General features: G+C 68.3%; 90 protein-coding genes and 1 other RNA gene (1 of these 91 running past the window's edge). 42 read left to right on the top strand and 49 right to left on the bottom strand.

The genetic code is table 11. The annotated features are described in order from the left end of the window. A protein-coding gene (locus tag CYFUS_RS33045; protein WP_095988847.1) for a HEAT repeat domain-containing protein crosses the window boundary here: on the top strand, positions 1-375 show its 3' portion. 1251 nt of this gene lie to the left of the window's left edge; 375 of the gene's 1626 nt are visible here — the last part of the coding sequence; the start codon falls outside the window, past its left edge; its stop codon occupies positions 373-375. An 87-nt stretch (positions 376-462) separates the two neighbouring features. Here CYFUS_RS33045 and CYFUS_RS33040 read toward each other — a convergent pair whose 3' ends face one another. After that, on the bottom strand, positions 463-2007 hold the full coding sequence (locus CYFUS_RS33040) for a M4 family metallopeptidase (RefSeq protein ID WP_095988846.1): 1545 nt from the start codon (positions 2005-2007) through the stop codon (positions 463-465). A gap of 220 nt (positions 2008-2227) precedes the next feature. Between CYFUS_RS33040 and CYFUS_RS33035 the strand changes: the two genes are divergently transcribed. The 3 genes from CYFUS_RS33035 to CYFUS_RS33025 are packed head-to-tail and all read left to right on the top strand — an operon-like array spanning position 2228 to position 4141. Further along, a complete protein-coding gene (locus tag CYFUS_RS33035) occupies positions 2228-2662 on the top strand; it encodes an organic hydroperoxide resistance protein (RefSeq protein ID WP_095988845.1) in 435 nt (144 codons plus the stop codon). Between the two features lie 23 nt (positions 2663-2685). Continuing rightward, the gene (locus CYFUS_RS33030) at positions 2686-3129 is read left to right on the top strand and encodes a MarR family winged helix-turn-helix transcriptional regulator (RefSeq protein WP_095988844.1); all 444 of its coding nucleotides are present in this window, start codon (positions 2686-2688) and stop codon (positions 3127-3129) included. Between the two features lie 49 nt (positions 3130-3178). Next, positions 3179-4141: a hypothetical protein gene (locus tag CYFUS_RS33025; protein ID WP_095988843.1), complete on the top strand. Its 963-nt coding sequence runs from the start codon at positions 3179-3181 to the stop codon at positions 4139-4141. Between the two features lie 10 nt (positions 4142-4151). On the opposite strand, the gene CYFUS_RS33020 is transcribed toward CYFUS_RS33025, so the two are convergent. Then, positions 4152-4532: a VOC family protein gene (locus tag CYFUS_RS33020; protein ID WP_095988842.1), complete on the bottom strand. Its 381-nt coding sequence runs from the start codon at positions 4530-4532 to the stop codon at positions 4152-4154. Between the two features lie 234 nt (positions 4533-4766). Between CYFUS_RS33020 and CYFUS_RS51115 the strand changes: the two genes are divergently transcribed. Beyond that, positions 4767-5234 (top strand): hypothetical protein, encoded by a 468-nt coding sequence (locus tag CYFUS_RS51115; protein WP_157758800.1) that lies wholly within the window; start codon positions 4767-4769, stop codon positions 5232-5234. An 8-nt stretch (positions 5235-5242) separates the two neighbouring features. On the opposite strand, the gene CYFUS_RS33010 is transcribed toward CYFUS_RS51115, so the two are convergent. Beyond that, positions 5243-6277: an ATPase gene (locus CYFUS_RS33010; protein WP_095988840.1), complete on the bottom strand. Its 1035-nt coding sequence runs from the start codon at positions 6275-6277 to the stop codon at positions 5243-5245. 190 nt (positions 6278-6467) lie between these two features. On the opposite strand from CYFUS_RS33010, the gene CYFUS_RS33005 reads away from it, so the two are divergent. Further along, positions 6468-7187, top strand: coding sequence for a hypothetical protein (locus CYFUS_RS33005; RefSeq protein ID WP_095988839.1), 720 nt, complete (start codon positions 6468-6470; stop codon positions 7185-7187). 24 nt (positions 7188-7211) lie between these two features. Here CYFUS_RS33005 and CYFUS_RS33000 read toward each other — a convergent pair whose 3' ends face one another. The 5 genes from CYFUS_RS33000 to CYFUS_RS32980 form a co-directional block, all read right to left on the bottom strand. After that, the gene (locus CYFUS_RS33000; protein WP_095988838.1) at positions 7212-7784 is read right to left on the bottom strand and encodes an imm11 family protein; all 573 of its coding nucleotides are present in this window, start codon (positions 7782-7784) and stop codon (positions 7212-7214) included. A gap of 3 nt (positions 7785-7787) precedes the next feature. Next, complete coding sequence (locus tag CYFUS_RS32995) at positions 7788-9080, bottom strand: AHH domain-containing protein (protein WP_095992378.1); 1293 nt, start codon at positions 9078-9080, stop codon at positions 7788-7790. 257 nt (positions 9081-9337) lie between these two features. Beyond that, the gene (locus tag CYFUS_RS32990; RefSeq protein ID WP_157758799.1) at positions 9338-10168 is read right to left on the bottom strand and encodes a hypothetical protein; all 831 of its coding nucleotides are present in this window, start codon (positions 10166-10168) and stop codon (positions 9338-9340) included. Between the two features lie 11 nt (positions 10169-10179). Further along, positions 10180-13200, bottom strand: coding sequence for a CehA/McbA family metallohydrolase (locus CYFUS_RS32985; RefSeq protein WP_095988836.1), 3021 nt, complete (start codon positions 13198-13200; stop codon positions 10180-10182). A gap of 14 nt (positions 13201-13214) precedes the next feature. Beyond that, a complete protein-coding gene (locus CYFUS_RS32980; protein ID WP_095988835.1) occupies positions 13215-14309 on the bottom strand; it encodes a hypothetical protein in 1095 nt (364 codons plus the stop codon). A gap of 52 nt (positions 14310-14361) precedes the next feature. On the opposite strand from CYFUS_RS32980, the gene CYFUS_RS32975 reads away from it, so the two are divergent. Next, positions 14362-15501, top strand: coding sequence for an acyl-CoA dehydrogenase family protein (locus tag CYFUS_RS32975; RefSeq protein ID WP_095988834.1), 1140 nt, complete (start codon positions 14362-14364; stop codon positions 15499-15501). A 37-nt stretch (positions 15502-15538) separates the two neighbouring features. Here CYFUS_RS32975 and CYFUS_RS32970 read toward each other — a convergent pair whose 3' ends face one another. The 6 genes from CYFUS_RS32970 to CYFUS_RS51110 form a co-directional block, all read right to left on the bottom strand. Continuing rightward, positions 15539-16714, bottom strand: a complete 1176-nt coding sequence (locus tag CYFUS_RS32970; RefSeq protein ID WP_095988833.1) for a HEAT repeat domain-containing protein — start codon at positions 16712-16714, stop codon at positions 15539-15541. Next, positions 16711-17538: a hypothetical protein gene (locus CYFUS_RS32965; RefSeq protein ID WP_157758798.1), complete on the bottom strand. Its 828-nt coding sequence runs from the start codon at positions 17536-17538 to the stop codon at positions 16711-16713. Before CYFUS_RS32965 ends, CYFUS_RS32970 begins: the two co-directional genes overlap by 4 nt. 70 nt (positions 17539-17608) lie before the next feature. Beyond that, a complete protein-coding gene (locus CYFUS_RS54390) occupies positions 17609-19045 on the bottom strand; it encodes a DUF4150 domain-containing protein (RefSeq protein WP_095988831.1) in 1437 nt (478 codons plus the stop codon). 12 nt (positions 19046-19057) lie between these two features. Further along, positions 19058-19675 (bottom strand): beta-ketoacyl synthase N-terminal-like domain-containing protein, encoded by a 618-nt coding sequence (locus CYFUS_RS53190; RefSeq protein WP_232536948.1) that lies wholly within the window; start codon positions 19673-19675, stop codon positions 19058-19060. A gap of 443 nt (positions 19676-20118) precedes the next feature. Further along, entirely contained in the window at positions 20119-21123 is a 1005-nt protein-coding gene (locus tag CYFUS_RS32950; RefSeq protein ID WP_095988830.1) for a DUF2169 family type VI secretion system accessory protein, read from the bottom strand. Between the two features lie 8 nt (positions 21124-21131). Next, on the bottom strand, positions 21132-21611 hold the full coding sequence (locus CYFUS_RS51110) for a DUF6484 domain-containing protein (protein WP_157758797.1): 480 nt from the start codon (positions 21609-21611) through the stop codon (positions 21132-21134). A 113-nt stretch (positions 21612-21724) separates the two neighbouring features. Between CYFUS_RS51110 and CYFUS_RS51105 the strand changes: the two genes are divergently transcribed. The 3 genes from CYFUS_RS51105 (at position 21725) to CYFUS_RS32935 (ending at position 22859) form a co-directional block, all read left to right on the top strand. Next, a complete protein-coding gene (locus CYFUS_RS51105; protein WP_157758796.1) occupies positions 21725-21886 on the top strand; it encodes a hypothetical protein in 162 nt (53 codons plus the stop codon). A 214-nt stretch (positions 21887-22100) separates the two neighbouring features. Further along, complete coding sequence (locus CYFUS_RS32940) at positions 22101-22397, top strand: hypothetical protein (RefSeq protein WP_095988829.1); 297 nt, start codon at positions 22101-22103, stop codon at positions 22395-22397. 3 nt (positions 22398-22400) lie between these two features. Then, complete coding sequence (locus CYFUS_RS32935; protein WP_095988828.1) at positions 22401-22859, top strand: Imm26 family immunity protein; 459 nt, start codon at positions 22401-22403, stop codon at positions 22857-22859. A 27-nt stretch (positions 22860-22886) separates the two neighbouring features. Here the strand turns inward: CYFUS_RS32935 and CYFUS_RS32930 are convergent, their stop codons facing one another. From CYFUS_RS32930 to CYFUS_RS32920, 3 genes are all read right to left on the bottom strand, one after another. Then, positions 22887-23948: a tetratricopeptide repeat protein gene (locus CYFUS_RS32930; protein ID WP_095988827.1), complete on the bottom strand. Its 1062-nt coding sequence runs from the start codon at positions 23946-23948 to the stop codon at positions 22887-22889. Positions 23949-24269: 321 nt separating this feature from the next. Continuing rightward, positions 24270-27713, bottom strand: a complete 3444-nt coding sequence (locus CYFUS_RS32925) for a CHAT domain-containing tetratricopeptide repeat protein (RefSeq protein ID WP_198316223.1) — start codon at positions 27711-27713, stop codon at positions 24270-24272. Between the two features lie 521 nt (positions 27714-28234). Continuing rightward, positions 28235-29008, bottom strand: a complete 774-nt coding sequence (locus CYFUS_RS32920; RefSeq protein ID WP_095988826.1) for a hypothetical protein — start codon at positions 29006-29008, stop codon at positions 28235-28237. A 248-nt stretch (positions 29009-29256) separates the two neighbouring features. Between CYFUS_RS32920 and CYFUS_RS32915 the strand changes: the two genes are divergently transcribed. Both CYFUS_RS32915 and CYFUS_RS32910 read left to right on the top strand, forming a co-directional pair. After that, positions 29257-30279, top strand: a complete 1023-nt coding sequence (locus CYFUS_RS32915) for a kinetoplast-associated protein (RefSeq protein ID WP_095988825.1) — start codon at positions 29257-29259, stop codon at positions 30277-30279. Between the two features lie 105 nt (positions 30280-30384). Then, a complete protein-coding gene (locus CYFUS_RS32910) occupies positions 30385-30945 on the top strand; it encodes an NADPH-dependent FMN reductase (protein WP_095988824.1) in 561 nt (186 codons plus the stop codon). 21 nt (positions 30946-30966) lie between these two features. On the opposite strand, the gene CYFUS_RS32905 is transcribed toward CYFUS_RS32910, so the two are convergent. The 6 genes from CYFUS_RS32905 to CYFUS_RS32880 all read right to left on the bottom strand — a co-directional run bounded on the left by CYFUS_RS32905 (position 30967) and on the right by CYFUS_RS32880 (position 39999). Continuing rightward, positions 30967-31533 carry a VOC family protein gene (locus CYFUS_RS32905; RefSeq protein ID WP_095988823.1) on the bottom strand — a complete coding sequence of 189 codons (567 nt, stop codon included), beginning with the start codon at positions 31531-31533 and terminating at the stop codon, positions 30967-30969. Positions 31534-31645: 112 nt separating this feature from the next. Then, positions 31646-33820 carry a TonB-dependent receptor gene (locus CYFUS_RS32900; RefSeq protein WP_095988822.1) on the bottom strand — a complete coding sequence of 725 codons (2175 nt, stop codon included), beginning with the start codon at positions 33818-33820 and terminating at the stop codon, positions 31646-31648. Between the two features lie 174 nt (positions 33821-33994). Then, positions 33995-36208, bottom strand: coding sequence for a hypothetical protein (locus tag CYFUS_RS54100; RefSeq protein WP_269770164.1), 2214 nt, complete (start codon positions 36206-36208; stop codon positions 33995-33997). Positions 36209-36423: 215 nt separating this feature from the next. Further along, the gene (locus CYFUS_RS32890) at positions 36424-37347 is read right to left on the bottom strand and encodes a type VI immunity family protein (protein WP_232536947.1); all 924 of its coding nucleotides are present in this window, start codon (positions 37345-37347) and stop codon (positions 36424-36426) included. A 96-nt stretch (positions 37348-37443) separates the two neighbouring features. Next, entirely contained in the window at positions 37444-38625 is a 1182-nt protein-coding gene (locus CYFUS_RS32885; protein WP_095988820.1) for a hypothetical protein, read from the bottom strand. A gap of 180 nt (positions 38626-38805) precedes the next feature. Then, entirely contained in the window at positions 38806-39999 is a 1194-nt protein-coding gene (locus CYFUS_RS32880; RefSeq protein WP_095988819.1) for a hydroxymethylglutaryl-CoA reductase, read from the bottom strand. A 145-nt stretch (positions 40000-40144) separates the two neighbouring features. Here CYFUS_RS32880 and CYFUS_RS32875 point away from each other — a divergent pair, with 145 nt between their 5' ends. From CYFUS_RS32875 to CYFUS_RS51910, 6 genes are all read left to right on the top strand, one after another. After that, entirely contained in the window at positions 40145-42235 is a 2091-nt protein-coding gene (locus tag CYFUS_RS32875; RefSeq protein ID WP_095988818.1) for a prolyl oligopeptidase family serine peptidase, read from the top strand. A gap of 133 nt (positions 42236-42368) precedes the next feature. After that, a complete protein-coding gene (locus CYFUS_RS32870) occupies positions 42369-47768 on the top strand; it encodes a trifunctional serine/threonine-protein kinase/ATP-binding protein/sensor histidine kinase (protein ID WP_095988817.1) in 5400 nt (1799 codons plus the stop codon). A gap of 360 nt (positions 47769-48128) precedes the next feature. Continuing rightward, the gene (locus CYFUS_RS32865) at positions 48129-49799 is read left to right on the top strand and encodes a methyl-accepting chemotaxis protein (protein WP_095988816.1); all 1671 of its coding nucleotides are present in this window, start codon (positions 48129-48131) and stop codon (positions 49797-49799) included. Positions 49800-49808: 9 nt separating this feature from the next. After that, positions 49809-50381, top strand: a complete 573-nt coding sequence (locus tag CYFUS_RS32860; RefSeq protein ID WP_095988815.1) for a chemotaxis protein CheW — start codon at positions 49809-49811, stop codon at positions 50379-50381. Between the two features lie 87 nt (positions 50382-50468). Then, the gene (locus CYFUS_RS32855; RefSeq protein WP_095988814.1) at positions 50469-50864 is read left to right on the top strand and encodes a hypothetical protein; all 396 of its coding nucleotides are present in this window, start codon (positions 50469-50471) and stop codon (positions 50862-50864) included. Positions 50865-51039: 175 nt separating this feature from the next. Next, on the top strand, positions 51040-51210 hold the full coding sequence (locus CYFUS_RS51910; RefSeq protein WP_198316221.1) for a hypothetical protein: 171 nt from the start codon (positions 51040-51042) through the stop codon (positions 51208-51210). 39 nt (positions 51211-51249) lie between these two features. Here the strand turns inward: CYFUS_RS51910 and CYFUS_RS32850 are convergent, their stop codons facing one another. The 4 genes from CYFUS_RS32850 to CYFUS_RS32835 form a co-directional block, all read right to left on the bottom strand. Beyond that, positions 51250-51744: a nuclear transport factor 2 family protein gene (locus tag CYFUS_RS32850; RefSeq protein ID WP_157758795.1), complete on the bottom strand. Its 495-nt coding sequence runs from the start codon at positions 51742-51744 to the stop codon at positions 51250-51252. A gap of 105 nt (positions 51745-51849) precedes the next feature. After that, positions 51850-53463 carry a M56 and MltD domain-containing protein gene (locus CYFUS_RS32845; RefSeq protein WP_095988813.1) on the bottom strand — a complete coding sequence of 538 codons (1614 nt, stop codon included), beginning with the start codon at positions 53461-53463 and terminating at the stop codon, positions 51850-51852. Next, complete coding sequence (locus CYFUS_RS32840) at positions 53460-53858, bottom strand: BlaI/MecI/CopY family transcriptional regulator (RefSeq protein ID WP_095988812.1); 399 nt, start codon at positions 53856-53858, stop codon at positions 53460-53462. The genes CYFUS_RS32845 and CYFUS_RS32840 overlap by 4 nt, the downstream gene beginning before the upstream one ends. Positions 53859-53959: 101 nt before the next feature. Further along, complete coding sequence (locus CYFUS_RS32835) at positions 53960-55489, bottom strand: glycosyl hydrolase family 18 protein (RefSeq protein ID WP_198316220.1); 1530 nt, start codon at positions 55487-55489, stop codon at positions 53960-53962. A 485-nt stretch (positions 55490-55974) separates the two neighbouring features. On the opposite strand from CYFUS_RS32835, the gene CYFUS_RS32825 reads away from it, so the two are divergent. Beyond that, positions 55975-58518 (top strand): LysM peptidoglycan-binding domain-containing protein, encoded by a 2544-nt coding sequence (locus CYFUS_RS32825; RefSeq protein ID WP_095988810.1) that lies wholly within the window; start codon positions 55975-55977, stop codon positions 58516-58518. Here the strand turns inward: CYFUS_RS32825 and CYFUS_RS32820 are convergent. Further along, complete coding sequence (locus tag CYFUS_RS32820) at positions 58512-59267, bottom strand: hypothetical protein (RefSeq protein WP_157758794.1); 756 nt, start codon at positions 59265-59267, stop codon at positions 58512-58514. The two genes, CYFUS_RS32825 and CYFUS_RS32820, sit on opposite strands and share 7 nt — an antisense overlap. A gap of 228 nt (positions 59268-59495) precedes the next feature. After that, entirely contained in the window at positions 59496-60503 is a 1008-nt protein-coding gene (locus CYFUS_RS32815) for a DUF3616 domain-containing protein (protein WP_095988808.1), read from the bottom strand. Positions 60504-60623: 120 nt separating this feature from the next. Between CYFUS_RS32815 and xdhC the strand changes: the two genes are divergently transcribed. After that, positions 60624-61394 carry a xanthine dehydrogenase accessory protein XdhC gene (gene xdhC / locus CYFUS_RS32810; RefSeq protein WP_095988807.1) on the top strand — a complete coding sequence of 257 codons (771 nt, stop codon included), beginning with the start codon at positions 60624-60626 and terminating at the stop codon, positions 61392-61394. Between the two features lie 3 nt (positions 61395-61397). Here xdhC and CYFUS_RS32805 read toward each other — a convergent pair whose 3' ends face one another. Both CYFUS_RS32805 and CYFUS_RS32800 read right to left on the bottom strand, forming a co-directional pair. Then, a complete protein-coding gene (locus tag CYFUS_RS32805) occupies positions 61398-61685 on the bottom strand; it encodes a hypothetical protein (RefSeq protein ID WP_095988806.1) in 288 nt (95 codons plus the stop codon). Between the two features lie 35 nt (positions 61686-61720). Next, positions 61721-62134 carry a hypothetical protein gene (locus CYFUS_RS32800; protein WP_095988805.1) on the bottom strand — a complete coding sequence of 138 codons (414 nt, stop codon included), beginning with the start codon at positions 62132-62134 and terminating at the stop codon, positions 61721-61723. A gap of 74 nt (positions 62135-62208) precedes the next feature. Here CYFUS_RS32800 and CYFUS_RS32795 point away from each other — a divergent pair, with 74 nt between their 5' ends. The 3 genes from CYFUS_RS32795 to CYFUS_RS32785 are packed head-to-tail and all read left to right on the top strand — an operon-like array spanning position 62209 to position 63852. Beyond that, on the top strand, positions 62209-62847 hold the full coding sequence (locus CYFUS_RS32795) for an SAM-dependent methyltransferase (RefSeq protein WP_095988804.1): 639 nt from the start codon (positions 62209-62211) through the stop codon (positions 62845-62847). A 9-nt stretch (positions 62848-62856) separates the two neighbouring features. Further along, positions 62857-63069 (top strand): hypothetical protein, encoded by a 213-nt coding sequence (locus tag CYFUS_RS32790; protein ID WP_095988803.1) that lies wholly within the window; start codon positions 62857-62859, stop codon positions 63067-63069. Between the two features lie 60 nt (positions 63070-63129). Continuing rightward, positions 63130-63852, top strand: coding sequence for a hypothetical protein (locus CYFUS_RS32785; RefSeq protein WP_095988802.1), 723 nt, complete (start codon positions 63130-63132; stop codon positions 63850-63852). A gap of 36 nt (positions 63853-63888) precedes the next feature. Here the strand turns inward: CYFUS_RS32785 and CYFUS_RS32780 are convergent, their stop codons facing one another. The 3 genes from CYFUS_RS32780 to tyrS are packed head-to-tail and all read right to left on the bottom strand — an operon-like array spanning position 63889 to position 66983. Next, a complete protein-coding gene (locus CYFUS_RS32780) occupies positions 63889-64578 on the bottom strand; it encodes an SOS response-associated peptidase (protein WP_095988801.1) in 690 nt (229 codons plus the stop codon). Between the two features lie 42 nt (positions 64579-64620). Further along, a complete protein-coding gene (locus CYFUS_RS32775; RefSeq protein ID WP_095988800.1) occupies positions 64621-65661 on the bottom strand; it encodes an EndoU domain-containing protein in 1041 nt (346 codons plus the stop codon). A gap of 59 nt (positions 65662-65720) precedes the next feature. Next, positions 65721-66983, bottom strand: coding sequence for a tyrosine--tRNA ligase (gene tyrS / locus CYFUS_RS32770; protein WP_095988799.1), 1263 nt, complete (start codon positions 66981-66983; stop codon positions 65721-65723). A 112-nt stretch (positions 66984-67095) separates the two neighbouring features. Here tyrS and CYFUS_RS32765 point away from each other — a divergent pair, with 112 nt between their 5' ends. From CYFUS_RS32765 to CYFUS_RS32755, 3 genes are all read left to right on the top strand, one after another. Further along, positions 67096-72396, top strand: coding sequence for a trifunctional serine/threonine-protein kinase/ATP-binding protein/sensor histidine kinase (locus CYFUS_RS32765; RefSeq protein WP_095988798.1), 5301 nt, complete (start codon positions 67096-67098; stop codon positions 72394-72396). Between the two features lie 75 nt (positions 72397-72471). Then, complete coding sequence (locus tag CYFUS_RS32760; protein WP_095988797.1) at positions 72472-76011, top strand: hypothetical protein; 3540 nt, start codon at positions 72472-72474, stop codon at positions 76009-76011. Next, positions 76008-76790 (top strand): hypothetical protein, encoded by a 783-nt coding sequence (locus CYFUS_RS32755; RefSeq protein WP_157758793.1) that lies wholly within the window; start codon positions 76008-76010, stop codon positions 76788-76790. The genes CYFUS_RS32760 and CYFUS_RS32755 overlap by 4 nt, the downstream gene beginning before the upstream one ends. A 49-nt stretch (positions 76791-76839) precedes the next feature. Here CYFUS_RS32755 and CYFUS_RS32750 read toward each other — a convergent pair whose 3' ends face one another. The 3 genes from CYFUS_RS32750 to ssrS form a co-directional block, all read right to left on the bottom strand. Beyond that, positions 76840-77616 (bottom strand): TIGR00282 family metallophosphoesterase, encoded by a 777-nt coding sequence (locus tag CYFUS_RS32750; RefSeq protein ID WP_095988795.1) that lies wholly within the window; start codon positions 77614-77616, stop codon positions 76840-76842. An 11-nt stretch (positions 77617-77627) separates the two neighbouring features. Next, positions 77628-78251 carry a 5-formyltetrahydrofolate cyclo-ligase gene (locus CYFUS_RS32745; protein ID WP_002624194.1) on the bottom strand — a complete coding sequence of 208 codons (624 nt, stop codon included), beginning with the start codon at positions 78249-78251 and terminating at the stop codon, positions 77628-77630. A 29-nt stretch (positions 78252-78280) separates the two neighbouring features. Further along, positions 78281-78472, bottom strand: a non-coding RNA gene (ssrS, locus tag CYFUS_RS32740) — 6S RNA. Positions 78473-78632: 160 nt separating this feature from the next. Here ssrS and CYFUS_RS32735 point away from each other — a divergent pair. The 3 genes from CYFUS_RS32735 to CYFUS_RS51905 all read left to right on the top strand — a co-directional run bounded on the left by CYFUS_RS32735 (position 78633) and on the right by CYFUS_RS51905 (position 80805). After that, on the top strand, positions 78633-79571 hold the full coding sequence (locus CYFUS_RS32735) for a tetratricopeptide repeat protein (RefSeq protein WP_157758792.1): 939 nt from the start codon (positions 78633-78635) through the stop codon (positions 79569-79571). Positions 79572-79653: 82 nt separating this feature from the next. After that, positions 79654-80517: a serine/threonine-protein kinase gene (locus tag CYFUS_RS32730; RefSeq protein WP_232536946.1), complete on the top strand. Its 864-nt coding sequence runs from the start codon at positions 79654-79656 to the stop codon at positions 80515-80517. 120 nt (positions 80518-80637) lie between these two features. Beyond that, complete coding sequence (locus CYFUS_RS51905) at positions 80638-80805, top strand: hypothetical protein (RefSeq protein ID WP_198316218.1); 168 nt, start codon at positions 80638-80640, stop codon at positions 80803-80805. Positions 80806-80837: 32 nt separating this feature from the next. Here the strand turns inward: CYFUS_RS51905 and CYFUS_RS32725 are convergent, their stop codons facing one another. The 6 genes from CYFUS_RS32725 to CYFUS_RS32700 all read right to left on the bottom strand — a co-directional run bounded on the left by CYFUS_RS32725 (position 80838) and on the right by CYFUS_RS32700 (position 87700). Continuing rightward, a complete protein-coding gene (locus tag CYFUS_RS32725) occupies positions 80838-81986 on the bottom strand; it encodes a cysteine desulfurase family protein (protein WP_095988792.1) in 1149 nt (382 codons plus the stop codon). Beyond that, a complete protein-coding gene (locus CYFUS_RS32720) occupies positions 81983-83107 on the bottom strand; it encodes a DHH family phosphoesterase (protein WP_095988791.1) in 1125 nt (374 codons plus the stop codon). Before CYFUS_RS32720 ends, CYFUS_RS32725 begins: the two co-directional genes overlap by 4 nt. A gap of 165 nt (positions 83108-83272) precedes the next feature. Continuing rightward, positions 83273-84109, bottom strand: coding sequence for a Fic family protein (locus CYFUS_RS32715; protein ID WP_095988790.1), 837 nt, complete (start codon positions 84107-84109; stop codon positions 83273-83275). A 134-nt stretch (positions 84110-84243) separates the two neighbouring features. Then, positions 84244-85578, bottom strand: a complete 1335-nt coding sequence (locus CYFUS_RS32710) for an AAA family ATPase (RefSeq protein ID WP_095988789.1) — start codon at positions 85576-85578, stop codon at positions 84244-84246. A 72-nt stretch (positions 85579-85650) separates the two neighbouring features. Beyond that, positions 85651-86598, bottom strand: coding sequence for a branched-chain amino acid transaminase (locus CYFUS_RS32705; protein WP_095988788.1), 948 nt, complete (start codon positions 86596-86598; stop codon positions 85651-85653). A gap of 154 nt (positions 86599-86752) precedes the next feature. Further along, entirely contained in the window at positions 86753-87700 is a 948-nt protein-coding gene (locus CYFUS_RS32700; RefSeq protein ID WP_095988787.1) for an AAA family ATPase, read from the bottom strand. A gap of 186 nt (positions 87701-87886) precedes the next feature. On the opposite strand from CYFUS_RS32700, the gene CYFUS_RS32695 reads away from it, so the two are divergent. After that, on the top strand, positions 87887-88108 hold the full coding sequence (locus tag CYFUS_RS32695; RefSeq protein ID WP_095988786.1) for a hypothetical protein: 222 nt from the start codon (positions 87887-87889) through the stop codon (positions 88106-88108). Positions 88109-88166: 58 nt separating this feature from the next. On the opposite strand, the gene CYFUS_RS32690 is transcribed toward CYFUS_RS32695, so the two are convergent. Then, positions 88167-92168: a response regulator gene (locus CYFUS_RS32690; protein ID WP_095988785.1), complete on the bottom strand. Its 4002-nt coding sequence runs from the start codon at positions 92166-92168 to the stop codon at positions 88167-88169. Positions 92169-92298: 130 nt separating this feature from the next. Further along, the gene (locus CYFUS_RS32685) at positions 92299-94608 is read right to left on the bottom strand and encodes a glycosyltransferase (protein WP_095988784.1); all 2310 of its coding nucleotides are present in this window, start codon (positions 94606-94608) and stop codon (positions 92299-92301) included. Positions 94609-94761: 153 nt separating this feature from the next. Between CYFUS_RS32685 and CYFUS_RS32680 the strand changes: the two genes are divergently transcribed. The 3 genes from CYFUS_RS32680 (at position 94762) to CYFUS_RS32670 (ending at position 99621) form a co-directional block, all read left to right on the top strand. Next, on the top strand, positions 94762-96435 hold the full coding sequence (locus CYFUS_RS32680) for a DUF4912 domain-containing protein (RefSeq protein ID WP_157758791.1): 1674 nt from the start codon (positions 94762-94764) through the stop codon (positions 96433-96435). Positions 96436-96445: 10 nt separating this feature from the next. Continuing rightward, entirely contained in the window at positions 96446-98038 is a 1593-nt protein-coding gene (locus tag CYFUS_RS32675; RefSeq protein ID WP_095988782.1) for a glycoside hydrolase family 57 protein, read from the top strand. A 134-nt stretch (positions 98039-98172) separates the two neighbouring features. Next, on the top strand, positions 98173-99621 hold the full coding sequence (locus tag CYFUS_RS32670; RefSeq protein ID WP_095988781.1) for a Do family serine endopeptidase: 1449 nt from the start codon (positions 98173-98175) through the stop codon (positions 99619-99621). Positions 99622-99630: 9 nt separating this feature from the next. Here CYFUS_RS32670 and CYFUS_RS32665 read toward each other — a convergent pair whose 3' ends face one another. After that, on the bottom strand, positions 99631-101538 hold the full coding sequence (locus CYFUS_RS32665; protein WP_095988780.1) for a sensor domain-containing diguanylate cyclase: 1908 nt from the start codon (positions 101536-101538) through the stop codon (positions 99631-99633). 142 nt (positions 101539-101680) lie between these two features. Between CYFUS_RS32665 and pgeF the strand changes: the two genes are divergently transcribed. From pgeF to topA, 5 genes are all read left to right on the top strand, one after another. Continuing rightward, the gene (pgeF, locus tag CYFUS_RS32660; protein ID WP_095988779.1) at positions 101681-102466 is read left to right on the top strand and encodes a peptidoglycan editing factor PgeF; all 786 of its coding nucleotides are present in this window, start codon (positions 101681-101683) and stop codon (positions 102464-102466) included. Between the two features lie 28 nt (positions 102467-102494). Continuing rightward, positions 102495-103343, top strand: a complete 849-nt coding sequence (locus CYFUS_RS32655; RefSeq protein ID WP_420042660.1) for a tetratricopeptide repeat protein — start codon at positions 102495-102497, stop codon at positions 103341-103343. Between the two features lie 24 nt (positions 103344-103367). Beyond that, positions 103368-104585: a LysM peptidoglycan-binding domain-containing protein gene (locus tag CYFUS_RS32650; protein ID WP_095988778.1), complete on the top strand. Its 1218-nt coding sequence runs from the start codon at positions 103368-103370 to the stop codon at positions 104583-104585. Positions 104586-104784: 199 nt separating this feature from the next. Continuing rightward, on the top strand, positions 104785-105918 hold the full coding sequence (locus tag CYFUS_RS32645) for a DNA-processing protein DprA (RefSeq protein ID WP_095988777.1): 1134 nt from the start codon (positions 104785-104787) through the stop codon (positions 105916-105918). A gap of 8 nt (positions 105919-105926) precedes the next feature. Then, complete coding sequence (gene topA / locus CYFUS_RS32640; RefSeq protein WP_095988776.1) at positions 105927-108527, top strand: type I DNA topoisomerase; 2601 nt, start codon at positions 105927-105929, stop codon at positions 108525-108527. Between the two features lie 54 nt (positions 108528-108581). Here the strand turns inward: topA and CYFUS_RS32635 are convergent, their stop codons facing one another. Beyond that, positions 108582-108971, bottom strand: coding sequence for a TraR/DksA family transcriptional regulator (locus CYFUS_RS32635; RefSeq protein ID WP_095988775.1), 390 nt, complete (start codon positions 108969-108971; stop codon positions 108582-108584). A gap of 232 nt (positions 108972-109203) precedes the next feature. Here CYFUS_RS32635 and trmFO point away from each other — a divergent pair, with 232 nt between their 5' ends. From trmFO to CYFUS_RS32620, 3 genes are read left to right on the top strand one after another with little or no spacing between them, the layout of a single operon-like run. After that, positions 109204-110601, top strand: a complete 1398-nt coding sequence (gene trmFO / locus CYFUS_RS32630) for a methylenetetrahydrofolate--tRNA-(uracil(54)-C(5))-methyltransferase (FADH(2)-oxidizing) TrmFO (protein WP_198316217.1) — start codon at positions 109204-109206, stop codon at positions 110599-110601. Then, complete coding sequence (locus CYFUS_RS32625; protein WP_232536945.1) at positions 110598-112205, top strand: gliding motility protein; 1608 nt, start codon at positions 110598-110600, stop codon at positions 112203-112205. Before trmFO ends, CYFUS_RS32625 begins: the two co-directional genes overlap by 4 nt. Before the next feature lie 43 nt (positions 112206-112248). After that, positions 112249-113157: a tyrosine recombinase XerC gene (locus tag CYFUS_RS32620; RefSeq protein ID WP_095988772.1), complete on the top strand. Its 909-nt coding sequence runs from the start codon at positions 112249-112251 to the stop codon at positions 113155-113157. A gap of 19 nt (positions 113158-113176) precedes the next feature. On the opposite strand, the gene CYFUS_RS32615 is transcribed toward CYFUS_RS32620, so the two are convergent. Beyond that, on the bottom strand, positions 113177-113698 hold the full coding sequence (locus CYFUS_RS32615; protein WP_332468304.1) for a TIGR02265 family protein: 522 nt from the start codon (positions 113696-113698) through the stop codon (positions 113177-113179). 306 nt (positions 113699-114004) lie between these two features. Between CYFUS_RS32615 and CYFUS_RS32610 the strand changes: the two genes are divergently transcribed. Beyond that, positions 114005-114853 carry a class I SAM-dependent methyltransferase gene (locus CYFUS_RS32610; RefSeq protein ID WP_232536944.1) on the top strand — a complete coding sequence of 283 codons (849 nt, stop codon included), beginning with the start codon at positions 114005-114007 and terminating at the stop codon, positions 114851-114853. Positions 114854-114860: 7 nt separating this feature from the next. On the opposite strand, the gene CYFUS_RS32605 is transcribed toward CYFUS_RS32610, so the two are convergent. Next, positions 114861-115211 (bottom strand): PilZ domain-containing protein, encoded by a 351-nt coding sequence (locus tag CYFUS_RS32605; RefSeq protein ID WP_232536943.1) that lies wholly within the window; start codon positions 115209-115211, stop codon positions 114861-114863. Positions 115212-115343 lie beyond the last annotated feature (132 nt).

Below are 115343 nucleotides of genomic sequence, written 5' to 3'. Positions count from 1 at the left end.
GGGGGCGAGCTGTTGAGGCGCACCGCGCGGGAATCCGACGAGCCGTGGCTGCGGGCCGAGGCGTTGCGCTGGCTCGGAGCGCTGGACGCCCCGGGGCACGTGGAGCTGCTGGAGCGGGGGCTGCGGGACGAGACGTGGGAGAAGAAGCTGTGGCCCGGAGCGGACGAAGCCGCCTGGGCGCTGTTCCGGTGGGGAACGCCCGAGGCGCTCGGGGCCCTGCTCACCGCCTGGCTGCACGGCGGTACCGCCGACGTCGAGGACTACCTGGCGGCGCACCTGGCGCGTCAGGCGGGACGCCCCTTCGAGCACCTGCCTCTGCCCCGGACGCGGGCCCTCGTGGCCCGGTACATCGAGCAGCCCTTCGCGGGCGGGTAGAGGCGGGAGAGGAGAGGCGGAACAAAAGGGACGGGCCGGTTCCCCCCGCCAGGGAAACCGGCCCGCTTCAACCAGACTGGACTGGAATCAGTTCACGCTGACGGCGGTCCAGGCGGCGGCCACGGCGTTGTACTGGGTGCTGCCCGAGCCGAAGAGATCCTTGGCGGCGCTGAGCGTGGCGGTGCGGGCGCCGGCGTACTTGGTGCTCGAGGTCATGTACACGGTGAGCGCGCGGTACCAGATCTTCTCCGCGGCGGAGCGGCCGATGCCGGAGAGCGTGGAGCCGTTGCAGGTGGTGCTGCCCGTGGAGCCCTCGGCCAGCAGGTAGAAGAAGTGGTTGGCCACGCCGCTGGAGTAGTGCACGTCCAGCGAGCCCACGGAGCTGGACCAGCAGTTGGCCGACTTGCCGTCCTTGGAGGGGTTGGCCATGTAGCGCAGCGCGTCGCCGGAGGTGCCCGGCGTGTAGATCTTCTCGCCGATGAGGTAGTCGCCCGGGTCGCTGGCGTTGGCGGCGTAGTACTCCACCATGGAGCCGAAGATGTCGCTGGTCGCCTCGTTGAGGCCGCCGGACTCACCCGAGTAGACGAGGCGCGCGGTGCGGCTCGTCACGCCGTGGGTCATCTCGTGGCCCGCCACGTCGATCGCCGTCAGCGGGGTGAAGGTCGTGCCGTCGCCATCGCCGTACGTCATGCAGAAGCAGCTGTCGGACCAGAAGGCGTTGTTGTAGCGGCTGCTGTAGTGCACGCGGTTGTAGCCCGTGCCTCCCGCGCCATCGATGCCGTTGCGGCCGTGGATGTTCTTGAAATAGTCGTACGTCTTCTGGATGCCGTAGTGGGCGTCCACGCCCGCCGACGCCGCGTTCGACGTGGTGCCGTTGCCGAAGCTGCTGGTGGTGCTGGTGAAGACGCTTCCGCCGCTCGTGCCGTTGGCCAGGTTGAGGGTGTAGAAGCCGTTGCCGCGCGACGGATCCCTCATCTCATAACCCGTCGAGATGCTGTTGGTGGCGATGGACACCGCGCCCAGGTAGAGCGAGTTGCCCGTGCTGGTGGTGGCGGCGGTCTCGATCGCGTCCGCGGTCTCGAGCACCGCGCCCGTCTGGGCGTTGATCACCACGTGCAGCTCGCTGGGCGTCCCGTCGTCCTTGACGCCCTCGAGCACCACCTCGTAGGCGGCCACCGGCTTCTCACCCCGGGCGAAGACGACGAGCTCCGCGGAGGCCGAGCCCCCGTCACGCTTGCCGATGAAGGCGCGCTCGGCGAGCTGCGTGGCGCGCTCGGCGCTCAGGGAGGGCTTCACGCTCAGGCCCTGGAGGCTCTCCGGGCCGGCGTGGGTCAGCTCACGCAGGGCGCCGTTCTGGCTCTGGTGCGACACGAAGTCGCCGCCGAGCACGCGCAGCCCCTGGAAGCGCCGGTCGAACCGGACGTGGCTGTCCCCGTTGTCATCCAGGATGGCGCCGCGCGCCACGAACTCCTCGCCCTCCTGCTGGCGGCTCTTCAGGGCCGCCTGGGCCTGGGCTACCGCGCCCGCGCCCTCGACCGCGTCGAGCTCCACGGAAGAGGTCACATTGTTGGAGGTGCTGCCACAACCGACGAGCGTCAGGGTCGCCAACGAGGCGAACAGCTTTCGAGACATGGGGTCGCTCCGGGGGACAACGAGGCGGCATGCCTTCTATCAATGTCTTTTATTCTTGTAAATGAGGATTTGGGAGGAATCAGGGTAATTCGTATCTGTCTTGTATTTTGGCTGCAAAGCATCGGTCGGAGGGGCCGAAATGAATCGTGCACGATTCAGTTGCATTCGATTCAGATTGGGATAGATTCTGCTCACACCGCAGCCGAACAGGAGAACACACATGAGCCAGTCCCCCGTTGCCCTCGAGAAGCGCCTGTACACCGCCGTTGCCACCGCCACCGCCGGCCGTGAGGGTCGCGCCAAGACGGACGATGGTCTGCTGGACGTCGCCCTGGCCCCGCCGCGCGCCCTGGGCGGCAATGGCAACGGCACCAACCCCGAGCAGCTCTTCGCCGCTGGCTACGCCGCGTGCTTCGGCAGCGCGCTCGGCCACGTGGCCCGCGCGAAGAAGATCACCACGGGCCCGGTCAGCATCACCGCCCACGTGACGATTGGCTCGGTGGGGCAGGGCTTCGGGCTGGCCGTGGAGCTCACCGCCTCCATTCCCGAACTGCCGCGCGACCAGGCCGAGGCGCTGCTGCACGCCGCGCACCAGGTGTGCCCGTACTCCAACGCGACGCGCGGTAACATCGCCGTCGACCTGCGTCTGGCCTGAGCGGCGGATAGATTGGAAGGGCGATGACCGACGTTCTTCGACTCGATGATCAGCTCTGTTTCGCGCTCCACGCGGCCTCCCGCGCGATGACGGGCGCGTACCAGCCCCTGCTCGAGGAACTCGGCGTCACCTATCCGCAGTACCTCGTCCTCATGGCGCTCTGGGAGGAGGATGGCGCCCGGGTGTCGAGGCTTGGCGAGCGGCTCTACCTCGACTCCGCGACGCTCACGCCGCTGCTCAAGCGCCTGGAGTCCCGGGCGCTGGTCGAGCGGCGGCGCAGCCGTGTGGACGAGCGCGTCGTCGAGGTCTTCCTCACCCCCGAGGGAAAGCGGCTCGAGCAGCGGGCGCTGGAGTTGTTTCCCCAGCTCGTCTGCAAGACGCGGCTGTCCCTCGGGGAGATCGTGCGCCTGCGCGACACGCTGCGAAAGCTCACGCGGACGCTGCACGAGGCCACCGGGGAGGAGTAGCCGCCGGGGGGTTTTCCGGCGAGCCTCCTTCCTGCTACGTCCGTCATCCATGGACGAGAGCCGCGCGCTGCGAGACGAGCTGGAGCGGGTCCAGGGTGAGCTGCGCCAATCGAAGGAGGCGCTGACCCGGCTGAGGGCGCACCATGCGCGGGAGCGGGATTCGCTCGTGCGGCAGTTGGAGGAGGCTCAGCGCGAGCTGGCCACGCTGCGCGCCCGGGTGTCCGAGGGCCTCTCGCGCGAGACGCCCGTTCCCTCGTCCGCGAGCCCGGCGGCGCCAACGGGAGCCAACCCCACCGGCAGTACCGGGCTCGTGGCGCTCCTCGAGGTGCCCTCCCTCCAGGACGAGGAGTCCCTGCGGCGGCTGGAGCGGGTGACGCGGCTGGGCCTGGCCGATCTGCGTCTGCGCCTGGCGGCGCCGCCCCCGGTCATCCTGACCCGACTGCCTCCCCGGGAGGCGCGGAGTCTCCGGGACGCGCTGCGCGCCGAGGGCTTCAAGGCCGTGGAATGTGAGATGCCCTCGCTCTCCGCGAGCCCGCGGCTCGTGCGCCGCTTCCTGCTGGGAGAGACGGGGCTGCGGTGGGAGGCGGAGCGGGGCGAGCGCGGGGAAGTGGCGTGGAGGGAGTGGCGCCTGCTGGTGCTCGGCCGGCGGAGCACCTTCACGGAGGAGACGCAGGAAGAAGTCCTCTACGATCACCGGGGCGTCAAGAAGACGCGGACCGTGGAGGTGCGCAAGGAGTCCATGGCCCATTTCCTGTGGGGGTATGGCGAGGGGTTGTGGCTGTCGTTCACGCAGGAGACGGACTACGCGGGCCTGGGTGAGCGGCGGGGGTGGTCGCACCTCGCCAGCCTCCAGGCCCTGGTGGACAGGGTGCGCGAGCGGGCGCCCCAGGTGGTGTTCGATGACAGGCTGCTGAGGGCACCCACGCCGTCGCTGCCCCTGGTGAACCCGGAGCGGGCCCACGAGACGATCGCCGAGCTGCTCTGGCGAGCCGTCCTGGACGGGCTGCTGTAGGGCTCGCGGCTCAGGGCCACACGTTGGCGTTGGTGGCGTCCAGGGGGCCGCGCTGGGGGCGGACGACGCAGAAGCGCTGGCCCGAGGGCGCCTCCATGACCCACCAGCGCTTGACGAACGCCACCCGCTTCGCCCCGAGCGCCTCGAGCCGTTGGACCTCCGCGTCCAGGTCGTCCGTCTCGATGTCCAGGTGGATGCGGCCCGGATGGTCCACCTGCTGGAGCAGGAGCATGGGCTCCTCGGGCTTCGCCGACACCGAGCGGTAGGTGGGGCTGTCGGGCACCGGCGGCTCGGCGGCTCTGCCGAGGGCCTGACTCCAGAACGAGGTGGACGCGTCGAGGTCGTCGGTCTTGCAGTCGATGACGAAGGCACAGAGTCGGCTGTGGTGCATGGCTTCTCCTGGGCAGGGGTGGCGGGCCCTGTATACCGCGCCTTGTAGCTCCACGGACAACAGCCGGCGTGGGTGATGAGGAATTGTGACAGTCCTTGGCCGTGCCCTGTTGCCTCGCGAGCAACAGATTGGAAGGAGGAGAGGATGGAGTTCACGGAGGGTGATGAGAGGAATTGACGGCTCCAGGTGAGGTTTGTACGGTGACAAGCCAACCCACCAACCCAGGAGTCGAACATGAAGCACTCGCTGCTCGTACTCGCGACGCTTGTCCTTTCCATCGTGTCTGGCTGTGGAGGAACGGAAGTGGAGACCGGCGAGGAACTCCTGGCGCAAAGCCAGAGTGCCCTTGCCACCTGTTCGACGACCTGTCCGAGAGGAAACACCATTTCCTGTCAGGGGACGAGCTGCTCCGCCTCGGATGGCGTCAGTGTGACGTGTGACGGCTTCATCACGTCCTGTCGGCTGATCCCCGTGCCGATCTGCTCGAACCTGGCCAACTCGTGCTCGAACGTCAACGGGCAGGCGTGTCTCTCCGGCAGCACGCGCAACTGCTGCATCGGCGACTCCAACACGGGGACCTGCACCTGCAGGAACTCGAAGTGGTCGTGCCTCCTGGTGGTGGACCCCGGCCCGTTCGATCCCGGTCCGTTGGATCCCAGCCCCTGGGAGCCCGGTCTGGATCCCGTGAAGCCGCGCTTGTAGGCCGCGTCTCAGCCCACCTGGCGCGGGGCCTCGCGGTCGGCGCGCAGTCCCTCGCGCACGGAGTCCAGGAGCTGCTCCGAGCGCAAGGGGCCCGACAGGAAGTCCTGGGCGCCCAGGGCCCGGGCCCGCGCCTCGTCGCGCGAGCGGCCCACGAGGACGAGCTGGGCCCGCATACCCCGCCGCTTCACGCTCTCCACGGATTGCAGCGGCGCGAGCACCACCTCGCGCCCGCTCGCCTTGCGCACGTCCTCGGTCCGTCCCACCCGGGCGCGCAGGCCGCCTTCCTCCAGCAGCGCCATCAGCCCCCGCGTCGCCTTCACGCCCCAGCCGTACACCCACACCTCCGGCGGCAGCTCCCTCGGGGTCATGGGGAGCACATCCACCCGGCGCAGCTCGGGCTCGGTGAGGCGCTGGGCCTCGGGGGCCTCGTGTGTCAGGGGCAGCATCACCGGCAGCCCGTCCGGAGCCTCGACGGACACCTGGGCCTGGCGCTGGAGCATCTGCCCCATCGACAAGCACTCGGAGCGCTCCGTCACCAGGGGCAGCTTCTCGTCTGCCTCGGGCAGGGGAATGGGCTCCACCGGGCGTCGCGCGTCGAGCAGGTGCGGGTAGTAGAGCCGCTCGATGGCCTGGGAGATGGCGGCATCGGTGGCCAGCAGCGTCACCACGCGCACCTTGCCCGTGCGCCGCGCCACCTCGTCCAGAGCGAGGGGATCCGCGGGGGCCGCGGTGGCCACCACGAGCACCGAGTCACGCGGGCCTTCCTGGCGCAGGGGGATGACGCGGCAGCTCTCCGCCACGCTCACGGGCAACACGTCCACCAACTGGGGATCCAACAGCTCGGCGTCCAGGTCCACCGTGGGCAGTTGCACCTGGGAGGCGAGCAGCTCCAGCACCTCGTGCGCGGAGCAGAAGCCCATGTCCACCACCACCTGGCCCAGGGGAACGCCCCACTTGTGGTGGTAGCCCAGGGCTGCCCGGAGTTGCAGCTCGTCCACGAGCCCGTTCTCCCGAAGCAGATCCCCCAGCTTTTTCTTCCGCATTCCCGTGACCTCTGGTGGTGAGTCGCCGAGCGCGCTCCTTGCGTCCGGCGTGCCAACCCCGGCGGGGGGGAGGGCGCACGAGGTCGCCGGTGCTCGCGCGCGGTGGAGGGAGGGCTGGGGAGGGCGGAAGCGGTGACCGTGCTCACCAGGGTGGTGACAACCGTCACCAGCTTTTCCTAGGGTCGCCGACATGGCTTCCAAGATTTCCGATGAATGGCGGGTGCGAGCGCACGGTCCCCTCGAGCAGCTCGCCGAGAACCTGTGGCGCGTGGAAGGCAGCTTGCCGAATATGTCGCTCAAGCGCGTCATGACCGTCGCGCGTCGGGGTGACGGCTCGCTCGTCATCCACAACGGCATCGCCCTGGGCGACAAGGAGCAGCGGGAGCTCGAGGCCCTGGGGACGCCCGCGGTGCTCATCGTCCCCAACGGGTTGCATCGGCTCGACGCGCCCGCCTACAAGAAGCGCTACCCGTCGCTGCGGGTCTTCGCGCCCAAGGGCAGCCGCGCCAAGGTCGAGGAGGCCGTGCCCGTGGACGGCACCTACGAGGACTTCGCGGCCGACGACGTGGTCCGGTTCGAGATGCTGCACGGCGTGAACGACATGGAGGGGGCGATGCTCGTGCGCTCGAGGGACGGCACGACGCTGGTGCTCAACGACGCGCTCTTCAACATGGATCGCAAGAAGGACTTCCTCGGCTGGCTCTTCACCACGGTGCTGGGCTCGGCGCCCGGGCCGCGGGTGTCCCGGCTGTCGAAGCTGGTATTCGTCAAGGACCGCAAGGCGCTCCGGGCGGACTTCGAGCGCTACGCGGAGCTGCCCGGGCTCGTGCGGCTCGTCGTGTCGCACGAGAAGGTGGAGCACGGCAGCCAGGCGGCGCTCGCCCTGCGTCAGGCCGCGACGTACCTGTAGACCTTCGAGCAAAGACCTGCCTGATCACACCTCGTCGAACCGGCCGCCCATGATGCCGGTTCGCTCCAGAGCTCCCTTGATCTCCTCATCAACGATGATTGGCGAACTCCAACCCCAGAGCCGAAACGCACGCTCGTCGCCAACCTTCGACTTGTCGATGCGGAGGCCGGACACAACGTGGTATTGCCCAATCTTGTCAGGCATGTCGTCGTCTGGTGTATAGAGCCGTGCCTCTTCACATGCCGCGTCGTCGATGCAGCGAACGGTGCGCGCCACGTTCAGAAGGTGGTACGGCTTGGTCTGGCCCTCGACCTCCACGGGGAAGAGCTGCACGTCGTTGGGGGCCAGCTCGCGAAACACGGAAGCTGCCCGCTCGCTCAGGATGGGGGCCTGCCCTGCTCCAGCAAACTCAATATCGAGCGGTATCCCGGACCTGTAAATGGGGATGCGCAACGGCCCCGGGTCCGCCAACCTCCTGCCATCAATGAACTGCCAGATGTCTTCAATCTGTCGACATGAGAGGTCCATTGGCTCACCGAGATACCAACGTCCCTTCACGTACACGTCGATCTTCAGGTCAAAGTAGCGCTTCACCATGTCTCAAGCCCCAGTGTCCTTCGTGATGAGTTTCCGCAACTTGGTTCCTGCCGTTGTGAGATCCCGCCCAATTTTACCCAACTCGTTGACCAACTTGACCCGACACTGTGCGGCGTCCCGGCATCCTTTCATGGCTTGAGTAAGTCGCCGAAGCACTTCCTCATGGTACTCGCGCGGGTGAGGTCCTTGGTGACCTTTGATGCGAACCAGGTTCGCGCGGTCGCTCAGCTTCATGCCTGCCTGATCAAAGAACTTCTCAAAAGTGGGCGTCCAAGGGCCGCCCGAAGCTTCGGAAATCTCATTCTTGTCCGTACAGATGTGGTGAACGGGTCCCTCGGCGTCACCCTGAATCCCGTCCCCGGGTCCCATGGCAACCGCTGCAACGGCAGTCGGCGCAAGCGTGATATTCAGCACGCCGGTCGCTGGGACGGCAATTGCTTGCACTTCGCCACCGAACGCGGCGGATAGTTGAAAACCGCCTTCGACCTGCGCCCTCATTGCAGCTTGCGCGGCGCCCGGCAGCTTGGGCCCCTGCGCAGCCATGGCGTTCTTTCCGCCGAGCGCTGCCAACGCGACGACAACCAGAACGCGGGCACCGTTGCCGCCGAGTATCTTCCCAAAACGGTGCCCCGCGTCTTCTAGCTCGGGGATGTTCTTCGCGTCCCTTGACTCGCCCCATAAACGGAGGAATCCCTGCTTGAGGTTCCACACAGGGCCAGTGCCGAGATACGCAATCAGGGATGCCGTCAGCGCAATTGCAATGAATTTCGTGATTGGCTCGGGTGCGGCAAGCATGACGAGCGCCGTCCCAATCATTGATGTAACCATCGCACGAAGAGCGGCGGGGTTCGCCAGGTCCTTTATTGCTTCCTCAACACCTTCCCAGACGGTGTCGAGCGCGAAGTAGAGAGCCAGCATCCGCCGTTCCATTACGCCCAGGGTAAACCCAGCAGAGATCAGGCTCAGGCAGCTATCGGGCTCACTCTGCCGCTGGCAAATCCGTTCGTAGGACGAGGGCACCGTGCGGCCCTGAGCGCCGTCGACAATCCCCTCTGCGGAAGCGAGCAACGAACGCCTTTCGTCCTTTTCGGCCTCATTCAGTGCGACGTTCAGCTTCAAGTCGAGCACGAGCTGCGTGACCGCGTTCTTGAACTCCTTTTCACCTATCTCGACCGGATCGGAATCGACCGGAGTGTAAACGATTGGCGCTCCCTGCCCGGTATCGAGGTTGACAACCCTCGTTGTGGCGCATCCTGTTGCGAGCATGAGCAGTGCAACGATCCCACAAACCCTCATGATAGACCCCCCAGAGTCGATGCTTCTGCATATCAGGAGCAAGGCGCCACACACCAGCCCGCTCCGACAACCTCAATGGTCGCTCATAATCATCCCCACCCAACAAGCTCATTCGTGGTCGGCGACCGCCCGGCCTCCATCATCCGGCGAAAATCCTGCGGCTGGCTGGGTTTGAATGCTCGGACAAGAGTCTCACGGTGGCCCCGTTCCCACGGACACACGAACCGCATGCGCCAACTCGAACGCGTCCCCCGGGCTCACAGCCGCCAGGTGAACTTGAGTCCGCCGGCGGCGAGGGCCCGCTCGGCGCCGAGCACGGGCAGGCTCGCGCCCAGCTCCGCGCCGAAGTGCTCGCCCGCGCTGAAGCGCACCCCCAGGGTGGGAGCCACGGAGTCGAGCACCGCCCGGCGGCCGAAGCGCGCGTTGGCATCCAGCACGACGGCGAAGTGCCGGAAGAAGGCGTACTCCACGCCCACGTTCACCAGGACACCGGCCCGGGGAAGGGACGCGGCGGCGCCCAGGCCCATGTCTCCATCCACGCCCGCGTAGCCGTGCACGTCGAAGCGTTCCGTGGGCCGGTAGAGCAGGGCGGCGCCCACCTCCGCGCCCGCGGTCCGCGTCCGGGGGCTCGCGAAGGAGGTGGGCAGTTGCAGGCGCGCGCCAGGCGCCAGCACGAAGGCCCCGTGCGACAGCACCGCCCAGGTGGCCCCCACCGTGAGCTGCCCCAGGGCCACGTCCATGCCGGTGAGCGAGGCGTTCTGCACGTACTGGATGCGGGGGGCCTCCAGGGTGGCGAAGACCTCCAGGTCCGGGTGCACCGCGACACTGCCGGACACCACACCGGCGGCGGTGACGGCGCCGTAGAGGTTGTGCGTCTCGATGATGGCGTTGCCCTGGACGCCCAGGCCCACCTCGGTGCGTGGGCAGGCTCGGCGCCCGGTGGAGACATCGGCGGAGAGGAAGCCCAGGGCCACGGGGCCCTCGGCCAGCGCGGGAGCGAGCCACCGGGCGCACCCGCCCTCGTCGGCGCGGGCGGCGGGCACGAGCAGCAGGGCGGCGAGCGCGGCGAGCAGTCGGGACATGTTCACGGGACCTCGGTTCACGGAGCGCTCACGCCGGGGGCATCGAAGCGTCCGTTGCCATCGCGGTCGAGGATGAAGGGGTTGGTGAAGGCCATCGGGTAGCCGCCGTTGATCACCTGGGCGAAGTGGAACCGCGGGTCCGCCTCGCTGGTGGGGAGCGCGGCGGAGCGCAGGGGGCCGGACGAGGAGCCCGGGGAGATGTCGTTGTGGTCCACCACGCCATCTCCGTTGTTGTCCCCGGTGTCGGGGATGCCATCGGGCTCCGGGCTTCCCACCCCGCCAAAGTCCGCGGTGGGTTGCAGCCGGGTGCCGGCCTCCACCACGAGCCACGCGTCCCCGGGGACGGTGACGAGCTCGGACAGCGCGAGGCTGCCTTCGTAGCGCACGAGCCCCGCGTCACCGAAGGCATCCGCCGGGCGGGCGAGCTCTCCACCGCTCAGCGTCCGCACGAGGCGGCCGTTGACGATGACTCGCACCTCGTTCACGGGCACCCACGGGGCGGCGGAGACCTTGAGGTGGAGCCGGGCCTCGGCCGAGGGCACCACCGGGGTGAGGCCATAGCGCCGGGGCCCGCCGGTCGTGTCGAGCGTGGCCTCGATGATGGGCCCGTTGGTGCCGAAGGAGCCACCCGCCTTCAGGGCGGCGTTGAAGCGCGCGGTGTCGAAGCCGGGGCCGGCCGAGGTGTCCGCGTAGACGATGTTGCGGGGCACGCCCACGGTGTTGTCGGTGAGGCTGTGCGAGTCGCTGTTGGCGGTGCCCGTGACGAGCTGGCCCTGGCCGAGCACGTAGAACCAGAAGGCGCGGTAGGAGGGGAGCAGACTGTTGTCCGAGCCGTTCATCACCTCCTGGGTGTGCTGGCCGTTGTTGGCGAAGCCGCCCTTGGGCGAGCGCACGTAGAGGCCCGCGTTGGTGCCGTCGTCCGTGGTGGGCAGGTTCTGGCGGATGTCGAGCGCGAGCGCGCGGGGGAAGCCCAGGTCCCGTCCGAACTCCTGGTTGGCCCACGGGTGGTTGAGCTGCACGATGAGCTGCTCGCGCAGGGGCTCGGGGGCACTGGCCTTCACGCGGTCGAACAACTCGCCGGGCTCGACGCGCTCGTCGTCCGGGGCGCCGTTGCGTGGCTTCGTCGGATCGTACTCGAGCGGCCAGAAGTTGTAGTGGCCCACCACGAGCGGGATGTCATAGCCGTGGCGCTTGAGCCAGAGGATGTGGCCGGTGGTCTCCAGGCCCGCCACGGTGCTCATGTTCGCCTGCAGGCCCAGGCCCTGGACGACCTGGCTGTAGTCGTAGACGACGTCATGGTCGCTGGCGACGATGACCTCCAGGTCCGTGGCGGCGAAGGACAGCACCCGGTCCTGGTCGGGCAGGGAGCTGTCGAAGCTGGCGGCGCCGTGCACGTGCAGGTCCGCGCTCACGGTGCCGGAGGGCTGGAGCGGCAGCTTCTTCAACGTGAAGTCGAGCGCCGTGTCCGTGTCGCCGAAGGACACCGTCTCCCGGTCGAGCGTCCAGAAGGGGCCCTTGAAGGCGTAGACGTGGAAGCGGCCCTGGGGGACCTCCACCTGGGCGAAGCCATTGACGACGAGGAAGCGGTTGCACGCGGGCGAGGGGCCCGGGGGCGGACCCAGCCACGGGGCGCAGGAGGTGAAGGCTGCGTGCAGGTTGCCCTCGGTGCCCTGCCGGGTGGCGGCATCCACCGGGACGAGGAAGACCTCGGCGGTGAGCGGGGCGAACGTGTCCGTCTCCGACACGTTCACCGTGAGCCGGGTGTGCGAGGGCTCGGCGAACGTGCCCAGCTCCACGTCCTCGTTCACCACGTCGAGCTGCCGGTCCGCCACCTTGCGGCCGAAGGCGTGCACCTCCACGACGTACTTCCGGCCGGCGGGCACCCGGGCCTCGAAGCGGCCCGCGCTGTCGGGCGTCACCTGGCTCCAGGGGGTGCGCGTGCTCTTGTCCGCGGCCAGCTCGCCCTCGCTGATGAACACGCTGAGCTCGTGTTCCTGATGCTCACGGGGCGGTGCGCGGCGGTTCACCGTCCCCCTCAGGGTCACGTACTTCTCGCCCCGCAGCGCCTGCCGCAACTCCAGCGCGAGGTCCACGGCGGAGGCCGCGTCGCCCTGGTCGCCCACGGCGAGGAAGCGCTCGAAGACGAGGTAGTCCCGAGGCGGCACCACGGTGCGTGGCAGGCCGGAGAGGGAGATCTGATCGCTCTGGAAGCCCTCCACGGTGTCCTTGGGTCCGCAGGACACCTGCGCGTAGCTCACGCCGGGCTCGGAGGGGAGCGCCGCGGCCAGATAGGGCACGCGGCTGTAGACGTCACCGATGGTGAGCAGGCTGAAGGAGGGGTGCGAGTAGCCCGTGCCGGGCGCGGACGTGAAGGGCAGTGCCTCGCGGCCGCTCCAGTAGAAGCCATCCGCGAGCGCCCAGAGCTGGGGATCCACGGAGGTGTTGAGCACCTCGGTGCGCACGCGCACGCCCGGCTCGCACGGCCGCATCTCATAGAGGGTGTGGATGGGGAACTCGGGCCGGCCGTCGAGCGTGCCGTCGAGCTGCACCGCCACGCGCCGGGGCCGCTCGTCGATGAGCCGCATGGACGTGTAGTGCGCGGCGTCCGCGGGGAGCACGCCCACCACGGAGAGCATCTGGTTGAGTCCGTCGTTGTTCGCGCCGCGCACGCCCAGGTCGAGCAGCGAGCCGCCATTGGGATCCAGCAGGTGGGCGTTGCCGATGCCGGCGATGACGGCCACCGCCCTGTCATTGCCCAGGAGGATGTCTCCCCGGGAGGCAATGGCGTTGAGGCCACCGGGCACGGTCTCGCTTCCGCCGGACGGGGAATGGCTGCCCACGCGCCTGTCCTCGGGGGTGAGCACGCGCAGCTCCAGGGCCGAGCCGGAGGCGGCTTCACACGCGTAGCTCAATGCCTCGCAGGGGCTGGAGACCTGGCAGGACGCCTCGTTGCCGAGGCAGCTCTCCTTCTTGCAGCCGGCGAGGGTGAGCCCGACCAGGGCGAGGCTCGCGGCCAGGGGGCGAAGGGGGAAGGGCATGGCGGGGCGTTGTATCAACCGCCGAGGGTTCGCCTCCAGTCATGCCATCCCCGAGCGGCGTGGCACGTGTCACCGAGGAGATCCAGGTAGAGCGAGGGGCTCGACGCCTTCAACGCGTCGCGATTGCGCCAGACACCTGACGCATCGAGCCGGCGCACCGCGCCATCCAGGAGCGCGCCTGCCTGCCGTATGGCTTGGAGCTGCGCGGGCGTGGGAGTCCAACCCGTCTCGTCGCGGTAGCGGCCGAGCGTCTCCAGCCAGTGCCCGTGGAACTTCATCATCTGGAGGAGCACGGGGAGGCGGTGGGCGGGGAGGGTGGAGGTGAGGGCGGCGTCGTATTGGCGGGACTCGGAGGCGAGCCGGTAGAGGAGCACGTCCACCTGGGTCTCGAGCCGGGAGCCCCAGGCGGCGCGCACGGCGGGGTGGCGCGCGTGGGTGAGGACGGCCTGGACGAGGTGCAGCCCGCCACAGGGGTGGGCGTAGAGGCCCTGGTGGCGCTTGGGCACCTGGGAAAGGCCGGCCTTCATGCCCGCGAGCAGCTCGGCCTCCTCTCTCTCGAGCAGCGCGAGCGCCTCGTCCATGACCGCGTCGAGGCGCACGGGGGTGCCGTCCCGCGTCGTGAAGGAGGCCCCGGGAGAGAGGGCATGGGAGAGGGCGTCGAGCGTCCAGGCGCCCTCGGGGGAGAGGGCGGAGTCCCGGCGGAAGTCCCGCTTCAGGTCCTCGACGAGGGCACCGAGGGTGACGGGACCCCAGGAGGCCCGGAAGGAGTGGGAGGGGGCGAGGCCCGCGAGCAGCAACGTCTTCACGAGGAGGTGGGGGTGGGGCTCCACGGGCGTGCCGTCGACGGTGGCGGGGTCGAAGCGGAGGTCGGCGTCGGGGGAGGAGCCCTCGCGGTGGAGGAAGTCGGAGACGATGACCTGCACGGCGGGGCGTCCATCACGGGCCCGGAAGGAGCGGCCTTCGGAGAGGAGGCCGTGGGCGAGCGCCCAGGGGTTCTGGGGGTCCGCCGCTCCCATGCGGCAGTGTTCCCGGAGCCAATCTCCGGTGGGCGGACGAGCGGCCGGGGGGGCCGACAGGAGCGCGAGGAGGACGAGAGCGGCGCCAGTCATGGGGGTGTACTATCGCCGTGTCACATCCCGACACCCAAGGAGCCCGGCGACCATGCTGAACCCTTTCACCGAGGAGCATGAGGCTTTTCGCAAGACGGTGCGTACGTTCGTGGAGAAGGAGATGACGCCGCACGCCCTGGAGTGGGATCGAGCGGGCATCTTCCCGAGGGAGCTCTTCAAGAAGTGCGGCGAGCTGGGCTTCTTCGGCATCAACCATGATCCGGCGTATGGCGGCAGTGGGCTGGACTACTGGTACGTGACGGCCCTCACCGAGGAGCTGACGCGCAGCCGCAACGCGGGCGTGAACATGGCGTTGCTGGTGCAAGGCCAGATGGCCACGCCGATCATCAACGAGATTGGCACGGACGAGCAGAAGCGGGAGTTCCTGGCGCCGGCGCTGGCGGGGGAGAAGATCGCCGCGCTGGGGATCAGCGAGCCGGGGGTCGGCTCGGACGTGGCGAACCTGCAGACGACGGCGCGCCGGGACGGGGATGACTACGTCATCAACGGCTCGAAGATGTGGATCACCAATGGAACGCGGGCGGACTTCATCACGCTGGGGGTGCGCACGGGGGGGCCGGGGCACGAGGGCGTGACCCTGGTGACGTTCCCCACGGACGTGAAGGGCTTCTCGGTGTCGAAGAAGCTCGACAAGGTGGGCAACCTGTCGTCGGACACGGCCATCCTGTACTTCGAGGACTGTCGCATCCCCCGGCGCTACGTGCTGGGCAATGAGAACCAGGGCTTCTACCACATCATGACGAACTTCCAGGGTGAGCGCCTGGTGGGGGCCTTGTCGGCGGTGAGCGGCATGGATCGGATGATCGAGGACGCGCTCGAGTATGGAAAGGAGCGGCAGGCGTTTGGCAAGCCGCTGCTCGGGTTCCAGGTGTGGCGGCACAAGCTGGTGGAGCACATGGCGGCCATTGAAGCGGCCCGGCGGCTCACGTACCACGCGGTGGCGCTGTTCAACGCGAAGGAGAACGCGGTGCGGGAGATCTCCATGTCGAAGCTGTTCGCGGGAGACCTGGCGCAGAAGGTGGCCTACGACGTCCAGCAGTTCTTCGGGGGCATGGGCTACATCGAGGAGACGCACATCGCGCGCGCCTGGCGCGACATCCGGCTCATCACCATCGGCGGAGGCACCTCGGAGGTGATGAAGGAAATCCTCTCCAAGATGTCCGGGTTCTGAACCGCTTCGCACCGTGGAGCGCCCGGCGGATGGGCCATCACCCTGGATACGGAAATGCCTCCAGCGCGGCGGGCCCGTGGTCGAACCGCCCGTGGAACGCATCGCGCAGCCTGCCCTCGGCGAGCGAAGGAAGGTCCATGGCGACGAGGGCCGCGTCGGTGAGTCCGCGCTCCACGTTCTCCCCCCAGGACCAGCGCGTTCCTCCCCCGAACGTGTCCTTGAGCTTGTGCCACCGGATCCGAGCCATGGTCGGATCCGGTAGGTGGACCTCGTCCTCCTCCAACTCGACCCGCTGAGCCGAGTCGGCCGACACGCCGGTGATGCGCCGGAAGGCCATCGCCGCGGCGGCGGCGGTCAGCGGCTCTTCTTCTTCCATGGCGGGGAAGAGCACCTCCACCAGCGCCGGATGACCGAACCACCCCACCAGCTCGAAGCGGGTGGGACCCAACGCGATGTCGGAGACGGCCGCGCGAATGCGGAACATGTCCTCTGGCTTCCCGAGCACCGCGAGCAACTCCAGCGCATCCCTTCGCACGGTCCCCGTCGAGTCCACCAGGCGGCGTAGCTCGTCCAGCAACCAGGGTTGTCTCATCCACGCGGCGGCCTTCAACGCGGCCCGGCGCACGAAAGGCTCGTCCTTCATCGTGGCGGTCACCTCGCGTCGCACGTCGAGCCGCCGCTTGGGGCCGAACATCGCCAGGGTGTGCCACGCCCGCTCGCGCACGGCCGCATCCTCATGCGCTAGCAGTCGCAGGAGCGGGTCCGGGCTGGCGAGGCTGCCCCGGAGCGCCCGCGCATACAACGAGGCCACGGAGTGCTGGATCGTGGGGCCCTCATCCGGGCCCGTGTCCGCTCGGGCCCGAGCGAGGGCGAACGCGAAGCTTTGCAGCACGTCTGCGGCAGCCTGCTCGAAGGCCTCCCTCACGCGTTGGGTGATGGCCTTGTCACCCATGCGGAGCATGGCATGGGTCGCGGTGAGTACTTCGTTCGGGTCTTCGGAGCCGAGCAGTGGGTCCACCAGGGGAATGGCATCCTCGCCCGCGAGTGCCAGCGCATCGGTGTGCGCATCAATCCGCTCATCGAGTTGCCGGAGCGCTCGGACAGAGAATCCGGGTGTGCGCCACGCGCGCGGGCGTCGTGGCCAGAGTGCGGTGAGTTCCTCGACGTGCTCCTCGAGGATGTCTCGCAGCCAATCCCCGGCGTTGACGATCATTTGTCGAGCACCTCGAATGAGCCCAAGCGCATGTTCAGCCGGCCCGAAAGGGAGGAGACGTCATCCTTGAAGCGGCTGGTCCGGTAATCGAGCTCCGCAATGTAACGCCCGGGCGCAAGCATGAGTTTCTTGCGGATGAAGAAGCGCAATTCGGCTCCGGCGGCGAGTGTGAGCTGCCGTCCGGCTGGGGTCACGGCTTTCGGATCCGCCAAGCGTACATGGTCGAGCTTGCATTCGATCCACACGGTGTCTCCCTCGCGGAGCTGGTCCGGGGGCTTGTCCTTGCGGACCCGCAGGTGGAGGGTGAGGGCCTCCTCCATTCGCTTGTGGAAGGGGTTGTCCAGCTTGAGGGGCTCGGTTCCCACGTTCTTGAGCGTGATGGTGAAGGCCGGCGTGTCCTCGAGGAGGAACTGACTCTTGACCGGTACTCCTTCTCCCTGGATGGCCCGGACCGGGTGCTTCAGCAACTCCGTGGTTTGCAGCCGGAATTCGTCCATCGTGGGCTGAAGCGCCTTGGGCACCTGCCAGAGCGCATAACCACGCACCATGGGCGGCTGTCGCTGCGCCCAGCTCTTTCCTACCGAGGTCACGGGGGTGTCGGGCGGTAGCGTGGGAGAGACCGGCAGATTCTCCAACCCCGCCTGATCGAGCAGTGCAAGGACGTGGTCGAACACCTTACGAGGCAATACATGCTCATAGTATCCGATCTCCTGTCTGCCGTCGTGATTCCCGCTGACGTCAACGGAACCCTTGTCGGGGAAGAGAGCAGTCACGACCGGGCCTTGCGGCGTCGGGTTGATCCAATAGACATACGAGGGTTCCATCGTTTCGTGTCCTCCGGCATACGCGCAGAAGCTGGATGCGATCGCGAACGCCAGCAATGCGTGTTTGGTTCTAGAGCCGAACCAGCTTTGTCTTGCCGACGAGGGATTTGGCCTTCGTGTCGAACCAGTCATGAAACTCCTTCATGTGGCGCGGGTAGAGCTTGGAGCCGGCGTTCATGATGCTGCTCGGCACATTGGTGTACTGACGGGCTGGATCACACGCGCCTTCGGGATACTCGTCGTACATGCCAATCTGGTGGCCGAACTCGTGCGCTCGGACGGTGGTGGGGACGCCCGAGGCGCCCTCCCACCACGTGTGGGAGTACCACCAGAGGGCCGTTCCCCAGCCGCTTGCCTGGTTGGTGCCCTTGTGGAGTTCGGTTTTCATGCCCTGGCCCGGACCGAACTCGCAGACGATCCGGATGCTCCAGGCACAGCACCCATTCTTGCTGGAGCAGGTACATCGGTCACCGCGCTTGCACTTCTCCCGGTGGAGCTTGAACTTACGGTTCCACACCGTCTCGATTTCGCGCTTCCAATTCCGTTTTTTCTTGGCGCTCAGCGTGGCACCGCCAATGAGTTGGAAGTCGATCTTCCGGGTGATGACCAGCTCTCCTTCCTTGAGCTCGATCTCGTAGCACACCTCCCAGCCATAGTTCACACCCGTGGGGGTCCACACCAGACTTCCGCCGATGTTCTGCCGTACGTACTGTGGAGTGAGTCGCTGGAACGGGCCAACCATCTGCCTGAAAGCTTCAGGTGCCTTGATTTCCAGCGTCTGGTTCGTAATCTCCTTTCCCTTGAGCAGCGACTGACGCGCGCGGGCGCGGACTGTCTTCTTGTAGGGTCCGCGGACCACGATCCAGTCTTCTTGTGACTTGTTGCCCTTCACCTTCGGATGGATGTTGGCGAGCACCGCCTTGAGGTCTTCGGCCCGGTGTACCCTCACGGGGAGGGACAACTCGCCGTCCACTTTCCTGGTCTGGAGCGAGAGCTGGACTTTGTCCCCACAGATTGCTTCGGTCTTGCTCCATTTGAGCCGCGTGACCTCGGCCTCCGATAGATCCTTCGTCTGGGAATTGCCCAGAGCGAGCATGTTGGCCTGCATCTCGGCAGCTGGCGGGGTGTTGGTGGGCGAGCCACCGTTCTGGAGCATGATGTCCGAGAAGCGGAAGACGTTCTGTCCTTCCACCTTCACATCGAACGAGTACATCTTCGGGTAGGCCTTGCCCTTTATCTTGTTCGACACCACGCCCTGGGCGCTTCCCGCCTCGTCTCCGGTACTCGTCGAGAAGTAGGAGCCTTTGTGCATGAGCGGGTTGCCGTCGGCGGTGACCGTCTGGGCGCACTCGGCGGCGTCGGAGGATCTGGCGACGTTGGGGTAGGGGATGGGCACTGGTGGGGCAGGTGGCGCGGGCGTCTTGCACACGTCTGGGAATGCGAAGGAGACCCCGTTGGTCTGTTTGTGGACGACCGTGAGATTGTTGACGATGACCGTGTTGGGCATCAGGCGATCTCCTTATCTTGTCGGAGCGGAGAGACACATGGCCGCGCGCTCGCCGCGCTCCGAGCAGGCGGCGATCAATACCTTGCCATCGCCGTGGTACCCACGCGCGAAGGCCCGTGTTGCGAGAGCCACGGCGACCAGCCCGAAAGCGGCACCCACATCACCGAGACAATCCGCGGGATGCCAGAGCTGCCACCCGCGTGGAAGTCCATCGAGGCAACGTGTCTCGGCGAGTGCCCACTCGAGGAAGCGCCAGCGCTCGCCGTTGAGATCATTCATCACCCGGCGGATCCCTCCAGCCCCGGCGACCTCGAGCACGGTGCGGAGCGCGCGGGTGGGGCCCTCGGCCCTGATGGGTGCATGCGGTTGATGGGGCGCATCCTGCTCCAATGAGATGGCGTCCACCACCGCGAGGGGCCAGGCCTGCCGCCGCAAGGCATCCTCCGTGCGTTCCAGCACCAGTGCCGCGGCGCCCTCTCCGGGGATGAGTCCCGAGGAGCTTTGTCCGGTTTTGAGCCGGCCCTCTGCCAGGAGCGCGTGCAGGAAGGTGCTCTCCAGGAGCGAGTCCACCGCACCCACCACGCACAGGTCCGCCTTGTGTTCCGTGAGTTGTTCGATGGCGCGTGCCATGGCGAGTAGCCCCGGCCGCATGATCGAGCGCGACGAGCTCGGTGGGGATGTTCACGGCTTCGTCGAAGCAGTCCTCTCCGAGCGTAGGTGCCAGTTCCTGGTACACCTCGGCGGTCATTCCCTCTCGAGCCGGGTAGGGCGTGGCGATGAAGGCGCGCACCCTGCCGCGATAACCGGCGAGGTTCCAGAGGCGGCTCGTCCACAGCGCCTCGGCGATGGGTGATGGAAGCAGGTCGCGTGCCTTCTCCACCCAGGAAACATCCCCGAGATCCGGTTCCATGAACGAAGCAGTGAGCCCTGAATCATCCGCCAGGTCCACGCCGAAGTGCGGCCACTCGCGGAAGCGATTGATACCGGCGCGCACGGAACTGGCGGACTGGACCGCGTGGAGCCCCACGGGGGTTCGCATCCCGATCCCCGTCACGACCACCCCGGAGTTGCGCCTAGCCAAGAGACTTGACCTCAATGGTTCGCACGTTGGGGACGCGGCCTTGGACGATCAAGCTGGCTCGCCAGATCAGTATGACTGCGGGCCGTTCGCCAGCGATGATGATTGTATCGCAGAGAAGGGGTGGCTCCTCGAAGTGGTTTCCCACACGAATCGCCAGTGCTGGGCGGATGTGGGGGAGGGTGAACCGCAGCTGTCCTGTTTCGGAGATACCCACCACGTTGACGGCCTCGCCCCCCTTCACGTGCCCTGGGAGGATTTGATCTGGCGGTGCACATTGGTGGAAGCGTACATCGAAGTCCTTGGGCAGGAATGGATACACGTCCTTGCGCCAGGTGTCGTCGTATGTTCCGGCGTAGGAGACACGTGGACGCCAGGATGGGGCGATGGGCCCAAAGCCCGAGGGGGGGCGGTGATCGCCCGGAGACTGGATGGGGTGGGCCAGACTCTCCAGATTGGGAAGCATGGCGCCATCCACCGGCAGTTTCGAGCCCCGGACACGGAAACCGCGACCGACGGGATTTTCCTCGCAGCGCCCGACATTCTCCGGGTTGCTGGCATCGGTGCCGCCGAAGGCACGCTCCCAGAGCAGTTCCATCCTGTGGAACGGTAGGGGGTCGGACATCACCGATGAGCCAAAGGTCTGGCTCCAGACCCGCTCGCCAACCACGCGCACGCCCTTCTTGATGGTGCCAAGTTGCATGGCCACGAGTGTCTCCGTCCGCGAGCGTTGTGTGGTGTACGCATGGCCGCGCAGCAGCACATCCGTGGCGGGTTTGGCGGGTACCACGTCCGTCGCACGGCGGATGCTGGATGTGGTCGGGTCACCGCCGTACTCATCTACGGTCACCACGGGTTCCTGTTCATCCGCTACGCGCGTGGTGTCTTGTTGTGCATGGATGGTGAAAGTACCCTTCACCACCACCAGAAGCATTTCCAGGCCTTCGTGGAGGAACACGAATCGCTCGGCAGCGAACGGTGTCCGATTGAGCAGCTCCATGGGCGTGGCTAGTTGATCTGCACCGATGCACCCCTGATCCGGTTGAGTCCGGTCGCTGTCTGCACGAGGTTCGCGCCTTTCACGACGACCTTGCCATCACGTGTCAAGGTGATGCTGGCCTCTCCGCAGCGCAGCACGATTTCCCGGTCGGCCGAGAGTACGAGCCGCTCGCCGTCCAGCTTGATCGAACGCGAGCCGCTCGATGGCTGCTCGCTCCTACCCAGAACGAGGCCGGTGATGATTGGCATGAGATCCCCGTCTTCGAGGAGAAGCGTGACCTCCCTACCTACATGAGAGGGTTCCAGCGCTACCGTGGTTCGAGCGGGGCAGGTGGACCGGGAGCCACCCTTGAGCCGCACCTGGAGCGTTCCATCTTCCTCGATGGCCGCCAGCCAGCCCATGGCGACCCGCGGGCTGGCGGTCTCCTGGCGAGCACGAGCCGCCGGAAGTTGAAGGACATTGCTACGGCGCGAAGGCTTGGCGGGCATGGACGTTCTCCGGACGCGAACCGAAATATACTTGGCTCCGCGTTCCCTTTGATAGAGTCCCCATCTTTTTTGCTCGGAGACGTGGTACGGGAGCGCCCCGGAGCTGCTCCGACATGAGCTGTGCCCGCCCCGTCCGCGTCGACGTACCGCCGACCTCGAGCCCGCCTTCCTGCGCATGGGGTTGCCCACGCCCGGCCGCGAGTACCTGCCGCGAGTACCTGCTGGAGAAACTGCCCGCGCTGCACGTGCTGCTCACCGGCTTGGAGCTGAAGTAGACGGTGCCCGAATCGTACCAGTAGCCCTCGCCTCCGTTGAACTCCGTGTTCCCTCGGGCGTGGCGATGCTGCTTCAGCCCTACGAGTCGTTTGACACCTTTCCCGGGGCCTCGTCACGCTGCTGGCAAGGGCGAGAGAGGTGGGAGGCGGCCGACCCGGGTTCAGCTCTCCACGCTAGGGAGGAGAAGATGCTACCCTGCCGGGTGAGGCTCGCATGTCACACTGGGTAGTGCTGCTGCTTTCCATGTTTCTGCCAGCTGTGCGTGATGAGTTCGATATCGGGACCGCGGTCAACTACGCGAACAGGTATGGCGACGTCGCTTACTGGTGGATCCGTGGGGGAGAGCAGCAGTTGATGGATTTCCATGGGGGCGCTCAGTCCGACAATCAAGCACCGCATCGCACCGAGAACGTCCAACGCGGCGTGGCGAAGGACAATCCGCTGGGCAGGCTGTTCCACGACGCCGCTACGAAACACTGGGGGCAACTCTACCCCTATACTGGAGACTGAGAATTGGGCAGGCAGAAACACAAGACAGGCACGTTTGTCAGGCTGGCGCTCGCAGATGGTTCCTTCGGGTATGGGAGACTGCTTGAACCACCCCATGTTGCCTTCTATGAACACAGAACCACGGAGCCAGACTCTGACTTGGACGGGATTGCGTCAAGGCCCGTCCTCTTCAAGATTGCCGTCAACCTGCTGGCTCTGAATGCATGGGAACTCATCGGATGGAGAGCGCTCGAGGAGCACCTGACTCAGCCGCTCGTTCAATTCAGGCAGGATGTGGGCGATTTCCGTCGCTGCACCATCTTCGACACCGCTGGCAACAAAAGAGCCGCCGAGCCCCAGGAATGCGTGGGGCTCGAGCGAGCCGCGGTCTGGGAACAAGATTCCGTCGAGGAGCGTCTGCTCGATGCCTTCCTGGGGCGGCCCAATGCCGCTGTGGAACACCTGAAGGTTCGTCTTCGTTAGAGCACCGAACGGCTTGTGACGCACACGTCACTTGCCTGCATCGGCGTCTCCCTCCTTTCCCGAAACCAGCCCGTGGAGCCCGAGCCGCGAGGCCGCCCGCGAGGCCGCACCGCTCTGCTTGTCTCGCGTGAGGACGAGCCGCCAGGCCTCCCGGGCCTCGTCATGACGGCCGAGTTCCGCGAGGCAGTCCCCCCAGGCCAGCAGGCCATCTCCTCCCTGACCCTGGTAGGGGTGCATGGCGCCGGCCTCGAAGAAGCGCAAGGCCTCTTCCGGGAGCCCCTCCGCCAGGCTGATGCGCCCGAGCAGGAACAGCCCGTTGCGCGTGCTCGAAACCCGGAGCGCGTGCTTCATCCCCGTGCGGGCCTCCCGCCGCGCCTCCTCGTACCGGTGCACCGCCAGCAGCGAGGCGGCACGGGCGAAGTGCGCCTCGCTCCGGTACATCCGGGGCAGGCGTCGCCAGTCCACCTGGGCGAGGGCGCTGAGCGCGTCCTCTCCGCGTCCGGTGTGGGCGAGGATCCACGCGCGTTGGACGGGGAAGAAGTTCCACAGGAAGGCATCCCCACGCGCTGTCTCCTCCAGATTGGACAGACGCGCATTGGCGGCCTCCCAGCTCCCGAGGTTGTAGACGGCCTCGACGAGGTTGAACCGCACCAGGGCCCACTCGCGCGCCGCGGACGGTTCCGGGGGATGGGACGGACCCTGCCAGCCCCGTTCGATGTCGAGTGCCTCCAGATAGAGGCCCGCGTTGATGAAGAGGTTGATGGCGCAGTTGGCGCAAGGCAGACAAGCGTCCGCCTTGGCATGGACCGCGAGGTTGCGGGCCCCCGAGACGGCCTTCTCCGTGTAGCCAAGTGCCGAGTGCGCGTAGAACTCCTCCCGCCACAGAATGGGTCTCATCCAGGCCGCGAGGGGAAGGTGCTCCAGGACTCGGGTGAGGGCGAGTGCCGCGCGGAAGGCGCCCCGGTTGAAGCACCAGGTCGTGAGGTGCAGCAGGAGCCGATGCACCGGAGGCCAGAGCAGCAGCCAGGCTACGAGGACGAGGAGCAGTTCAGGAGGGACACGGGCCAGGCCCGCGATGGCGAGGGTCATGGGCGGTGGGACTCCGGTCCCAACTCCCTGTTCCAGTCAGGCTCGTGAAGGAACCCCGGGTCTTTGAGCACCTCGCGGGGCCTGAACTCGGACACTGGGGGCTGTGGCGTGGTCATGTCCCTGGCCCTACCATGGAGGTCACGTGTGTCTCAAGCTCCGGGAGCCGCGCTCGCTCCGAGGGCGCTGGACGCCTTCCGTCCGCTCGGTGGCTGTCCACGGGCAGGTCCACCTGGCCGCTGAAGGCCGAGGCGGCTCAGGTGCTCACGCCTGGCCGCGGAGCTGCGACACCACGCTGCCTTTCACCTTCCTTCCATCCTTCCTCTAGGGAGGAGTTGGCTTGCTCGGCTCGGAGGGAATGATGGCCCGCAGGGGGGCATCGCTCCCCAGGGCGATGAAGGGGGCCCAGTAGTAGGGATGGGGATGGGAAGCGCGTAACGAGCGCATGGCCTCGCGCAACGCGGAGGCGCGGCCCTGCCCCGCCAGGAGGTTGCGGTAATAGACGTCCATGAGCAGGCTCGTGGCGTTGTCGTTCACACTCCACAAGCTCATGACCACCGTCTCGGCCCCGGCCACCACCAGGGCGCTGCGCAGGCCGTAGATGCCCTGGCCCAGGTGGATCTCGCCGCGACCCGTGTCACAGGCGGAGAGGATCACGAGTTGGGTGCCCCAGAGGTCGAGCCCGGCCAATTCCAGCGCAGTGACCAGGATGGTCTCGGGGCGGGGATCGGCATGGCTCGGATCCTCGGTGGGCGGTTCGCCCAGGACGATGCCCGAGTTGAGCAACGGTGACTGCTGGGATGGGGGAATGCTCATGGGAGACGCCAACGACGGCACGACGTCGCGGGAGTTCGAGTCGGGGAGGTCACTGTTGAGGAAGAATCCATGGGTGGCCAGGTGGAGGATGCCCGGGGTGGGCAGGTGCAGCAGCCGCTCCTTGGTGGCCTCGGGGCCGAGGAACAACTGCGCCTGGGGCAACTGGCGCAGAATCCCCTCGGCTTCCAGCCGCGTGCCCGGCAGCGCCGGGAAGGCGTGTCCCAGCAGTGAGCGCGAGGAGGAGAAGAAGCTCTCGAGCGCGTTGGAGGGCGGGGGGGACGGAGGAGAGATGGAACGCGCGACAGCGGAGGGCGCCGAGAAGGAGGGATCGGCGAGGACGAAGACGAAGGAGGAGGGAGCGACCTCCTCGGGACGCGGCAGCAACTCGCGGCCCGAGGTGAGATACGTGAAGTCGAAGGAGTCCAGGAGGATGTGCTGGCCGTCGTGGAGGGCCGCGAAGGGGACGAGGCCCAGCTGGCCTTCGGGGGACAACAGGATGCGGCGGGTGGAACCCAGTAGAGGCAGCAGGGGTTGGACAGCACTCTGGTAGAGCTTACGGGCGGCGAACTGAAAGGAAGGGTTTCGCTGGGCCAGGGCTTTGCGCAGGCGCCAGGCTTGGGTATCGATGGGCGCCGCGGGACCCAGGTCCACGGCCCCGGTGGATGCATCGGGGAAGAGCACCAACGCCAGGTAACGTAATTGCCTGGTGAGCTTCACACGCGGCGTGCCGGGAGGGAGGAGCAGGGGACTGTCCTCGTAGGCGATGAACTCGACGAGCGCGCCGTCCTTGGGGAGGGACGCGGCGACGCGCTCGACGATCTGGGAAGGGGGGGGCAGCGCGATGAGGGCGCGCAGGGGCGCGGAGCGCTTGGCGAGTTCTGCTTCCAGCGCGTCGCCTTTCTCGGTCAGGTCCTTGAGTTGCTGTTGGTAGTCCGGGGAGGAGAGGGAGCCGGGACCGGCGAGCGAGCGGGACACCAGTTGGCCGCGCAGGCCCCTGAGCTTCTCGAGGGTGTCGCGATCCTCGGGGTTCAGGCTCTGGTAGAGCGTGCGGGAGATTCGGGCCGTCTCCTCGACGGAGCGGCCCTTGAGCAGCAACACGGTGCTGAGGGCCAGGTGCCGCACGTCGGCGTCCTCGGGGTGTGCGCGCAACAGGGCGTAGATCGCCTCCTCGGAGGCACGCAGCTGGTGGAGAAAGCGGGCGAGACGCGATTCGGAGAAGTCGAGTGCCTCTTTCCGCAGGCGTTGCTCTGTAATGGAGAACGCGCGGGTGTAGAGAGGCAGGGCCTCAGCGAGGCGATGCTGGGCCAGGCGGAGCCGGGCGAGATCCTCGAGCGTGGTGGTGGTGTCGGGGTGGCTATTACCGAGCGCGGTCTCCCGCAGCTCGAGTGCGCGAAGCAAGAGGGGCTCGGCCTGGTCATGCAGCCCCTGGTTCACGTAGAGGGTGGCGAGGGCGTGGAGCGATGTGGCGACGTGGAGCTTGCTGCCGCCCGACGAGGTCTCCCGCAGCTCGAGCACGCGCTGGTAGAGGGGTCCGGCCAGGTTGTAATCCCCCTGGCTTGCGTAGAGGGTGGCGAGGCCGTGGAGCGAGGCGGCGACATCGGGGTGGCCATCACCGAGCGTGGCCTCCTGGATCTTCAACGCGCGCAGGAAGAGGGGCTCGGCCCGGTCGTACAATCCCTGGCCCAGATAGAGGGTGGCGAGGCCGTGGAGCGAGGTAGCGACGTCGGGGTGGTCATCACCGAGCGCGGTCTCCCGCAGCTTGCGCGCGCGTTCGAAGAGGGGTTTGGCCCGGTCGTGCAATCCCTGGCCCAGATAGAGGGTGGCGAGGGCGTGGAGCGAGGTGGCGACGTCGGGGTTGTCGTCACCGAGCGCGGCTTTCCGGATCTCGAGCGCGCTCTGCAAGAGAGGCTCGGCCTGGTCGTACATTCTCTGGACGCTGTAGATGGTGGCGAGGTCGTTGCGCGAGGTGGCGATGTCGGGGTGACTCTTGTCGAGCGCTTCCTCCTGGATCTTCAGCGCGCGCTGCAAGAGGGGCTCGGCCTGGCTGTACAGCCCCTGGTCCAGGTAGAGGGTGGCGAGGTGGTGGAGCGAGAAGGCGAACTGGGGGTGTTTGTCGCCAAGGGCGACCTGCCGCAGGGCGAGCGCGCGCTGCACGAGGGGATCGGCCTCGCCGTAGCGTCCCTGGGCGCTGTAGAGGGCGGCGAGGCCATGGAGCGAGGTGGCGACGTCGGGGTGGCTCTTGCCGAGCACGGCCTCCTGGATCAAGAGCGCACGCTCATAGAGGGGTTCGGCCTCGCCGTAGCGTCCCTGGGCGCTGTAGAGGGCGGCGAGGCCGTGGAGCGAGGTGGCGAGGTCAGGGTGACTGTCGTCGAGCGCGGCCTCCCGCAACTCGAGCGCACGCTCATAGAGGGGCTCGGCCTGGTCGTAGCGTCCCTGGGCGCTGTAGAGGGCGGCGAGGCCATGGAGCGAGGTGGCGACGTCGGGGTGGTTCTTGCCGAGCGCGGCTTCTCGGAGAGAGAGCGCACGCAGGAAGAATTGCTCGGCCCGGCCGTACAGCCCCTGGTCCAGGTAGAGGGCGGCGAGGTGGTGGAGCGAGGTGGCTCGGTCGGGGTGACTCTTGCCGAGAAGCTGCTCCCGGAGGGCGCGTGCACGCTGCAAGAGAGGCTCGGCCTGGGCCAGGTTTCCTTGAAGCCGGTAGAGATCTCCGAGCAGGTCCAGGGAGTCGGCGACCTGGGAACGCGAACTTCCGAACTCAGCCTCCCGGAGCTTGAGTGCATGCTCAGCCTGTGTACGGGCCAGGGCATACTCGCCCGCGTCCCTTCGCTTCATCGCCGCGTCGTAGTTTGTCTGCGCTTCCTTCTGCCGCGCCTCCGGAGTCTCCTCGGCGGTGCCCCCGCCGTCCATCGCACCACAAAGAATCACTACCATCATCCATCCGACAACCTGACTCATCGTGTCTCCCTGAATGGGATGTATGTCGTTCGCGCGGAGCCCATGCGTCTACTCTGCTTGATGGTATGTCTATTGATCAAACCCAGTGGCCTGGCTGTGTCACGACGAACGTCTCTCCGCGAAGGGTGGAATTCGCAACGTGGGTACAGGAGGAGGAATGGGTGTCGGTATGATTGAAGTTCAAATACATTTTCATGGAATACTCTCTGTGTAGAGAGCGTGTTTGGACGTCAAAACACAATGGGCTCTCTGGAAAACGCTGTGGCATCCAGTTCGTAGGGTGACCTTCATCCCCATAGAAAGGGGACGTGGACGACCTATGCAGGGAATTTACGTTGTTTTTCACCCATCCCCTTTGGGGCGAAGTCGAGGGTGGTCCCAAGGATTACCTGGTACTACAAACGACAGCGGACGGCTGCGCGTGCTCGAGCCGGACGGCTGGTGCGGCCAAGACGAGAAGGCCCGGTAGGCACGGCATCGGCCGGCGCACCTGGCCGGTCCTGGCCGCGGCGGTACCCGGCTCAGAGTACCTCGCTCGAGACGAGGGCACCGCGCCCCGTTTCAGTGCACGCGTAGAGCTCGCTCGTGGCGTGCAGCCCCTTCTCGTCGGCGAGCACCCGCAGCACCCGCTCCTGCTCGCTGCCGTGGTCCCCGCACGGCGTCTCGACCGACTCGATTCGCGCCGAGCCCCGCAGCAACGCCCAGGTCTCCGGCTCCAGCACGAGGGGCGTGTCGGGATGCTCTGCTGTTCCCAGCGCGCGCACGCGCCCATCGCGCCGGTCGACGCCGATGAGCACCGCCTCGCGCATTCCGCACCCGTAGGACTCCGTCTGCAGCACGAACTCGCGCGACTGCCCGTCATGGTCGTAGTCCCCGAGCACCATCGCCCGCACGCGCTCGCGGCGCTGGAGCGCCTGGCGCCGTGCGTTGAGGGGAAGCGCCTCGTCTCCCTTGGCTGGCACCCACCCGCGCAACATCGCCTGGGGTGACGCCTCGCCCGGCGCGGGGCGGCCGAACAGCGGCGAGAGCGGGAGCCGCTCCACGGGCCTGCCCGGACGCGAGCGCGCGAGCTCCAACTCGCCACGCTCTCCCTGGGCGAAGCCCTCGCAGGGACACGAGATGCCCTCCGTCTCGAAGCACGCGAGCTCGGGAGGCGCCCGCCACTCGAGCCGCCAGCGCTCGGTGACGCCATCCACCTTCACTCGGACCTCCTCGCGAAGCACGGAACGGGAGCGCGCCACGCCCGTGCCCGCCACCAGCACTCCGCCCACCGTCAGCCATGTCCGCAGCCACATCCGAGCCTCCTTCCACGCACCCGCGCGTAGGCCGAGCCAAACGGTACCAGCCAGGTTGCGTGGAGGGGTGGGTCTGACATCCCAGGTCTGGTGCGAAAAACCCCCTTCCGGAGCCACGCCAGGGCCCGGGGAATGTCAGACCCATTGGGTATTTCCTACGCATGGCCGCCCGAGAGGGGGCCGAGCACACCCAACGCTATACCTGGGCCCTACCTGAGAGGGTCCACATCCAACCTGGAGCATCACACATGGCTACCCGCACCGCCGCCCGCAAGGCCTCCCGCAGCCGCACCACCGAGCAGACCAAGGCCGCCTTCGAGGAGCTGGCCCGGAAGAACCGCAACAAGCCCGTGGTCTCGGCCAAGGAGCAGGAGGCGCGCACCACCCACGCCAAGAGCGTGCTGACGGATGTCTCCACCCTCACGGCGGAGTCCGCGGTGAAGAAGGTGACCGAGGCGGGCCTCACCATCAACCGCACGTTGGCTGGCATCAACGAGCAGGTGATGGCGCTGGTGGAGGAACTCAAGCAGCTCGACGAGGCCATCAAGCTCAAGACGGAGGAGCTCGCGGCCCTGCACGGCCAGGACATCGCCGCCAGCGCCATCGACGTGCTGGTGGCCGAGTACGACCGGAAGAAGGAGGAGCTGCAGGCTGAGATGGAGCGGCTGCAGAAGGAGATCGCCGACACGCGCACGAAGTTCTCCCAGGACCTGGCGGCGGAGCGGGACGCGGTGGAGGTGGCACGCAAGCGCGCGGAGGAGGAGTACACCTACGCCCAGCAGCTCTCGCGCAAGAAGGAGCAGGACGCCTTCGCCGAGCAGATGCGGGTGCAGTCCGCCGCCGAGCGGGACCGCAAGGAGAAGCTGGAGAAGGAGTGGTCGGTGCGCGAGGAGGCGCTGAAGCTGCGCGAGAAGGAGCTGGAGGACCTGCGCAAGCAGGTGGCGGACTTCCCGTCGGTGCTGAAGAAGGAGACGGGCGCGGCGGCGGCCATCGCGAGCAACCAGGTGAAGTCCGACTGGGAGATGAAGTTCACGCTGGCGCAGAAGGACGCCGAGACGGCACAGCGCGTGGCCAGCATGGAGATCACCTCCCTGAAGGAGACCAACGCGAAGCAGACGCAGGCCATCCTCTCGCTGCAGACGGAGCTGGCCGAGGCCAAGCGTCAGGTGCAGGCCATCGCCGAGAAGGCGCTGGAGTCGGCCTCGGGGGCTCGCGCGCTGGCCGAGGTGCAGGGCGTCATCGCCAGCCGGGACTACACCAAGGGCAAGTAGTCTGTGGACAACGGTGAGGGCGTGCCGCTCCGTCAGCCGAGCCCGGGGGGTGCTATGCACCCGAGGATGCGCTGAACCCAACCTTCTCCAGGAGAACAGCGAACCATGCTCAAGGTGGCCATCATCATCGGAAGCACGCGTCCGGGCCGCAAGGCCGAGGCCGTGGCTCGCTGGGTCCACGAACTCGCGAAGAAGCGCGATGACGCCGAGTTCGAGCTCGTGGACATCCAGGACTTCAACCTGCCGCTCCTCGACGAGCCGGTGCCACCGTCCATGGGGCAGTACACACAACCGCACACCAAGACCTGGGCCGCGAAGATCGACTCCTTCGACGCCTACGTCTTCGTGACGCCCGAGTACAACCACGCGATGTCCGGCGCGCTCAAGAACGCGATCGACTACCTGTACCGGGAGTGGAACAACAAAGCGGCCGGGTTCGTCAGCTACGGCAGCGCCGGTGGAACACGCGCGGTGGAGCAACTGCGTCTGGTCATGGGCGAGCTGCAGGTCGCCGACGTGCGCGCCCAGGTGATGCTCTCGCTTCGCACCGACTTCGAGAACTACAGTACCTTCGCGCCGGCGCCCCACCATGAGAAGTCGGTCCACACCCTGCTCGAGCAGGTCATCGCCTGGGGTGGGGCGTTGAAGCCGCTGCGGAAGAAGTGACGTATAGAAGGCATGGACCCTTCAGCGGAAGAACTCCGCGGGCACGGTCTCGAATCCGCGCGGCTTCGCGTTCGAGTGGGCCTTCGCGAGTTCCGCGGGCTGCTCACCCGCGCGCAGGCGGCGGAGCAACTCGCGAGGCTCGATGTCGACACCGATGGGGTTGCTGCCGTAGACCTCCGATCGCATGAAGCTCGTCGCGTCTTCATGACGGGCGAAGTTGTCGACTTGCAGCTCGATGTGATTGCCATCCGGATCGCGGTAGTAGAACGACGTCGTCGGGCCGTGGTTGACACTCCAGAACGGAGTGATGCCGGCCTGCTCGAGGCGCTCGTACGTGTGCAGCAGCCCGGTGATGTCCGCGTAGGTGAAGGCGAAGTGCTCCAGACCGCGCGTCTTCGGCCCGGGCTGCTCGGTTGCTCCCGTGTTCACGATGCCGATGCGGTGGTGCTCGTCGTCGTAGGCGAGGAAACACACCTGGCCATTGTCGAAGGACACGGTCGCTTCGAGGACCTCGAGGTACCAATCACGCATCTGCTGGAAACGACCGGTTCGCAGCACGACATGGGCAAGCTTCATGGGTGACGACATGGGGTGTACCTCCTGGAAAGTAAACGTTACCGTTACTTTCCCCATGTAATGGGCTCCCGGAGAGATCGCAACGGGACCGTTGCGATCTCCTGGGGGCAGGGGACCGTTGTCGTCAGAAGTAGAAGCTCACGCTGAGCTGGGCGTTGAAGGGTGCTCCAGGGGTGAACTGGAGGTCTTCACATCCCTCGAAGGCGTCGGCCTCGCCCACCGGGCGGGTGCCCACGGGACAGCTCGCCGGGCCCGTCTCGGAGGGCAGCCGCGAGACGTTGGCGAATTGGGCCTCTCGCCAGACGGTGCCGAGCAGGTTCTGCACGCCCAGGTTCACCTCGTAGAAGGAGCCCCGGTAGCCCAGCGTCGCGTCCACGCGGGTGTAGCCTTCGGCGATGAGGAAGCCGTCCTCGGTGGCCGGGCGGTCGCCCAGGTGCAGCACGCCGAGCCGGCCATAGACGCCGATCGGATGACGCGCGGATACGCCGCCGGACAGGATGAGCGTGGGGGCGAGCGCCACCGCGTCACCATTGCCAGCGTTCTGCACATAGGTGGCGCGGGTGACGGTGGCGTCCGCGTCGGCGAAGAGCCACGGGAGCACCTTCAACCGGGCCTCTGCCTCCAGACCCTGGCGGCGGGTGGCGCCGCGGGCCTCGGTGGTGCCGTCGTCGCCCACCCAGACGAGCTCGCTGTCCAGGTCGAGCCGGAACACCGAGCCCGCGAGATCCAACCGGTCGAACAGCCGCGTGCGCGCGCCGACTTCGTAACCTCGGGCCCGGGTGAGGGGCGTCACGGGCTCCGGCTGGCGCACCACGCCGCGTGCGTCGTTGGAGTGGAAGCCATCGCCGAAGTTGACGTACAGCTCGGTGCTGGGGAGTGGGCTGAGGACGAGGCTCGCCTTGGGCGAGAGGCGTGAGGCCTGCCGCACGCCCGAGGTCTTCGTGTCGGGAGTGGCCAGGTCCTCCCGGTGGTCGTTCACGTCGAAGCCGAAGGAGTCCGCGCGCAGGCCGAGCAGCGCCCGAAGCCAGGGGGTGAAGACGATGTCCTCCTGCGCGTACACCCCGATGCTGCTCTCGCGGACGCTCGCGTCCACCAGGGTCTCCAGCCGCTCGCGCGCCTTGTCGTAGCTCAGGCCGTTCTCGATGCCGTCACTGCGCAACTGCGTGCCGACCGTGGTGTCGAAGGTGATGCCGCCCCACTGGCGCCGGAAGCGGTAGCTGGCGTTGAAGCCGAGCACCGTGCGCCGATCGTTCTGCTCGACCATGTCTCCGTTCACCGGATCCCGGCTGAAGAAGGTGAAGTCGGAGTAGAGGCTGAGCTGGTATTGGATGCCGTACACCATGATGTTCACCTCGCCGTCGTCGCGGGTGAGGGTGCGCCAGGTGGCGTAGGCGCTATGGCGTTGCGAGTTGCCGCCCTCGGCGTCGTTCACGGTACCGAAGCGGTCCAGCAGGCCGGCGTTCACCGCTCGCAGGGGAATCTGGCCACTCGCGTTCCAGCCGCTGCCATACGAGGTGATCGCCAGTGACAGCGAGGAGCGCTCCGACAGGTCGCGCGTCACCTTGGTGAAGAGGCTGTAGCGCTCCAGCTTCTCGGGGTTGAGGAAGGGCCCGTTGGTGCCATACACCTGCCCGGCCACCACGGGGCTCCATCCCTCCACGTCCGGGGCGGCGACGAACATTCCGCGCCAGGTGTCGAACGAGCCTCCGCCCAACGTGAGCTGGCTGGACTCGAAGTTGCGGCGCGTGACCAGGTTCACCGCGCCCGCGGTGGCGAAGTCCCCGTCCTGCGCGAAGTACGGGCCCTTGCGTACCTCCACGCGTTCGATGAGTTCGGGGATGACCCAGTTGAGGTCCGCGTAGCCCTGGCCGTGCCCGTGGCTGACCATGTTGACGGGGACGCCGTCCACGAAGAGCGCCACATCCGTGCCGTGGTCCGCGTCGAAGCCGCGCAGGAAGTACTGGTTGGCCTTACCGCCACCCGCGTGCTGCACGGTGTAGAGGCCGGGCACCACCTGGAGGATGTCCGCCGGGCGCGGGTGGGGGCGCAGCAGGAAGTCCCGATCCCGAACCGTGGACGACGAGGCCGCGGTGAAGGGCCTTCGCGCGGTCACCGTGGTCTGCATGGCCGCGGGGGCCTCTGGCTTGGGTTCCGCGGGAGCGGTCGGCTCGGGTTCCGCGGGAGCGAGCTGCTCGGGAGGCGAGGGGGGGCTCTCGTCGGAGGACTGCGCGAGAGCGGGAACAGCGGACACAACCACCCACAGGCCGAGCCAACCCAGACCACGGCGCTTTTCCCTCATTAACAAAACAGTGTGCTCCTCGGTTCGTACCGGGGGCGGAACGGCTCCACCCCTGTCCTCTCCCGGGGGAGAGAGGGGGCGCACACAAATCACATCCGTTCGAGCAAGTCTCGCGACATCGGCCCTTCGCGGACCCCCGGCGGCGGCGCGTTCCGCCGCCGGGACGGTGGCTGATCAGTAGGACGACTTCGCCACCATGTTCTGGTTGGTGACGGCGGCGCCCGTGCCGTTGATGATGTGGTTGATCGCGGCGCCCGAGGTGGAGCCGAGGAACACCGTGATCATGTGCTGGAACTTCACCCCGGGGGTGGTGGGCGTCTCGATGGCGTTCTCCAGGATGACGGGGTTGTAGAACACGGAGTAGATGCCCAGGCCCCGGGCGTCATGGTTCGTCACCGAGTTGGCGACCTTGTACGACGCGTAGCCCTTCACCCCGTCGTGCGTCCACCGGCTCTGGTTGGGCACGTCGTAGGGGATCTCGGACTGGTAGAAGTAGACGCGGCCGTTGTTGCCGTTCCACAGGGTCTGGTAGCCCTCGAAGTGCTCGCAGAACAGACCGTAGGCCGACACGTTGTTGCCGTTGACGATGATGCCATTGATGCCCTTGTTGGTGTCCCAGCCCACGCCATTGCCGTGGTCGGCGCGCCACAGCCAGATGTTGTCGATGAGCACGTCGTTGCTGTTGATGGTGACGCACACCGTGGCGTTGCCGGCCTGCGCTCCGCCCACGCGGCAGGACACGTCGAAGAGCGCCGTGGGGTTGGCCGCGTGGCTCACGGTGCTCGTCGCGTTGCCCACCGAGAGCAGCACGGCGGAGTTGTTGATGCCCGCGTCGAAGAGCACTCCGGCCACCGTTACGCCGTCCACGTCCGCGACGTTCATCGCGGCGGTGCCGGAATCCGGAATGAGCGTGGCGAGCCCCAGGCCGAGGATGATGGTGTTGGGGTTGGACACCTGCAGGGCACGGCTCAGGTGGTAGATGCCCGGGGTGAGCAGCAGGTGCTTGCCCGCGCTGAGCGCGGCGTTGAGCGTGTCGGCCGTGTCCCGGTCCGAGCGGGCGATGTGGAACTTGTCGATGGAGAGGGTGGTGCCCGCGGTGGTCCCGGCGCTCCACGTGGTGCCCTTGCTGTTGGTGCGCAGCGAGGGGACGTGCACGGCGTAGGCGCCGTTGGCGTCGATGAAGAGGTAGGGCTTCTCACGGATGACGGGCGTCGTGTCGACGACGGTGTACACCTGGTTGGGCCAGGTGCCCGACGGGGCCTGCTCGTCGCCCACGAAGACCATGTTCCAGTTCTGGCCCTGCCAGTTGTTCAGGCTCGTGTTGCGCGTGAGGAATTGCTGCTGGGTGCCGGAGTTGATGACGTTGTCGATCTTCGAGTCCGCGATGAACCCGCCGCTCGACCAGGCGTTCTGGTAGGCATTGTCCCAGAGGTTGATGGAGCCCTTGACGTGGATGCGGCGCATGGTGGTCGCCTGGGACACCGCCCACACCGCCGTGTTCGAATCCTTGGTGGGCACGATGGAGAGGTTCTCGGCGCCGCGCCAGAAGTTCTGGGTGGCGTTGCCGTTGAACCAGTCCGCCTTGGCCCGCACCGCGCCGTTGATGGTCACGTTGTCGGGCGACTGTCCGAGCCCGAAGACGCTCATGTAGAAGCCCACGCGCACGTCGACGTTGTACTGGCCCGGCTTGAAGAAGTACGCGTAGCGCTGGCTGCCGAACTGGTTGGTCTCCTGCTGCTGGAAGATCTGATCGAGCCGGCTCTGGATGCTCGCCGCCGACATGGAGGGATCGAAGACGAAGACGTTGGGGCCGAAGTCCGGGCCCCCCGTACCACCACCACCCCCCGAGGCGGTGATGCCCAGGGTGAGCGTCTCCCACTCGCGGGCCGAGGCACCGGCGGCCGAGACCGTGGAGCCACCCGCGTTGGCGGCGGAGATGTACTGGCCCGTCACCACCGTCTTGAGGGCGATGGAGTCGCCGCTGACGACGGTGCCGGTGCCGTTGAGCTTCTGCAGGGTGAACTGCTCCCAGGACTGGGGCGCGGTGGCGGTGAAGCGGACGGTGCTCCCGCCGCCATTGATCGCCGAGCCGTACTGGTTGCTGATGCTCTGCAGCGTCACCGTGTCACCGTTGACGAGCGAGCCGCCGTTGAGGTCGGTGAGGGTGAACGTCTCCCACTCCAGCGCCTGGGTGCTGTAGGCCATCAGGTCCGCACCCCCGCCCTTGTCGGCCACGAGGTAGTGGCCCGACCAGGTCTTGAGGTTGACGGTGTACTGGTTGCTCTCCAGGGGCTGGGCGGTACTGGCCGTGGTCTCGTCCTGCTCGGGGCCGGAGGCCGGCGCGCAGCTCGCGCTGACCGCCAGCAGGCTCCAGGTGGCGAGTCTCATGACTCGCCACCGGCGGGGGTGAACGGCGGGAAACGACTCATCGGGCTTGGCTCGGCGCATCGCGTCCTCCACGTGGACTCGTGGACTTGGGGTTGCACCCGCTTTAAGTAAATTCGATGTAAACTACAAGAACAGATTGTTCTTGTTTTTCAGTCGGAGGGCTCGCCACGGCTGGAAGTGGGCTTCCGGGGCCATCTCCGCCTGGCAGGCGGCGGTCAGTCGAGGAAGCGGCGCTGCCAGCGTCGTGCGGCCTCTTGGGAACCGGGCTCCGCGTGCAGGTAGGGTTCCAACACCCCAGCCAGGGCGCGGTAGGGTTTCATCTCTTCCTTTTGCTCCACGTCGCCCGCTTCAGGCCATGTCCCCAGAGAAACCAGCGCCTTCTCCGCGCCTGTTTCTTCGATGGACACCTCCGGAAGAGCCAGCCGCGCTCGAAGACCTGCCACGCCGCCGAGTTGATCGAACAATGGCTGCCCGTAGAAGTTCAGCCAGTAGGCGCCCAGCACGCTCTCTCCCAGGTTCATGGATGTGGTGTCGAGCCGATGTACGTCCATCCCTGGGTAGCGGAAGCATTGCTCGCGGATGAACTGCATGACCGGCTTGCTCTCCAGGAGATGGTTGAACGCAAGGCCGGCATAGCCGGAGGTGAGGGGGAGTTCTCGTGCGAGCGCCACAGCCAGGGCCTTGACGTGCTCGGGTCCACGGGTCTCCAGGTACTCGGTGGGCATCCAGAAGGACACCGCGCTCACGAAACCTGGCAGGTCGAGGTCTTCTCTCGGCCTGCCGTGGTACTCGAAATGAAAACCACCTACCTGGTTTTCGTACTCTTCCAACCGCAGGATGCAGCTATCGCGAGAGCTTAGTTCATCGCGAACCTTCGCCCAGAGTCCGCCATCCAGGGGCCGCACGTCCCCCGCCCATCCTTTGTACTCTTCGGGAGCGATGTCGCCTCCCATGTCCACGTACCAGCCCAGCTTTTCGTGTCCCACTGCGTCGAGATAGAGGTCCAGCGCGCGCGTGACGGCCTGAGATATGTCGTCGTGCGGGCGCCGCATGAAGAAACAGAGGATGAGTCCTTCGCGCAGTACCAATCGACCATCAGGCAAGGCTTGCCTGAGCTTTGGATATCGTTTGCTCACCATACGGGCTCTGGAATGACTCCGTCCAAGGGGGTAATGCGAGAAGGCGATCGTCAGGAGGGAAGGCCAGGCAGTGACATCTCCTTGGCAAGGACGGTGCTACCGGTAGAAGTGGTCCGCGAGGAGGCGGGCGTTGAAGAGCATGGCGTCGTAGCTCGTGTAGACGCCGTGCCCGAAGCACGTGGCCAGGCAATTGGGCAGGGCGCTCGAGCCCCGGTCGCCGTAGTCGACGAGGAAGCTGAACCCGTCCCGCGGTACGCGCGCGCCGTGGCGCACGTGCCGCAGCCACGCCTGCACGTCGTGGCCCTCGCCGAGGATGGCATCGAGCCGCGCGGCCAACTCCCGCTCCTTCGCGCTGCCCGGCGGAATGTCCGAGCCAGAGATGCCCCACTGGTGCACGTAGTCGCCATTCTCCGTGTGGAGGACACCGGCGAGGGAGTTCCCACGCGGCTCCGCTCCCCGGTGATTGATGACGTGGAGGAGGCGGCACTGCCGGCCCGTTGCCCAGCCATAGCGCGGCGGCATGCCGAAGGTGGCGATGTCGAGCCGCGCGCGGGCGACCGTGCGCGCCATGTCCTGGAGGACCTCGGTGGGCTCGCCCGCGTCGCGCACGGCCTGCCAGAGCGCCTCCGCGGTCCGTGCCGGATAGACGAGCTGCGTGAGCAGGGCGAGCACCTGGCCGCCGTGGCTGTGCCCGAGGAGCAGCGCCCGCTTGCGCCCGAGCTCCGAGGTGGCCAGCAGCCGCAGCAGCTCCACGGCCGCGCGCAGGCGGGCGACATGGTTGTTCGCCGAAGACCAGACGAAGCGCGTGGTGGGGATGTCGCCGCCCAGCGCCTTCTGGAAGAGGGAGACGTACTCGGGGGTGTAATTGCCGAGATCGCGCAGGAGGCGATCACTCGGGAGCTTGGAGAGGCGTTGCAGGGACGGCATGAACCCCGGGCCCAGCGCCGAGAGGGGCCCCTGGAGCGCGGAGAGCAACTGGATGGGATCGTGGCCAACGAAGGTGCCGTGCACGAAGACGACATGGCGCACCCCGGCGCGGCGCAGCCGGAGGCCCGCCTGCGTCATCGCTTCGCGCCAGGCGGCGGATTGGGCTTCGAGGACGGGCGTCTCGCGAGCGATCGACGGCATCGCCTCGAGCGGCCGCACCGCGAACGTCCCCGGTCGCGGCGCGGCGTCGTATTGCTGGGGTTGGCAGAGGGCCGGCTTCGGGCGGAGCCGCCACGCGACGAGCCCAGAGAGCGCGACGATGAGGAGGAGGAGTGCGAGCTCGAGCCACATGTCATGCCACCTCGTGCCGCCACGGCCACGAACGCCGCGGGGAGGGTCCGTTGGAAAGGGCCGGGAGGAGTGGGACGGTTCCGGGCGGGTACCGCATGCCGCGGCAGCTTATTCGGAACGCGGATGCAGGGTCATCCTCCTCCTCATCGCCGCCAGTGCCCTCCATGGAGGTGGCGTGACCTACTTGCGGTTGCGGCCATATCTGTCGTGGCTGCTCACCCAATCGCCGGCCAGGATGGCGGAGGTGAGCGAGATATCGCCCGCGAGCACGACGGCGGCGCAGATCTCCGCCAGTTTGTCGGCCTTGCCCTGGCCCACGCAGCCGAGCATCTCGAGGCACTCGCGCTGGGTGGCCAGCGCGGTGCCGCCGCCATAGGTGGCCACGATCAGCGCCGGCAGTGTGACGGACCAGTAGTAGTCCCCGTTGGGCAGGAGCTGTGCGTAGGTGATGCCGGCATGGGACTCGGAGACGTTGGCGACGTCCTGGCCGGTGGCGATGAACAGCGCGGCGAGGGCATTGGCCGCGTGCGCTCCACTGTAGGCACTGCCCGCCATGAAGCCGCCCGCCTGGGTGAGCTGCCGGTACTCGAAGAGCTGTTCGGGCGTGACGTGGGCGAGCCGCTCCAGTACCTCGCGCGAGAGCACCGCCTCGGCCACCACGCGCCGGCCCCGCGTCTGCAACACATTGAGCTGCGAGTGCTTCTTGTCCGTGTCGATCGCGCCCGAGAGGATGTAGCGGATCTTCTTCGGGTAGTGGGCGATGATCCACTCACAGGCCGCGTGGGTGGCCTTGCCGCTCATGTTCTGTCCCGCGGCATCCCCGGTCGAATAGTTGAAGCGCAGGTAGAGATTGCAGGCGAGCGGATAGCGGGCGATGTGGAGCAGCTTGCCCACGCGGGTCGTGCTCTCGGCGGCCTGCTTGATCTGCTCGTGGTGCTCGGTGAGCCATTCGCCGAACTCGCGCGCCGCTCGTGCGTCCTCGAAGAGGAACACGGGGGCGCGCTGCATGGCCTGCTCGATCACCGTGGCCTTGACGCCGCCGCACTCGGTCAGCAGACGCATGCCCCGGTTGTAGCTGGCGACGAGCGTGCCCTCGCTGGTGGCGAGCGGAATGTAGAAGTCGCCCTGGGCGTGCTCTCCGCGGATGCGCACCGGGCCCGCGATGCCGATCGGCACCTGGGCCACGCCCATGAAGTTCTCGATGTTGCCGGGCAGGGTGCCGGGCTCGAGCGAGTAGCGGCCCACGTGCTCGAGCGACGCCCCCGTGCGCTCCTGGATGAAGGCGCGGCGCATGGCCGCGGCGCTCTCGGTGTAGTCGTTGTCGCGATCTCGCGGGATGGGCACGCGGGGGTTCTTCGCATCGGCATCACTCATTGGCGCTCCGTCCTGTTGGGAACAAGGGAGAATCCGGTGATGCTAGAGCACGAAGTGTTTCCCCATCCCCTCGTGCTCCGTGCATCGTTGGGTAGTGCGTCTTCGGGCCGAGGTGCCCGCCATGAGGATAGTGGAGGATTTCCCGATGAAGGACCTGAACCGGACCCTGGACCTTCCCACGACGCGACGCGATCCGGAGAGCGGCTACACACTGCACGGCAGGCGCTTCGACGATCCCTACGCCTGGCTGGAGCGGCTCGACGCCGCGGAGACCCAGGCCTGGATCGCGGCGCAGGAAGCCGTCACCCACGCCGTGCTGCGCGCGGTGCCGGGACGCGAGGAGCTGCGGGCCGCGGTCGCTCGCTCCTCCCGCCATGCGCGGCTCTCACCGCCCATTTCCGCCGGGCCGCATGGACGCGAGTTCCTCTGGCAGGCGGACGCCAGCGACGACAAGCTCAAGTTCATGCTCCGGCGCGGCACGGGCGCGCCGCTCGAGACGGTGCTCGACCCCAACACGTGGGCGAGCACCGAGGCCCTGGTTTTCGCCGTGCCGTCTCCCGATGGTGCGCGGGTCGCGTTCGGCAAGGCCGTTGGCGCGACGCATGCCGCGGTGATCCACGTGCTCGACGTGGAGACAGGGCGGCTGCTTCCCGACCGCCCCCGAGGGACGAGCCACACGTCGGTGGCCTGGCGACCCGACTCCTCCGGGTTCTTCTATGCGGCGTGTCCCGAACCGGGCGAGGTGCCCGCGGGCGACGAGTCGCACTGGAACGCCATCTACGAACACCGGCTCGGGTCGGGTGAGCCGGCCCGCCGGATCTTCGGCGACGACCAGGAGAAAGAGTACTGGTGCTCCGTCAAGGTCAGCGAGTGCCGCCGTTTCGCCGTGCTCTACAAGTGGGACTATGTGCACGCCAACGTCGTCTATCTCCTGCGCCTCGCCGATGACGCGCTCGTGCCAGTGGCGCCCGTCATGCGCTCTCTCAACCAGGTGCAGGTGATCGGTGACTCGCTGCTCGTCCAGACCGACCTGGATGCGCCGCGCGGTCGTCTCTGCATCGCATCACTGGCGGCGCCGACGGAGTGGCGGACGCTCATCCCCGAAGGCCCGGACACGCTGCAGACGGTCGCCGGTGTCGGGGGCCGGCTCTACGCCGTCTACTCGCATGCGGCGTCGCATCGTGTGCGCATCCACGCCCAGGACGGCACCTCCCTCCGCGACCTGGTGCTGCCAGCACTCGGCTCCGTGAACCGCAATGAGGGGGAAGGCATCGTCAGCGGCATCAGCGGCTCCTGGAGCGGCGACGAGGTGTGGGTGAGCTTCATGTCGTACGTGCAGGCCCCTTCGGTCTATCGGTATGACTACGCGGCGGATCGCCTGTCGCCGTACCACGTCCCCGACGTCGGGCTCGACGCCTCCGAGTACGTGACGGACCAGGTCTGGTACGAGTCGCTCGATGGCACGCGGGTGTCGATGTTCATCATCCACCGCGCGGACCTGCCTCGTGATGGGCGCCAGCCCGTGCGTCTGAGTGGCTACGGGGGCTTCAACATCTCGGTGGAGCCGCGCTTCTCGGCGCTCAACGCCGCCTGGCTGAAGCTGGGCGGCGTCCTCGCCTTCGCCAACGTGCGAGGCGGCGGTGAATACGGCCGCGCCTGGCACGAGGCGGCATGCAAGACGCGGCGGCAGAACGCCTTCGACGACTACATCGCGGCGGCGCGTTGGCTCGTCTCGGCGGGTTATACGACGCCCTCCAGGCTCGCCTCGCGCGGCAACAGCAACGGCGGTCTGCTCGTCGCCGTCACCGCCATGCAGGCGCCCGAGGCCTTCGGCGCCGTCTACTGCCGCGCGCCCACCCTCGACATGCTGCGCTTTCCGAGCTTCGGCCACCTGAGCTCGGCGACGGTCGAATACGGCTCGCCCGAGGATCCCGTCGAGGGCGCGTATCTCGCCGGGTATTCGCCCTATCACAACGTCCGAGCCGATCGCCGCTATCCCGTGATGACCTTCGTGTCGGCGTTGAACGACCGGGTCGCGCCTCCGTACGATCCGCTCAAGATGGTCGCCAGGCTCCAGGCGGAAGGCACGCGGGGCGGACCCTATTTCCTGCTGCCGCTCCGGGACTCGGGACACGGCGGAGGCACCACGCTGACGGCACTCGTCGAACAAGACGTCGACGAGCTCAGCTTCTACTGCTGGGCGCTCGACGTCGCACCGCCCAGGCTCGCGAGGTGACCAGGCCACGGGGCGGCAGCGATGTCGCTGTGCCGCGCTGTGAGCCAGGTCACAGCGCGGAGGCCATCCGCCAGAATAGAGTGGGTGGGGTCTCACCGAGAATGAACAGGCGCTGGCCTCCGAAGGAGACGCCGTGGCACACCGGGCAGGGTACTCCCTTCACGAGCAGCTTCATTCCAGCCACCGCTCGACGATCTTCCGGGCCACCCGGCTCAGGGATCAGTGCCCGGTCATCCTCAAGCTGACCAGCAGCGACTATCTCGACCGGCGCCGCACCCTGGAGCTGCGCCGCGAGTACGCCATCGCCCACCGCGTCGCGGGGGACGGCATCGTCCAGGTCCTGGGTCTGGAGCAGTTCCCCGACCGGGCGGCGCTCGTCCTGGAGGACTTCGGGGGTGCCTCCCTGCGCCATCTGCTGGACGAGCGTGGACCCCTGGAGGTGCCCACCTTCCTCGACTACGCCGTGCGCATCAGCGCGGCCCTGGGGCACATCCACCAGCACGGCGTCATCCACAAGGACATCAAGCCGCACAACATCATCGTCAATCCGGCCACCGGGGTGGTGAAGATCGCCGACTTCTCCCTCGCGGTGGCGCTCTCGCTGGAGACCGTCCCGCCCGAGCTTCCCACTCATCTGACGGGAACACTGGCCTACATGGCGCCCGAGCAGACCGGACGCATGAACCGGGGCGTGGACTGCCGTGCGGACTTCTACGCCCTGGGCGCTACTTTCTTCGAGCTGCTCACCGGCCGACGCGTCTTCTCCACGATGGCACCGCTGGAGCTGCTCCACGCGCACGTCGCCCAGGTGCCTGCCTCGCCGCAGGACTTCAACCCCGAGGTGCCGGAGTTCCTCGCGGCCATCGTGCTCAAGCTGCTGGCCAAGGCTCCGGAGGACCGATACCAGAGCACCTGGGGGCTCATCGCCGACCTCGAGTCGTGTCAGCACCAGCTCCGCGAAGGGGGCTGGCTCCCTCCCTTGTTCCTGGGCCTCTCGGACCGGCCCCACCAGTACCACCCGCCCCAGGGGTTGTATGGACGCGATACGGACGTCGCCGTGCTGACCGGGACGTATGCGCGCGCCACAGCCGGCCGTGGCGAACTCCTGTTCGTGTCCGGACCCGCGGGCATCGGCAAGTCCTCGCTCGTCAACGAGCTGTACCGGGTGACGGCCGCCAGCCGGGGGCGTGTCGCCATCGGCAAGTGTGACCAGCTCCTGCGCAGCGAGCCCTTCGATGCCGTCCACCAGGTGCTGCAACACCTGGTGCGGCAGACGCTCGGGGAAGGGGAGGCGGAGACGGCCGTCATGCGTGAGCGCCTCCAGCGGGTGCTCGGGGCGAACACCTCCGTCCTCATCGAGGCCGTCCCGGACACCCGCGCGCTGGTGGGCGAGCAACCGGCTTCCCCACCGCTGTCCGCCTCCGAGTCCAGGAACCGTCTCACCCTCGTGCTCGCGCGCACGCTCCAGGCGTTCGCGACCCCCGAGCGCCCGCTCGCCGTCTTCCTGGATGATCTGCAGTGGACCGACAGCGCCACGCTCTCCCTGCTGCGGGCGCTCGCGCGGGACTCGTCCACCCAGCACCTGCTGCTCGTCGGTGCCTACCGCGATACCGAGGTCTCCACGACGCACCCACTCACCCTCGCGCTCGAAGAGCTGCGCGCCGCCGGCACGCCCTGGGAGCAACTCTCGCTGACGCCCCTGGGCCTCGAGGATGTTGCCCGGATGGTGCGGGAGACCACCGCCGCGGAAGCCGGGCGCGCGCTGGAGCTCGCCCGTCTCATCCATTCCAGGACGGGTGGCAATCCCTTCTCCGTCAAGGTGTTCTTGCGCTTCCTGTACGAGCAAGGGCTGCTCCACTTCGACCCACGAAACCGTCGGTGGCAGTGGGACCTCGCCCGCATCGAGACCCAGGGACTCCCGGAGGACGTCGCCGTGCAGTTGGTGGCCGAGAGCCTCCGGTTGCCGGAGGAGACCCGAGTCCTGCTCCAACTCGCGGCGTGCCTGGGCGTGGCGTTTGGCTTCCGCGACCTCACGCTGGCCCATGGCGCCACGGCCGGGGAGACGGCACGCGCCCTCTGGACCGCCATCGAGCAGCGACTCGTGTTCCCGCTCGGCAAGGACTACGTCCTGCTCGATCCACAGAGCGGCGCGGTGGACCTCACGGACCTCGATGTGTCCTTCCGCTTCGTGCACGACCGGGTCCGGCAAGCCACCTATTCGCTCATTCCCGAGGAGGAGCGCGCCGGGCGGCATCTGGAGGTGGGCCTGCGCCTGTACGAGCATGCCCGCGCCACGAAGACGCTCGACGAGCGGGTGTTCGCCATCCTTCCGCACCTGGGCCACGCGCCGGAGCGCATCGGCCCAGACGCACTGAGGCTGGAGCTGGCCGACCTCCACCTGGTGGCGGGACAGCGGGCGAAGGCCTCGGGCGCCTACCGCGCCGCGAGTGAGTTCTTCCGCACGGGTGGCAGGCTCATCCCTCCCTCGGCCCGTGCGCGCGAGCACGAGCGGACGTTCGCGCTCCAGAAGGAACTCATGGAGTGCCTCTATCTGGCCGGAGAGTTCGAGGTGGCGGCCACCGGGTTCTCCACCCTGCTCACCCAGGCGCGCACCCCGGCCCAGCGAGCCAGTGTCCTCTGCCTGCAGGCCATCTTGAGCTCCCTCGGCAATCGGCACGGCGAGGCGGTGGAACTCGGCCTCGAGGGACTGCGCCTGCTCGGAATCGACCTTCCCTCCGCACCCGACGAGGCCACCCTCGCCGCGGAGCTGCGGGAGGTGGAGGCCTTGCTGGCGGGCCGGGATACCCGGGAGTTGCTCGACCTGCCGCGGATGAGCGATCCCAACGCGGAGCTCGCCTCCGAGTTGCTCAATGCCATCACGGTCGCCGCCTACATGGCCGCCCAGAAGCTCCTCGTCCTCATGGCGTTCCGGCAGGTCCGGCTGAGCCTGGAGCATGGCAACTGCCGCTTCTCGCCCCATGGTTACTCCGCTCATGGCTTCGTCGTCTCGACGCTTCTCGACGACCCCGTCACCGGCCGGCGTTTCGGCCTGCTCGCCATCGAGCTCGCCACACGCCTCCAGGAGCCGAGGCAATACGCTCGTGCCCTCTACTGTCATGCGGGGTTCATCGAGCCCTGGACGCAGAGCGCACGCGCCGACATTCCCCAGATCGCCGAGGCCTGCAAGATCCTCCTGGAGAGTGGGGACTGGCCGTATGCGGAAGTTTGCTTCATCTTGCAGTGCTGGTTGCGCCTGTCCCTGGGAGAGCCACTCCAGGATCTCCTGGCGGAGAGCCAGAAATTCACCGACCTGTTGGGGACCCAGAAGGATCCCGACAACCAATATTTGCACAGCCTGTTCCGGCAGACGTTGTCGTTGCTGACCGGCGCCCAGGAGATGCCAGGGCAGATCGTCCAACTCTCTTGCTTCCGGTGGCCCGCGAACAAGGCTCACGCCGGACGGGTGTTGCTCGAGCAGCACTATCTGTTCCGACAGCTCGAGCAGGCAATGGAGGTGGCGGAGGAGAGCGCCGAGACGATGCGCTCGGTTCCCGGGTTGTTCCTGCAGACCACACATGCTTTCTATTACGCACTGAGCGCGGCCGCGGTGTACCCGGCGGCCAGCGAACACCGGAAACAGGAGCTGCTCGCGCTCATGGAGCAGCGGTGTGCGTACCTGGAGAAATGCGCCCACCGCGCGCCGGAGAACTTCTCACCCTATCTCCTGCTGGTCCGCGCGGAGCTCGCCCGTGTGCGGGGGCGGCACGCCGAGGCGCACACCCGTTACGAGGAAGCCATCGCCGCGGCGCGCGCCAGCGGATTCACCAGCGTGGAGGCCATCGCCTGTGAACAGGCCTGTCGCTTCCAGGCGGAGCTGAACCGTCCTCCCCTGGCCGCCGCCTACCTGATGGAAGCCCTCAACACGTATGAGCGGTGGGGCGCCGCGGGCAAGGTCCTGCATCTCGCCGCCGAGCAGTCGCACCTCCTGCATTTCTACAGCGGCACCCTCCGGGGCTGGGATCACAAGCTCCAGCATGACGGACTGCCGAGGGCGCGTCCCCCGAGCGGCGAGTTCCCGGTGCTCGCTTCCACCGCCGACCTGTCCAGCACGGATTCCTTCACCGAGGTGCTCGACGTGTCCTCGGTGATGAAGGCCTCCCAGGCCATCTCCCGGGAGCTGCACTTCCCGCAGCTCGCCGCCAAACTCATCGACATCCTCATGGAGAGCACGGGCGCCCAGCGCTGTGTGCTCGTGCTCCAAAGGGAGGATGACTTCTTCGTCGAGGCCTCGGGCGAGGTGGGCAACGGCAGCGCGCCACTGCGGCCCGTGCAACGCATGGCCCACAGCGACGTGCTCTGCCCGAGCATCGCCGAGCTGGTGCTCCACACCGGCACGCACCTGCTCCTCGACGATGCCTCCGCCCAAGAGCCCTTCCGGGGCGAGCCCTATATCACCCGCCACGGCGTCCGCTCGGTGCTCTGCGTCCCCATCCTCCACCGCAAGCAATTGCTCGGCCTCGTCTACCTGGAGAACAACCTCACCGCGGGCGCCTTCAACACCAACCGTCTCAGGGTGGCTGGCATGCTGTTGGCCCAGGCCGCCATCTCCATCGAGAACGCCGGGCTCTACCGGAAGCTCGCGGAGTCCAACCGGACGCTCGAACAGCGAGTCCAGGAGCGCACGGAGCAGCTGCACTCCAAGAACGCCGAGCTGCAGCACGCCTTGCAAAGCCTCAAGACGATGCAGGCGCAGATCATCACCCAGGAGAAGTTCGCCTTCCTCGGTTCGCTCACCGCGGGGATCGCCCACGAGCTGAAGAATCCCCTGAACTTCGTGAAGAACTTCTCCGAGCTCTCCCTGGAGCTGGTGCGGGAGCTGCGCGAGGCGGAGGGCAAGCGGGAGGAGTCCGGCCCCTTGCTGGAGGAGTTGGAGCAGAACATCTCCAAGGTGTGTACGCACGAGCAGCGGGCCAGCGGCATCATCAATGGGATGCTGCGGCACGCGCGCAACAACCGGAGTGAGCCGCAGCCCATCTCCATCAACCAGATCGTGGAGGAGGCGGTCCGGCTCGTCCACCACGGGCTTCGGGCCATGCGTCCTCCGCGCGACGTGCGCATCGACACCTTCTTCGACGACACCCTGCCCCAGTGTCACCTGGTGCCCGAGGACCTGAGCCGCGTCATCCTCAACCTGGTGGACAACGCCTGTTACTCGGCCCACCAGAAGGCCCAGCGCAACCGGGTGGAGCCCCCTCGGTTGAAGGTGTCCACCTGCTGGACAGGCTCCGAGGTGGAGATCCGGGTCCACGACAACGGCGGCGGTGTCCCCGCCACGGTGCGTGACAAGCTCTTCACGCCTTTCTTCACCACGAAGCCGGCGGGCGAGGGAACCGGGCTGGGCCTGTCCCTCAGTCATGAGATCATCGTCGGCGCGCTCGGCGGCAAGATGCGGGTGGAGTCCGAGGAGGGGCTCTACGCGGAGTTCACCGTGGTGCTCCCCGGTGAACTCGCGCGACGTCCGGCCAGGGGCTGACCTCGGGTTTTGCTCGGCCGCCTCGGACTCCGGCTGCCGTGGGAGGGGCCCCTGTGCTTGAGTCCAGGAAGTTGTCGATCAGTCAACACGAGGCTTAGGCTTGCTCTTGACTCGGGTGGATGTCGCCCGGGTGGGAGAAGGTCCATGCTGTCTTCCTCGGGAGGACGGAGAAGCCGCTCATGCGTCGGCAGGTGCTCGCGCCCTCGGGCCCCCTGCGCCAGGGACTCCCCGGGCCGGCTCCTCCGTGCCAGATGACGGCTGGGTGGCCGCCCTCCTCGACATGGCCGCATTCTCCCCGTGGCCCTCGAAGGTGGCGCAACCCGCCGCGGCCTGAAACCTTCCTCTTCGCCGCTCCCTCCCATGATCTGGTTCCAGAATCTGAAGATCGCCACGAAGCTGCTCGTTTCCTTCCTCATCCTGCTCGCCCTGACGGGCCTCCTGGGCGTCTTCGCGCTCGAGCAGATGCGCCAGATGCGCCGTGCGTCCGACGAGGTCACCGACAACTGGATGCCGAGCACCCTCTACGTCTCGGACGCGAACACCAACACCTCGGACTTCCGCATCGCCGAGCTGCAGCACGTCCTGTCCCTCAACTCCGAGGAGATGTCCGGCTACGAGCGGCAGATGCGCGAGCAGCTCGACAAGCTCGATCGCAACCTCGACCGGTACGAGGCGCTCATCTCCCTGGAGGAGGAGCGCCGCGTGTTCGACGAGTTCATGGTGCTCTGGAAGGAGTACCTCGAGGATCATGACAAGGTCATCGCGTTCTCGAGGAGCAACAAGAACCAGGACGCCCGCGCTCTGCTCCGCGGCCGCTCCCAGCAGTCCTTCGACGCCGCCAGCGCCAGGCTGTCGCAACTGGCGGAGATCAACCTGAAGGCGGGCGAGCGGGCCTCGGATGCCGCGGACAAGACTCATGAGATGGCGCAGCAGTGGATCCTCTGGGCGATGGGGGGTGCCATCCTCGTGGGCCTCCTGCTCTGCTATTTCCTCGCCCGGGCCATCTCGCGGCCGCTGCTCGGCGCGGTGACGGTGGCGGACCGCATCGCCGAGGGAGACCTCACCGTGCGCATCGACGTGGCGACGGAGGACGAGACGGGCCGGTTGTTGGCGGCCATGCGGCGCATGGTGCTCAAGCTGGCCGAGGTCATCGGTGAGGTGCGCGAGGGCTCCGATGCGCTCGCCTCGGCCTCCGCGCAGGTGTCCTCCTCCTCGCAGAGTCTGGCGCAGGGCACCAGCGAGCAGGCCGGCAGCGTGGAGGAGACCACCTCCAGCCTGGAGCAGATGTCGGCCAGCATCAGCCAGAACCGGGATCACAGCCGGCAGATGGCGCAGATGGCCCTGCAGGGGGCCCGGGACGCCGAGGAGAGTGGCCAGGCGGTGAAGGAGACGGTGGCGGCCATGGGCTCCATCGCGGAGAAGATCTCCATCATCGAGGAGATCGCCTACCAGACGAACCTGCTGGCGCTCAACGCGGCCATCGAGGCGGCGCGGGCGGGCGTGCACGGCAAGGGCTTCGCGGTGGTGGCCACGGAGGTGCGCAAGCTGGCGGAGCGCAGCCGGGTGGCGGCACGGGAGATCTCGGGGCTGGCCTCGGGCAGCGTGAAGGTGGCGACGCGCTCGGGAGAGCTGTTGTCGGAGCTGGTGCCCTCCATCCGCAAGACGACGGACCTGGTGCAGGAGGTGGTGGCGGCCTCGGTGGAGCAGGCCACCGGGGTGGGGCAGATGAGCAAGGCGATGGCGCACGTGGACCAGGTGACGCAGCGCAACGCGTCGGCCTCGGAGGAACTGGCGTCCACGGCGGAGGAGCTCTCCTCCCAGGCGGAGGCGCTCAGCCAGTTGGTGTCCTTCTTCCGAGTGACCGAAGGGGAGCGCGGCTCACGGCCGAGGCCGCGCCCCGTGGTGCCGAGGGCTTCCGTCTCGCATGGATTGAAGGCCACGGCGCAGGGGCTCGGGTCCGCGGCTCCGTCAGCGCGGCAGCCGCCCTCCACGGCGCTCCTGGACGAGGATCGCGAGTTCAAGCGCTTCTAGGAGACGGCCATGAGCGAACAGGCTCCCGAGATCTCCACGCAGTACCTCAGCTTCCTCCTGGCCGGGGAGGAGTTCGCGCTCGGCATCCTGCAGGTGAAGGAGATCATCGAGTACGACACGGTGACGCGCATCCCCGGCGCGCCCATGTGGGTGAGAGGGGTCTTCAACCTGAGAGGCAGCGTGGTGCCCGTGGTGGACCTGGCGGTGAAGCTGGGACTGCCACCGGCCACGGTGACGAAGTGGAGCTGCATCGTGGTGGTGGAGGTGAATCTGGGTGGGGAGCAGCTCGTGCTGGGCCTGCTGGTGGATGCCATCGGGCAGGCGCTGGAGCTCCAGCCCGCGGAGGTGGTGCCGCCGCCGTCGTTCGGCGCGCCGGTGCATGTGGACTACCTGCTGGGGATGGGGCTGCCCGCGGGGGAGAAGAAGTTCGTGTTGTTGATGGATCTCGACAAGGTGCTCAGCTCCGAGGAGGTCCTGGTGGCCAGCACGTTGCGGACCGAGGCGGAGGAGCCCGTTCAGGAGGGGCCTGTCCAGGAGGAGCCCGTTCAGGAGGCGGAGGCGCCCGTTCGGGAAGAGCCCTGAGCCAGGCGCTGGCCCTGGTGACCCCCAGCTTCGGGCCAGACACCTGGGTTGCGGCCGGCACTCGATCCCCTTATAGGGAGGGGCACCGTGTCGCTGGCTCTTCGTCTCTTCACGCTCGTGCTTCTGCTCGGCTGGCAGGCTGTCGCCAGCGGTGTGGGGCTCGCGCACTTCTGCCCGAAGCAAGCCGCGACGCTCTCCGCCTGCGACTGCCCTCACGCGGAGAGGAAGGCGCAGAAGGCCTCTCACGACGAGACGGCGTTGCGGAAGGATTGCTGCGACGCGTTGGACCGGCACATTCCCGCGCCGGCCCTCGTGGATGTTTCCAGCCACGCCTCCCCGCTCGGGCTTCCCCAGTCCCCACCGCCGGTGTGGTCTACCCTCCAGGCTCCCGAGGACAGCGGTCGCCTGTCGCTCACCCTCTGGGATACGCCCCCCGCCCAGGGGCCCCCCGTCTTCCTCCGCATCCGCTCGCTCCTCATCTGATCCCTCCCGGTGCGCGCCCCGGGGTTCTGGACTTCCTTTCGCCCTGACGAGAGGAGGCCCGAGTCCCCGCGCGCCGTGCCGAACGGGAGTCGAAAAGCTCTGAGGGGCCGGGCGTGCTTTCGCGCTCCGCCCAGTCATTCCCTTTGATGGCGTCGAGAAGGACTGAGAGGAACCCATGGAAATCGTACTGGTCTCGTTGGTGGGCATGTTGGCGTTCGGTGGTCTTTTCCTCCTGTTGTGTCCGGAGTGGTGGAGCACGAGCCTGGGGACGCTCAAGGAGGAGAAGCCGCCGGAGAAGACGATGGATTCCGGCGGGAACGCCCAGGGCTCCAAGACGAACGCGTGAGCGGGAGGGGAGCCCGGCTGATGGCCGGCTCCCATGGAGTCAGACGAGCCGCTTGCCCTTGACCAGGTCGAGCCCCAGCGGGTTGCCGCGGAAGTGGATGGGATCCAGCATCACCCGGCGGATCCTCCAGCCCTCGGGGGTCTTCTCCAGGTCATGGGTATAGCGGATGACGACGGTCCACTCCTGGGTGACGCCGCCCACGGAGAAGAAGTGGCCGACGTCCGCATAGGCCATCACCTGGGCCTCCGTGTCGCTCTTGAAGTGGGTCCGCACGGTGTTGGCCGTGGCGTGCTGGACCCTGTTGAAGGTGGCCAGGGCGTTGCCGCCCACCTGGGCCATCTGCTCCCGCGCCATGGTGACGGGCTCGCCCTCGAAGAGCCGGCTGTAGTCCGCGGTGACCTGGGGCGTGAAGACGTTCACCCAGCGGCTCCAGTCTCCCGTGTCCTTGCCGAAGTCGATGGCCTGTCCGTACTCGGCCACCAGTTCCCGGATGGCGATCCAATCCAGCGTGTATTGGAGATCCTGAGCCTTCATGTCGGTACACCTCCGTGAGAGGCCCGGAGCATTCAACGAACGGGGCCTCCACGGCCAGCACCTGGGCGCGGCGAGGGTGCCTTCGACTCGCGGAGGCGAAGGCTTTCAGTCGAGCAGGTGGGGGTTGCGCAGGACGAGGAGTCCGGCCTGCACGGTGCTCACGTAGTCATTGATGTGGCCGGCGCGGGCGAGCGCGCTGGCATCGCGCTGGCCCGTCGCGCTCAGCACCTCGTCCACCTTCTTGTCGCCCTGGTTGTAGGCCGCGAGCGCCAGTCGCCAGTCGCCATAGCGGCCGTGCAGATCGGAGAAGAGGGCCGCGGCGGCCTCCGTCTCTCGCGCCACGTCGAGCCGCTCGTCACGCTCCGCGTCGACCTGGAGTCCATACTGGCGCGCCGTCGAGGGGATGAACATCCACACTCCCGCGCCTCTCATGCCGGGAGCCAGCGAGGGATTCGTCGACGTCTCCGGCATGTTGGTCACCGCCGACTCCACCATCGCCACGGCCAGCAGCCCCTCCGGCAGCCCCCGGGCGCGCAGCGTGCGCGTGAGCGCCTCGCGGTGGGTGGCCAGGTTCCCCAGGGCCTTCTTCATGAAGGCGCGGCCCTTGGGCGTGGTCACCAGCTGGTTGAGTTTCTCCATCACCAGCTCATCCACCACCACGGGAAGGTCGCCCTCGGGTTGCGAGGAGCGCGCGAGGGCCTGGGCCTCGGTGAGCGTCACCGCGCGGCCACGGGTGGCGCTCTGTGCCCACAGGGTGAGGGGGACGAGCGTCAGGGCGATGGTGGCGACGAGCCCGAGGGCGCGGTGGTTTCGGCTGGGACGGGATTGGAACAGCATTTCGATCCTCCTGGTGGTGGGGTGGGCCATGCCCGTGACACTGACGGGAAGCGGGGGTGAACCCGAGGCGCGCAGGGCCGCGTCGAGCAGGCAGCGTGCGTAGTCGTGCGGACGGGCCTTGCCTCCGGAGACGAGCGCCTCGTCGCAGGCGAACTCCTGGCGGGTGGCGAGCCAGCGCCCGAAGGCGCGCACCGCGGGGTTCCAGAAGAAGAGCCCGTCCAGGAGCAGGCGCACGTAGGCGAGCACCGTGTCGCGTTGGCGGTGGTGTTGGAGCTCGTGCAGGACCGTCATCCGCAGGCCCGGTGGGTCCTCCAGGAGATGGGCGGGCACCGCCACCCAGGCGCTGGGGTGGGGCGCCGGACGCGGGAACCAGGTGGAGAAGGCGGTGGCCCCGGTGTCGAGGAGGACCACGGCCACACGGCCCACCTGGCGCACGCGGGGCAGCGCTTCGAGCTGGCGGAGCAGCCGCAGGTGCTGACGGAGCTCCCGCGCGCAGTGCACCCCCGTGGCCGTCCCGAGCAGCAGCACCACGGCCAGCCCCACCGGGAAGGACGCGGGCGCCTCGGCGGGGGGGGACGCGGTGGTGCGTGGAGGCGCGTTCCAGGCCGGCTCTGGCAATCGCGTGGTGAGCCGCACCACGGAGCGATCGAAGGTGAAGAGCGGCCCGGTGGGCACCAGCCCGCGCACGCTCATGCACGCGGGGGGCAGCAGGAGCGCCAGCGCCAGCGTCACGCGCCCGGCCCACAACGTCTGCCGTGCCGACAGGTGGAGGCCCAGCCGCCCCAGGCTCGCGAGGGCGGCGCGCAGCAGCGCGTAGCCCAGGGTGAGCAGCAGCGCCACGCTCACATAGCCCGTGGTCCACGTGCTCGCGAGGGCGCTCATGATCGCGGGTCCTTCTTGGCGAGCAGCTTGCGGATCTGCTCCACCTCCTCGGGGGAGAGCGGGACGGCCTCGACCAGGCGCTCCACCAGCGCGGAGGGCGTGCCGTCGAACACCGTCTCCACCAGGTGGCGCACGCTCTGAAGCTCGTAGGCCTCGCGCGGCAGCACCGCCGAGTACAGGTGTCCCCGGCCCACCTTCCGGCTGCGCAGCACCCCCTTCTGCTCGAGGATGCGCAGCACCGTGGACACCGAGGTGTAGGCCAGCTTCCTCTCCGGAGGCAGTGCCTCGAGCACGTCCGCCACGCTCACCTCGTCCTTGCGCCAGACGAGCTGCATCAGCTCCAGCTCCACGGGCGTGAGCGGCCTGGGAGCTTCGTTCTGCGATGACTTGGACATGGTCCCGACCTCCAGGACCGTAAACTACTAAGACCTTAGTTGATTGGCAACTAAGATCTTAGTTCGTTGTCATCCGGGAGCCGGGGAGGGCGGGGGACGTCCTACTGCAGCGCGCCGTGGATGGCGCGAAGCAGGGACTGCTCGCTCGAGGTGCTCTGGTCTCCGGCCAGCTCCCAGATCATGATTCCGCCGTACTGCTTGCCCAGGGTCGTCTTCGCGCGCATGGTCGCGAGTCCGTTGTACGAGTACTGGGCGCCGTCGGCGCTGATCCAATCCGCGTTCCAGGCGTTCGGGTACTTCGCGAGGATGTCCTTGTAGAGCACGTACGTGCTGCTCTGGCCGCCACAGTTGCCCCAGCAGTAGCCGTAGAAGGGCACTCCGAGCACGATCTTGTCCTTCGACACCCCCTTGTTCGTATAGAAGGCGAGCGCGGTCTGGGCCTGCGCATAGCTCGAGTGCTCGCCCGCGCCCGTCCAGGTGCCCGCGTTGTCGTAGGACATGACGGTGATGAAGTCGAAGGACCGCAGCGTGGTGTCCGACATGCCGTACTGCATCCACTGCGAGACGGCGGCCGTCACGGGAAGACCGCGAGGACGCGCCTTGGCGATCAACTTCGCGATGAACGTGTCATACGCGGCACCCATGCGATCCGGCGCCTCCACGTCCACGTCGATGCCGTCCATGTTGTTCGACACCACGAAGTCGATGATGTGGTCCACGAAGGCATCGACCTTGCTGGGCTGGTAGAAGGGGGTGATCCGGCCGTCTCCACCGCCACCACAGAGCGAGGGGAACACCTTCACGCCCTTGGCATGCGCGGCGTTCACGAACGTCGCGAGGTCGCTGCTCGGCGCCAGCTCGAGGTGCCCGTTCGCGTCACCCAGGGCGAAGGCGAGGTTCACATGGGTGAGCTTGTCGAAGTCCACCCGGCCGACCCAGCTCGCGTAGGAGCCGTACCAGTTGGGCAGATAGCCCACGACGCGCGTCCGCGTCGTCGTCGGCGGCGGCGTCGTCGGGCCCGAGGGCAGGCCGGAGATCGCCAACTGCTCCCACGGGCCGAACGCGCCGCCGTACGCGAACACCGTGCCGCCGCCGCCATTCTCCGCGGACACCCAGTGGCCCGTCGTCACCGTCTGCAGGCCGACGATGTCGCCGTTGGCGATCACTCCGCTTCCACTCTGCTTGACGATGCGGAACGTCTCCCACCCGAGGGCATTCGCGCTGGCGGCGTTGAGCGAGGAGCCGCCGCCGTTGGCGGCCTGGAAGTACTGCCCGGTGCCCGCGAGGATGAAGACCGTGTCTCCGCTCTCGAGCGAGCCACCATTGATGTCATCGAGGGTGAACTGCTCCCACGCCTGGGCGCTCGTCGCCGTCGCGATGACCGCGCCACCGCCGTTGTTCTGGGCGCCCACGTAGCGGTTGCCGAGCACCGTCTTGAAGCTCACTCCGGAGGTGCGCAGCGCGCTGGAGGCGGCCTCGGTGGTGTCGTCCTGCCCGTCGGGCGAACCGCTCGCCGGGGTGCATGCGCTCGTGAGGAGCAGCGTCGCGCTCGTGGCACCCAGGAGCCACCTGGAGCGGTTGTCAGGGAGTCTGGAACGGGTCTTGGTCGGACGAAGGCTGGAATTGGTCATGAACCAGATAGAGGCTCTTTCCCCTGATTTCGGGTCACACGCATCATGAAGGGCACCACAACGGACGTGGCTCGGATGACGTGGACCGTGAGCCGGTAGTAACGTGAAGCGGGGCCATGCTCGGAGGGGAAGCTGAAAATCTCCAGGACGCAGTTCGAAAAGGTGGTCTTCGACTACAAGTCGGGTTTCGTTCAACGCGTCGTGCAGCATCTCTATGACACGTTTCCATACAGGATGAACTCCATTCCGCCTCCCGAGGCTCGGGACATTGCTTCGAAGGTGCTCCAACGATTGCACGCGCGAGGATTTCGCACGGAGCAGGAGGTCGCCTCGCTCATGGAGTATGTGATGGTTTTCGGGTTGGAGCTTGATGCCAGTCCCGCGCGAGAGCTCCTGGAGGATTCCACGCTGGACAATGGTGAGAAGACGAGACGGTTGGGAGACCTCGCCCTATCCCGGGGCGTGCGGGTGCGAGGATCCTGGGCATGAGCGGAACCCATACCGTCGCACAGGGAGAGACCCTTCCGGAGATCGCCCAGCGGAACAATCTGACGCTTGGCCAGTTGGTGGCAGCCAACCCGGATCTGTGTCCGCAGTCCGGCGCGACTCCGTCGGCCAGTCCGGGTCAGACCCTGGCGATTCCTCCCCCTACCTTCAGCACTCAAGTGGACTCCCAGACGGGGGTGTCGCTCTGCCCGTTGAACAACCCCAACTTCGTCGGTGTCTTGCTCTGGCCATCCTGGCGTTTCCCTCAGCCGGAGACACCTGCCGCGCAAATCAGCCAGACGGGAACCCTGGTAGATCACTGGCACTACGTTCCAGGTGTTCTCAACCTGAATGTCTCGCCGCCGAATTGGAGTCAGGCCGAGCGTTTCACCGAGGCCTCCTATTCCCATGACGTGCTGCACGCGGGGGATCCCCTGCCTCACATCCAGGTGGATGTGTTCCGGGCGGGCGCGGGGGGAGACCTCGACGACCATGCCACGCTGAGTGGGCAGGTTCCTCTTGTTTCTTCTTTTTCGGATGGGGCGGGACGATTCCAGTTCAACCTGGAGCCGGGCGACTATGTCCTTTCCCTGAAGGGCCGCTTCTCGTTCATCCAGAACGACTTCCAGGGAGGTGTGCTCCCTTCCCCGCCCCAGAGCCGACACAATGGCGTTCAGGTCGACGCACTCCAGAACCTGGAGGGGCGCCACCGGCTACACTTGTTGATGACCGTCACCGCGCAGCAGGTCACCTTCACCTCCGCTGGTGGAGGCGCTTTCGCGGTCGAGCGATTGCTCGCGAGTGGGCAAACCGCGGCGGACATCGTTCGAACGACGCCCTATCGCTTCTGCGTCCTCCCCCTGGCCATCAGGAGCAACAGCAGCCAATGGGAGGCCTGTACCGAATCCCTGCGCAGGGCCTTCAACGTCCAGCCTGCGCAGGTGCAGGCGTTGCTGCGGCGGACTCCCGTGCTCGACATGGACGCGCTTCATCGTTGGCCCATCGAAGGTGCGGCGAGCGCTCCTTCGGGGGCTGATGCGGGCAATGACCTGCTCAAGCGGACGCTGCTGCTCAGCGGTCAGGAAAACACCGTCAGGCGCTCCGCGGCTTATGATCACGCCTACTGGTCCTTCGCCACCGCCGAGGCTACTACCAGGAGTCGTGGCCGGTTCGTCCCCCTGGGGTCGCAGGGCATCTTCCTGGGAGACAACCCTCTTTATGGCCTGGCTTCCAAGACGAAGGACACCTACGGGAGGTACGCGCTGCGGATGACTGCCCCCCTCCTGGAGGGGCGCGACATTCGCGAGCTGAAGATTCGTCTGATTCTGTGGGGCAGCGACACCCAATGGGTGGATCTTCGCAACGACCGCTTCGACCAGGCCCTGCGCGACGCGCTCATTCGCTTCAAGGCGAATCGCCAGCTCTTCCGACGGAAGCTCCTGAACGCCCAGAACGGCTCCGACTACGCCAGAAGCACCATCACCGCGCTCGTCGACGATGAGACCTATGCCATGTTGGACTCGGAGCTTCCCTCACTCAATCTCGACAGTGTTGCCGACTCCGATGACCCGCTTCAGCAGGGAACGGCCCTCCTCACGGATCAGGGCTACAGCCGTCTGCTCTTCTATGCGGCGGAGATCAGCCGTCGGCGCATCGCTCCCGAACGAAACATCCATGTCCACAGCTCCTTCCGCACCGTGGCCCACAACCGGCGCGTCTACCTTGGCCTCAACCGGTTGCATTGGCGTCTGGCCAACTCGGCTCCCGTCGCCACGTTCGAGCAGTCTGGCTTCACGACCCAGGTGGGAGGTGTGATGGGCGCGAACAACACCGCTCACGTGGCGGGTGCCTCCGTGACCGCGGCCACCGTCCGGTATCGCGAGCCACGAGGAACCTACGTGGGCGGGTCGGGTGACTACTGGGCACCGGATTACAGTCGGCACACCACGGGTCGGGCATTGGACTATTGCATGCGCCATCCCGGGCATGTCGTGGAGGCTGTCCAGCGGGATACCGATGCCCTCAAGCTCTTTGGTGCCGTCCGGAGCACCCATGCCGATGGGCGGCTGTGGCTCGAACCGCGCAAGGTCAACGCCTCCAGCGCGGCGGGCACCACCACCTGGATCCACATGGATACGGGTGACATTCCCATGGCCAAAGAGGAGTTCGTCCTCACCGACGAGGACGCGCGAGGGCCTCGGTGGGATGCGAACCTGATCCTTCGCGGACGGGTGCTTCAACAGGGGTCTGCGCGTCTGGGCACACGGGTCCGGTTGCATCAGGGGGATCAGATCCTCGCCACGACGTATACCGACCTGGAAGGTCGTTTCTCCCTTCGTGTCCGGCAAGGCCAGGTGACGGGCAGCTACACGGTTCGTGCTTCCTACAACCCTCAGTACCCCTATCAACCTCCCCCCGAAGTGGCGGCGCAGGATCTGGAGGCGCCCGCTCAGTCCGTGACCTTCACATACGCGGGAGAGGAGATCATCCTCGGAGACATCACTCTGCCCGAGCCCGTGGCGAACAACCCGGCGGGTCAGTAATCCTGCGTCGTGCAGGAGAAGCGCCCCTTGCCCTGCTGGAGTGTCGCCCGCAGGCGCTCCGCGGCGGCGGGTCCATCCAGTTCGTCCCAACCCGCGAGCCGTTTGGACAGCTCCTCCACCGCCGTCTGGGTCTCCTGCTGGCTCCCACAGAAGCAGGTGGTCCCGGTGACGTCCTGCACGGCTTTCTTCAGCCGGGGCGTCAGAGCGGTCTTCATGCACGGGGCCGTCTGGCTCCACACCTTGTCCAGTTCCTGGAGGGGAGCAAGAAGCTGGGCTGGGTTGGTACAGCCCGTGAGGTCCGATTGGGGTTCGAAGTAGGCGGGTAGACCTGGTGGCAGCAGCTTCCCCGTGAGGCGGAGTGCCTCCGCCGTCGGCATGCCAACCGGCGCCTTGGCGGCGAGGGCCGCGGCGTCCACTCCGTGCACCAGGACGTCCATTCCTCGCTCGAAGAAGATTCCGGGGAGTGCTCGGTTCAGCGCGGCGGCATCCTTGTCCCATCTGGCCGGAGCGCTGGCGGTCTTTTCCATGCTCGCGGCCAGCGGAGGCAGCAGGGCCTGCTCCAGCGCTTCCGACTGCTGCAACACCTGACACAGCGCTTCGTCCGTGGGGTGGCGCGCGAACTGTTTCACCTGGGCCGCATGTCGGGTGGCCTGCGCCACCACTTTCCTGGGCAGTCGCAGGGCGGTGGATTTCGCCTCGGGTAGTACGACGGTTTGTGCCAGCGTCAGGTTCAAAACGAGCCAGAGCATTTCAGGTCTCCGTTGAGCGGGAAGGGGTTCTTCTCGGGGCTGAACGACCGCCTGACGGCCTGAGCCCGCCATGATCGTGGTGCATCATGGGTCAACCCCCAGCGTGTTCCAAGCACCTCCAAGCTTCCTGCTCCGGCGCGGCTCGCGGGCTTCAGCGCTCACACCGTCGTGCTTGTCAAGGCCCACGCCGCGGGCATGTGACACCGGACGGGCAGGAAGCAAAGCCTGTCACGGAGTGGCAGTGGGCGAGATCCAGACTCCCCGGAACCGCTTGGGAGCGGGATCCTTCAATCTCTTGCACTCCACGCCGTCGATCAAGTGTGTCCCGTCATCACTGAGCACGAGGATCTCGTCCTTGTCCTCGTACGAGACGAAGGCCTCGGGGTTGAGGCCGGTGAAGTCGGCGCCGGTGACGACCGTGGGCCGCTCCGCCTTCCCGTCCCAGACGAACAGACGCGAGCCCTCGCTGCCGGACGCGGAGCCTCCGATGATGAGGTAGCGGCCCCTCCACCGCGACATGGAGCGGATGCCTTGTCCTCCCAGGTCCAGCAACAGCGCGGGGCCCAGCCGCGCGGGCTTGCCCTGGAGCAATTCCAGCGGGTTGAGCAGCGTGACGGCGAGCGCCTTGCCCTGGGGCCGGGGATTGCGGAAGCCGATCAGGAAGGACTTCCCATCCTCCATCACCGTCAGGCCCTCGATGTTGAGCCCTCCTTCCTCCTTGGGTGCTTTCTGGGACGCCGGAACGAGGCCGAACGGCGCGAGCTGGGGCGCGGCGAGCAGCTCGTCCAGCAGGCGCGTGTACGGCTTGCCCTCGAGCCGTACGTCCTTGCCGTCCTCGGAGGTGCGGGTGGCGAAGAAGCGGAAGCGGTTGGTGTCCAGCTTCCCGGAACTCTTGCGCCCATGGGACGTCATCCAGAAGGAGAGGGGCGGCAGGGGCGTCGCCGCCTCGATGTCCGTCTCGGGCGCCTGCTTCTTCCCCGCGGGAAGCCCCAGCGCGGGGGACAGGTCGAAGGTCTGCACCGGAGGGCCTCCGGTGTTGCCGTCGTAGACGCGCAGCACGTTGTTCTCGTCGTCCCCCACGAGGAACAGGCCTCCCTTGAGCTCCACCGCGCCGGATGCGTCACACGTGCCCTCGAACGTCACGACCTTCCGGGTCGCTGGCGGGGGCGGGGCAGGGGTGGTGGTCGCGGGCGCGGCGCCCAGGAACGTGGTCAGCAGAAGCGAGGTCGTGAACATGGCCACTACCCTAGACCCCTCTTCTTACGGGGAGATGTCGTGCGGCTTTCTTCCTCGTCACCCTGGCGTACCGCGGGGCGTGTCCGGGCCCGGGGGGTGAGGTAGATTGCGGACCCTCGGATGACCCTCTACGCGGAGATCGCCACCCTCATCGCCGAAGGCCGCGCCTTCGTGCTCGCCACGGTCATCGAGAGCGCCGGCAGTACGCCCCAGAAGCCGGGCTCGAAGATGGTGGTGCTCGAGGATGGTTCGCTGCGCGGCACCGTGGGCGGCGGCGCCATCGAGTTCCAAATCATCGAGGCCGCTCGCCAGCTCTTCTCGGCCCCCGAGCGCACCCGCACTCTCGAGACCCACCTCACCCACGAGCTGGGCATGTGCTGTGGCGGCCGGATGAAGGTGTTCCTCGAGAAGCACGAGGCCCCCATGCGCCTCACCCTTTTCGGGGCCGGGCACGTGGCTCGGGAGGTGGCGGCGCTCGCCCTCCACGTGGACTTCCGCGTCACCGTGGTGGACGCCCGGCCCGAGTGGGCCTCGTCCGAGCGCTTCCCGGGGTGCGAGGTGCTCCTGAAGGATCCCGCCGACCACGCGCGCGCCCTGAGCTCCGACGCCCGGGACTGCTTCTGCGTCACCACGCACGATCACCCCCTGGACCAGGCGGTGCTGGAGGCCCTGCTGCCCAAGCCCTCGGCCTACGTGGGCGTCATCGGGAGCCGGCGCAAGGCGGAGCGCTTCCGGATGCGGCTGGAGGCAGCCGGCGTGGAGGCGGCGGCACTGGAGCGCCTCCGCTCGCCCATGGGCCTGCCCATCGGCGCGCTGACTCCCGCGGAGATCGCCGTCTCCATCGTGGCGGAACTCATCCAGGTGCGCCGGAGCGCGTCCCCCCGGAAGTGAGCCTCAGCGCTTCTTGAAGAGCGCCTCCGCGGCGCTCAGGAGCGCTTCCCTCCGGTCCGCGTCGGGCCGTCCGCCCTCGCCCATCTGGAAGAGATCGCAGAAGTTGATGATGTCCTTGTCCGAGGGCACCTCGGCGAAGGGCTCCTTGCACTGCTTGGCCGCCGCCTCGTCGAAGTGGCGGCAGTTGCGGCAGTTGCGCAGCGCCGCGCCACAGTGGGGGCACGTCTCGCGCCGCCCCACCTGTGTGCCCACGATGTCCAGCCGGCCTCCACACCGCGCACACCCTGGCATGCCTCACCTCCCGATTGGAGAGGCCCTCAGTCTACTCAGGTGCGCGAGCGCTGGACGCGCGCATGCAGGGGCACGGGCACCGGCTCGCTGGCCTGGGCCACCTGCACGTCCTCGCTGACTTCCTCCAGCTCGCCGTTGAGCTTGCGCAGCAGCCTCAGCACCCAGGCCGCCGCCGCCGCCGCCGCCGCGAACAGGATGCCCAGCGTCTGACCGCGCTGCCACAGGTACGCCTGCTCCAGCACCGCCCGTCTCTTGGCGAACGTCTCCAACTGCTGGGTGGCCAGCGTGTCGTTGAAGCTCTCGGCGTACTCGCTGGCCTGGGCCTTGCTCCGCTCCAGCAGCCAGGCCGCCTCCGAGCGCAACTGCTCCGCGCGGTACCAGGACGCACCGGCCCCCGCCGCGGACAGCAAGCACACGCACACCGCGGTCGTCACGCTGAACAGTCGCATGTCCCCTCCAGCCCAAGGAATCCGAGGTTGGAAGACAACCCCTCACTGCTCCGGCTTTGCGAAGACAGTAGCCGATGGTAGGGAGCCCGTCCGCCATGGGCAAGCCCTACCGTCCTAAAGACCATTATTTCAAGAAAGCCAAGCAAGAGGGTCTCCGCGCCCGTTCCGCCTTCAAGGTGGACGAGATCCTCAAACGCTACCCCTTCTTGAAGAAGGGGGCGACGGTGCTCGATCTGGGGGCGGCCCCCGGGGGGTTCCTGCAGATCCTCGCCGACACGGTGGGGCCGGGGGGACGGGTGATCGGCGTGGACATCGTGCCCATCCGGCCCTTCACCCAGCCCTTCGTGAAGACGGCGGTGCTGGATGTGCTGGCCGACGACTTCGACGCGAAGCTGCGCGAGCTGTACGACGGGCCCTTCGACGCCGTCATCTCCGACATGGCCCCCAAGACGAGCGGCATCCGCACCACCGACGAGGCGCGCAGCCTGCGGCTGGCCCGCAAGGCGCTCGAGGTGTCCGTCACCCGGGGCCGCCCGGGCTCGGCCTTCGTGGCCAAGCTCTTCATGGGCGGCGAGTTCGAGGAATTCCGGCAGGAGGTGCGTGCCCATTTCCAGGAGGTGAAGCTCGTCCGCCCGGAGGCCACTCGAGGGGCGAGTATGGAAGTGTACGTTATCGGATTGGTCCGCGTGACCAGCGGGCCGAAATCAGAATAGACTGGAACCATGTCCAACCAGAAACCCACGCGAGGCAACCGCTCGCGCAAGGCGATCACCGCCCTCGATGGCAACGACGAGTTCAGCGTCTTTTCCGTGGAGCCAGAGGCCTACCGGGATCCGGTCGACCTCGGCAAGGGAGGGGATACCCGGGGCCGCCCGGAGGACACGGCGGCGACGAGCTCGGTGGTGCGCTTCTTCCGCCGGATCTTCGGCGAGTAGTCCTTCCCCGGCGGCCGGGCCTCCGCCTCGTGCCGGTGGGGACCCGGGGTGGATGGCCACATGCGGCCCACGGAGACCTTCGTCGTCGAGGACATCAACGAGGCCCACGGCTTCGCGCGCCTGCGCGTGGACGGCGGCTCGGGCCTCTTGCACTGTGGGCTCTTTCCCGAGCAGGGCGATGGGGAACTCAGCCCCCTGCGGCTGCAACTGGGAGACCGGGTGAGGGGCGTGCGCCGGGGACAGACGGTGTCCCAGGTGCAGTGGGTGTCGCGCGCCGCCCCGCCGGAGGCCCTGGTGCGGCGGATGGAGGAGCTGTCACGGCAGCTCGAGGCCCGGGGCCTGCGCGTCGCCGTGGCCCCCGAGTCGCTCGCGGACCACCAGTGGCGCGAGGGTCCCGGCAGTCCGCTCCTGGAGGCGCTCCAGCCCCAGTTGCGGCTCTTCTTCGCCTGGGACGTGGCCCATCCCTTCGAGGACGAGCGGCTGCTCGACCGGGTGGAACAGGCCACGGCGGAGCACCTGCCGGGCTTCTCCGTGCTGCCGGTGCCCGGGGTCGCCCGGTTCCGCGTCGAGCCCGGCTCCCATGTCATCGTCGGCGGCGAGCCGGACTGGGAGGAGCCCGCCCGGCTCTTCGAGCCGCTCGTGGAGCACATCAACCAGGAGCTGGGCCGCGCCAGGGCGCTCGTGCGCTGGATGCCGGTGCGCGACAACTGGGTGCTCGCCACCCAGGAGCTGGTGGACCTGCTGGTGTCCAACGGCGTCCTGCAGGGCCGCGCCTCGGCTTGAGCCCCGTTGGAGCCCGTGCTGGCTCCCTCGGGGCCTTCAGAGGAGGGCGGGCTGGCTGGCCACGCGCTCCACGCACGCCACCACGTCGTTGGTCGGAGAGTTCACCACCCGGCCCACCTCCCAGGCCACCAGGGGCTCGTCCTCGTTGGGCACCAGCAGGGGCTGGAGCTCCGCGGCGTCCTGGGGCTCGGGGCGCAGCCACACCGCTTGTGCTTCCGGGCGCAGGATGACGGGCATGCGATCGTGGATGGGCGCCATGAGCCGGTTGGGGCCCGTGGTGATGACGGCGCAGGTGCGCAGCACCTCGCCGGTGTCCGGTGCGGTCCACTCCTCCCACAGGCCGGCGAAGGCGATCGGCCGTCCGTCCTCTCGCTTGAAGAGGTAGGGCGTCTTGGGCTTCGTGGACTGCTTCCACTCGAACCAGCCATCCACGAGCACCAGGCAGCGCCGGCGCTTGAGGGCGGAGCGGAAGCTGGGCTTCTCCGCCACCGTCTCGCCCCGGGCGTTGATGAGCTTGTTGCCGATGGAGGCGTCCTTGGCCCAGGAGGGGATGAGGCCCCAGCGCACCGTGTCCAGCATCCGCTCCCCGTCGTTGAGGACCACGGGCATCAGCTGGGTGGGGGCGAGGTTGTAGCGGGGGCGCTCGAGGGCGGAGCGGACGCCGGCGAGGCCCAGCTCACGGGCGATCGCCAGGGCGGGGGTCTGGATGGTGACGCGGCCACACATGCGCGCAGTATGCCCGGGAGCGGGAGGGCGTGCACGGGCCGCTCACTCGCCGCAGGTCGGCCGCTCGTCGGTGGGGTAGAGCGAGGCGATGCCATAGGTGCCGTTGCGCGTGCCGCACCAGATCCGCCACGCGGTGGGACCCAGGTCCGCCGCCGCGTACACGCCGCCCTCCTTGCGGCCCCCGTCCCGGGTGCAGCAGCGGGCGAAGGCGCGAGTTCCAATGGCCACCATCGCCACGGGATCCGCCTGCTGGGTGAAGCCGCCGAGCTTCTTCTCGGCACAGGACCAGGGCGCCACGCCCCGGTAGCGGATGACGTACTGGCCCTCGCGCAGCGCCTGGCCACTTCGTGCCGGCCCGTCGAAGCACAGCTTGCCCTCGGACTCGAGCTGGGCGTAGCGCGGCAGGTAGTGCAGCCCGCCGATGGTGCGCGTGGTCCAGTCATCGCCACAGAAGACGTGGGTGAAGGCGTTGCGCGGGCCGGTGCTCACCCAGAGGCCGGTGAGCCAGTCGACCTGGGTCTGGCGCGTGCCCGTCCGGCCCGCCGATGACAGGGCCCGTTGGAGGCGGGGATCCTCGTAGTGCGTGGCCATGAAGCGCCGCACGTCACCCGCGCTCACCGCGGCGTCGGGCCGCGCCGGGCACATGCCGAGCACCTCGCGATCCACCGGCGTGAGCGCGGGCGCCTGGCTCAGCAGGGGAGGGCGGGTGCACCGGGTCTCACAGCCCGTGGCCACGGGCGCCTGGGCGGGCAGGGGCGCCGCCTGGGGAGCCCGGTCCCGCGAGGCCAGGAACTCTCCACTCAGGCGGGGCTTCTCGGGCAGATCCGCCGTGCCGTCGCACTTCACCCAACCCTCGCCCGCCGCACTCTTCAGCTTGCACCACTCGCGTCCGGGTCCTCCCTTCTTGAGCACCGGGTAGGCGACGCCCGGCTCCACGGTGAAGACGACCGCGGAGGACTCGGGCTCCTTCACCGCTCGCAGGGCCTCGCCGGACACGAAGGCTCCCGCGGCGAGGGCGCGCGCGGGGGCGAGACACAGCAGGCTCAGGACAACGAGGAGGGCGGAGAGGCGGGCGGATCGCATGGCCGCGGGAGGATACCCCCTCCGGCCCGAAGGTCGGGCGGACGACGGTGGCCCGGTGCCTAGGCGAGCTTGAGCCGCGCCGATTTGTGCTTGCCCACCTGCACCAGGTACTCGCCCGCGGGCAGCTCGTGCTTGGGGTCCATGACCTTCTCGCCATTGACCCGGACGCCGCCCTGGCCCATGAGCTTGCGGCCCTCGGTGCCGGACGCCACGAGCTTCGCCTCCGCCAGCGCCTTGGCGAGCGCGATCGTCGGCGCGCCCCCGAGCGGCACCTCCACCAGCGGCTGCTCCTCGGCGACGAGCTTCTTCTGCGAGTAGCGCTGCTCCCAGGCCTGCATCGCCTGCTCCGCGGCCTCGGGGGTGTGGAAGCGAGCGGCGATCTCCTGCGCGAAGCCCGACTTGGCCGCCTTGGGGTGCACGGCGCCGCTGGTCACCTGCTCCTTGAGCGTGGCGAGCTCCTTGAGCGTGCGCGAGGAGAGCAGCTCGTAGTAGCGCCACATCAAGTCATCCGTGATGCTCATGAGCTTGCCGTAGATCTGATCCGGCGACTCGCTCAGGCCCACGTAATTGTCCAGGCTCTTGGACATCTTGTCGCCGGTGATCTTCCCGTCGACCAGCCGGGCATCCAGCCCCTCGAGGATGGGGCCCGTCATGATGACCTGGGCCTCCATGCCCTCTTCCTTCATGAGCTGGCGGCCCACCAGCAGGTTGAAGAGCTGATCCGTCGCGCCCAGCTCCACGTCCGCCTTGAGCGCCACCGAGTCGTAGCCCTGCAGGAGCGGATAGAGGAACTCGTGGATGGCGATGGAGCGGTTGTCACGGAAGCGCTTCTTGAAGTCATCGCGCTCGAGCATGCGCTGCACCGAGTAGCGCGCCGCCAGGCGGATCATCCCCTCGGTGCCCAGCTTGTCCAACCACTCGGAGTTGAAGCGCACCTGGGTGCGCGCCTCGTCGAGCACCTTGAAGACCTGCTCCTGGTACGTCTGGGCGTTGGCCTTGACCTCGTCGCGCGTGAGCGCGGGGCGCGTGGTGTTCTTGCCCGAGGGGTCTCCGATGAGCGCGGTGAAGTCGCCGATGAGGAACACCACCTGGTGGCCGAACTCCTGGAAGCGCCGCATGCGCGTGAGCAGCAGCGAGTGGCCCAGGTGCAGGTCGGGCCGGCTTGGATCGAAGCCCGCCTTGATGACGAGCGGCTTGCCCGTCTCATACGAGCGCTCGAGCTTCTTCTTGAGCTCCTCGGCCACCTGGAGATCCACGGTGCCGCGGGTGACTTCCTCGAACTGCTCCTGGGGGGTCGCCTTGCGCAGGGGGTTTTCGGACATGACGGCGCGGCACCCTAGCCGAAGCGGCCGCGTTTGGCATGTCCTGAAGCCGGTGTCCGCGCGCCGGTCTATATACCTTGCCCCCCCTTTGGACTCTCCTCGATCGGGCGCCATGCTCCAGCTTCCTGGCTATTCGCTTCTCGGCCTCCTGCAGTCCAGCTCCTCCAGCCTCCTCTACCGAGCCGTACGCGAGGCGGATCGCCAGCCCGTCATCCTCAAGACCCCGCGCTCCGAACATCCCGGCGCCCGGGAGCACGCCCGCCTGCGGCGCGAGTACTCCCTGCTCCGGCGCCTGGAGGGGGCTCCTGGCGTGCTCCAGGCCCACGCCCTCGAGGTGCTCCTGGAGCGGCCGGTGCTCGTCCTCGAGGACGTGGGGGGCCGGGCCCTGTCGGAGGCGTTGGATCGGCCCTTCGGGCTCGAGCGCTTCCTGCCCCTGGCGCTCGCCCTGTGCACGACGCTGGCCGAGGTGCACCGCCGCGGCGTCATCCACAAGGACATCAAACCCACCAACATCCTGTTGTCGCCCGGGGGCCAGCCGTGGCTCATCGACTTCGGCATCGCGACGCTCCAGCAGGCCGAGCACGTGGAGGCCTCGCCCCCCCAGCTCGTGGAGGGGACGCTGGCCTACATGTCCCCGGAGCAGACCGGGCGGATGAACCGGACGCTGGACTACCGCACGGACTTCTATTCCCTGGGCGTCACCTTCTACCAGCTGCTCACCGGCAGGCTGCCGTTGCAGGGCCGGGACATGCTCGAGTGGTTCCATGCGCACCTGGCCCGGTCGCCCGTGCCGCCCCATCGGGTGGAGCCCACCGTCCCGCCCATCCTCTCGGCGCTGGTGATGAAGCTTTTGTCCAAGGTGGCCGAGGAGCGCTACCAGGGGGCGGAGGGGTTGCGGTGGGATCTGGAGCGGTGCCAGCGGGCCTGGGAGGCGGGCGCGCTGGAGGACTTCCCGCTGGGTCTCAAGGACGTGCCCGCGCGCTTCCAACTGCCCCAACGCCTGTATGGCCGGGAGGCCGAGGTGGCCGCGCTGCGCTCGGCGTTCGAGCGGGTGGCGGCGGGCGGCGGGCCGGAGTGGGTGCTGGTCCGAGGCTACTCGGGCATCGGCAAGTCCTCCGTGGTGAATGAGCTGCAACAGCCCGTGCTGCGCCGCCGGGGCTTCTTCCTCCAGGGCAAGTTCGACCAGTTCCAACGGGACGTGCCATACGCCACGCTGGTGCATGCCCTGCGGGGGCTCGTCCAGCAGGTGCTGGCGGGCAGCGACGCGGAGGTGGCTGCCTGGCGTCAGCGGCTGCTGGAGGCGCTGGAGGGCCAGGGCCAGGTGATGGTGGCGCTGGTGCCCCAGCTGGCGCTGCTCCTGGGCGAGCAGCCCGCTGTCGCCGAGCTGCCCCCGATGGAGACCCAGAACCGCTTCCACCAGCTCTTCCTGCGGCTGCTGGGCGTGCTCGCCACGCGCGAGCACCCGCTGGTGCTCTTCCTCGATGACCTGCAGTGGGCGGACCTCGCCAGCCTCAAGCTGTTGGAACATCTGACGTCGCGGCGCGAGCTGCCCTGGCTGTTGTTGATTGGCGCCTACCGGGACAACGAGGTGACGGCCGAGCACCCCCTGGCGGCGTTGTTGGAGGAAGCGCGCGCGTCGGGGGTGAGGCTGGAGGACATCCAGCTCCAGCCCCTGTCGCTCGAACAGACGCGGCAGTTGGTGGCGGACACGCTGCCCGGCGCCGACGCGCGGATGGTGGAGCCCCTCTCGGTCCTGGTGCAGGAGAAGACCGCGGGCAACCTCTTCTTCCTGCTCCAGTTGTTACAGACGCTCCACCAGGAGCGGTTGGTGTTCCGGGCGCCCGGCGGAGGCTGGCGCTGGGACGAGGAGGGCGTGAGGGCGCGCGGCTATTCGGACAACGTGGTGGACTTCATGGCGGGGCGGCTGCGGCAGTTGCCCGAGGACACGCGTCGCCTGCTGCAACTGGCCTCGTATGGAGGTGGCGTGATGTCCCTGTCCCTGCTCGGGCTCCTGTCCGAGCGGGACGTGGCGGAGGTGGAGAGCGGGCTGGAGCCGGCCCTGGTGGAGGGGCTGGTGGTGCGCTCGGGGCCCCAGCATCTGCGCTTCCCGCACGATCGCATCCAACAGGCCGCCCATGAGCTCATCCCCGCCAGCGAGCGGGACGCCCTCCACCTGCGCGTGGGCCGCTTGTTGCTCGACAGCCTCTCCGCCGAGGAACTCGCGGAGCGGCTCTTCGAGGTGGTGGGTCATCTCAACGCGGGCGTGGCGGGAATGGACGATGCCGCGGAGCGCCTGCGGCTGGCACACCTCAACGCCGAGGCGGGCTCGCGCGCCAGGTCCTCCACCGCCTATCAATCCGCCAGTGGCTACTTCGCCATGGCATTCTCCCTGCTGCCTGGAGATCCCTGGGAGACGGACCCCGACTTCGCGTTCAAGGTGCGTCTGGCCCAGGCGAGCAGCGAGCTGATGCGCGGCAACCCTTCCGAGTCGTTCGTGTTGGTGACGGAGACCTTGCCGCGGGCGCGCACCCACGCGGACATGGCCAGTGCCTATATCCTCAAGAGCGATCTGTTGCGGACCACCGGCAGCGCGATGGTCTCCGTGGAGTGCCTCCTGGAGTGTCTGGCGAAGCTGGGCATGACGCTGCCGCTCACACCTTCCCCACAGGAGCTCGTCGAGATGGAAGCGGAGGTGTGGGCGCTATTGGCTCGCCACCCCATCGAGAGCCTCCTCGAGCTGCCCGCCATGACGGACCCGGACATGAAGGTGCTCATGAGCGTGCTGTCGTCCCTGGCGCCCATGGCCTTTCCCATCGGCACCGGTTTCGCCGCCCTGGTCTCGGGTCGGATCGTGGCCTTGAGCCTCCGTCATGGCAACGCGGAGGGGTCCGCGGTCGGGTATGTCTCGTTCGCGCTCTGGTATGGCGGAACCCGCGGAAGATACCGTGAGGCGTATGCCTTTGGACGGCTCGCGGTCGATCTCGCCGAGCGCCTGGGCCTGTCGGCTTCCCTGGCCATGATCCTCACCGTGTTCTCCACCATCAACAGCTGGCTCCGCCCGCTCTCCGACACGCGGAAGATCATGCTGAAGACCTACCATCATGCCCAGAGGACGGGTGGCTACCCGGTGGCCTGTTATGCCTGCTTCACCCTCGTCTTGAATGGCATCATCAGCGGGCGGGAGCTGGGCGAGGTCTATCGGGAGTCGGAGTCCTTCCTGCCGTTCACGAGCAAGTACGCCGCCGTGCACGACACCATTCTCTATCTGCAGCGCATCGTGCAGCAGCTGCGAGGGTTGTCGCGGACGTTCCAATCCCCGAGCGGCGATGGCCTCGAGGAAGAGGCGCTCATGGCCCGGATCTCGAGTGGAGGGGAGGGCCACTTCTACTCCGTCTGGTCGTCCATCATCCGGATGCAAACCGCCTACCTGTCGGGGGACCACGAGCGCGCGCTCCGGCTGCGTGCCCAGGTCGAGCCCCTCCTGGTGCACACGCCGCTCGAGGTCTCGCGCATTCCCTTCAACCTGTATGGGGCGCTGGCCCTGGCCTCGGCCTGGCGCAGTACGCCCGAGCCCGGGAGGCCCGCGGTGGTGGAGGAGATGAGGAAGCACCAGCGGCTGCTCGCGGAGTGGGCCGAGCATTGCCCCGCGAACTTCCTCGCGCCCGAGCGCATGGTGGCCGCGGAGCTGGCGCGTCTGGAGGAGCGGCCACAAGAGGCCCTGCGCGCCTATGAGGACGCCATCCATGCCGCGCGCGTGCATGACTCCCCGCCGAACGTGGGGCTCGCCAGCGAGCTGGCCGCGCACTTCTGCGAGGAGCAGGGCCTGCACACCCTCGTCACGGCCTTCATCCGCCAGGCGCGCGAGGCCTACTTCCACTGGGGCGCGATGGGCAAGGTGCGCCAGTTGGACGAGCAGTGGCCCATCCTCCTCACCTCCGCGCCGGTGTCCCCGGGCACCACCACCCAGGACACGAGCACCCACGGCGTGGATGCCCTGGCCGTCATCCGGGCCCAACAGGCGATCTCCAGTGAGATCGTCCTGGAGCGGCTGGTGGACACGCTCATGCGCGTGGCGGTGGAGAGCTCCGGAGCCCAGCGCGGCGCCCTGCTGCTGCTCCAGGACGACACGCTCCAGTTCGTCGCCGGGGTGCCCCCGCTGTCCACCGCGCAGGCCGGGGCGCCACCCTCCGCGGAGCTGCTGCCGCTGTCGCTCGTGGCCTATGCGCGCCGCACCGGCGACTACGTCCTGCTGGATGACCTCGCCCAACCCCATCCCTTCTCCGCCGACCCCTACTTCGCCACCAGCGACGCGCGCTCCCTGCTCTGTCTGCCCCTGCGCCGCCAGGAGACCTTCTACGGGTTGCTGTACCTGGAGAACGCGCTCACCACCCAGGCCTTCTCCCATGAGCGCATCGCGCTCCTGGAGCACCTGGCGTCCCAGGCGTCCATCTCCATCGAGAACGCCCGCCTCTACGCCGAGGTCCGCAAGGCCGGGGCCGCGCTGCGCGAGGCCAACGAGGAGCTGGAGGCGCGTGTGCGCGAGCGCACCCAGGAGCTGAAACAGGCCCAGGCCCAGCTCGTGGAGACCGCCCGCATGGTGGGCATGGCGGAAGTCGCCTCCAGCGTCCTGCACGACGTGGGCAATGTCCTCAACAGCATCGTCGTGGACACCCAGCTCATGCGCGGCGCGGTGTCCAGCTCGCGCATGAGGCGGCTCCAGCAGGTCGCCTCCCTGCTGGAGGACAAGCGCCCGGTGCTCGCGGACTTCTTCACCCGGGACACGCGCGGCCGCCACCTGGTGGACTACCTGCGCGCGCTCTCCGACGCGCTCGCCGAGGAGCACTCCTCCCTGAGCCGGAGCCTGGAGGCGCTGGACGGCAACGTCTCGCGCGTGCGCGCCATCGTCCAGAACCAGCAGGCCCACGTCTCCTCCACCCTGCTGCTGGAGGAGTGCGATCTGCCCGCGCTGGTGGAGGAGGCCCTGCGGCTGCAGGTGGGCGCCTTGCGTCAGGCCGGCATCACCGTGTCACGGGAGCTGCGCCCCCTGCCGCCGGTGAGGGCCGACAAGCACCAGGTGTTGAAGATCCTGCTCAACCTGTTGAGCAATGCCCGTCAGGCCATGGAGTCCCAGGCGCCCGAGCAGCCGCGTCGCCTCGTCATCCGCCTGTCGGCGGAAGGGGGCTGGGTGAGCCTGCAGGTGGTGGACACCGGCAAGGGCATCGCCTCGGAGGTGCGCCCGCGGCTCTTCACCCAGGGCTTCACCACGCGCGAGGGAGGCCATGGCATCGGCCTGCACTCGAGCGCCCTGGCCGCGCGGCTCATGCACGCCCACTTGTCGCTGGACAGCGGCGGGCCCGGCATGGGCGCCACCGCGACGCTGCTGCTGCCCCTCGCGCCCGTGCCGCCCAGTTAGGAGCGGTCAGGCCATGTCCGCCTGTGCTGCAGGGGTTATCTTCTTGGGCAGTTGTCGTTTCAAGGAGCACCCCGCATGGCGAAGGATTACGCAATCGTCGTCCGGAAGCGCCCTGACGGGGACAGCCTCGGCAACGTCCTGGTGGCCCTGGCGCACCGGGATTGGACTAGAGGTTTCCAGGTCCTCCTGCTCGCGAGCTGTCTCGTCAACCGTGCGCGCGGACGGGAAGAGGTGGAGGTAGACGTCCCGGAGGGAGTGGGCGCTGGAGAGCATCTCACCCTCACTTATGAGTGGGACTGGAAGCACACGGGAGCGCCCACCCTGGAGCGTACCTGGCGCCTCCCCCTCACGGAGGACATCCCGCCGGAGTGGCTGGAGGACGAGCCATCCGAGCCCGAGCAGGAGGACACGCTCGAGGATGAGGCCGGCGCGCAGGCCGTCCTCTCGTCCGAACTGGCTCCAATCCCCGTTCAGGTGGACCCGGCTCGGCCCGAGCTGCTCTGGGTTCCCGGGTATGCCTCGCGCGAGGAAATAGCCTCGCGGCTCTTCGGGGATGCCGCGGCGTCGGGCGCTTTCGACATCGAGCCCCGAGCGCCTCCCTCCAGCGCTGTGGAGGGCCTCCAAGTCTGTGTGCGCGTGCGCCACCCGCCAGCGCTCGTGCCGGAGTTGCTCGCCACCATGCGCCATGCCCTGGATGCACATCTGGCGGCGGATGTCGCTTGGAGCCGCTCCCAACTTTCGGGGGCTTCCCTGAACAGGGCCGGGGCCGCCGCACTGGTGGAGCGAGGCCTGCGCTGGGCTCAACGCTCGGACATTCTGGACGGGGCCGGACAGAGCTCCTTCGACCGGTATCTCCAGGCGCTTGAGCCCTTGAGGGACGAGTCGCAGCGCGGGCACATCCTCGGCGAGGCCGCGGAGCCCCTGCGGAAGGCCATCGTTCTGCACTCCAAACGATTCACGGCGAGCTACAGCGTCACGGATGGCTCGCCCGTCCTCGCCCCGGGCAGCGTGGTGGGCCGCTTCTATTTCGCCGACGGCTCCAGCATCCAGGTGCGTACCTTGCCGCTGCTCACCGAGGAGACATCCCTGGAGCGTGCGGAGCTGCGCGTGCGCAACGCTTCCCGTGGAAGCCCGCGCGTCATCATCCCCGGGAAGGACGGGCGCTGGCGGGGCTACAGCGCCGAATTCAATACTGTTGCCGGCGCTCCCGAGCCACTCGAGCACCCCGAGGGCAATGCCTACTGGTACTACCCAGGCACGCTCCTCATTCGACCGGGGGACTGGCGGCCGGGGTTGGGAGCCGGCACGGGCGAGTTGGCGACCTTGCGACGAGAGCTGCTCCAGACAGCCCTCGCCACGGCGACACCGCATGCGCCCCAGCCCCTTGTCTCCCTCGATCACGACGTGCTCGCCCTCCTCACCCCGGACGAGCGACTGGGTGTCTTCAACACCATCCTCACAGGTCCTGCGCTTACCTCCGACATGAAGGAGGAGGCCGTGCACCTGCTAGCGCGTGTGGTGGTGTCCACGCCTGACCGGGAGTTTCCACCCCTGGAGCGCAAGCTGACTTCGAGTGGGGTGCTGGAGAAGCTGCTCGGCAGCAACGCGCCGGACAGCAAGGTGTTGCTGGGACAGGCCTTCACCCAGAAGGCACTCGCCTCGTTTCCCCTCGTGCTGGACCTCCTCGAGTCCCTGCCCACCATCCACCTGGGGCGTGAGGGTGAGAGGACATACCTGCTCAACGTCCCCTCTGGGCTGGTGTCCACGATGTTGGTGGCGCCGGAAGCGTGGGAGGAGCAGCAGGGAGTGCGCCTCGGAGCCGAACCCGCTCTGCCCGGAGAAGCCGTGGGGCCCTCCAGGCGCATGGCCCTGTACTTCCAGCCGGTGCGGCAGGAGTTCCAGGCCCGCTACCTGTCCTCGGTGGACGAGGCGTCGCGCAGCCGGGCTCTGCACCCACTGGAATGGGTGCGGGTGGAAGTGCATGGGCCACAGCCGCGCTCGCACCTGATGACGGCCATGGAGTTGGCCCTGCTCGCTTCCACGCCAGACAAGGCACTTGTGTGGTCTTCAGTGAGCCGCATCAGCGAGATGCACATGGTGTACGGCGCCGTTTCCGCCCTGACGAAGGCACCGCTGTGGACAAGAGTGCCAGCCACAGCCGCGCAAGGCGGCACGCTGGAGACGGCACGCGGAGCGGCGGTGCGCCTCTTCGTGGGCCGCGTCTCGCTGGTAGCGACTCTCGCGGTGGTGGACACGTACCGGGAGGAGCTGTCGCAGACGTCAGAGGGACGGGACTTTCTTGCGGTACATGACGTGGCCATGGTGGTGCTGGCTGGCCGGGATATCTACAAGCTCGCCACCTCGGGCATAGGACGCGAGCTGGTACACCGGGGAGGGCTGGTGTTGAGCGCGGCTGGCGCCCGGGTCTCGTCCGGACTGCGTGCGTCGGTGGAGTCCGTCCAGGCCCTGGTGAAAACGCTGGAGCGCATGCTCGCCGAGGGTAGGGCGGTTGCGACACCGGACGGGCTGCGCTTCTCCCTTCCTGGCGGAGCCGAAGCCTTCAAGCAGGTCTTCTTCGCCATACGAGGGGAAATGGCCGCTGCACGGGCCCTCGGGGGCATTCGCGGCGCGGGGCTCGTGGCCGAGGAAGCCGAGAAGACGCTGGGAGCGCTGAAGCAGTTGGCGGCGGAAAGCCAAGAGATGGCGAGCGCCTACAGCGCGGTGGCGCGGCGTGCGGCGGCCCTGCCGGCCGACAAGGCCCAGGCCTACCTCGCTGCGGTGGAAAACATGCGTGCGGCCACCCGCAGTGCGGCGAAGCCGGCGCTCGCGGAATTACTGAGGCGCTCGGGAGCTCCGAGCTTGAAGGACCCGCTTGCCTTCCTGAAGGAGGCCGCGTGGCTCGTCAGCCACCCAGACTTGGAAGCGGAGGCCGTGGCTGAGCTGGCGAGGAAAGCAGGCAGGAGCCGCGTGGACCTGGGCTGGTTGCACTCGACAGGGCTGCTCATGAAGGACCTCAACTTCATGGGCAGGAACAAGATGACGCCGTGGAAGGACTTCCAGCAGGCAGCAGCAGAACCGTGGAACCTGAAGCTTCAACGGCGAGTCCGCGAACAACTCCGAGGCGTCGCGGCCGAAATGCTGACCGAAGACAACGCACAGAAACTTTTCCCGGGCTTCCGACTTACCGGGCGGCAAGTGAAAATGAAAGCAGGGCACGTCATCGACAACCTGCTGACGGCGATGACGGGGTCGAAGCTTCAACATGGAGTAGAGGTCAAAGGCTGGAACGACAACCGCTGGCGCAGGGCACTTGACTCATGGCTGGCCCGCAGGGCCGGCAGCAAGCTCAACGAACAGCAGGAGGCGCTTGTAAAGCAACTCCAGCACCTGCTCGACCAACTCGCGGACGCAGCCAAGGCACCTAACGGACAACCGTTTCTCGTCAGTACAGACAACCTGAGCGGCCCGACCAGAGCCAAGCTTTTGGACTTCCTACTCAAGCAGTCGCCGGGAATAAAGCTCATTCAACTAGAGGAGGCTCGCATCCTGGACAAGACGAAGCAGCTACGTGCGGCACTGAATCTGCCGGAGAACTTGTCAGGAGGTGTGCCATGAACCGGTGGCCTCTATGGGCAGTCCTGACTCCAGGCGAGCCAGCGCGGCTTGAGCGCCGCGTTCGTGCCGCGCTGATGTTGGAGGGGGACGAGGAGCACGGGAAAGGGCCATCCTTCGAGGTCATCCCGGGCCGTGGCCGTTACCATGCCATCGTGGGTGCGGACTCCAGCGACGTGGGGGCTGAGTTCCAAATCGCCAAGGATTTGTCACGCGAAGTCGATGAGCCCGTGTACGCGATCGATCGCGGCAACGATCCGTGGGCCGTCACGTCGTGGCGAAAGGGTGTGTTGGAGGTCTTGGAGGTGGACCCAGAATCGCTGGCGGAGTCTCTCGGCTGTCTGCTGCCAGGCCGTGAGTTGCCCTCGGACTCAAGCTCAAAGAGACCGCTGCGCAAAGTCGCATTGGTGGAGGGTATTCGGGCGCAAGAGGCATCTCGCGCGCTGGAGGATGCCGGGGACCCATTTCCTCCGGGACACTACCGGTTCGAGGACACACCGCAAGGGCTCCGGGTTTCCAGCGAAACAGGCGACGTCGGCTTCGCCGACATCACGCTCTCGGAGCGGCTTCCAGATGTGATGGCATATGGCGTAATTGCCTCACCGAACCTGGACATGTTCTTTGTCAACGTCCTGCGCGGAGGAGAATGCATCGGCCACTTTGCGCTGCCGCCTCGTGACGATTCCTTTGTGCCGGCTGTCCGTGACATCAAGGGAGAGAACTCGCCCGAGCGAATTCTCGCGGCGCTGGGCATCCCGGCGGAGTGGTTCCGGAATGAGTGAGGGGCGCTGGTGCGGCTTCGCCCAGGGCCCCACTTTCCGGCAGATAGTACTAGGTGCCCGGCAGGTGCTCGCGGATGCGCTGGATGGAGCGCGCCTTGCCCGTCTTGTCATCCAGCTCGATGACCACGCCCTGGAGGTAGACGAGGTTCTTGGCGACCTCGTACTGGTTGTGGCGCAGGGTGACGAAGCGCTCGATGGACAGCTCCTTGCGCACGCCGATGACGGAGTCGAGCGGGCCGCACATGCCCACGTCGGTGATGAAGGCGGTGCCGCCCGGGAGGATGCGCTCGTCGGCCGTCTGCACGTGGGTGTGCGTGCCCACCACGGCGGACACCTTGCCGTCCAGGTGCGCGCCCATGGCGTTCTTCTCGCTGGTGGCCTCGCAGTGCATGTCCACGAGGATGCAGGGCGTTTGCTTGCGCAGCTCCGCCACGAGCTCCGGCGCCACCGCGAACGGGTTGTCCAGGGGCTTCATGAACACGCGCCCCTCGAGGTTGAGCACCCCGAGCTTGCGCCCGTCCGGCGTCTGGATGACGGTGTGCCCGCGTCCCGGCGCCCCCTTGGGGTAGTTGGCCGGCCGCAAGAGCAGGTGCGGATGCTCCTCCACCCAGGGAAGAATGACCTTCTTGGTCCAGAAATGATTGCCGCTCGTCAGGAGGTTGACCTCACTGTCGAGCAGCGCCTCGGCGGACTCGGGGGAGATGCCGGCACCGCCCTCGCTGTTTTCAGCGTTGGCGATGACCAGGTCCACCGAGTGCCGCGCGATCAACTTGGGCAGGAGGGTGCGCACGGCCAGCAGCCCTGGCTTGCCCACCACATCACCCATGAACAGGACTATCACGTGTCGAGGAAATCCCAGTCGCGGTAGAGCCCGCGCATCGTCTGCGACTCGGTGACGACGAGGTCCATGTCCACGTCGTCATTCGTCGTGGGCAGGGTGTCGACGATCTGGTCGCCGAAGGCAAGTCCCACGCGCCGGCTGCGTGCGGAAGCCGCCTTGAGGGTGGCGTCGTAGTAGCCGCCCCCTCGTCCCAGGCGCTTGCCATCGCGCGTGAAGCCCAGGCCGGGCACCACGAAGAGATCGATCTGATCCACCGCGATGAGCTCCGACGAGTTGGTGGGCTCGCGCACCCCCAGGCGTCCCGGCTCCAGCTCCGCCTCGGACTTGATGGCGCGGAAGGCCAGGATGCGCCCGTGCACATGCGACAGCGGATAGCAGACGATCTTCTCGTCCTGCAGGGCCGCGATCAGGATGTCCCGGGTGGGCACTTCACCTCGGATGGGGGCGTAGAGCGCCACCGTCCGCGCCTTGTTGTAGTAGGGGGTCGCCAGGAAGCGCGACTGAACCTTCAATCCCCGCTCGTCGATGATGTCGGGTGTCATCGCCTTGCGACGAGCCGTCAGCTCTTCACGCAGCGTCACCTTCCGACCCACTCCCTCTTGCGCCACCGTCTCGCTCACCTGCCCCACTCCCCGCCAAGAGAAAGAAAAAGCCCCCCGCGAAATGGCCGTGTGCCTAGCGTCCATTGAACCCTAAAAAGCCAGGTGGGGTTCGAAGTCATGGAACCGTAGGCTTCCCTCTTCCCCGGAGGGGAGGGCTTGCTCATGGAACCTGAAACGGACCCCGTGATGGACGTATCGGTTCGAATTTCTGCTGGGCATCACGCGCCCCGCAGGGGACAAGACCTTCAATCAAATCCAACGAAACTTCGACATCGGGAAACTCCTGGAAACCCCCCAGAAGCATCTACGGGAATGATAAGGACGTGGGTGGGATGGGTCAAGCCATCGCCGCGCGTTTACAAGGCGGTCGGGGCCCTCATATGATGCGGCGCTCCATCCATGGTGTCCGTTTCGAGAACAATCAGCCTGGTGGCGTTCATCGCCGCTGTTCCTGGCGCGCGGGGGGCGGAGCTCCCCCTCCAGGGCAGCTACCAGGCGGACATCTGGGGCACCGTGGAGTTGAGCACCGAGGGTGAACGCCTGGTGGGCCGGGCGAGCAGGGGCAACCCGTGTGGGCTCGAGCCCGGGACGCCGGTGCTCGACGGCGTCCTGCAGGGCCGGGTGCTCGTGGGGCAGTTCGAGCTGTGTCTGCAGGGCGAAGGGTGCCCGGAGCGGCAGGCGCTGCCGGTGCTCGGCTTCCACAGCCCCGAGGAGGGCTCGCTGACGGCCTACGTGCGCATCCAGCAGGGGTGCCTGTCGCCGGTGTTGGGTCAGGAGGGGCTGGTGGTCCTGCGCTCGCCCAGGGCGGTGAGCGCGGCCCAGGACGCCGCCGCCGCGGCGCGCGCCAGCCTGATGTCCGGGCGGGGGGCGAGCCGGCGCAACCCCGAGGCCGCCAAGGCGGCGCTGGAGCGGGGTGAGCAGTTGCTGCGGGAGAAGAAGTGGGGCGGCTCGGTCACCGAGTTCGAGCGCAGCATCGCCCTGGGTGAGCAGAGCTGGGTGGCCTTCTTCGGGCTGGGCACCGCCCAGTTGATGCGCAACCAGATCACCGAGGCCGTCGAGATGCTGAGCCGGGCCCAGAAGCTCAACAAGCGCGAGCCGAGCATCGCCTACACCCTCGCGTGTGCCTACAGCCGGCTGGGAAAGAAGGAGCAGGCGCTGCTGTTGTTGGAGCAGGCGGTGAAGTCGGGCTACGCGCTCAAGGCGGGCACGCAGGATCTCGGGCTGGAGAAGCTCCTGCTGTCGGATCCCGGCTCCATCGCGCGGTACACGGAGAACATCCAGGAGGCCTTCAAGAACGCCGAGGCCCCCGCCAGAAGGCGGCAAGCCCAGGGACCGTGAGCGCGTGAGTTCCTCTGCTTCTTCGAGGGTGCCTCGCATCCTCGGCCACTACGAAATCCTGTCCGCCCTGGGCAAAGGAGGAATGGCCGAGGTCTTCCGCGCCCGGGTCCTGTCCGGACCTCGCCAGGGCTGGGTCGTGGCCCTCAAGCGGCTGTTGCCCGCGCTCGTGCAGGATCCCGCCTCGCTCGCGCTCTTCGACGCCGAGGCGCGCCTCACCCAGCTGCTCAACCACCCCAACATCGTCCAGGTGCTGGACGTGGGCTCGGTGGCCGATCAGCACTTCATGGTGATGGAGCTGGTGGACGGGCGCGACCTGGGCCACATCCTGCGCCGCTGCAAGCAGCGCGGCATCTACCTGCCCCTGGATTTCGCCCTCTACCTGTGCCGGGTGCTGCTCGACGCGCTCGCCTACGCCCACTCGCTTCCGGGGCCCAACGGCGAGCCCCGCGGGCTCTTCCACTGCGACGTGTCGCCCTCCAACCTGTTCATCTCCCGCCTGGGCGACATCAAGCTGGGGGACTTCGGCGTGGCGCGCCTGCGCGTGGACGGCGTGCTCCAGGGCGGGGAAGTGCTCGGCAAGCCCTACTACCTCTCGCCCGAGGCCCTCCAGGGGGAGCTGTCCCCGCAGGTGGACCTGTGGGCCGCCTGCGTCGTGCTGTACGAGCTGCTCACGCTCCAGCGCCCCTTCGTCGGCGCCACGCCGGAGGAGGTCTTCAAGAAGATCATCTACCGGGACTACGTGGCGCCCAGCCTCATCCGCCCGGAGATCCCCGAGCCCCTGGAGGAGATCATCGCCCGGGGCTTCAGCATCTCCCCCGCGGAGCGCTTCGCCAGCGCCGAGGACTTCGCCGCCGCCCTGACGCCGCACTACGACGAGTGGGTGGGCACGCCCCTGGCCATCGCCGCCGTGGTGCGTGGCCTGTTCGGCATCTCCGACACGAAGTAGGCGGTCCGGGGCGAATGGTGAGCGCCCGGTGGGTTGCTCGCCTCCGCCTGCCGGGAGCGCCGGGCGTGCGGAGATTTCCTTCATGAGCGGGCGCATGCGCGCCCAGGGAGGACGACGATCATGGCGAATCAGGAGCAGAAGAAGCCCCAGGAGCAGCGGGAGGCCCAACCGGAGCGCGAGTCCGAGCGCCAGCCGTCCAAGCCCCAGGAGTCCCACGAGGGGCTGCCGGGCTATGGGCAGCCTCCGGACGAGGTGCGCAAGGGCTGGCTCCCCGATCAGAAGTGGTGAGCCAGAAGGGGTGAGCGGCGCCGGGCGGGAGGCTAGGGGGTATTCAGCTCACGCGCCCGGGGGACGTGCCGCACGAGCGCCTCCACGACGCGCTCGACTTCCTCCCGGGTCGTGGGGGGGCCCAGGGAGAAGCGCAGGGTGGCGTGGGTGCGTGCCGGGGTGAGCCCCATGGCCCGCAGCACGTGCGAGGGTGTCAGCGTCCCCGACGCGCAGGCCGCTCCCGACGAGGCACAGATGCCGTCCAGGTCCAGGGCGATGAGCAGCGCCTCGCCGTCCGCGCCCTCCAGGGTGAGGCTGCTCGTGTTGGGCACCCGCGGGGCCGTCTCGCCATTCACCATCACGTCCGCGAGCCGGGTGCGCACCTCGCGCTCGAAGGTATCGCGCAGGGCGCCCAGCCGCTCCGCGACGGCCGGCTGCTCCTGCCAGGCCAGCTCCAGCGCCAGGGCGAACGCCTCCGCGTAGGGGACGTTCTGGGTGCCCCCACGGCGCCCGGCCTCCTGGTGCCCGGGCGTCAGGGCCTGCACGTCCACGCCCTTGCGCACCACGAGCACTCCCGCGCCCGCGGGCCCGCCGAACTTGTGCGCCGAGAGCGAGAGCAGGTCCGCGTCCACCTCGCCCAGGCGCAGGGGCAGCTTTCCCGCCGCCTGCACCGCGTCCGTGTGGAACAGGATGCCGCGCTGACGGCACGCACGCGACACGTCCGCCACCGGCTGCACCACGCCCGTCTCGTTGTTCGCCCACATCAGCGAGCACAGCAGCGTGTCGGGCGTCAGGGCCTCGAGCAGCGCCTCCCGTGGTACCTGGCCCGTGCGGTCCGGTGGCAGCCGCACCACCTCCGCGCCCAGGGCCTCCAGCTGGTGGAGCGCCGCCAGCGCCGAAGGATGCTCGATGGCCGTGCTCACCACGCGCCGCCGCCGGGGCTCCTTCCTTCCGAGCCACGCCCCCTTGAGTGCCAGCGCGTCCGCCTCCGAGCCCGAGCCGGTGAAGCACACCTCCTTCGGCTCGCAGCCCAGCACCCGGGCCACCCGCGCGCGCGCCGCGTCCAGCCGGCCCCGCGCCTCGCGGCCCACCCGGTGCACGCTGGAGGCATTGCCGAAGCCGCCCTCGGTGAAGGCCCGCGACAGCAGCGTGGCCACCTCGGGCCGCAGCGGCGCCGCCGCGTTGTAGTCCCAGTAGATCACGGCGAGGGCGCCGACAGGAGCGCCACCGGCCGCTCGTCCGCGACCCCGAAGGCCTCGAGGAAGCGGTGCACCAGCTCGCGCTTGATGGCCTTGCGCTGATTGGCGCGGCCCGACAACGGAATGCGCGCGCCCGCCATGCTGCCATGGCCTCCGGCCGAGCCGCCGTAGTCCCCGCAGATCTCCCGGATGAGCCGGCCCGCGTTCATCCGCCGGTCCTTCACCCGCAGGGACAGGAAGAGCTGGTTGCGGAACGTGGCGTACGCCAGCGACCACTTCATCCCCTCGAGGAACATCAGGCGCTCGGCCACCTCGGCCACCATGTCCGGCGAGTAGACCTCCTTGAGGTCGGTGACGATCGCCGTGTCCCCGTACACCTTCGCCCGCTCGTAGGCCGTGTGGTACATCTGGAAGTAGCGCGCGGGCAGCTCCGGGTGTTCGATCTGCCCGAGCAACTGCTTGTCCGCCCGGGGGAACAGCCACAGGTACGTGTCGATGTCCGTCGGGGTCGTCTCGCGCCCCAGGTCGCGCGTGTCCGCCTTCAGGCCGTAGAAGAGCGCGGTGGCCACCTCCGTCGAGGGCTCCAGGCGCGCGGCGCGCAGGTACTCCACGAGCATCGTCGAGGTGGAGCCGTAGTCGCCACCCACGTCCGCGAAGGGGGCCTCCAGGCTCTCGTCGCGCAGGGGATGGTGGTCGATGATGATGTCCACCTCGCGGCGCAGCCGGGGCGGCACCGCGTGGTTGCCCGTGGGCGGCTGCGTGTCCACCAGCCCCAAAAGGTCGTACTCGTCCAGGTCCACCTGGGCGATGGGCACGACGGGCAGGCGCAGCACCTTCACCAGCGCGATGTTCTCCGCGCGGCCGATGAGTCCGCTGTAGGCCACGCGCGCCTCGGCCACGTCCGCCCGCTCGCGCAGCAGTTGGGCCAGGGCCACCGCGGAAGCGAGCGAGTCGGGATCCGGATTGTCGTGGGTGAGCACGAGGGCCTTCTTGTGCCCTCGGGCCACTTGAATCATCCGCTCCAACTTCGCGCGAGCGGGGAGGGTCGCCAGACGCGGTGGCGGAGGCTCGGTTTCTCCACCTCCGGACATCTTCCGGCCATTGGCTGTGGGGGTCGCGGGCATGAGAAGGGTGTTTACTCGCAGTTGGCTCGCTCGGGCGTGGCGATTCGAGGAGGATCGAAAAGGAGCCGCGCTCCTCCAAGAATGTTGACGGCGCGCCGCGCCTTCACGGGGAAGCCCCCGGGCGGGGGCCCGAGTGCTTCCCTGTCCACCATCCCGTGTCGCCGCCTAGTTGATCGCCTTGTAGCGCCGGGCCATGTCCTTGAAATACTTGATGCCGTTGTCGAGCGAGTTCTCGATGGCATCCATGAGCAGCGTGCGGAACAGGCCTTCCGCGCCGCGCAGGGACTCGTAGTAGCGCTGGCGATCGATGGAGTGGATGATCGCCGGCATGTAGCCGTGGCGCAGCAGCACGAGGTTGGTGAGCATCCGCCCCACCTTGCCGCTGTTCTCCGTGAAGGGGAACACCTGCATGAAGCGGTGCTGCACCACCGCCGCCTGCTTGATGGGGTGGAACTCACGGAACTCGGCGCTGCCCGTGTAGTCCACGAGCTTCTCCAGCCCGGGCTGGATCTTCGCCGGCTGGGCGATCTCGTGGAAGTACGTGCGGTGCAGGGGCATGTCCTTGCGGTAGCCGCTGCGCTCGCGCTCCTTGGCGAGCTCCTTCTCGGTGCGATCCCGCCGCTCGATGGTGGCGCGCGTGGCCAGGGCCTCGGGCGTGTTGCCGCAGAGCAGATCGTGGATGCGCTTGATGGTGGTGAGGGTGATCTGCGCCTGCTTCTTGCCCGTGGCGGCGGCTTCCTCGCGCAGGTAGTCGCACGCGGCCTTGTGGTTGCGCACCTCGAGCACCACCGGGATCATCGCGGGATCCATGGTGGCGCGCTCGGGGAAGAGCGCCGAGACCAGCTCCTGCTGGGTGTACACCGTCCCCTCGAGCGCCGCGTCATGGTAGATCCACGACATCTCGAAGCGCTCCAGGAACTCGCGACCCTTGTCCTTGTAGATGCCAAGGTAGTCGCGCAGCGCTTCGTTCTTCTCGTCAATCTCTTGGTAGCGTTCCTTCACGGACGTGACGCTCCTTCACACCGGCTCACTATTATATACCGGCGGACCGGGACCGACAGGGCCCGGCCGGGCGATGAAACGGGCACAGGATTGTAGAAATTCCAGGGGGTTAGGACAACGACGACACCGTGGGCCTACAGGCTGACGAGGAAGACTTCACACGCCTGGTCCAACAAGTCCTTGGAGAGGGCCGGGGGAATCTGCCGGTAGCGGGCGGCGTCCCGGATGAGTTGCACCAGGTCTCTCGGGTGGCAGGCGCGCATCTGCATGTTGCGCGGCCGGTAGTAGTGCTCGAACAGGTAGGTGACCGCCTGGTCCACGTAGGGAATGCCGGCCGCCTGGCACACCTGGGCGAAGATCTCCCGGTAGACCTCCTCGTCGGGATTGCCCACCTCGATCTTGTATTTGATTCGCCGCAGGAAGGCGTCGTCCACCAGCTCCTTGGGGTCCAGGTTGGTGGAGAAGACGAGCAGCTGATCGAAGGGGATCTCGAACTTCTTGCCCGTGTGCAGGGTGAGGAAGTCCACCCGCTTCTCCAGGGGGACGATCCACCGGTTGAGCAGGTCCGTGGGGTGGACCTTCTGGCGGCCGAAGTCGTCGATGAGCAGCATCCCGCCGTTGGCCTTCACCTGGAAGGGCGCCTCGTAGAAGCGCGCGGTGGGCGAGTAGATGAGATCCAACGTCTCGAGCGTCAGCTCGCCGCCCACCACCACCGCCGGGCGTCGACACAACTGCCAGCGGTGATCCATCTCGAAGGTCTGCCGCCGTCCGGCCGCGTCGCGCTCGGACTCGAGGTGGACGGGGGTGTGGTTGAGGGCGTCGAAGACCTTGATGATCTGGTTGTCGATCTCCAGACAGTGGGGGATGAAGACCTCGCCGCCGAACATGCGGCTGATGGCCTCCGCGAGGCTCGTCTTGCCATTGCCCGGAGGGCCATAGAGAAAGAGCGAGCGGCCGGAGTTCACCGCCGGACCCAGCTTGTCCATCAGGTCCGCGGACACGGTGAGGTGCGACAGGCCCATCACCAGGTCCTCGCGGCTGATGACGGGGCTCTCCTCGGTCTGCGCGGTGATGAGGGCGTTGTACTGCTCGATGGGCACGGGGGCGGGGCCCACGTAGGTGCTGCGCTCGATGGCGCCGCGCGCGTACTCCCGGCCCCGCTCGCTGAGCACGAAGTCCACCGAGGCGCGGCCAAAGCCCTTGCCACCCCGCAGGTCCACCAGCTTCTCGGTGGCGAGGAAGTCCACCACGCGTTCCATCACGTCCGGCCAGGGCAGGCGCAGCTCCTGGGCGATGTCCATGCCCGTGGCCGTCCCCTGGTAGTACAGGTAGCGCAGGGCGATGTCCGACAGCAGACCCATCTTCAACCCCGTCTCCTCCAGCGACTTCGGCTCCGGCGGAGCGATGTCGAGGATGGCGGGGTTTTCCAGGTTGAAGGGATTGGGTGGATCGGCGTACTCGGGACGCATCGGTTCCTCTTTTAGCCTAATGGCCCCCCCTGGGGCACGTCTCCCGACGTGGCCCCCTGGTCGCCAGGCGACTCAAATGTAGGTGAGCCAGTGCGAGTAGCGCGGCTCCAGGCCCCGGACGGTGCGGAAGTACGTCTCCTGGACGTACTGGGTGATGGGGCCGGGCTTGCCGGTGCCCACGGTGCGGTTGTCCACCTCGCGCACGGGGGTGATCTCCGCGGCGGTGCCGGTGAAGAAGACCTCGTTGCAGATGTAGAGGGCGTCGCGGGTGACGGTGACCTCCTCCACCTCGCGGCCCGAGTCGCGGAGGATCCTCAGCACCGAGTCGCGGGTGATGCCGTCGAGGATGGGGGAGGAGAGGGGGGGCGTCTTGATGATGCCCTTCTTGTTGACGAGGAAGAGGTTCTCGCCGGAGGCCTCGGCGACGAAGCCGCTGATGTCCAGGAGGATGGCCTCGTCATAGCCGCCGAGCACCGCCTCGCGCTTGGCGAGGATGGAGTTGACGTACTGGCCGGTGATCTTCCCGCGCACCATGTTCACGTTGACGTGCATGCGGGTGAAGGAGCTCACCTTGGCGCGGATGCCCTCGCGGATGCCCTTGTCGCCGAGGTACGCGCCCCAGTCCCAGGCGGTGACAGCCACGCGGGTGGGGTTGATGGCGCCCAGGCCCATGGCGCCATCGCCCATGAAGACGATGGGGCGCAGGTAGGCGCCATTGGCGAACTGCTCCTTCTGCGCGCGCAACAGCTCCACGCATGCCTCGGAGACCTGCTCGCGCGTGAAGGGCATCTTCATCATGCAGATGTGCGCCGAGTCGAACAGCCGATCCACGTGCTCCTGCAGGCGGAAGATGGCCAGCCGGCCGTCATGCGTGCGGTAGGCGCGGATGCCCTCGAAGCACCCCAGCCCGTAGTGCAGGGCGTGGGTCATGACGTGCACCTGGCCCTCGTCCCATTTGACCATCTTGCCGTCGAGCCAGATCTGGTCGGAGCGCAGCACACTGGAGGAAGTGGAACTCATCGTGGGGGAAATCCTTTGGGACGGAGGGAAGGGCTGACGCGGCGGCATTCTTCGCGGGCGGGATTTTCAAGTCAAAGCATCTGTGGGGCGGAGGCACGAAGCACCCGAGGCGGGAGCCGCGCCAGGGGCCGGCCCTGGGGACGCAGGTTCAGGTCTACCCGGTGGCCTGGGCGATGCGCGCGAGCTGCTCCCGGGCCTTCTCGAGGTCCGCTTCGTGCTTGAGCACCAGGTTCAACGTCGCCGCCACCCACTCCGCCGACAGCACCTCCGCGTTGAGCAGGGCGAGCCCGCGCACCCAGTCGAGCGTCTCGCTGATGGAGGGCGACTTCTTCAAGTCCAGCTCGCGCAGCGCCGCCACCGCCTCCACCACCTGGGCGGCGAGCGTCTGGGACACCTCGGGCAGGCGCTGGCGGATGATGCGCAGCTCGCGCTCGCGGTCCGGAAAGCCGATGTGCAGGTGCAGGCAGCGCCGCTTGAGCGCGTCCGACAGCTCCCGCGCGTTGTTCGACGTGAGCACCACCCGCGGCACATGGCGCGCCGCCAGGGTGCCCAGCTCCGGAATCGTCACCGCGTTGTCCGACAGCACCTCCAGCAGGAAGGCCTCGAACTCCGGATCCGCCTTGTCGATCTCATCCACCAGCAGCAGCGCCGGCCGCTCCGAGCGCAGCGCCTGGAGCACCGGCCGCGGCAGCAGGAAGCGCTCGGAGAAGAACACCGCGTCGCTCGTCGCCAGCCGCTCGGCCGCCTCGCCCAGCGTGCGCGCGCCCTGGACCAGCTCGCCAATCTTGTCCTTGAGCAACTGGGTGTAGAGCAGCTGCTTGGCGTACTCCCACTCGTAGAGCGCCTTGGTCTCGTCCAGCCCCTCGTAGCACTGCAGGCGGATGAACTCGCGCCCCAGGGCTCGCGCGAGCGCCCGCGCCAGCTCCGTCTTGCCCACCCCCGCCGGGCCCTCCACCAGGATGGGTTTGGCCAGCCGGTCCGCCAGGAAGCTCGCCGTGGCGATCTCCGACGAGGCCAGGTAGCCCACCTGCTCGAGCCGCGTCGCCGCGTCTTCCACGCCGCGCAGCGTGTGGGTGTCAGTCGGAGGGGAGGGGAGGCTCACACCTGTCAAATTAGTCGAAGAACTTTCAGACGACTGCGGCAAAAATGCCAGAGTGCCTGCCTCGCCGCTGCCCAGGCGACACAGCCGACCAGGCCAAACGGTTGGAATGACTGTGGAATATTTTTTCCCATGATGGGCACGTCACGTGCATGGGAAACCGTCGAAGGTCGAGCGACGGAGGCCGTGATGATGTCCTGGGTGTGGCGGATGATGCTGGTGGCGGTGGTGACCCTGGTGCCAGGGGCCTTCCTGCTGCTCGTGTCCTACCTCGCGACCCGGACGATGTGGGAGCACTGGCGGCAGGCGCAGCAGGAGTCGCTGGCGAGCGGCGTGCCGGTGTCGTTCCGGGACGTGCTGGCCACGGTGCACCTCAAGGAGCTGGTGCAGCAGGCGCGCGCCGCGCTGTAGACGTGCGCCGCGCGGGTGAGCGCGGGACCCGGAGGCCCCGCGCTCCCAACGGCCGGAGCTACTTGTCCAGCTCGTCCACGAGCGACGTCCAGTCGGCTTCGTCCTCGGCGGCGGCCGCGGCGCCGGGTACCGGCATGATCATGGTGCGCTCGGGGGCGCTCTCGTCATCGGCGCGCGAGGGCGCCGGAGCCGGGGCGGGACGCTTCGCGGTGGCACCCGCGGCGGGCTTGGCGCCAGGACGAGCAGCGGGGGCGACCCGGGGCGCCGCGGGAGCGATGGTGGGAACGGCCTGCTGGGTGGCCAGCAGCGAGTCGTCGTCCTCCACCGGGGGCCTGGTGGCGGCCGGCTTCACCGTGTTGGGGGCGGCGGCGCCCTTCGTCTTGAAGCGGGCCAGCTCCAGCTCGGCGACCTTGAGGGCCTTGCTCTTCTCCTGCACGGACTGCTGCAGACGCGCGATCTCCTGGGCCTTGAGCGCCTCGCGGCGCTCCAGCTCCGCCTTCTGACGGACGGCGAGATCCTCGAGCTCCTTCTGCTGTTTGGCCTCCAGCTCCTTGCGCTCCTTGAGGGCGGTGGCGAGCTTGGTGGCGGCGTCGGTGGCCTTGGTCTCGGCGGTGGCCAGCTTCGCGTTGAGCTCCTTCTCCACGCGCGTCCTGGCACCCGCGGCGTTCTCCACCGCGAGCTCCATCTCCTGGACCCGCTTGGCGCGGGCGGCGAGCTGGGCCTGGGCCTCCTTGACGCGCTCCTCGGCCTCGGCGGCGCGGGCCTGGGCTTCCTGGCCGAGCTGGGCCACGCGGGCCTCGGAGCGCGACAGCTTCGCGCTCAGCTCCTCCTGGGCACGCTTCGCCTCGGCGCGCTCCTGGGCCTGGGCCTGCTGGAGGGCCTGGGCCTGGGCGTGGGCCGCGGAGAGGTTGGTCGCGACGCCCTCGCGCTCGGACTGGAGCTTGGACTGGGCGGCGGCCGCGGCGCGCAGTTGCTCGTCACGGGCGGCGAGCTGCTTGCGCAGGGCCTCCAGCTCCGAGTTGAGGCCGGCGAGCTGGCGGGACAGCTCTTCCTGGGCACGGCGCGCGTGCTCCGCCTCGTGCTGGCGGCGCTCCTCCTGCTGCTTGAGCTGCTCGGAGCGGGCGGCCACCTCGCCGCGCAGACGCTCGCGCTCCTGCGTCAGACCGCTGAGCTTCTGGAGGGAGTCGGACAGCTCCTGGTTCTTGCGCTCGGAGTCCTGCTCGAGGATGTCGATGCGGCGCTGCGACTCGGCGGTGAGCGTGTCGAGCCGCTCCTGCAGGTCGTTGCGCTCCCCCTCGGCCTGCGCGAGCTGCGAGCCGAGCTGGGTGACCTCGGAGACGCGGCTGCCCAGCTCCTGCTTGACGAGGAAGAGCTGCTCCTCGAGTTCCTGGCCTTGATCGCGCGCCTGGGCGAGCTGGGCCTCCAGGTCGGCCTGGACGCTGGCCGCCTGATGCTGGGTCTGCACGTGGGCGGCCTGTTCCCCGGCGAGCGCCTCGCGCGTGGCGGAGAGGTTGCCCTGGGTCTCGGCCAGCTCGGCGCGCGTGAGGCCGAGCTGTTCGGACAGCTCTTCCTCCATGGCTTGCTTGAGGGCCTCGGTCTCCTGGAGCAGGCCGTTGACGCGGGCGATCTCCTTGTTCGCGGCGATCAGCTCGGCCTCGCGCTCGGCGCGCGCCTGCACGGTCTGGGCGAGCTCGTCGCGGGTCTGGTCGAGCTGGCCCTGGGTCTCGGTGAACGCCTGGGTGGTGGCGTCCAGCTCGCCGCGCGTGGCGGAGAGCGACTCCTCGGTCTGGGCGAGGGTCTCCTGGGTGGCCGCGAGGGTGTTCTGGGTCTCGGAGAGGGCCTGGGTGGTGGCGTCCAGCTCGCCGCGCGTGGTGAGGAGCGTCTCCTCGGCCTGCGCGAGCTTGTCCTGGGTATCGGTGAGGGTGGACTGGGTGCTGGTGAGCGTCTGGGTGGTGGCGTCCAGCTCGCCGCGCGTGGTGAGGAGCGTCTCCTCGGTCCGGGCCAGGGTGTCCTGGGTGGTGGCGAGGGTGTTCTGCGTCTCGGAGAGGGCCTGGGTGGTGGCGTCCAGCTCGCCGCGCGTGGTGAGGAGCGTCTCCTCGGCCTGCGCGAGCTTGTCCTCGGTGTCGGTGAGGGTGGACTGGGTCTCGCGCAGCGTCTGCGAGGTGGCGTCCAGCTCGCCGCGCGTGGTGGAGAGCGTCTCCTCGGTGGTGGCCAGCCGGGCCTGCGTCTCGTTCAGCGCCTGGGTGGTGGCGTCCAGCTCACCGCGCAGGGTGGCGAGGTCGGCGTCGCGCTCGGCGACGGTCTCCTGGAGCGCCTGCACCTGGCCGGTGAAGTCCGCCTCCATGGCGGCCTTGGCGGCTTCCAGCTCGTTGCGAGCCAGGGTGAGCGCCTCCAGCTCGGCCGTCAGCTCGTGCTCGCGATCGGCCAGGTGCGCCTTGGCGGCCTCGACCTCGCCTTCCAGCTCGCCGATGCGCTCCATCTGCTGCTGGATGTTGGCGTTGAGCTCCGCCTCGTGGTTCTCGTTGCGGGCGATCGTCTCCTGCAGCTCGGTCTCGAGCGTGGCGACCTTCGCGTCGCGCTCCTCCAGGCGCTGGTTGAGCAGCTGCTCCTCGGCGTCCTTGTCGAGCTGGAGCTGCTCGCGCTCGGCGGTGGTGCGCGCCAGGTCCGCGGAGAGGCCGGAGATCTGCTCGTTGAGCCTCGCCTCGAGCTCGGCGCGCTCGGCGGAGATGCGCTGGATCTCCGCGTCCGCCTGGGCGCCATGCTGCTCGGCGGCGAGGGCGCGCGCCTCCAGGGTGCGCACGGACGTGTCGCGCTCCTGCTCGGTCTGGGCCAGCCGCTCCTGCAGCGCCTGGATCTCCCCGGTGAGCTCGGAGTAGCGCTGATCGCGCTCGCCGATGGTGCGCGCCAGCTCGCCTTCCACCTCCTCGATGCGCTGCTGGCGGCGGCCGAGCTCGGCCTCGTGCGCCTGCACCGTCGTGGTGAGCCCCTGCTCCTTCACCTCGAACTCGAGGGTGACGATGTTCAGGTGCTTCTCGAGCTTCTCGTACTCGTCGCGCAGGTTGCTCAGCTCGCCCCCGCGACGCGACAGCTCGTCCTCGAGGTTGGTCACCGAGCGGCGCAGGACGTTGATGTCCTTTTCCTTGGAGGCGACGACCTCGATGAGATCCTTCTCCGCGGAGAACTTCTGCAGGAGCAGGTCGTCCACGGTCGCGCCGTGCTCGCGCTCCTTCTGGAGCATGCCCTGCTGGGCCTCGTTGAAGCGGCGCAGCAGATCATCCACCTGCATCTTCAGGCCCTGCAGCTCCACGTCCTTCTCGTGGAGGCGGTCCTCGACCGAGAGCAGCTCGCGCTCGCGCACGTTCCACACCTCGGACAGCCGGGCGATCTGCGCCTCGCGCACCTTCAGCTCATCGCGCAACAGCTGCACCTTGCCCTCGGGCGTGCCCATCAGGTCGCGCCGGGGCGGCGGGCGCCGGAGCTGACGCGACTCGGCGAGCAGCTCGGCCTTGCGGTCGGCGATGGACTGGAAGGCGCGCTCGAGGAAGGTGCGATCCTCCTCGGTGATGGCGCTGCGGCGCTCGCGCTTGGGCAGCCGGGGCGGAGCGCCCGCGGGGGTGGGGGCGCCCTTGAGCGGCGGAGGCATGGCGGGCGCGCCGTCACGCGGTGCGGCATCCTGCTCGGACTCGCCCGGCGGCATGATGTCCACGCTCATCGACGCGAGCTCGCCCATCTCGAAGGGGATGGAGAGGTAGCCGTCCGCGGCGCCCGGCGTCTGGCGGTGCTGCTGGAGTCCGTCCGCTCCCGTGTCCGAGGAGAGCAGGAGCACCCGCATGTTCTGCCCCCACTTGCCCTTCTTGATCTGCCCACAGAGGGAAAAGCCCGACTGGTCCGGCAGCTCGGCGCGGACCACGATGAGATCCGGACGCCGCTTCTCCATCTCCCGCTGAGCATCGGCGGCAGTGGCCGCCATGGCCGTTTGATAACCCGCGCTCTTGAGCACGGTGGCCATGCTCAGGGCGAAGTCATTCTGGCTTTCAACAATGAGGACGCGACGCTCCATGAGCTCTTTTTTTTCCAGGCAAAAAGTTCAATGAAAACCGGCACATCCTAGACCCGGCCAGCAAGCCTTGGAAAGTTCCCCTTCCACGCTTGGTTGCTTGGCACACGGGTCGCAGGGAAGATCTGAATCTTTATGAGGGTTTGCCGCGCGCGCCACCCTGGAGCTTGGGGGGGGCGGCCGTGGGGGCGGGCAGCTCGTCCCGGCCGGGGAAGGTGGTGGGCGGGGTGTGCCGGGCGAAGTGGGTGCCCTCGGGCGGGCAGTAGCCGTGGGCGAGCTGGGCGAACCACGGGTTGAGCCGCGACTCGGGCGGCTGGCGCGGGGGCGCCTCGGTCTCCTGGATTTCCTCGCTGCTGATCTCCTCGGGCTCCTCCAGCGGGTGGGCCTGGCGGGGCGTGGGCGAGGCCTCCTCTTCTTCCGAGAGCATCTCGGCATGGGAGGAGGAGAGTTCCTCGGGCTCCTCCTCGGCGACGGGCTGGAGGACGGGGGGCGCGGGAGCCGGGGGCGCGGGCACCGGCATGAGCACGGGGGGCTCGCTGGGCCGCGAGCTACTGGGCGGCCGGGTGGCCCGGGGAGGCAGTGGCGGAATGATGAGCGTGCCGCGCGCGGGCGTCGGGATCTCCACGGACGGTCGGGAGGGCAGGGCGGGAGGTCGGAGCGGCTCGGGCTCCGGGGCCACCGCGCGGCGCGCCTCGGGGGGCGTGGTGCGGCGCAGCTCGGGGGGCACGGGGCGCGGACCCAGGGAGGGCCGGCTGGGAATGGGCGGGGGCGCCGGGACGGGGGGCGGAGCCGTGACGGCGGCTGGAGCCGGGGCTGGAGCCGGAATCGGGGCTGGAGCCGGAATCGGGGGAGGTGCCGGGATCGGGGGTGGCGCTGGAGGTCGCACCTGCTGCTCGGTCAGGGCCTGCTCCTGAGCGGCGGCGGGGGGATCACGCAGGGGGAGACCCATCACCACGGGCGGGCCCTCGGGACGGCGGGTGTCGGGCTCGGTCTTGACGAGCCGGGTATCGAGGCCGTCCTCGGTCTGCAGGGCCTGGCCCACGACGACGGGCGGATCATCCAGCGCCGGAGGTCCTTGTCCGGGATCCGTATCCTGGGTGTGGGGGGCCGGTCCTTCGGGCTCGGCGGCCTTGGCGGCGGGAGGGGCGGGCTCGGGGGCGGCCTCGGCGCTCACCGTGCCCATCATGCCGAGGACGCGGTTGGTGGGGGTGCCGGTGACGGCCGTGAGCATGGGCTCGCCCTGCCGCTCGCCGGTACTCGCGCGTACCGTGGCGTCCTTGCCGAGCAGCGCGTCATAGATGTCCAGGAGCTGGCCGCGGATGAGCCCCGCGTCGAGCGACTTGCTGGCGAAGGCCCGGGCGTGCTCACCGAGCGACAGGCGCCGGGGCACGTCGCGGGCGAGGGCGATGAGCTGCTCGGCGAGCGCCTGGGCATCTCCGGGCGGGTAGAAGACCCCCGCGGCGGCGGGGACGAGCTCGCGCGTGAGGGGCAGGTCCGCGGCGAGCACGGGCCGGCCCGCGGCGAGGTACTCGGACACCTTGGCGAGCGCGCCGCCCTGGACGCGGTTGCGGTCCACGTCGTCGAGCGGCACCACCCCCACGTCCGCGAGGGTGAGCACCTTGGACAGGTTGTCATGGCCGACGGCGGGCTGGAACTCGACGTGCTGCTTGAGGTCGAGCTCGGCGACGAGATCCTCCAGGTGGGGCTGCCAGTCGGGGTGGCGGGGGCCGACGATCGACAGCCGCACGTCCACCTCGCGCACCGCGAGCGCGAGTCCCCGCAGCAGCCCGGCGAGGCCCTGCCAGGAGACCTGACTGCCCAGGTACATGAGCCGCATGGGGGCGCCGTCGGGCACGCCGAGCGCCTCGGGCTCATAGGGCCCCAGATCCACGGGGGCGCGCACCACGTGCACCGACTCGCTCGGCACGCCCAGGGATTGGATGAAGTGGCTCGTGGTGGCCGAGCCGGTGATGACCCGATCCACGTTCATCAGGCAGAACAGCTCCTGGCGCCGGATCTTGGAGAGGAACTTGCGGTCTCCCTCCAACTGCGGATGCGTGTAGCGCAGCTCCTGCGAGGGGAAGCTCTGCGCCTCGTAGACGAGCCGGTAGCCGTAGTCCCCCTTGAGTTCGCACAGGGCGTAGCCGCCGAAGGGATCGGTGAAGTGGGCGAGGGCGTACTCCTCGCTCTCCAACTGGCGTCGCACGGCGCGCTCGAATGCCTGGATGCGCGAGGCCAGGTCTCCCGAGCCCACGGGCACCCGGAGCAGACGCGCGTTCTCGTACTTCTCGATATGGGTGTGATCCGGCGTCTTGACCGAGAGCACCACCACCGAGAACCGATCGGGCAGTGCCTTCAAATACTCGGTCAGCCGGCGCGAGGAACCCGACGGGCCGGGGATGACGTCGAAGCTGCACAGCAGGAGTCTGGGCAGATCACTCAAGGCGGGCCGGAGAATACAAAGCCCGCTCCCGCCTTGTCACCGTCCCTCGCCACCCCGCGAGGTATCCCCACGAACAGTCTCGAAATCGTCCGTTGACCCGGGTTTGCGCCGGCCCTAAGCCCAGGTCCGCTTATGGCCGACCGCAAGAGCATCATGGTGGAACACCTCCGGGAGTTCGCGCACGCGCAGTGGGGGCGTGGGGTGGAAAGGCTCAAGGCGCGCAAGGGCCTGCTCGGCGCACTGGTGACGCGCGTGGACGAGCTCGTCACCCTCATGGGGCTGCGCGAGCGGGCTCCCGGCTCCACCGGGACCCCCTCGGGTGACTCCGAGTCCCAGCCACCCAGGCCCCAGACCCGGGCGGAGGCGGAAGCGGAGGAGGCGCCACTCGAGGCCATTCCCTTCGAGGCCACTCCCTCTCCGGACGTGTCCCCCGGAGAGACCCGGGCCCCCGAGCCGCCCGCGTCTTCCACTCCACCGGAGGCCTCGGCTCCACCGGCGCCCCCCGCTCCGCCCGCGCCGGCCCCGCCTCCCGAGCCCGTGAGGACCTCCGCCGAGCCGCTCGTGGAGGGCTTCTTCGTGGCGCGCACCGTCACCGGGGCGTCGAACGCGCCGCCTCCCGATGCGCCAGGCGGGCTGATCTCCAACGGGTCGCTCGGCTCGCTGCCAACGGACTACGCGGACGACACCGTCGTGTTGCTGCCCCGGGATCCCCACACGCTCTTCGTGTTCTGGGACTTCAAGGCCACCACCCGGGAGCGCGCCGCGCAGGGGCTGGAGTACCCACGGGCCGTGATGCGGCTGTACGATGCTCAGGACACCTTGCTCGGCGCCGTCGACGTCGCGCTCGAGTCACGGAGCTTCTACATCGGCGGGCTCCCCGCGGGCCGGCCCTACCGGGTGGAGCTGCACTTCGTCGGCCGGGATGGCCATTCGCGCCGCATCGGACACTCCTCCAACCGTGTCTTCCTGCCTCCAGCGGGGCCTTCCGCGGACACCTCGGTGCGCTTCCTGCGGATGCCGTCTCCCGCCGCCTGGTGCGCCGAGCCTCGTCCCGGCTCCGTGTCCCTCCGGCTCGAGCCCGACCAGGCGCACGACTACATCACCTGGAGCCGTGTGCTCCTGCCGGGAAGCGCCGAGCGTCTCGAGCCCCGCGTTCCGTCGCGCGCGGCGCCTCCTGGCGAGCAGGGTGCTCCCACTCCGGGGTATCTGCACGTCCCGCGCGCCGAGGGCTCCTCGTCGGAAGGGCGCATGGGTGTGCCGGGGCCCGTCGAGAGCCCCTCCGGTGAGGCGCCAGGGCCGACGGGGCCCGAGACCGCTCCTCTGGAGCGTTGGGTGTGGTCGCTCGGGCCCGGAGGATCTTCCGAGCGCTGGCTGGACTCGGCCGGGCCGTCGGGTTCCTCGGAGCAGGGGGCCCGGGCGATGGGAGTTCCCGTGGCGGGTGGTGACTCCCGAGGGCTTGTCGGGCCTTTCGCGCACGGGTTCGTGTCCCAGGGGCCCGTGGGCTCCTCGGAGCAGGCGTCGGGCGTGCCGCGTGCGCGCGAAGGAGTCGTTCAGTGGATTGGCTCGCACGGGCCCGCGGGCTCCTCGGAGCAGGTGCCGGGCGCGTCGCGGCGAGGGGAAGGGGTCGTGCAATGGATGTGGGTCTACGGGCCGGCGGCTTCGGAACAGGGGCTGGCGGGTCCGCCCGGGGCCGCCGGGCAGTGGGTGTGGTCGAGCGGGCCGGCGGGCTCCTCGGAGCAGGGCCCCGGCCCAGGGAGTTCTCCTGGCGTCGCCGGACTGTGGGTATGGTCGAGCGGACCGGCGGGCTCCTCGGGTCCGGGGTGGTGAGGGAGAGAACATGAGCATTGGCTCCCTGGCGCTCGTGCTGCACGCGCACCTGCCATTCGTGCGCCATCCCGAGTACGAGAACTTCCTGGAGGAGGACTGGCTCTACGAGGCCATCTCCGAGACGTACCTCCCGCTGCTTCTCACCTTCGATCGGCTGGCGGAGGAGGACGTCCCCTTCCGGTTGACGCTCACGCTCACGCCCACGCTCGTCACCATGTTGCGTGACGAGCTGCTCATGAGCCGCTACGCCCGGCGCCTGGATCATCTGTGCGAGCTGGGCGCGCGCGAGGTGCATCGCACCCGGAACGATCCCGTCTTCGGCCGGCTCGCCCGCTTCCACCGCGACCACTTCGAGTCACTGCGCCAGGCCTTCCACGAGCGCTACAAGCGCGACCTGGTGAGCGCCTTCCGCCGGCTCCAGGACGCGGGGCACCTGGAGATCATCGCCTGCAACGCCACGCACGGCTTCCTGCCGCTGATGCAGCAGACCCCCGAGGCGGTGCGCGCGCAGATCTCCGTGGCCGCCAGCCACTATCGGCTCACCTTCGGGCGGGACGCGCCGGGCATCTGGCTCGCCGAGTGTGGCTACTTCCCCGGAGTGGAGAAGTTCCTCGCGGCCGAGCGCATCCGCTACTTCTTCGTGGACACCCACGGCCTCACGGACGCGACGCCCCGGCCGCTGCATGGCCCCTTCGCGCCCATCTACACCGAGGCGGGCGTGGCCGCGTACGCGCGTGATCCGGAGAGCAGCCAGCAGGTGTGGAGCGCCGAGCGCGGCTACCCCGGCGATCCCCACTACCGCGAGTTCTACCGGGACATCGGCTGGGACCTGGAACTGGACTACGTCCGGCCCTACGTCCAGCCCACGGGAGACCGCAAGAACACGGGCTTCAAGTACTACCGCATCACCGGCAAGACGCAGGACAAGCAGCCGTACGATCCGGACCTCGCGCGCGAGCGGGCGCACGTCCACGCGGGCAACTTCCTCTTCAACCGGGAGAAGCAGTTCGAGTGGCTCGCGGACAAGGTGCGCGGACGCAAGCCGGTGGTGGTGGCGCCCTACGACGCGGAACTCTTCGGCCACTGGTGGTTCGAGGGGCCCTGGTTCCTCGAGGCGCTGCTGCGCAAGGTGGCGCAGGAGCAGAAGACGTTCTCGCTGGTGACGCCCTCGGACGATCTCGCCGCGCATCCGGAGAACCAGGTGGCCACGCCGCCCCTGTGCTCCTGGGGAGCGGGGGGCTATGCGACCATGTGGCTGGATGGCTCCAACGATTGGATCTACCGCCACCTCCACCACTGCGCCCGGCAGATGATCGCCCTGGCGAAGGACTTCCCGGACGACTCGCCCACGCTGCAGCGGCGGGCCCTCAACCAGGCCGCGCGCGAGTTGCTGCTCGCGCAGTCCTCGGACTGGGCCTTCATCATGAAGACGGGGACCATGGTGGACTACGCGGTGCGCCGTACCCGGGAGCACGTGCTGCGCTTCCTTCGCCTGCACGAGCAGTTGCGCGCGGGCCGTATCGACGAGGAGCAACTCACCCGGTTCGAGGCGACGAGCACCGTGTTTCCTGAAATCGATTATCGCGTCTACCGTCCAGAGTGAGACATCCGGTCCCGGGCACCGCCCGCTCGTCCCCGTTGCTTTCGGGGAAGAGGGGGACGCCCGCGTTGTTATGTCGCACGGACAGGGCGCTTGCGCCTTGCTTCGCTGCCTCTGTGTCTTATCTCGGGAGAGTCATGACCAAACGAACGAATTTTCCGCGGAGTGTCATCGCGGGTGCCGCCCTCGTCGCGCTGCCCCTGCTGGCGCACTCCCAGACGTCTCCGCAGCCCCCCCAGAACGTGCTTCAGCCCGCCACGAAGGAGGCTCAGGCCCTGCCCTCGCTCGCCCCGTTGGTCGAGTCCGTCAAGGGCGCCGTCGTCAACGTGGACGTCCAGGCCACCTCCACCCGGGGTGAGCGGCAACTCTCCCCCTTCGATCGTTTCTTCGGAGGCGAGGATCCGCGGGGCTCCCGCCGCGAGCCCATCCGCCAGGGCACGGGCTCGGGCTTCATCATCGACCCCAAGGGGCTGGTGCTGACCAACAACCACGTCGTGGAGGGCGCGGTGGCCATCCGCGTCCGGCTGGATGACGGGCGCAGCTTCGACGCGGAGATCGTCGGCAGGGATCCGCTCACCGACGTGGCGCTCATCCGGGTCAAGAGCAAGGCGGACAACCTGCCCACGGTGAAGCTCGGTGACTCGGACGCGATGCGCGTGGGCGACTGGGTGGTGGCCATCGGCAACCCGTTCGGGCTGGCCTCGAGCGTGAGCAGTGGCATCCTCTCCGCGCGCGCGCGCAACATCCACTCCGGTCCCTATGACGACTTCCTGCAGACGGACGCCGCCATCAATCCGGGCAACTCGGGCGGTCCGCTCTTCAACCTCAAGGGCGAGGTGGTGGGCATCAACACCGCCATCGTCGGTGGTGGCACGGGCATCGGCTTCGCGGTGCCGAGCAACCAGGTGAAGGCGCTCCTGCCCCAGCTCGAGAAGGAGGGCGCGGTGACGCGCGCCTGGTTGGGCATCGGCATCCAGGACCTGGACGAGGATCTCGCCCGAGCCCTGCAACTGCCCGTCAAGGAAGGCGCCGTCGTCAACCAGGTGAACGACAACTCCCCGGCGGGACGCGCGGGCGTGAAGATGGATGACGTCATCGTCTCCATCGACGGGCAGAAGGTGGGCTCGGGCAACTCGCTCACCCGCTCGGTGGCGCTCAAGAAGCCGGGCAGCACCTCCGCGCTGGAGGTCTTCCGCGAGGGCAAGCGCCAGACGATCAAGGTGCAGCTGGGCACGCGTCCGGACCTGGAGAACCTCGGGGTGCGTCCGCGCCAGGGCCAGGAGGACGAGGAGCAGTCCTCCAAGGCGCGCGTGGGCCTGTCCTTGAGCAACCTGGATCCGCGCATCGCCGAGCGGGCCGGGTTGGACTCGGCCAAGGGCGCGATGGTGACGGAGGTGCAGCCGGGCTCGCCCGCCGAGCGCGCCCAGTTGGAGCCGGGCATGGTGGTGGTGGAGGTCAACCGCAAGCCGGTGGCCAACTCTCAGGAGCTGGCGGGCATCATCCGCAAGGCGCCCGCGGGCAGCACGCTGCTGTTGCGCGTGGCACTGCCGGGTGGGCGCGCGCTGCGTGCCCTGACGTTGCCCTGAACCCGCCGCTCAGGCCTTGGCCATGGGGGCCGCGGACGGATCATGGGGGCGGCTCAAGCCCCGCTCCCGATCCGGGTGGACCTCCATGCCGGGCTCGTAGCTGGTGACGCGGTTGCGGCCGCCGCGCTTGCTCGCGTAGAGGGCGGAGTCGGCGCAATCCACCAGGTTGTCCTGGGCGGTCGCGTCGGTGGGCAGGGTGGCCACGCCAATGGACACGGTGATGTGGCCGCCCGGCTGGGTGGGCGCGGCGAGCTGGGGGGCCTCCGCCACGGCGCGCCGCAGCTTCTCGGCCACCTCGTGCGCGTCCTTCTTGGACACGTTGGAGAGCACGAGCATGAACTCCTCGCCGCCGTAGCGCGCGAGCGTGTCCACCTTGCGCACGCGCGCGCGCAGCACGTCGCACACCTTGCGCAGCGCCTCGTCGCCAGCGCGGTGGCCCGCGGCGTCGTTGAGCTTCTTGAAGTGATCGATGTCCACCATGAGGATGGACACGCTGGTGCCGAAGCGCTGGGCGCGCGCCACCTCCAGCTCCAGCCGGGAGAAGAGGTGGCGGCGGTTGGGCACGCCGGTGAGGGGATCCGTCAGGGTGAGCCGCACCGCCTCGGTGTGCAGGAGGGCGTTCTTCACCGCCGCGGCGACCTGGTCGGCCACCGTGGTGAGCAGCTCCAGCTCCTGGGGAGAGAAGCTGGCCACCTCCGGGCGCTGGAAGTTGAGCACGCCGAGCACTGTCTTCGTGTGCACCAGGGGCACGCTCAATATCGCCCCGCGCTCCAGCTCCGGCCGCTCGTCCCGCCGGGCGTACTGGCTCGAGGGCTCCGCCACGTCCGGCACGTACACGCTGCGCTGGGTCGCCGCCGCGCGCCCGCAGATGCCCTCGCCGAAGCGGAAGGTCATCCCCTCGAGCACCGGGTCCGCCGGGAAGGTGCGCTTGATCTCCAGGAGCCCCTCCGCGTTGACGAGCATGATGGAGAAGTCCGGGATGTGGAGCCGCTCGGGGACGAGCTGGGTGATGCGCGCGAGCATCTCCGGCAGCTCGAGCGTGGAGTTGAGCGAGTGCGCCACGTCGAAGAGCAGGTCCAGCTCCGCGACGCGCTCCTCCAGCTCCTCCTTGAGGGAGAGCTTGTGCTTGGTCTCCTCGAGATCCCGGTGGGTGTCGATCTCCTCGGCCTTCATGGAGGTGAGGCGCGCCAGCATGGCGTTGAAGGCCGAGCCGAGCCGCGCCAGCTCGTCCGAGTCCCCCGCCTCGGCGCGCACCAGCACGTCTCCCTCCTCGGCGCGTCGCATGGCGGCCATCAGCCGGCGCAGGGGGCGCACGAGGAAGAAGTGCAGCGACGTGCCGGTGGCGACGATGAGCAGGGTGCCCAGCACGAACACCGCCACCAGCGCGCCCATCAAGGCATCGCTCAGCTCGCGGTGCACCATGGGCTCCGCCGCGCGCAGGTGCAGCAGACCCACGGGCCGCTCGCTCGCGCCCGCGTGACACCCCTCGCACCCCTTGTCCCCGAGTGGACGGAGCACTTCCGTCTGGTGCTCGTCCGAGCGCGCCCACTGGGGCCCGGGCGCGGTCAGCAGCGCCGTCGCCGGGTGGCGCAGGCCCACCTCTCGCGGCCGGGTCGACCAGAGGATGATCCCCTGCGGCGACAGCACGTTGAGCTCCGTGGTGGCACCCAGCAGCCGGGTGTTGCTCGCCAGGAGTTCGGCGACGGGCGAGTGCGGGGGCTTGCCCGCGGGCGTGGTCAACCGGAAGGTGGCGTCCACGAACTCCGCGAGCACCAGCGCTTCGTCATGGGTGGCGTCCCGCGTCGCCACGTGGGCCTGCCGCCAGAACAGCGCCACGACCGCCAGGGCCGTGAACAGCCCCGGCAGGGCAACGCTCCGCAGGAGCTTCCTGCCGATGGTGTTGAAACCCGATGGCATGAGAGGGTGAGGGCCTCGCGAATGGGTGGATTGTCGGCCCGGTGAACGAACACTGTCAAACTGCATTCCCCCTGTATTCTCTGAAAAGGGAAGAATGAGGTTGCGTGGCGCGTCGGAAAGAATATCCGGGAGAGTTCCCATCATGAGCCGTTCTTTCCTTCAATCCGCGCTGCTCCCGGTTCCTCATGGCTTCACCACCCGTGAGGGGGGCGTGTCCGAGGAGCCCTTCGCCTCGCTCAACCTGGGCTTCGCCGTGGGGGACGAGCGTGAGCGCGTGGTGGAGAACCACCGGCGCCTGGCCGCGCGACTGGGCGTCCCGCTCGCCACGCTGCACACGGTGAAGCAGGTGCATGGGGATCGCGTGGTGGAGGCGGGAGCGGGGGAGGGGAGCGAGGAGCCGCGGCCTGCCGAGGGTGAGGCGGATGGCCTCTGGACGGACCGGCCGGGGCATTGGGTGGGCGTGGGGACGGCGGACTGCGTGCCGGTGTTGCTGGTGGACCCCGAGGGCCAGCGCGTGGCGGCGGTGCACTCGGGCTGGAAGGGGACGGAGGCGCGCATCGTGGCGCGCGCGGTGGAGGCCCTGGCCGCGCGTGGCTCGCGCCCGGAGCGGCTGCTCGCGGCGGTGGGCCCGTGCATCCAGCGCTGCTGCTACGTCGTCTCCGAGGAGCTGGGCGAGCGCTTCGCCGCTCGCTTCGGTCCCCAGGTGGTGGTGCGCGAGGGCACCCAGGTGCGCCTGGATTTGTCACGCGCCGTGCGCGAGACGTTGCTGGGCGCGGGGTTGAGCGCGGAGCGGGTGGACGTGCTGACCCCCTGCACCGCGTGTGACGCGCGTCAGTTCTTCTCCCACCGGCGGGACGCGGGGCGTACGGGCCGCCACCTCAACTTCGTGGTGCACCGGTTCCCGGCCGCGTCCGGGCCGATTTCTTGACGGTCTCCGGCGCTGCTTCCTATCCTCCGTGAGGATCTCCCCCCAGGTTGCTCCGGAGCACCGCGCCATTCGCCGACTGCTTGCCATCGCCCCGCTGTGTGCGTTGACCGCCTGCGCCACCACGAACTCCGCCTCCAACGCGGAGGTGGTGGCGTTGAGGGCCGAGGTTCGCTCACTGCGCGAGGCCCAGTCGCACCTGGAAAAGCGCCTCGAGCGGATGGAGATGCTCGCGAGCGTGAAGCAGGCCCGGGCCTCGCGTGTCGCCGAGCCCGCCGTCCCCGTCGCCGAGCCCGCCTCCGAGGCGCCGGCCACCCCGTCCGCCTTCGTCACGCCGGAGCTGGCGGTGGTGAAGCTCAAGCCCCGTGCCGAGCCCGCGCCCGCGCTGCCCTTGCGCGTGGATGTCGTCGAGCCCTCGGAAGACGACATGGAGATGTTCGTCAGCGCCTCGCCCGACGAGGGCGCCACCGGTGACGAGGCCTTGTCGCCGAGGACGTCGGACTCCGGATTGGACGCCGCCTTCGAGCAGGCCGTGGCGGCGCTGCGCACCGGCAACGTGGAGGGCGGGGTGAGCACCCTGCTGGGCTTCGCCGAGAAGAACCCCCGTCACGCCCGCGCCGACAACGCGCTGTACTTCAGCGGGCTCGGGCAGATGGGGCTCAAGGACTATGCCTCCGCGGCCGGCACGTTCGAGCGGCTCATCACCCGCTATCCCGCCGGCGACGCCGTGCTGGACGGCATGCTCCGGCTGGCCGAGTGCCGGCTGCGGCTCGAGCAGAAGGACGACGCCCGGGCCCTCTACACCCGTATCCTCACCCAGTTTCCGGGCACGGCCGCCGCCACCCAGGCGGAGCAGCGGCTCGCGTCCCTCTCGCACTAAGCAGTCCGAAAGGAAGTCATCCGAATGCGCTCGCGGATCCTCTCCTCGCTCCTTCTCGCCGCCGTCCTCGCGCCGCCCGTCTGGGCGCAGGACGAATCGGAGCCCGAGACCGGTGACGAGACAGAAGGCAGTGACGTGGTGGACGAGGCCCCCGCCTCGCGCCCGGGCCGCGTCACGCTTCCTCCGGGGCAGGGCGGCCGCGAGTCCGCGCCTGGCGAGGTCCACACCGTCCAGACCGGCGACACGCTGTGGGATCTGTCCCAGCGCTACCTGGGCAGCCCCTGGTACTGGCCCAAGGTCTGGTCCTACAACCCGGAGATCGCCAACCCGCACTGGATCTACCCCGGCAACAACGTGCGCTTCTTCGCCGCGGGCGAGGAAGTGCCTTCGCGCGTGGAGGCGGGCGTCGGCCCCGTGGGCCCCGTGGGTTCCGCTGGTGGTGATGACGTCATGCCCTCGGAGACGGAGAGCGGCGACGTGGAGGTGAGCGGGAAGATCTCCTACGCGCCCAAGTCCGGGCGCTCGGTGATGACGCAGGCCTTCGTCACGGGGCGCGAGCTGGACGAGGCGGGCCGCATCGAGGGCTCCAGCAGCGGCGCGGAGATGCTCTCCTTCCCGGACACCACCTACGTGCGCTTCAAGCGCAAGACGGACGCGAAGCTTGGCGACCGGTACGTGGTGTTCCACACCGCGGAGCAGATCTTCCACCCGGTGACGAAGAAGCCGGTGGGCTACCTCACCGAGTTCGTGGGCATGCTGCGCGTGACGGCGCTGGGCAAGGACTACGTCAAGGCGCAGGTCATGGAGACGTGGGATCCCGTGGTGCGCGGTGATCTGGTGGGCCCCTACGGCGAGCGCATGGCCGACGCGGTGGTTCCCCGCCGCAACGAGAAGGAGGTCAAGGGCGTGATCCTCACCGCGCTCGTGCCCTACCTGAGCCTCAACGCGGAGCATCACATCCTGGTGATCGACCGGGGCAGCGCCGATGGCGTCCAGGCGGGCAACACCTTCACCATCACCCGCCAGGGAGATCCCGCCCGGCAGGAAGTGCTCAAGCTGGAGCTGCCCATCGGCAAGAAGAACCAGCAGGCGCCGCTGCCCACGGAGGACGTCGCCCTGTGCCTCGTCACCGAGGTCAAGGAGCGCACCTCCAACTGCCTCATCGTCCGCTCCCTCCAGGAAGTGGGCCCCGGCGACCCGGTGGTGATGCGCGTGGACTCGGCCCCCACCGCCCAGCGCTGACTCGCCCGCCTCCCCGCCTCCCCGCCTCCGTGGGCCCGTCCCGGCGTCCGTGTGGACATCGCACCCACGGAATCGCCCCCCGTGAGCCCTACTTCCAGGGACGTCCCGCTTGACCACTGGCGGTCAGGTGTTTATGTGTGCCGACCTCTTTCCGTCGGATCCATCTTCTATATAGGTGGCTCGGGGAAGGGGGTGGGGCATGGTGGACGTCACGGCGAACAGCTACACGGCGGAGCAACGCGCGCTCCTGGCGCTCTGGTCGGTTCCGGGTCTGGGTCCGAGGACCCTGGAGCGGCTGCGTGCCTTTGCCAGCTCCTTTGCCAGGGGAGGGCTCGCTTCCCTGGCCGCCTGCCCGGTGAGGGACTGGCTCGCCGAGGCGCCGCTGCCGCCTCCCGTTCGCCGCCGGCTCGCCGAGGTCTCCACGCTGGAGCCGCTCGCCACCCGGCTCCTGGAGCGCTGTGCCCGGGCGGAGATGGGCCTGGCCTTCCAGGGCGAGCCCGCCTACCCGGCGCGCCTGGCCGAAACGGACGATGCCCCTCCGCTTCTGTTCTACCGGGGACAGGTCGGCCCGCCCCGGCGCCGCGCCGCGTTGGTGGGCAGCCGCCATCCGGATCAGGGATTTCTTCCCTTCGCCCGGACGTTCGCGCGGCAGGTCGCGGAAGGCGGGGTGGGGGTGGTGTCGGGTGCCGCGGCGGGGGTGGACCGGGCGTGCCACTGGGGCGCGATGGATGCCGGGGGCGAGACGTGGGCCTTCCTCGGCTCGGCGCTGGACGAGCTGGATCCCGCCCAGGCCCGGCTGCTGCCGCACTTCCTGGCCCGCGGGGGGGTGTTCTTCAGCGAACTGCCCCCGGGCGTGCGGGCGAGCACGACGACGTTTCCCCGGCGCAACCGGCTCATTTCTGGCGCGTCGGATGCGGTGGTGGTTCTTCGGGCGGGGGTGGGTTCGGGCAGTCTCTACACGGCGGAGGCGGGCCGGGCGCAGGGCCGGGTGGTGCTCGCCCTGCCCGGAGACGTGCTGAACGAGGGGGCGGCGGGGTGCAATGCGTTGTTGCGTGATGGTCACGCCCGCGCGTGTCTGTCCGTTGAAGAAGTCTGGCGGGCCGTGGGGATCCTTCCCCACCGGCACGTGCCGCCAGCGGAGGGTTCTTCGTGGGAAGAACTCTCGGTGGAAGCGAGAGGGGCCTATCAGGTGTTGAACCGGGTTCCCAAGTCATTCGATGAGGTGTTGGCCGGCAGCCAGCTCTCCCCCGCGGCGCTCACCAGCGCCCTGGTGGAATTGGAGCTGTCGGGATTCGTGATCCAGCACCCCGGCAGGTTGTTCGAGAGGGTCTGAGGAAAAGCATGGCGACGCGCACGAAGAAGACAGCGACCGCGGGCGAGCAGGAGGTCGAGGAGACGGCGGCCCCCGAGAAGCCGACCAAGAAGCCAGCGGCGCGCAAGAAGAGCGCCGCCAAGAAGAAGACCACCGCGAAGAAGGCGTCCGCGAAGAAGGCGGCGGCCAAGCGCGGCAAGAAGGGCGAGCTGGCCACGGTGGAGGCCTCCGCCGAGGACGCCGACGGCGAGGCCGAGGCTCCCCGTCGCGGCAAGGGGCCGCACTACCTCGTGGTCGTCGAGTCGCCCGCCAAGGCGAAGACGATCAAGAAGTACCTGGGCTCGGGCTACACGGTGAAGGCGAGCGTGGGCCACATCCTCGACCTGCCCAAGAGCAAGATGGGCGTGGACCTGGAGCACGACTTCGAGCCCCAGTACGAGGTGATCAAAGGCAAGGAGAAGGTGCTCAGCGAGCTGAAGAAGGCCGCCCAGGGCGTGGACAAGGTCTTCCTCGCCACGGACCCGGATCGCGAGGGCGAGGCCATCGCCTGGCACATCAACCAGCAGCTCGGCCACCCGGATGCCTACCGGGTGATGTTCAACGAGATCACCAAGCCGGCCATCCAGGAGGCCATCGCCAACCCGCGCCAGCTCAGCCAGGAGAACTACGACTCCCAGCAGACGCGGCGCATCCTGGACCGGCTCGTGGGCTATCAGATCTCGCCCATCCTCTGGAAGAAGGTGCGCCGGGGCCTGTCCGCGGGCCGCGTGCAGTCCGTGGCCGTGCGCCTCATCTGCGAGCGCGAGAGCGAGATCAAGGCCTTCGTGCCCCAGGAGTACTGGACGCTGGACGCGCTCTTGCAGGGCCAGTCCGGGCCGCCGTCCTTCAAGGCGAAGCTGTCGCGCGTGGACGGCAAGAAGGTGGACCTGAAGGATCAGGCCACCACCCAGGGCCTCGTCGCCGAGGTGAAGGACGCTCCCTTCGCCGTGTCCAAGGTGGACAAGCGCGAGCGGCGCCGCAACGCCCCCGCGCCCTTCATCACCTCCAAGCTCCAGCAGGAGGCCGCCAACCGGCTGCACTTCACCGCCAAGAAGACCATGGCGCTCGCCCAGCGGCTGTACGAAGGCGTGCTGCTCGGCGAGGAGGGCCAGACGGCGCTCATCACGTACATGCGTACGGACTCCACCCGTCTGTCCGAGCAGGCCGTGACGGGGGTGCGCGACTTCATCCTCCAGACGTACGGCCCGGACTACCTGCCCGAGGAGCCCGTCGTCTACCGCACCAAGAAGGGCGCCCAGGACGCGCACGAGGCCATCCGTCCCACCTCGCTCGAGTACCCGCCCTCCAAGGTGAAGGCCGCCTTCGACGCGATGAACGACGACATGGCCGCGGACATGTTCCGCCTCTACGAGCTCATCTGGAACCGCTTCGTGGCGTGCCAGACGAAGCCGGCCGTGTATGACCAGACGAGCGCGGACATCACCTCGGGCCGGGCCACGTTCCGCGCCTCGGGCTCCACGCTGAAGTTCCCCGGCTACCTGGCCGTCTACGGCGCCGGGCTCACCCCCGAGGAGGAGGCCGCCCAGGAGAAGGCGCGCGCCGCGGGCGACGAGAGCGCCGACGACGCCACGGGCGAGCTGCCCGTGCTCAACGAGGGCGACAGCCTCGTGCTGCAGAAGCTCATCGACGAGCAGCACTTCACCCAGCCCCCTCCGCGCTTCTCCGAGGCCACCCTCGTCAAGGAGCTGGAGGAGCGGGGCATCGGCCGCCCCTCCACCTACGCCGCCATCCTCTCCACCATCCAGGACAAGAAGTACGCGGAGAAGATCGAGGGCCGCTTCCGCCCCACGGACCTGGGCCTCATCTGCAACGACCTCCTGGTCAAGCACTTCCCCCAGGAGCTGGACGTGACGTTCACGGCCAACATGGAGGAGAAGCTGGATCAGATCTCCGAGGGCGAGGCCAACTGGAAGGCCGTGCTCAAGGACTTCTACGCGCCCTTCAAGGAGACGCTCGAGAAGGCCGAGGCGGAGATGCGCGACGTCAAGCGCGAGGAGGTGAAGACCGACGTGGCGTGCGAGAAGTGCGGCAACGTCATGGTCATCAAGTGGGGGAAGATGGGCCACTTCCTCGCGTGCTCGAACTACCCCGAGTGCAAGAACACCAAGGACTTCAAGCGCGACGCGGAGGGGAAGATCGTCATCGTGGAGGAGGAGACCACGGACGAGATGTGCGAGAACTGCGGCAAGAACATGGTCGTCAAGCGCGGCCGGTTCGGCAAGTTCCTCGCGTGCTCGGGCTACCCGGACTGCAAGACGTCCAAGCCCATCTCCATCGGCGTGACGTGCCCGGACTGCAAGCAGGGCTACCTCACCGAGCGCCGCAGCCGCTTCGGGAAGATCTTCTTCGGGTGCAACCGCTACCCCGACTGCAAGTTCGCCGCGTGGGATCGGCCGCTGCCCGAGGCGTGCCCGCAGTGCCAGTCGCCCTACCTGGTGCAGAAGTTCTCCAAGCGTGACGGCCCCTTCGTGGCCTGCCCGAACAAGGAGTGCGACTACCGCCGGCAGATCACCGAGCCCGAGGCCATCCCCCCGGCGGCCAACGGGCCCGACGCGTCCTCGGCGGCCTGAGCCTCCGCCTCTCGCGAAACCAGGGCGCTCGGGCGGACCCGAGCGCCCGTCCCGCTAGAGGGTGGGCACCGACTGGGCGTGGCCCCCGCGCGTCTCCAGCTCGTGGCTCGTCGCGTCCTCCTCGCAGCGGATGGCGAAGGGCATCGCCTCCAGCCGCTCGAGGGTGATGTCCGCGCCGCAATCCACGCACTCGCCGAACACGCCCGTGTCCATGCGACGCAGCGCGGCATCGATGAGCATCACCTCGCGCCGCTGCGTCTCCATCAGGCTGGACAGGGTGTAGTCCGCCAGCTCGGTCTGGGCCTGCTCCTCGTACTCGGGATCCCGATCCGAGTCCTTGAGGGCGGACAGCTCGCGTTGGGCTCCCTCGCTCGTGTTCAGGATGGCGCGGCGGCGGCGCTGGAGGAGGTCCCGAATTCTCATGAGGTCATTGGCTCGCGTCATGGCCTGTCGCTCCATCGAAAGGGTGCACTGCCCTGGGTTCCTGCCTCGCGGTTTCGCGAGACGAACTCGGCAAAAGTAGGAGTCCCCAAAAGGTAGGGTAACTGCCGTCGGCTGTCCCACCTGGAGCCCCGGCCGGAGAGCGAGCAGGGAAACGGGCACTGCCGGTCGGTTGGCGCGCCTGTCCGAGCGGAAGGGAGGGACAGGGCGGAAGGGGCCTGCTAACAGAGGCCGGATGGCTCGGGGCGGCGAGGGCGGCGCCCGGGAGAGAGGCAGGAAGCGGGACGTGAAGCATCAGCGGGTGACGGTGATTGGCGGGGGCCTCGCGGGCAGCGAGTGCGCCTGGCAACTGGCGAAGCGCGGGGTACCGGTGACGCTGCGGGAGATGAAGCCGCAGCGGCGCTCGCCCGCGCACAAGACGGACACGTTCGCGGAGCTGGTGTGCTCCAACTCGTTGCGCTCGGACAACCCGGAGAGCGCCATCGGCCTGTTGCACGCGGAGCTGCGCGCGCTGTCCTCGGTGATTCTGGGCTGCGCGGACACGCACCGGGTGCCGGCCGGTGACGCGCTGGCGGTGGATCGGGACGCCTTCTCGGCGGCGGTGACGCGCTCGGTGCACGAGGCGCCCGGCGTGGAGGTGGTGGCCGGCGAGGTGGAGCAGCTGCCCGAGGGCGTGGTGGTGATCGCCACGGGGCCGCTCACCTCGGACGCGCTGACGAAGGAGCTCGAGCGCTACGTGGGGGAGAAGCTCTACTTCTACGACTCCATCGCGCCCATCGTCGCCGGGGACTCCATCGACATGGACATCGCCTTTCGCGCGAGCCGCTACGGCAAGGGCGGAGGGGACGACTACATCAACCTGCCGCTCACGGCCGAGGAGTACGCGCGCTTCATCGCCGAGGTGAAGGCGGGCCAGAAGCTGCAGCCGCACAGCTTCGAGGAACCCCGGTACTTCGAGGGGTGTCTGCCCATCGAGGTGATGGTGGAGCGGGGCGAGCAGACGCTGGCCTTCGGGCCGATGAAGCCGGTGGGGCTGGTGGATCCTCGCACGGGCAAGGAGTCCCACGCGGTGGTGCAGCTGCGCATGGAGGACAAGGCGGGCACGGCGTGGAACATGGTGGGCTTCCAGACGCGGCTCACGTGGGGTGAGCAGAAGCGCATCTTCACCTCCTGCATCCCGGGCCTGGCCAACGCCGAGTTCCTGCGCATGGGGCAGATCCACCGCAACACCTTCATCGACGCGCCGCGGCTGCTGGCGAGGGACTTGTCGCTCAAGGCCGAGTCGCGGCTGTTCTTCGCGGGGCAGATCACGGGGGTGGAGGGGTACGTGGAGTCGGCGGCGTGTGGCTACCTGGCGGCGCTGGCGGTGTACGCGCGGCTCACGGGGGGCGAGTTCGTCCCGCCGCCGGCCACCACGGCGCTGGGCGCGCTCTACCGGCACGTGACGGGCGAGGCGCACCCGGAGGACTACGACTATCAGCCCTCCAACATCATCTTCGGGCTGTTTCCGCCGCTGCCGGGACGGCACAAGAAGGCGGACAAGCGGGTGAAGTACGCGGAGCGGGCGCGGGCGGACCTGGCCACGTGGCTGCCGAGCGTGCCCCCCGCCGAGGCGCCCGGGAGGACGGTATGAACCGACGAGCGGTGTGCATGGGAGCGCTGGTGGTGCTCGCGCTGGTGGGGTGCAAGCGCGGCGGGGACGACAAGGCGGCCGGAGGAGGCCGGGCGGCCGGGAGCGCGGCGGTGGTGGGGGGCGCCGGGGTGCCGCTCGCCGTGGGGTCCGCGGAGGACCTCCGGGTGACGGAGGATGGGCGCTTCGCCTCGTACCTGACGAAGACGCGCAAGCCGACGGTGGAGGGCATTCCGCCGCAGATGCGCCTGGGCGAGCTGTACGTGGTGCCGGTGGAGGGCGGCGTGCCGCGCCGGCTGGGCGATGGGGTGACGAACGTGCCCGGCGGGCAGTTGTTCACCCCGGACTCCAAGCACGTGCTGTTCCTCACCGGGTACAACCTGGCCAACCAGTCCGGCGTGCTGCACGTGCTGGAGCTGAACGAGCCGACCGCCGAGCCGAAGAAGCTCGGGGAGGGGGTGACGTACTTCGTGCCGAGCCCCGACGGGACGAAGCTGGCCTTCGTGGAGGGGGGCGTGCTGAAGCTGGGCGTGCTGCCCGCGGGGCCCTTCCGCCCGGTGGGGGGCGAGGTGTCCACGGCGGGCTTCTCCCCGGATGGGGCGACGCTCTTCTTCAAGCGCAGGCTGACGGCGGGCGGGGGCCTCCTGGCGGTGGCGGTGGACTCGCCCGCGGACAAGCCGGCCGAGCCGCGCAAGCTGGCGGACCAGGTGGGCGACTTCGTGTCGTCGCCGGACTCGAAGTACGTGGCCTACCAGGTGCGCGGCAGCGGCAGCTCGACGTATGACCTGTACGTGGCGTCGCCGCCGGAGTGGACGGGCCTCAAGGTGGCCACGGGCACGACGTCGTTCGCCTTCTCGCCGGACTCGAAGTGGCTGGCGCGCAACGACGGGGGCAAGCCCGAGGTGATGGGCGACCTGTACGTGGGCCCGGCGTCCGGGGAGCCCGGGCGCAAGGTGGGCGAGCGCGTGAAGGACGTGGCCTTCAGCCCGGACTCGCGCGCGCTGGGCTTCCTGGCGAAGTACGACCAGCCGGCGGGGGCGGGACTCATGGGCGTGGTGGCGCTGCCGGATGGCGAGCCGAAACTCGTGGGCAGCCGCGTGCCCAACTTCATCTGGGGCAAGGACGGCCAGTACGTGGCCTTCCTCTCGCGCTTCCTCAAGCCCGTGTACTCGGTGGACCTGATGGTCTACCCGGTGGGCGCGGAGAAGGCGATCAAGGCCCAGGCGGGCGTGTTCGGCTACGGCTTCTCCCCGGGCAACTCGGCGCTCGTCTTCCGCTCGGGCTGCATCCGCGAGGGCCGGGCCTGTGACTTCCAGGCGCTGCCGCTGCCCCTGTCCGCCGAGGCGGCTCCCCAGCCGGCCACGTGGCTGCAGGGCATCTACAGCTACAAGCTGTCCGAGGATGGAGAGCGCGTGCTGGCGACCTCGGCGCGCATGGACTCGGACGCGTTCGACGTGGCCGTCTATGACGTGAAGACGGGGGCGCGCAAGACGCTGGACCAGGGGGCCCAGTTGCCGGCGTACTTCGCGGGCCCCGGGGAGTCGTTGGCGGTGTACGTGCTCAAGGGCGCCAACGCGGGCGTGTACGCGGCGCCGGCCCGGCCGTGAGAAGCTTGCGGGAGGCCCGGCCGCGTCTAGGCTGGGGCCTCCCATGAGCACCGAGCCGCTGTCGCCCCTCCTGGAGAAGTTCCGCGTCCACCTCGTCGACGAGAAGGGCGCCAGTGCGCACACGGTGCGCAACTACTTCATCGATCTGCTGGACTTCGAGCGCTACCTCGTCGAGCGCGCGAAGCTCTCGCTCCTGTCCGCCTCGCACGCCGCCATCCGTGGCTACCTGGGGACGCTGGCGGTGGAGCACGCGCCGGCCAGCCGCGCGCGCCGGCTCGCGAGCATCAAGAGCTTCTACAAGTTCCTGGTGCGCCAGAAGCTCTTGCCGGGCAGCCCCGCCAAGCTGGTGAAGAGCCCCAAGCTGCCCAAGAAGCTGCCCAAGGTGCTGCCGGTGGAGGAGCTGTTCGCCATCCTCGACATGCCTCCCCAGGACACGGTGCTGGGGCTGCGCGACCGGGCCATCCTGGAGATCCTCTACGGCGGCGGCCTGCGCATCAGCGAGCTGTGCGGGCTGAACCTGCTGGACGTGGACCGGAGCGAGCGCATCATCCGGGTGATGGGCAAGGGCAGCAAGGAGCGCCTGTGCCCGGTGAACGCGCAGTCCATCCGCGCGCTGGAGGCCTACCTGGCGCGCCGGGGCGAGCTGTTCGCGGTGCCGCACGCGGGGCAGGACGCGGAGGCGGTGTTCCTCAACTACCGTGGCGGCCGGCTCACGCCCCGCAGCATCGCGCGGCACCTGGACGCCTACGTGTTGCAATGCGCGCTGCAGCGCAAGGTGAGCCCCCACGCGCTGCGCCACTCGTTCGCCACGCACCTGCTCGGTGGCGGAGCGGACATCCGCAGCATCCAGGAACTGCTCGGCCACGCGAGCCTGTCCACCACCCAGCGCTACACGCACGTGAGCTGGGAGCAGCTCCAGGCCATCTACGACGCCGCGCACCCCCGGGCGTGAGCGCGCGGCGGCGGGGGACTCACCACTCGATGATGTACTCCGCTTCCTCCAGGCCGATCCGGCGCACCTGCACCTGGCCCGGGCAGCCCACGCCCTGGAGCGCTGCCTCCAGCAGGCCCTGGTGGAACTCCACCGGTTGCATGTCGCCCTTGAAGTGCAGGCTCACGCGCCGCTCGCCCAACACGCTGAACTTGCGTTGGCCATAACTCACGGCCGTGGAGTAGGCCGTGGGCGCGCTGGAGAACAGCCGCTTGGGGTCTCCCTGCCCGATGATGGTGGTCAACGTCCGGCCCACCCCGGATTGGAAGAACCCACCGACGGCCGCCGCGCCACAGGCCCGGATGGCCGCTTCCGCGGAGCCATAATGGGGGGCGAGCAGCTCACCCGCGGAGAAGAGCACCTGGAGGAAGTCGCGCGCGGGGTATGAGAAGAAATCCACCAGGGGTTTCTTGGCGATCCGGGCTCTCAACTCCGTTGCCGCGACGGCTCCTCGATGCTGCTCCACCAACTTGAAGACCGCATTGAAGATGAGTCCACGCACGGTGGCAGTTTCCGGAGCGAGTCCCATCCGCTGCGTGCATTCCTGGCTATTGAGCGATGGCATGGTTCAGGAATTCTGACACAATCTGGACTCAGAATCTCCCCCCTCCGTCGTGCACCGTGCCCCTCCTTCTCCACGGTAGATAGATAAGCCTTGAACCCTCTCCATCTCCTGGCTTCTGAGTCGTCTTCAGCGTTCGCAACGACACTCGCAGTCCTGGGTGCCTGGCTGAAGGAATTGGAAAATTCTGAGCGGGTCGCAAAGACTCCCACGCAAGTGGATTCATCTCGTCTGAATGAACTCTTGATGGGTGTCTGGAGAGCAGGAGGTGCGCCAGGATCCCCGGGCCTGTCGCGTGGCTCTCCGGACCAGAATCGCTTCCGCGCCGAACTCGGGCCGTACTTCTGGAAGAGTGCAGTGCTGCGGCGCTGCTGGGAGAAGCCCCGCGGCTACGCGGGAGACTTCCTGATGATGGAGGCGCTCTACCGGCGCCAGCCCGAGGGCCAGACGGCCCTGGAGCTGTGGATGGACTCCTGGGCCCTGGAGCTGCCTGGCTTCCAGGCGGTGCGCAACCGCCGGGATCTGCTGGCCCAGATGCTTCGCGCGGAGCATGCCCGGGGCGCACGCAAAGTGATGAACGTGGCGTCTGGTTCAGCGCCCGAGCTCGTCGCGGTGGCGCGCGATGTCTCCTTCGAGTCCGTGACGCTGTTGGATCAAGACCAGGGCGCGCTGGACTCGGCGCTGGGCCACTTCACGCGGGTGGGGGCGATGCCGGCCACGCGCCATCAGGCGCTGCGGCTGTGGTGCGGCTCGGTGCTGGAGCTCTTGCGCAACCGCAGCGATCTGCCTTCGGCCTCGCAGGACTTCATCTACTCCATCGGGCTCTTCGACTACCTGACGGAGCGCTTCGCCAGGCGGCTCACCACGAAGCTCTGGGACGGGCTGGCGCCGGGCGGCCTGCTGGTGCTGGGCAACTTCAACGCGAAGAACCCCATGCACCTGTTCACCGAGACCGCGCTGGACTGGTACCTCATCTACCGGGATCCGGAGGATCTGCTCAGGCTCGTGGAGGGCTTGCCCGGTCTGGAGAGCGCGGAGGTGCGGACCGAGGACACCGGTTGCCTTCACCTCCTGGTGGCGCGCAAGGCGAAGTAGCTCCGCCTCAGAACAGCTGCTCGGGCTCCTCCTGGACGCCCGAGTCCTGGCTGGCGAGCTTGAGGATGGGCGCCTCGTCGGGCAGTTGGGTCTCGAAGTGGGTCGCCACGGCGAACCACTCGCCCACCCGGCGCGTGCGCACCACCTTGATGGAAAAGGACGAGCCCGGGAGCACGGGCAGGTGCACCGAGTAATGATCCCCCACGCGCATCGCCACGGGGGTGACGAGCAGACACCCCGAGCGGGAGATGTTGAAGATCTCTCCGGCGAGTTCGACTTCTCCACGCAGGATCTTGATGCGCATGCGAACGCGGTGACGGGGATGGCGACGCCGCTCAGAACTGCTCAGGTTGCTCACGGTGGATCTCCTGGCTCAGGGGCAGGAATGAGTGTGCCTTTTTTGGCCCCCCCGGGCTTCATCATACCGGAGTCCACGCGCGGCGACCGAGCGCGTTCGTCATGTGTTGGGTTGAAAGTCGCCAGCTCCGTG

It is taken from the genome of Cystobacter fuscus, from assembly GCF_002305875.1.
GTDB lineage: Bacteria > Myxococcota > Myxococcia > Myxococcales > Myxococcaceae > Cystobacter > Cystobacter fuscus_A.
This window is presented reverse-complemented; position numbering and strand designations above follow the sequence as displayed.

Coding starts and splice junctions, on each gene's coding strand:
- CYFUS_RS33040 (WP_095988846.1), bottom strand. CDS start 2,007: ATGTCTCGAAAGCTGTTCGCCTCGTTGGCGACCCTGACGCTCGTCGGT.
- CYFUS_RS33035 (WP_095988845.1), top strand. CDS start 2,228: ATGAGCCAGTCCCCCGTTGCCCTCGAGAAGCGCCTGTACACCGCCGTT.
- CYFUS_RS33030 (WP_095988844.1), top strand. CDS start 2,686: ATGACCGACGTTCTTCGACTCGATGATCAGCTCTGTTTCGCGCTCCAC.
- CYFUS_RS33025 (WP_095988843.1), top strand. CDS start 3,179: ATGGACGAGAGCCGCGCGCTGCGAGACGAGCTGGAGCGGGTCCAGGGT.
- CYFUS_RS33020 (WP_095988842.1), bottom strand. CDS start 4,532: ATGCACCACAGCCGACTCTGTGCCTTCGTCATCGACTGCAAGACCGAC.
- CYFUS_RS51115 (WP_157758800.1), top strand. CDS start 4,767: ATGAAGCACTCGCTGCTCGTACTCGCGACGCTTGTCCTTTCCATCGTG.
- CYFUS_RS33010 (WP_095988840.1), bottom strand. CDS start 6,277: ATGCGGAAGAAAAAGCTGGGGGATCTGCTTCGGGAGAACGGGCTCGTG.
- CYFUS_RS33005 (WP_095988839.1), top strand. CDS start 6,468: ATGGCTTCCAAGATTTCCGATGAATGGCGGGTGCGAGCGCACGGTCCC.
- CYFUS_RS33000 (WP_095988838.1), bottom strand. CDS start 7,784: ATGGTGAAGCGCTACTTTGACCTGAAGATCGACGTGTACGTGAAGGGA.
- CYFUS_RS32995 (WP_095992378.1), bottom strand. CDS start 9,080: ATGAGGGTTTGTGGGATCGTTGCACTGCTCATGCTCGCAACAGGATGC.
- CYFUS_RS32985 (WP_095988836.1), bottom strand. CDS start 13,200: ATGCCCTTCCCCCTTCGCCCCCTGGCCGCGAGCCTCGCCCTGGTCGGG.
- CYFUS_RS32980 (WP_095988835.1), bottom strand. CDS start 14,309: ATGACTGGCGCCGCTCTCGTCCTCCTCGCGCTCCTGTCGGCCCCCCCG.
- CYFUS_RS32975 (WP_095988834.1), top strand. CDS start 14,362: ATGCTGAACCCTTTCACCGAGGAGCATGAGGCTTTTCGCAAGACGGTG.
- CYFUS_RS32970 (WP_095988833.1), bottom strand. CDS start 16,714: ATGATCGTCAACGCCGGGGATTGGCTGCGAGACATCCTCGAGGAGCAC.
- CYFUS_RS32965 (WP_157758798.1), bottom strand. CDS start 17,538: ATGGAACCCTCGTATGTCTATTGGATCAACCCGACGCCGCAAGGCCCG.
- CYFUS_RS54390 (WP_095988831.1), bottom strand. CDS start 19,045: ATGCCCAACACGGTCATCGTCAACAATCTCACGGTCGTCCACAAACAG.
- CYFUS_RS53190 (WP_232536948.1), bottom strand. CDS start 19,675: ATGGCACGCGCCATCGAACAACTCACGGAACACAAGGCGGACCTGTGC.
- CYFUS_RS32950 (WP_095988830.1), bottom strand. CDS start 21,123: ATGGAGCTGCTCAATCGGACACCGTTCGCTGCCGAGCGATTCGTGTTC.
- CYFUS_RS51110 (WP_157758797.1), bottom strand. CDS start 21,611: ATGCCCGCCAAGCCTTCGCGCCGTAGCAATGTCCTTCAACTTCCGGCG.
- CYFUS_RS51105 (WP_157758796.1), top strand. CDS start 21,725: ATGAGCTGTGCCCGCCCCGTCCGCGTCGACGTACCGCCGACCTCGAGC.
- CYFUS_RS32940 (WP_095988829.1), top strand. CDS start 22,101: ATGTCACACTGGGTAGTGCTGCTGCTTTCCATGTTTCTGCCAGCTGTG.
- CYFUS_RS32930 (WP_095988827.1), bottom strand. CDS start 23,948: ATGACCCTCGCCATCGCGGGCCTGGCCCGTGTCCCTCCTGAACTGCTC.
- CYFUS_RS32925 (WP_198316223.1), bottom strand. CDS start 27,713: ATGAGTCAGGTTGTCGGATGGATGATGGTAGTGATTCTTTGTGGTGCG.
- CYFUS_RS32920 (WP_095988826.1), bottom strand. CDS start 29,008: ATGTGGCTGCGGACATGGCTGACGGTGGGCGGAGTGCTGGTGGCGGGC.
- CYFUS_RS32915 (WP_095988825.1), top strand. CDS start 29,257: ATGGCTACCCGCACCGCCGCCCGCAAGGCCTCCCGCAGCCGCACCACC.
- CYFUS_RS32910 (WP_095988824.1), top strand. CDS start 30,385: ATGCTCAAGGTGGCCATCATCATCGGAAGCACGCGTCCGGGCCGCAAG.
- CYFUS_RS32905 (WP_095988823.1), bottom strand. CDS start 31,533: ATGTCGTCACCCATGAAGCTTGCCCATGTCGTGCTGCGAACCGGTCGT.
- CYFUS_RS32900 (WP_095988822.1), bottom strand. CDS start 33,820: ATGAGGGAAAAGCGCCGTGGTCTGGGTTGGCTCGGCCTGTGGGTGGTT.
- CYFUS_RS54100 (WP_269770164.1), bottom strand. CDS start 36,208: ATGAGACTCGCCACCTGGAGCCTGCTGGCGGTCAGCGCGAGCTGCGCG.
- CYFUS_RS32890 (WP_232536947.1), bottom strand. CDS start 37,347: ATGGTGAGCAAACGATATCCAAAGCTCAGGCAAGCCTTGCCTGATGGT.
- CYFUS_RS32885 (WP_095988820.1), bottom strand. CDS start 38,625: ATGTGGCTCGAGCTCGCACTCCTCCTCCTCATCGTCGCGCTCTCTGGG.
- CYFUS_RS32880 (WP_095988819.1), bottom strand. CDS start 39,999: ATGAGTGATGCCGATGCGAAGAACCCCCGCGTGCCCATCCCGCGAGAT.
- CYFUS_RS32875 (WP_095988818.1), top strand. CDS start 40,145: ATGAAGGACCTGAACCGGACCCTGGACCTTCCCACGACGCGACGCGAT.
- CYFUS_RS32865 (WP_095988816.1), top strand. CDS start 48,129: ATGATCTGGTTCCAGAATCTGAAGATCGCCACGAAGCTGCTCGTTTCC.
- CYFUS_RS32860 (WP_095988815.1), top strand. CDS start 49,809: ATGAGCGAACAGGCTCCCGAGATCTCCACGCAGTACCTCAGCTTCCTC.
- CYFUS_RS51910 (WP_198316221.1), top strand. CDS start 51,040: ATGGAAATCGTACTGGTCTCGTTGGTGGGCATGTTGGCGTTCGGTGGT.
- CYFUS_RS32850 (WP_157758795.1), bottom strand. CDS start 51,744: ATGAAGGCTCAGGATCTCCAATACACGCTGGATTGGATCGCCATCCGG.
- CYFUS_RS32845 (WP_095988813.1), bottom strand. CDS start 53,463: ATGAGCGCCCTCGCGAGCACGTGGACCACGGGCTATGTGAGCGTGGCG.
- CYFUS_RS32840 (WP_095988812.1), bottom strand. CDS start 53,858: ATGTCCAAGTCATCGCAGAACGAAGCTCCCAGGCCGCTCACGCCCGTG.
- CYFUS_RS32835 (WP_198316220.1), bottom strand. CDS start 55,489: ATGACCAATTCCAGCCTTCGTCCGACCAAGACCCGTTCCAGACTCCCT.
- CYFUS_RS32825 (WP_095988810.1), top strand. CDS start 55,975: ATGAGCGGAACCCATACCGTCGCACAGGGAGAGACCCTTCCGGAGATC.
- CYFUS_RS32820 (WP_157758794.1), bottom strand. CDS start 59,267: ATGCTCTGGCTCGTTTTGAACCTGACGCTGGCACAAACCGTCGTACTA.
- CYFUS_RS32815 (WP_095988808.1), bottom strand. CDS start 60,503: ATGTTCACGACCTCGCTTCTGCTGACCACGTTCCTGGGCGCCGCGCCC.
- xdhC (WP_095988807.1), top strand. CDS start 60,624: ATGACCCTCTACGCGGAGATCGCCACCCTCATCGCCGAAGGCCGCGCC.
- CYFUS_RS32805 (WP_095988806.1), bottom strand. CDS start 61,685: ATGCCAGGGTGTGCGCGGTGTGGAGGCCGGCTGGACATCGTGGGCACA.
- CYFUS_RS32800 (WP_095988805.1), bottom strand. CDS start 62,134: ATGCGACTGTTCAGCGTGACGACCGCGGTGTGCGTGTGCTTGCTGTCC.
- CYFUS_RS32795 (WP_095988804.1), top strand. CDS start 62,209: ATGGTAGGGAGCCCGTCCGCCATGGGCAAGCCCTACCGTCCTAAAGAC.
- CYFUS_RS32790 (WP_095988803.1), top strand. CDS start 62,857: ATGTCCAACCAGAAACCCACGCGAGGCAACCGCTCGCGCAAGGCGATC.
- CYFUS_RS32785 (WP_095988802.1), top strand. CDS start 63,130: ATGCGGCCCACGGAGACCTTCGTCGTCGAGGACATCAACGAGGCCCAC.
- CYFUS_RS32780 (WP_095988801.1), bottom strand. CDS start 64,578: ATGTGTGGCCGCGTCACCATCCAGACCCCCGCCCTGGCGATCGCCCGT.
- CYFUS_RS32775 (WP_095988800.1), bottom strand. CDS start 65,661: ATGCGATCCGCCCGCCTCTCCGCCCTCCTCGTTGTCCTGAGCCTGCTG.
- tyrS (WP_095988799.1), bottom strand. CDS start 66,983: ATGTCCGAAAACCCCCTGCGCAAGGCGACCCCCCAGGAGCAGTTCGAG.
- CYFUS_RS32765 (WP_095988798.1), top strand. CDS start 67,096: ATGCTCCAGCTTCCTGGCTATTCGCTTCTCGGCCTCCTGCAGTCCAGC.
- CYFUS_RS32760 (WP_095988797.1), top strand. CDS start 72,472: ATGGCGAAGGATTACGCAATCGTCGTCCGGAAGCGCCCTGACGGGGAC.
- CYFUS_RS32755 (WP_157758793.1), top strand. CDS start 76,008: ATGAACCGGTGGCCTCTATGGGCAGTCCTGACTCCAGGCGAGCCAGCG.
- CYFUS_RS32750 (WP_095988795.1), bottom strand. CDS start 77,616: ATGGGTGATGTGGTGGGCAAGCCAGGGCTGCTGGCCGTGCGCACCCTC.
- CYFUS_RS32735 (WP_157758792.1), top strand. CDS start 78,633: ATGGTGTCCGTTTCGAGAACAATCAGCCTGGTGGCGTTCATCGCCGCT.
- CYFUS_RS32730 (WP_232536946.1), top strand. CDS start 79,654: ATGGCCGAGGTCTTCCGCGCCCGGGTCCTGTCCGGACCTCGCCAGGGC.
- CYFUS_RS51905 (WP_198316218.1), top strand. CDS start 80,638: ATGGCGAATCAGGAGCAGAAGAAGCCCCAGGAGCAGCGGGAGGCCCAA.
- CYFUS_RS32720 (WP_095988791.1), bottom strand. CDS start 83,107: ATGCCCGCGACCCCCACAGCCAATGGCCGGAAGATGTCCGGAGGTGGA.
- CYFUS_RS32710 (WP_095988789.1), bottom strand. CDS start 85,578: ATGCGTCCCGAGTACGCCGATCCACCCAATCCCTTCAACCTGGAAAAC.
- CYFUS_RS32705 (WP_095988788.1), bottom strand. CDS start 86,598: ATGAGTTCCACTTCCTCCAGTGTGCTGCGCTCCGACCAGATCTGGCTC.
- CYFUS_RS32695 (WP_095988786.1), top strand. CDS start 87,887: ATGATGTCCTGGGTGTGGCGGATGATGCTGGTGGCGGTGGTGACCCTG.
- CYFUS_RS32690 (WP_095988785.1), bottom strand. CDS start 92,168: ATGGAGCGTCGCGTCCTCATTGTTGAAAGCCAGAATGACTTCGCCCTG.
- CYFUS_RS32680 (WP_157758791.1), top strand. CDS start 94,762: ATGGTGGAACACCTCCGGGAGTTCGCGCACGCGCAGTGGGGGCGTGGG.
- CYFUS_RS32675 (WP_095988782.1), top strand. CDS start 96,446: ATGAGCATTGGCTCCCTGGCGCTCGTGCTGCACGCGCACCTGCCATTC.
- CYFUS_RS32670 (WP_095988781.1), top strand. CDS start 98,173: ATGACCAAACGAACGAATTTTCCGCGGAGTGTCATCGCGGGTGCCGCC.
- CYFUS_RS32665 (WP_095988780.1), bottom strand. CDS start 101,538: ATGCCATCGGGTTTCAACACCATCGGCAGGAAGCTCCTGCGGAGCGTT.
- pgeF (WP_095988779.1), top strand. CDS start 101,681: ATGAGCCGTTCTTTCCTTCAATCCGCGCTGCTCCCGGTTCCTCATGGC.
- CYFUS_RS32650 (WP_095988778.1), top strand. CDS start 103,368: ATGCGCTCGCGGATCCTCTCCTCGCTCCTTCTCGCCGCCGTCCTCGCG.
- CYFUS_RS32645 (WP_095988777.1), top strand. CDS start 104,785: ATGGTGGACGTCACGGCGAACAGCTACACGGCGGAGCAACGCGCGCTC.
- topA (WP_095988776.1), top strand. CDS start 105,927: ATGGCGACGCGCACGAAGAAGACAGCGACCGCGGGCGAGCAGGAGGTC.
- CYFUS_RS32635 (WP_095988775.1), bottom strand. CDS start 108,971: ATGACGCGAGCCAATGACCTCATGAGAATTCGGGACCTCCTCCAGCGC.
- trmFO (WP_198316217.1), top strand. CDS start 109,204: ATGGCTCGGGGCGGCGAGGGCGGCGCCCGGGAGAGAGGCAGGAAGCGG.
- CYFUS_RS32625 (WP_232536945.1), top strand. CDS start 110,598: ATGAACCGACGAGCGGTGTGCATGGGAGCGCTGGTGGTGCTCGCGCTG.
- CYFUS_RS32620 (WP_095988772.1), top strand. CDS start 112,249: ATGAGCACCGAGCCGCTGTCGCCCCTCCTGGAGAAGTTCCGCGTCCAC.
- CYFUS_RS32610 (WP_232536944.1), top strand. CDS start 114,005: ATGGGTGTCTGGAGAGCAGGAGGTGCGCCAGGATCCCCGGGCCTGTCG.